104 protein-coding genes, 2 tRNA genes, 1 pseudogene and 1 riboswitch (2 of these 108 only partly in view) are annotated in these 115,343 nt (G+C 36.7%); of the genes and pseudogenes, 65 read left to right on the top strand and 42 right to left on the bottom strand.

The genetic code is table 11. The annotated features are described in order from the left end of the window. On the top strand, window positions 1-1,073 hold the 3' portion of the coding sequence (locus AC5YC8_RS03785; RefSeq protein ID WP_496163595.1) for an autotransporter outer membrane beta-barrel domain-containing protein. 1,285 nt of this gene lie to the left of the window's left edge; 1,073 of the gene's 2,358 nt are visible here — the last part of the coding sequence; its start codon lies off the left edge, out of view; it ends in the stop codon at window positions 1,071-1,073. Window positions 1,074-1,287: 214 nt separating this feature from the next. Continuing rightward, window positions 1,288-2,118, top strand: a complete 831-nt coding sequence (locus AC5YC8_RS03780) for an SDR family NAD(P)-dependent oxidoreductase (RefSeq protein WP_496118577.1) — start codon at window positions 1,288-1,290, stop codon at window positions 2,116-2,118. 59 nt (window positions 2,119-2,177) lie between these two features. On the opposite strand, the gene AC5YC8_RS03775 is transcribed toward AC5YC8_RS03780, so the two are convergent. The 6 genes from AC5YC8_RS03775 to AC5YC8_RS03750 all read right to left on the bottom strand — a co-directional run bounded on the left by AC5YC8_RS03775 (window position 2,178) and on the right by AC5YC8_RS03750 (window position 8,904). Continuing rightward, window positions 2,178-3,554 carry an LLM class flavin-dependent oxidoreductase gene (locus AC5YC8_RS03775; protein WP_496163594.1) on the bottom strand — a complete coding sequence of 459 codons (1,377 nt, stop codon included), beginning with the start codon at window positions 3,552-3,554 and terminating at the stop codon, window positions 2,178-2,180. A 129-nt stretch (window positions 3,555-3,683) separates the two neighbouring features. After that, a complete protein-coding gene (locus AC5YC8_RS03770; protein WP_496163593.1) occupies window positions 3,684-5,054 on the bottom strand; it encodes an MATE family efflux transporter in 1,371 nt (456 codons plus the stop codon). A 124-nt stretch (window positions 5,055-5,178) separates the two neighbouring features. Then, a complete protein-coding gene (locus tag AC5YC8_RS03765; protein ID WP_496163592.1) occupies window positions 5,179-6,333 on the bottom strand; it encodes a methionine aminotransferase in 1,155 nt (384 codons plus the stop codon). A 108-nt stretch (window positions 6,334-6,441) separates the two neighbouring features. Then, on the bottom strand, window positions 6,442-7,749 hold the full coding sequence (locus AC5YC8_RS03760; RefSeq protein WP_496163591.1) for a DUF445 domain-containing protein: 1,308 nt from the start codon (window positions 7,747-7,749) through the stop codon (window positions 6,442-6,444). 14 nt (window positions 7,750-7,763) lie between these two features. Then, window positions 7,764-8,321 carry a CC0125/CC1285 family lipoprotein gene (locus tag AC5YC8_RS03755; RefSeq protein ID WP_496163590.1) on the bottom strand — a complete coding sequence of 186 codons (558 nt, stop codon included), beginning with the start codon at window positions 8,319-8,321 and terminating at the stop codon, window positions 7,764-7,766. 43 nt (window positions 8,322-8,364) lie between these two features. Then, window positions 8,365-8,904 (bottom strand): DUF924 family protein, encoded by a 540-nt coding sequence (locus AC5YC8_RS03750; protein WP_496163589.1) that lies wholly within the window; start codon window positions 8,902-8,904, stop codon window positions 8,365-8,367. A gap of 210 nt (window positions 8,905-9,114) precedes the next feature. Between AC5YC8_RS03750 and gshA the strand changes: the two genes are divergently transcribed. Continuing rightward, window positions 9,115-10,692 carry a glutamate--cysteine ligase gene (gshA, locus tag AC5YC8_RS03745; protein ID WP_496163588.1) on the top strand — a complete coding sequence of 526 codons (1,578 nt, stop codon included), beginning with the start codon at window positions 9,115-9,117 and terminating at the stop codon, window positions 10,690-10,692. A gap of 19 nt (window positions 10,693-10,711) precedes the next feature. Continuing rightward, window positions 10,712-11,212, top strand: coding sequence for a disulfide bond formation protein B (locus AC5YC8_RS03740; protein WP_496163587.1), 501 nt, complete (start codon window positions 10,712-10,714; stop codon window positions 11,210-11,212). An 80-nt stretch (window positions 11,213-11,292) separates the two neighbouring features. On the opposite strand, the gene AC5YC8_RS03735 is transcribed toward AC5YC8_RS03740, so the two are convergent. Then, complete coding sequence (locus AC5YC8_RS03735) at window positions 11,293-12,624, bottom strand: alpha/beta fold hydrolase (RefSeq protein WP_496163586.1); 1,332 nt, start codon at window positions 12,622-12,624, stop codon at window positions 11,293-11,295. 234 nt (window positions 12,625-12,858) lie between these two features. On the opposite strand from AC5YC8_RS03735, the gene AC5YC8_RS03730 reads away from it, so the two are divergent. From AC5YC8_RS03730 to AC5YC8_RS03720, 3 genes are all read left to right on the top strand, one after another. Beyond that, entirely contained in the window at window positions 12,859-13,431 is a 573-nt protein-coding gene (locus AC5YC8_RS03730; protein WP_496163585.1) for a YqiA/YcfP family alpha/beta fold hydrolase, read from the top strand. Between the two features lie 15 nt (window positions 13,432-13,446). Beyond that, window positions 13,447-15,327: a DNA topoisomerase IV subunit B gene (gene parE / locus AC5YC8_RS03725; RefSeq protein ID WP_496163584.1), complete on the top strand. Its 1,881-nt coding sequence runs from the start codon at window positions 13,447-13,449 to the stop codon at window positions 15,325-15,327. 76 nt (window positions 15,328-15,403) lie between these two features. Then, on the top strand, window positions 15,404-15,916 hold the full coding sequence (locus AC5YC8_RS03720) for a hypothetical protein (protein WP_496163583.1): 513 nt from the start codon (window positions 15,404-15,406) through the stop codon (window positions 15,914-15,916). A 208-nt stretch (window positions 15,917-16,124) separates the two neighbouring features. On the opposite strand, the pseudogene AC5YC8_RS03715 reads toward AC5YC8_RS03720, so the two are convergent. Beyond that, window positions 16,125-16,863, bottom strand: a pseudogene (locus AC5YC8_RS03715) (hypothetical protein). 140 nt (window positions 16,864-17,003) lie between these two features. Here AC5YC8_RS03715 and AC5YC8_RS03710 point away from each other — a divergent pair. Further along, a complete protein-coding gene (locus AC5YC8_RS03710) occupies window positions 17,004-17,405 on the top strand; it encodes a nuclear transport factor 2 family protein (protein WP_496163582.1) in 402 nt (133 codons plus the stop codon). Window positions 17,406-17,453: 48 nt separating this feature from the next. Here the strand turns inward: AC5YC8_RS03710 and AC5YC8_RS03705 are convergent, their stop codons facing one another. Together AC5YC8_RS03705 and AC5YC8_RS03700 are read right to left on the bottom strand one after the other, a co-directional pair. After that, on the bottom strand, window positions 17,454-17,963 hold the full coding sequence (locus tag AC5YC8_RS03705; RefSeq protein WP_496163581.1) for a GNAT family N-acetyltransferase: 510 nt from the start codon (window positions 17,961-17,963) through the stop codon (window positions 17,454-17,456). Window positions 17,964-18,059: 96 nt separating this feature from the next. Next, a complete protein-coding gene (locus tag AC5YC8_RS03700; protein WP_496163580.1) occupies window positions 18,060-18,803 on the bottom strand; it encodes an outer membrane protein OmpK in 744 nt (247 codons plus the stop codon). Window positions 18,804-19,388: 585 nt separating this feature from the next. Between AC5YC8_RS03700 and AC5YC8_RS03695 the strand changes: the two genes are divergently transcribed. The 6 genes from AC5YC8_RS03695 (at window position 19,389) to AC5YC8_RS03670 (ending at window position 24,540) form a co-directional block, all read left to right on the top strand. Continuing rightward, window positions 19,389-19,766, top strand: coding sequence for an HPF/RaiA family ribosome-associated protein (locus tag AC5YC8_RS03695; RefSeq protein WP_496120446.1), 378 nt, complete (start codon window positions 19,389-19,391; stop codon window positions 19,764-19,766). A gap of 148 nt (window positions 19,767-19,914) precedes the next feature. After that, window positions 19,915-20,457 carry an ankyrin repeat domain-containing protein gene (locus AC5YC8_RS03690; protein WP_496120448.1) on the top strand — a complete coding sequence of 181 codons (543 nt, stop codon included), beginning with the start codon at window positions 19,915-19,917 and terminating at the stop codon, window positions 20,455-20,457. Between the two features lie 18 nt (window positions 20,458-20,475). Then, window positions 20,476-21,243, top strand: coding sequence for a transporter (locus AC5YC8_RS03685; RefSeq protein WP_496163579.1), 768 nt, complete (start codon window positions 20,476-20,478; stop codon window positions 21,241-21,243). A gap of 66 nt (window positions 21,244-21,309) precedes the next feature. Continuing rightward, entirely contained in the window at window positions 21,310-23,094 is a 1,785-nt protein-coding gene (gene dsbD, locus AC5YC8_RS03680; protein WP_496163649.1) for a protein-disulfide reductase DsbD, read from the top strand. A gap of 2 nt (window positions 23,095-23,096) precedes the next feature. Next, window positions 23,097-23,774, top strand: a complete 678-nt coding sequence (locus AC5YC8_RS03675; RefSeq protein WP_496163577.1) for a glutathione S-transferase family protein — start codon at window positions 23,097-23,099, stop codon at window positions 23,772-23,774. Window positions 23,775-24,102: 328 nt separating this feature from the next. Further along, entirely contained in the window at window positions 24,103-24,540 is a 438-nt protein-coding gene (locus tag AC5YC8_RS03670) for a DUF2147 domain-containing protein (protein ID WP_496120454.1), read from the top strand. Window positions 24,541-24,603: 63 nt separating this feature from the next. Here AC5YC8_RS03670 and AC5YC8_RS03665 read toward each other — a convergent pair whose 3' ends face one another. After that, on the bottom strand, window positions 24,604-24,951 hold the full coding sequence (locus AC5YC8_RS03665) for a Spx/MgsR family RNA polymerase-binding regulatory protein (protein WP_496120455.1): 348 nt from the start codon (window positions 24,949-24,951) through the stop codon (window positions 24,604-24,606). 462 nt (window positions 24,952-25,413) lie between these two features. Next, complete coding sequence (locus tag AC5YC8_RS03660) at window positions 25,414-26,232, bottom strand: exodeoxyribonuclease III (protein WP_496163576.1); 819 nt, start codon at window positions 26,230-26,232, stop codon at window positions 25,414-25,416. A 40-nt stretch (window positions 26,233-26,272) separates the two neighbouring features. Here AC5YC8_RS03660 and pyrE point away from each other — a divergent pair, with 40 nt between their 5' ends. Further along, on the top strand, window positions 26,273-26,923 hold the full coding sequence (pyrE, locus tag AC5YC8_RS03655) for an orotate phosphoribosyltransferase (protein WP_496120459.1): 651 nt from the start codon (window positions 26,273-26,275) through the stop codon (window positions 26,921-26,923). A 612-nt stretch (window positions 26,924-27,535) separates the two neighbouring features. After that, a complete protein-coding gene (locus AC5YC8_RS03650; protein WP_496163575.1) occupies window positions 27,536-30,085 on the top strand; it encodes an autotransporter outer membrane beta-barrel domain-containing protein in 2,550 nt (849 codons plus the stop codon). Window positions 30,086-30,177: 92 nt separating this feature from the next. On the opposite strand, the gene AC5YC8_RS03645 is transcribed toward AC5YC8_RS03650, so the two are convergent. Both AC5YC8_RS03645 and AC5YC8_RS03640 read right to left on the bottom strand, forming a co-directional pair. Next, window positions 30,178-30,387: a hypothetical protein gene (locus tag AC5YC8_RS03645; protein WP_496163573.1), complete on the bottom strand. Its 210-nt coding sequence runs from the start codon at window positions 30,385-30,387 to the stop codon at window positions 30,178-30,180. Window positions 30,388-30,486: 99 nt separating this feature from the next. Then, entirely contained in the window at window positions 30,487-30,672 is a 186-nt protein-coding gene (locus tag AC5YC8_RS03640; protein ID WP_496163571.1) for a DUF3565 domain-containing protein, read from the bottom strand. Between the two features lie 108 nt (window positions 30,673-30,780). On the opposite strand from AC5YC8_RS03640, the gene gshB reads away from it, so the two are divergent. The 9 genes from gshB (at window position 30,781) to lpxC (ending at window position 41,262) form a co-directional block, all read left to right on the top strand. Next, window positions 30,781-31,725 carry a glutathione synthase gene (gene gshB / locus AC5YC8_RS03635; protein ID WP_496163570.1) on the top strand — a complete coding sequence of 315 codons (945 nt, stop codon included), beginning with the start codon at window positions 30,781-30,783 and terminating at the stop codon, window positions 31,723-31,725. Between the two features lie 21 nt (window positions 31,726-31,746). Continuing rightward, window positions 31,747-32,859 carry a phytanoyl-CoA dioxygenase family protein gene (locus AC5YC8_RS03630; RefSeq protein WP_496163569.1) on the top strand — a complete coding sequence of 371 codons (1,113 nt, stop codon included), beginning with the start codon at window positions 31,747-31,749 and terminating at the stop codon, window positions 32,857-32,859. A gap of 294 nt (window positions 32,860-33,153) precedes the next feature. After that, window positions 33,154-34,251, top strand: coding sequence for an undecaprenyldiphospho-muramoylpentapeptide beta-N-acetylglucosaminyltransferase (gene murG / locus AC5YC8_RS03625; RefSeq protein ID WP_496119662.1), 1,098 nt, complete (start codon window positions 33,154-33,156; stop codon window positions 34,249-34,251). Between the two features lie 12 nt (window positions 34,252-34,263). After that, window positions 34,264-35,712, top strand: coding sequence for a UDP-N-acetylmuramate--L-alanine ligase (gene murC, locus AC5YC8_RS03620; protein ID WP_496163568.1), 1,449 nt, complete (start codon window positions 34,264-34,266; stop codon window positions 35,710-35,712). Between the two features lie 56 nt (window positions 35,713-35,768). Then, window positions 35,769-36,698, top strand: a complete 930-nt coding sequence (locus tag AC5YC8_RS03615) for a D-alanine--D-alanine ligase (protein WP_496163566.1) — start codon at window positions 35,769-35,771, stop codon at window positions 36,696-36,698. A gap of 3 nt (window positions 36,699-36,701) precedes the next feature. Continuing rightward, window positions 36,702-37,556 (top strand): cell division protein FtsQ/DivIB, encoded by an 855-nt coding sequence (locus AC5YC8_RS03610; RefSeq protein WP_496119657.1) that lies wholly within the window; start codon window positions 36,702-36,704, stop codon window positions 37,554-37,556. Window positions 37,557-37,625: 69 nt separating this feature from the next. After that, entirely contained in the window at window positions 37,626-38,888 is a 1,263-nt protein-coding gene (gene ftsA / locus AC5YC8_RS03605; protein WP_496119655.1) for a cell division protein FtsA, read from the top strand. A gap of 158 nt (window positions 38,889-39,046) precedes the next feature. Further along, entirely contained in the window at window positions 39,047-40,234 is a 1,188-nt protein-coding gene (ftsZ, locus tag AC5YC8_RS03600) for a cell division protein FtsZ (protein ID WP_496163565.1), read from the top strand. Between the two features lie 125 nt (window positions 40,235-40,359). Further along, window positions 40,360-41,262 (top strand): UDP-3-O-acyl-N-acetylglucosamine deacetylase, encoded by a 903-nt coding sequence (gene lpxC, locus AC5YC8_RS03595; RefSeq protein WP_496119652.1) that lies wholly within the window; start codon window positions 40,360-40,362, stop codon window positions 41,260-41,262. A 96-nt stretch (window positions 41,263-41,358) separates the two neighbouring features. Here lpxC and AC5YC8_RS03590 read toward each other — a convergent pair whose 3' ends face one another. Further along, window positions 41,359-41,799 (bottom strand): DUF721 domain-containing protein, encoded by a 441-nt coding sequence (locus tag AC5YC8_RS03590; RefSeq protein ID WP_496163564.1) that lies wholly within the window; start codon window positions 41,797-41,799, stop codon window positions 41,359-41,361. A gap of 104 nt (window positions 41,800-41,903) precedes the next feature. Between AC5YC8_RS03590 and AC5YC8_RS03585 the strand changes: the two genes are divergently transcribed. The 9 genes from AC5YC8_RS03585 to recJ all read left to right on the top strand — a co-directional run bounded on the left by AC5YC8_RS03585 (window position 41,904) and on the right by recJ (window position 54,957). Continuing rightward, the gene (locus tag AC5YC8_RS03585) at window positions 41,904-42,584 is read left to right on the top strand and encodes a M23 family metallopeptidase (protein ID WP_496119648.1); all 681 of its coding nucleotides are present in this window, start codon (window positions 41,904-41,906) and stop codon (window positions 42,582-42,584) included. Between the two features lie 261 nt (window positions 42,585-42,845). Further along, window positions 42,846-45,545, top strand: a complete 2,700-nt coding sequence (gene aceE / locus AC5YC8_RS03580; RefSeq protein WP_496163563.1) for a pyruvate dehydrogenase (acetyl-transferring), homodimeric type — start codon at window positions 42,846-42,848, stop codon at window positions 45,543-45,545. Between the two features lie 2 nt (window positions 45,546-45,547). After that, window positions 45,548-47,500: a 2-oxo acid dehydrogenase subunit E2 gene (locus AC5YC8_RS03575; RefSeq protein WP_496163562.1), complete on the top strand. Its 1,953-nt coding sequence runs from the start codon at window positions 45,548-45,550 to the stop codon at window positions 47,498-47,500. A 91-nt stretch (window positions 47,501-47,591) separates the two neighbouring features. Beyond that, a riboswitch (yybP-ykoY riboswitch) is annotated at window positions 47,592-47,715 on the top strand. Between the two features lie 89 nt (window positions 47,716-47,804). Then, window positions 47,805-48,383: a TMEM165/GDT1 family protein gene (locus tag AC5YC8_RS03570; RefSeq protein WP_496119642.1), complete on the top strand. Its 579-nt coding sequence runs from the start codon at window positions 47,805-47,807 to the stop codon at window positions 48,381-48,383. A 182-nt stretch (window positions 48,384-48,565) separates the two neighbouring features. After that, window positions 48,566-49,366 carry an oxygen-binding di-iron domain-containing protein gene (locus AC5YC8_RS03565; RefSeq protein ID WP_496119640.1) on the top strand — a complete coding sequence of 267 codons (801 nt, stop codon included), beginning with the start codon at window positions 48,566-48,568 and terminating at the stop codon, window positions 49,364-49,366. Between the two features lie 307 nt (window positions 49,367-49,673). Continuing rightward, window positions 49,674-51,140: an IMP dehydrogenase gene (gene guaB / locus AC5YC8_RS03560; RefSeq protein WP_496119638.1), complete on the top strand. Its 1,467-nt coding sequence runs from the start codon at window positions 49,674-49,676 to the stop codon at window positions 51,138-51,140. Between the two features lie 116 nt (window positions 51,141-51,256). After that, a complete protein-coding gene (gene glmM, locus AC5YC8_RS03555; RefSeq protein WP_496163560.1) occupies window positions 51,257-52,588 on the top strand; it encodes a phosphoglucosamine mutase in 1,332 nt (443 codons plus the stop codon). A gap of 8 nt (window positions 52,589-52,596) precedes the next feature. Beyond that, window positions 52,597-53,253 (top strand): pyridoxamine 5'-phosphate oxidase, encoded by a 657-nt coding sequence (pdxH, locus tag AC5YC8_RS03550; protein WP_496163559.1) that lies wholly within the window; start codon window positions 52,597-52,599, stop codon window positions 53,251-53,253. Then, entirely contained in the window at window positions 53,254-54,957 is a 1,704-nt protein-coding gene (gene recJ, locus AC5YC8_RS03545; protein ID WP_496163558.1) for a single-stranded-DNA-specific exonuclease RecJ, read from the top strand. Between the two features lie 82 nt (window positions 54,958-55,039). Here the strand turns inward: recJ and AC5YC8_RS03540 are convergent, their stop codons facing one another. Continuing rightward, the gene (locus tag AC5YC8_RS03540; protein ID WP_496163557.1) at window positions 55,040-55,816 is read right to left on the bottom strand and encodes a putative porin; all 777 of its coding nucleotides are present in this window, start codon (window positions 55,814-55,816) and stop codon (window positions 55,040-55,042) included. Window positions 55,817-56,224: 408 nt separating this feature from the next. Here AC5YC8_RS03540 and prfB point away from each other — a divergent pair. The 5 genes from prfB to AC5YC8_RS03515 all read left to right on the top strand — a co-directional run bounded on the left by prfB (window position 56,225) and on the right by AC5YC8_RS03515 (window position 60,934). Then, window positions 56,225-57,320 (top strand): peptide chain release factor 2 gene (gene prfB / locus AC5YC8_RS03535; protein ID WP_496163556.1). Its coding sequence is split into 2 segments (ribosomal slippage): window positions 56,225-56,296 and window positions 56,298-57,320, totalling 1,095 coding nucleotides; the frame shifts between segments, so codons are not numbered across the junction. 139 nt (window positions 57,321-57,459) lie between these two features. Continuing rightward, complete coding sequence (locus AC5YC8_RS03530; protein ID WP_496119677.1) at window positions 57,460-57,759, top strand: ArsR/SmtB family transcription factor; 300 nt, start codon at window positions 57,460-57,462, stop codon at window positions 57,757-57,759. 26 nt (window positions 57,760-57,785) lie between these two features. Next, window positions 57,786-58,850 carry an alkene reductase gene (locus AC5YC8_RS03525; protein ID WP_496163555.1) on the top strand — a complete coding sequence of 355 codons (1,065 nt, stop codon included), beginning with the start codon at window positions 57,786-57,788 and terminating at the stop codon, window positions 58,848-58,850. 96 nt (window positions 58,851-58,946) lie between these two features. Further along, complete coding sequence (locus tag AC5YC8_RS03520) at window positions 58,947-60,227, top strand: 3-deoxy-D-manno-octulosonic acid transferase (protein WP_496163554.1); 1,281 nt, start codon at window positions 58,947-58,949, stop codon at window positions 60,225-60,227. Further along, window positions 60,224-60,934: a 16S rRNA (uracil(1498)-N(3))-methyltransferase gene (locus AC5YC8_RS03515; RefSeq protein WP_496163553.1), complete on the top strand. Its 711-nt coding sequence runs from the start codon at window positions 60,224-60,226 to the stop codon at window positions 60,932-60,934. Before AC5YC8_RS03520 ends, AC5YC8_RS03515 begins: the two co-directional genes overlap by 4 nt. Before the next feature lie 3 nt (window positions 60,935-60,937). Here the strand turns inward: AC5YC8_RS03515 and AC5YC8_RS03510 are convergent, their stop codons facing one another. Beyond that, complete coding sequence (locus AC5YC8_RS03510; protein ID WP_496119620.1) at window positions 60,938-61,894, bottom strand: mechanosensitive ion channel family protein; 957 nt, start codon at window positions 61,892-61,894, stop codon at window positions 60,938-60,940. Between the two features lie 110 nt (window positions 61,895-62,004). After that, window positions 62,005-62,586 carry a DUF805 domain-containing protein gene (locus tag AC5YC8_RS03505; RefSeq protein ID WP_496163552.1) on the bottom strand — a complete coding sequence of 194 codons (582 nt, stop codon included), beginning with the start codon at window positions 62,584-62,586 and terminating at the stop codon, window positions 62,005-62,007. 280 nt (window positions 62,587-62,866) lie between these two features. On the opposite strand from AC5YC8_RS03505, the gene acs reads away from it, so the two are divergent. The 3 genes from acs to AC5YC8_RS03490 all read left to right on the top strand — a co-directional run bounded on the left by acs (window position 62,867) and on the right by AC5YC8_RS03490 (window position 67,772). Further along, complete coding sequence (acs, locus tag AC5YC8_RS03500) at window positions 62,867-64,813, top strand: acetate--CoA ligase (RefSeq protein WP_496163551.1); 1,947 nt, start codon at window positions 62,867-62,869, stop codon at window positions 64,811-64,813. Window positions 64,814-64,951: 138 nt separating this feature from the next. Then, window positions 64,952-66,130, top strand: a complete 1,179-nt coding sequence (locus tag AC5YC8_RS03495) for an acyl-CoA dehydrogenase family protein (RefSeq protein WP_496163648.1) — start codon at window positions 64,952-64,954, stop codon at window positions 66,128-66,130. A gap of 328 nt (window positions 66,131-66,458) precedes the next feature. Then, window positions 66,459-67,772 carry a CitMHS family transporter gene (locus tag AC5YC8_RS03490; RefSeq protein WP_496163550.1) on the top strand — a complete coding sequence of 438 codons (1,314 nt, stop codon included), beginning with the start codon at window positions 66,459-66,461 and terminating at the stop codon, window positions 67,770-67,772. A 58-nt stretch (window positions 67,773-67,830) separates the two neighbouring features. Here AC5YC8_RS03490 and AC5YC8_RS03485 read toward each other — a convergent pair whose 3' ends face one another. The 5 genes from AC5YC8_RS03485 to msuE all read right to left on the bottom strand — a co-directional run bounded on the left by AC5YC8_RS03485 (window position 67,831) and on the right by msuE (window position 72,319). Next, window positions 67,831-68,445: a riboflavin synthase subunit alpha gene (locus AC5YC8_RS03485; RefSeq protein ID WP_496163549.1), complete on the bottom strand. Its 615-nt coding sequence runs from the start codon at window positions 68,443-68,445 to the stop codon at window positions 67,831-67,833. Between the two features lie 80 nt (window positions 68,446-68,525). After that, complete coding sequence (locus tag AC5YC8_RS03480; RefSeq protein ID WP_496163647.1) at window positions 68,526-69,686, bottom strand: MFS transporter; 1,161 nt, start codon at window positions 69,684-69,686, stop codon at window positions 68,526-68,528. Between the two features lie 153 nt (window positions 69,687-69,839). Beyond that, a complete protein-coding gene (locus AC5YC8_RS03475) occupies window positions 69,840-70,202 on the bottom strand; it encodes a hypothetical protein (protein ID WP_496163548.1) in 363 nt (120 codons plus the stop codon). A 246-nt stretch (window positions 70,203-70,448) separates the two neighbouring features. Next, the gene (gene sfnG, locus AC5YC8_RS03470) at window positions 70,449-71,555 is read right to left on the bottom strand and encodes a dimethylsulfone monooxygenase SfnG (protein WP_496163547.1); all 1,107 of its coding nucleotides are present in this window, start codon (window positions 71,553-71,555) and stop codon (window positions 70,449-70,451) included. A 32-nt stretch (window positions 71,556-71,587) separates the two neighbouring features. Next, complete coding sequence (gene msuE / locus AC5YC8_RS03465) at window positions 71,588-72,319, bottom strand: FMN reductase (protein WP_496163546.1); 732 nt, start codon at window positions 72,317-72,319, stop codon at window positions 71,588-71,590. Window positions 72,320-72,695: 376 nt separating this feature from the next. Between msuE and AC5YC8_RS03460 the strand changes: the two genes are divergently transcribed. Then, the gene (locus tag AC5YC8_RS03460; RefSeq protein ID WP_496117189.1) at window positions 72,696-73,346 is read left to right on the top strand and encodes a response regulator; all 651 of its coding nucleotides are present in this window, start codon (window positions 72,696-72,698) and stop codon (window positions 73,344-73,346) included. A 50-nt stretch (window positions 73,347-73,396) separates the two neighbouring features. Here the strand turns inward: AC5YC8_RS03460 and AC5YC8_RS03455 are convergent, their stop codons facing one another. Next, complete coding sequence (locus tag AC5YC8_RS03455; RefSeq protein ID WP_496163646.1) at window positions 73,397-76,888, bottom strand: hybrid sensor histidine kinase/response regulator; 3,492 nt, start codon at window positions 76,886-76,888, stop codon at window positions 73,397-73,399. Window positions 76,889-77,072: 184 nt separating this feature from the next. Here AC5YC8_RS03455 and AC5YC8_RS03450 point away from each other — a divergent pair, with 184 nt between their 5' ends. The 3 genes from AC5YC8_RS03450 to AC5YC8_RS03440 all read left to right on the top strand — a co-directional run bounded on the left by AC5YC8_RS03450 (window position 77,073) and on the right by AC5YC8_RS03440 (window position 81,339). Beyond that, a complete protein-coding gene (locus tag AC5YC8_RS03450) occupies window positions 77,073-77,405 on the top strand; it encodes a DUF485 domain-containing protein (RefSeq protein WP_496117193.1) in 333 nt (110 codons plus the stop codon). 1 nt (window position 77,406) lies between these two features. Further along, window positions 77,407-79,116, top strand: a complete 1,710-nt coding sequence (locus AC5YC8_RS03445; RefSeq protein ID WP_496117195.1) for a cation acetate symporter — start codon at window positions 77,407-77,409, stop codon at window positions 79,114-79,116. A gap of 249 nt (window positions 79,117-79,365) precedes the next feature. Next, window positions 79,366-81,339 (top strand): glycine betaine transporter, encoded by a 1,974-nt coding sequence (locus AC5YC8_RS03440; protein WP_496163545.1) that lies wholly within the window; start codon window positions 79,366-79,368, stop codon window positions 81,337-81,339. 48 nt (window positions 81,340-81,387) lie between these two features. Here the strand turns inward: AC5YC8_RS03440 and omp33-36 are convergent, their stop codons facing one another. Beyond that, the gene (omp33-36, locus tag AC5YC8_RS03435) at window positions 81,388-82,302 is read right to left on the bottom strand and encodes a porin Omp33-36 (protein ID WP_496163544.1); all 915 of its coding nucleotides are present in this window, start codon (window positions 82,300-82,302) and stop codon (window positions 81,388-81,390) included. A 929-nt stretch (window positions 82,303-83,231) separates the two neighbouring features. Between omp33-36 and AC5YC8_RS03430 the strand changes: the two genes are divergently transcribed. The 3 genes from AC5YC8_RS03430 to AC5YC8_RS03420 all read left to right on the top strand — a co-directional run bounded on the left by AC5YC8_RS03430 (window position 83,232) and on the right by AC5YC8_RS03420 (window position 86,754). Then, window positions 83,232-83,954, top strand: coding sequence for a hypothetical protein (locus AC5YC8_RS03430; protein ID WP_496163543.1), 723 nt, complete (start codon window positions 83,232-83,234; stop codon window positions 83,952-83,954). A 126-nt stretch (window positions 83,955-84,080) separates the two neighbouring features. Beyond that, window positions 84,081-84,938, top strand: a complete 858-nt coding sequence (locus AC5YC8_RS03425) for a GGDEF domain-containing protein (RefSeq protein WP_496163542.1) — start codon at window positions 84,081-84,083, stop codon at window positions 84,936-84,938. 118 nt (window positions 84,939-85,056) lie between these two features. Then, the gene (locus tag AC5YC8_RS03420) at window positions 85,057-86,754 is read left to right on the top strand and encodes a P-loop NTPase fold protein (protein WP_496163541.1); all 1,698 of its coding nucleotides are present in this window, start codon (window positions 85,057-85,059) and stop codon (window positions 86,752-86,754) included. 28 nt (window positions 86,755-86,782) lie between these two features. Here the strand turns inward: AC5YC8_RS03420 and uvrA are convergent, their stop codons facing one another. The 3 genes from uvrA to AC5YC8_RS03405 all read right to left on the bottom strand — a co-directional run bounded on the left by uvrA (window position 86,783) and on the right by AC5YC8_RS03405 (window position 90,828). Beyond that, window positions 86,783-89,614 (bottom strand): excinuclease ABC subunit UvrA, encoded by a 2,832-nt coding sequence (gene uvrA, locus AC5YC8_RS03415; protein ID WP_496163540.1) that lies wholly within the window; start codon window positions 89,612-89,614, stop codon window positions 86,783-86,785. Between the two features lie 173 nt (window positions 89,615-89,787). Further along, complete coding sequence (locus tag AC5YC8_RS03410) at window positions 89,788-90,171, bottom strand: hypothetical protein (protein ID WP_496117209.1); 384 nt, start codon at window positions 90,169-90,171, stop codon at window positions 89,788-89,790. A gap of 213 nt (window positions 90,172-90,384) precedes the next feature. After that, on the bottom strand, window positions 90,385-90,828 hold the full coding sequence (locus tag AC5YC8_RS03405; RefSeq protein ID WP_496163539.1) for a GNAT family N-acetyltransferase: 444 nt from the start codon (window positions 90,826-90,828) through the stop codon (window positions 90,385-90,387). Window positions 90,829-91,070: 242 nt separating this feature from the next. On the opposite strand from AC5YC8_RS03405, the gene AC5YC8_RS03400 reads away from it, so the two are divergent. Continuing rightward, complete coding sequence (locus tag AC5YC8_RS03400) at window positions 91,071-91,412, top strand: GlpM family protein (RefSeq protein ID WP_311917960.1); 342 nt, start codon at window positions 91,071-91,073, stop codon at window positions 91,410-91,412. A gap of 254 nt (window positions 91,413-91,666) precedes the next feature. On the opposite strand, the gene tenA is transcribed toward AC5YC8_RS03400, so the two are convergent. Continuing rightward, a complete protein-coding gene (gene tenA / locus AC5YC8_RS03395; protein WP_496163538.1) occupies window positions 91,667-92,338 on the bottom strand; it encodes a thiaminase II in 672 nt (223 codons plus the stop codon). A gap of 322 nt (window positions 92,339-92,660) precedes the next feature. Between tenA and AC5YC8_RS03390 the strand changes: the two genes are divergently transcribed. The 4 genes from AC5YC8_RS03390 (at window position 92,661) to AC5YC8_RS03375 (ending at window position 96,499) form a co-directional block, all read left to right on the top strand. Further along, window positions 92,661-93,740 carry a DUF475 domain-containing protein gene (locus tag AC5YC8_RS03390; RefSeq protein ID WP_496117215.1) on the top strand — a complete coding sequence of 360 codons (1,080 nt, stop codon included), beginning with the start codon at window positions 92,661-92,663 and terminating at the stop codon, window positions 93,738-93,740. Window positions 93,741-93,894: 154 nt separating this feature from the next. Continuing rightward, the gene (locus AC5YC8_RS03385) at window positions 93,895-95,259 is read left to right on the top strand and encodes an MFS transporter (RefSeq protein WP_496163537.1); all 1,365 of its coding nucleotides are present in this window, start codon (window positions 93,895-93,897) and stop codon (window positions 95,257-95,259) included. Between the two features lie 51 nt (window positions 95,260-95,310). Then, the gene (ssb, locus tag AC5YC8_RS03380; protein ID WP_496117219.1) at window positions 95,311-95,904 is read left to right on the top strand and encodes a single-stranded DNA-binding protein; all 594 of its coding nucleotides are present in this window, start codon (window positions 95,311-95,313) and stop codon (window positions 95,902-95,904) included. A 181-nt stretch (window positions 95,905-96,085) separates the two neighbouring features. After that, on the top strand, window positions 96,086-96,499 hold the full coding sequence (locus tag AC5YC8_RS03375) for a hypothetical protein (RefSeq protein WP_496117222.1): 414 nt from the start codon (window positions 96,086-96,088) through the stop codon (window positions 96,497-96,499). Between the two features lie 93 nt (window positions 96,500-96,592). On the opposite strand, the gene AC5YC8_RS03370 is transcribed toward AC5YC8_RS03375, so the two are convergent. The 3 genes from AC5YC8_RS03370 to AC5YC8_RS03360 are packed head-to-tail and all read right to left on the bottom strand — an operon-like array spanning window position 96,593 to window position 98,121. Then, window positions 96,593-96,763: a hypothetical protein gene (locus AC5YC8_RS03370; protein ID WP_496163536.1), complete on the bottom strand. Its 171-nt coding sequence runs from the start codon at window positions 96,761-96,763 to the stop codon at window positions 96,593-96,595. Window positions 96,764-96,784: 21 nt separating this feature from the next. Continuing rightward, window positions 96,785-97,225, bottom strand: coding sequence for a nitroreductase family protein (locus AC5YC8_RS03365; RefSeq protein ID WP_496163535.1), 441 nt, complete (start codon window positions 97,223-97,225; stop codon window positions 96,785-96,787). Window positions 97,226-97,260: 35 nt separating this feature from the next. Further along, a complete protein-coding gene (locus AC5YC8_RS03360) occupies window positions 97,261-98,121 on the bottom strand; it encodes an SDR family oxidoreductase (RefSeq protein ID WP_496163534.1) in 861 nt (286 codons plus the stop codon). Window positions 98,122-98,372: 251 nt separating this feature from the next. On the opposite strand from AC5YC8_RS03360, the gene AC5YC8_RS03355 reads away from it, so the two are divergent. Continuing rightward, window positions 98,373-98,735, top strand: a complete 363-nt coding sequence (locus AC5YC8_RS03355; RefSeq protein WP_496163533.1) for a winged helix-turn-helix transcriptional regulator — start codon at window positions 98,373-98,375, stop codon at window positions 98,733-98,735. A 135-nt stretch (window positions 98,736-98,870) separates the two neighbouring features. Continuing rightward, complete coding sequence (gene ahpC, locus AC5YC8_RS03350) at window positions 98,871-99,434, top strand: alkyl hydroperoxide reductase subunit C (protein WP_496117230.1); 564 nt, start codon at window positions 98,871-98,873, stop codon at window positions 99,432-99,434. Window positions 99,435-99,498: 64 nt separating this feature from the next. Here ahpC and AC5YC8_RS03345 read toward each other — a convergent pair whose 3' ends face one another. Beyond that, window positions 99,499-100,422, bottom strand: coding sequence for a LysR substrate-binding domain-containing protein (locus tag AC5YC8_RS03345; RefSeq protein WP_496163532.1), 924 nt, complete (start codon window positions 100,420-100,422; stop codon window positions 99,499-99,501). A gap of 123 nt (window positions 100,423-100,545) precedes the next feature. After that, window positions 100,546-101,172, bottom strand: coding sequence for an isochorismate family cysteine hydrolase YcaC (gene ycaC, locus AC5YC8_RS03340; RefSeq protein WP_496117234.1), 627 nt, complete (start codon window positions 101,170-101,172; stop codon window positions 100,546-100,548). Window positions 101,173-101,462: 290 nt separating this feature from the next. Between ycaC and AC5YC8_RS03335 the strand changes: the two genes are divergently transcribed. The 3 genes from AC5YC8_RS03335 to AC5YC8_RS03325 all read left to right on the top strand — a co-directional run bounded on the left by AC5YC8_RS03335 (window position 101,463) and on the right by AC5YC8_RS03325 (window position 104,898). After that, window positions 101,463-102,338: a pirin family protein gene (locus AC5YC8_RS03335; protein ID WP_496163531.1), complete on the top strand. Its 876-nt coding sequence runs from the start codon at window positions 101,463-101,465 to the stop codon at window positions 102,336-102,338. Between the two features lie 430 nt (window positions 102,339-102,768). Next, window positions 102,769-104,067 (top strand): FAD-dependent oxidoreductase, encoded by a 1,299-nt coding sequence (locus tag AC5YC8_RS03330; protein ID WP_496163645.1) that lies wholly within the window; start codon window positions 102,769-102,771, stop codon window positions 104,065-104,067. 3 nt (window positions 104,068-104,070) lie between these two features. Then, on the top strand, window positions 104,071-104,898 hold the full coding sequence (locus tag AC5YC8_RS03325) for an SAM-dependent methyltransferase (protein ID WP_496163530.1): 828 nt from the start codon (window positions 104,071-104,073) through the stop codon (window positions 104,896-104,898). A 64-nt stretch (window positions 104,899-104,962) separates the two neighbouring features. On the opposite strand, the gene AC5YC8_RS03320 is transcribed toward AC5YC8_RS03325, so the two are convergent. From AC5YC8_RS03320 to AC5YC8_RS03310, 3 genes are all read right to left on the bottom strand, one after another. After that, window positions 104,963-105,038: transfer RNA gene (locus tag AC5YC8_RS03320), tRNA-Thr, on the bottom strand. A 183-nt stretch (window positions 105,039-105,221) separates the two neighbouring features. Further along, window positions 105,222-105,449: a hypothetical protein gene (locus AC5YC8_RS03315; protein ID WP_496117239.1), complete on the bottom strand. Its 228-nt coding sequence runs from the start codon at window positions 105,447-105,449 to the stop codon at window positions 105,222-105,224. Between the two features lie 371 nt (window positions 105,450-105,820). Further along, window positions 105,821-105,910: transfer RNA gene (locus AC5YC8_RS03310), tRNA-Ser, on the bottom strand. A 122-nt stretch (window positions 105,911-106,032) separates the two neighbouring features. Between AC5YC8_RS03310 and AC5YC8_RS03305 the strand changes: the two genes are divergently transcribed. Further along, a complete protein-coding gene (locus AC5YC8_RS03305) occupies window positions 106,033-107,913 on the top strand; it encodes a potassium transporter Kup (protein ID WP_496117241.1) in 1,881 nt (626 codons plus the stop codon). Window positions 107,914-107,991: 78 nt separating this feature from the next. Here the strand turns inward: AC5YC8_RS03305 and AC5YC8_RS03300 are convergent, their stop codons facing one another. Then, the gene (locus tag AC5YC8_RS03300) at window positions 107,992-108,297 is read right to left on the bottom strand and encodes a hypothetical protein (protein ID WP_496163529.1); all 306 of its coding nucleotides are present in this window, start codon (window positions 108,295-108,297) and stop codon (window positions 107,992-107,994) included. A 259-nt stretch (window positions 108,298-108,556) separates the two neighbouring features. Here AC5YC8_RS03300 and AC5YC8_RS03295 point away from each other — a divergent pair, with 259 nt between their 5' ends. Both AC5YC8_RS03295 and AC5YC8_RS03290 read left to right on the top strand, forming a co-directional pair. Beyond that, window positions 108,557-109,657 carry a DNA/RNA non-specific endonuclease gene (locus AC5YC8_RS03295; RefSeq protein WP_496163528.1) on the top strand — a complete coding sequence of 367 codons (1,101 nt, stop codon included), beginning with the start codon at window positions 108,557-108,559 and terminating at the stop codon, window positions 109,655-109,657. Between the two features lie 73 nt (window positions 109,658-109,730). Beyond that, on the top strand, window positions 109,731-109,976 hold the full coding sequence (locus tag AC5YC8_RS03290; RefSeq protein WP_496117247.1) for a hypothetical protein: 246 nt from the start codon (window positions 109,731-109,733) through the stop codon (window positions 109,974-109,976). A 76-nt stretch (window positions 109,977-110,052) separates the two neighbouring features. On the opposite strand, the gene hisF is transcribed toward AC5YC8_RS03290, so the two are convergent. After that, a complete protein-coding gene (gene hisF, locus AC5YC8_RS03285) occupies window positions 110,053-110,811 on the bottom strand; it encodes an imidazole glycerol phosphate synthase subunit HisF (RefSeq protein WP_496163527.1) in 759 nt (252 codons plus the stop codon). Window positions 110,812-110,925: 114 nt separating this feature from the next. Between hisF and AC5YC8_RS03280 the strand changes: the two genes are divergently transcribed. From AC5YC8_RS03280 to AC5YC8_RS03270, 3 genes are read left to right on the top strand one after another with little or no spacing between them, the layout of a single operon-like run. Beyond that, window positions 110,926-111,876, top strand: a complete 951-nt coding sequence (locus tag AC5YC8_RS03280) for a homoserine kinase (protein ID WP_496117252.1) — start codon at window positions 110,926-110,928, stop codon at window positions 111,874-111,876. Between the two features lie 14 nt (window positions 111,877-111,890). Then, the gene (locus AC5YC8_RS03275; RefSeq protein ID WP_496163526.1) at window positions 111,891-112,520 is read left to right on the top strand and encodes a DUF1294 domain-containing protein; all 630 of its coding nucleotides are present in this window, start codon (window positions 111,891-111,893) and stop codon (window positions 112,518-112,520) included. A 27-nt stretch (window positions 112,521-112,547) separates the two neighbouring features. Further along, window positions 112,548-112,943 carry a DUF4870 family protein gene (locus tag AC5YC8_RS03270; RefSeq protein WP_496163525.1) on the top strand — a complete coding sequence of 132 codons (396 nt, stop codon included), beginning with the start codon at window positions 112,548-112,550 and terminating at the stop codon, window positions 112,941-112,943. A 28-nt stretch (window positions 112,944-112,971) separates the two neighbouring features. Here the strand turns inward: AC5YC8_RS03270 and AC5YC8_RS03265 are convergent, their stop codons facing one another. The 3 genes from AC5YC8_RS03265 to AC5YC8_RS03255 form a co-directional block, all read right to left on the bottom strand. After that, complete coding sequence (locus tag AC5YC8_RS03265; protein ID WP_496163524.1) at window positions 112,972-113,880, bottom strand: DMT family transporter; 909 nt, start codon at window positions 113,878-113,880, stop codon at window positions 112,972-112,974. Window positions 113,881-113,952: 72 nt separating this feature from the next. Continuing rightward, complete coding sequence (gene hisA, locus AC5YC8_RS03260; protein ID WP_496163523.1) at window positions 113,953-114,681, bottom strand: 1-(5-phosphoribosyl)-5-[(5-phosphoribosylamino)methylideneamino]imidazole-4-carboxamide isomerase; 729 nt, start codon at window positions 114,679-114,681, stop codon at window positions 113,953-113,955. 67 nt (window positions 114,682-114,748) lie between these two features. After that, a protein-coding gene (locus AC5YC8_RS03255; protein ID WP_496163522.1) for a 3'-5' exonuclease crosses the window boundary here: on the bottom strand, window positions 114,749-115,343 show its 3' portion. The gene runs 80 nt beyond the window's last position; only the last 595 of its 675 coding nucleotides appear in the window; its start codon lies off the right edge, out of view; it ends in the stop codon at window positions 114,749-114,751.

The following is a 115,343-nucleotide window of genomic DNA, read 5'->3' as shown; positions in this document are numbered from 1 at the left end:
ATATGAGTAAAGGTGCAGATTTTGAACTCGCAAATATTAACGGTTTAAACATTAATGCGGTTGATGGCGGTACATATATATACGAGCTTAGAAATCGTGATGATACAAATGGTCAAATTTGGTATCTAGCAAGTAAACTTGATGACAATGGCAATGAAATAACGACACCAGGTGTAGATGCAGTTTCGAGTTTAGGAAGCGCTGCACTTTTTGCTTTTAATAACGAATTGAATAATTTACGTTTTAGAAAAGGTACCTTGAAAGGTAATGAGGGTGCTGCAGGTATTTGGACGCGTGCGACTGGTACGAAAAATAAAGTTTCTACAGGCATTACTCAGTTTGAATTAGAACAATGGGGAACAGAATTTGGTATTGATCGACAAGTTGAAATCAATAAAGATGCCAAGGCATTTGTAGGTGGTTTTGCGAGTTATGGTAATGCAGATGTAAAACATGCACGTGGTGGTACAAGTAATCTTAATAGCTATAGTGTGGGTTTATATGGAACATACTTTCATGATAGTGGTTTGTATGTAGATGGTACGTTGAAGTACAACCGATTCTCAAATGATTTAAGTGCACGATCAACGAATGGTCAATCTATTTCAGGTGATTTTAATCAGAATGTTTGGGGTGGTGCAGTAGAAAGCGGTTTTAACAATCGCTTTAAAAATGATACATGGGTAGAGCCATTCATTCGACTTTCTTATGTGCAAGCACAAGCAAAATCAGTAAATCTAAATAATGATATGAAGGCTGATATTGGCACACAAAAATCATTGGCTTCTGAGGTGGGTATACATTTAGGTAAGGATTTTATTATTTCGAATAGTCTGCTTTCTCCTTACATAAAAGCAGCTTGGAGTCATGAATTTATTGATAGTAATAATGTGTTTATAAATGATATCAATAAGTTTGAAACAAACTTCTCAGGTAATGTAGTGAAATATGGTTTGGGTTTAAATGTGCAGGTAAATAAAACATTTAATGCTTTTTCAGAAATGAACTATGCAAAAGGCTCTAAAGTGGAAACACCAATGCATGCAAATATTGGTATTCGTTATAACTTTTAAGTACCTGAATTTAAAAACCTAAAATAAAGAGGAAATTTCTAAGGAATTTCCTCTTTTTATTTGAGAAGGTTTATATAACAAATAAAACATTAAAAATTGACAATACATATTGTCATAAATATATTTAAGCATACTGATGATTTCAGAATACTATATTTAAAATTTAAAAATATATGATATCTCTACTGCTTAAGCTTAGCTTAAAGGATAAGTAATGAAAAATTTTAAAAACAAAGTGGCAGCTATTACAGGTGCAGGTTCAGGTATTGGTCAACAGCTTGCAATTTTATTGGCAAAAGAGGGGTGTCATTTATCTTTAAGCGATGTAAATGAGCAAGGCTTAATTGAAACAGTTGAAAAGCTCAAAGAAAGTGATGTGCGGATCACGATTAAAAAATTAGATGTGTCTGACCGTATTGCAGTGAAAGAGTGGGCAGAAGAAACGGTGAAAGATCACGGTTCTGTGAATATGATTTTCAACAATGCCGGTGTAGCTTTGGCATCCACTGTTGAGGGTGCATCGTATGAAGAGCTTGAGTGGATTGTAAATATTAATTTTTGGGGGGTAGTGTATGGCACTAAAGAGTTTTTACCATTGATTAAGCAAACAGGCGATGGTCATATTGTTAATATTTCTAGTCTATTTGGTCTAACGGCACAGCCGACACAATCTGCATATAATGCAACAAAATTTGCGGTACGCGGTTTTACAGAATCATTGCGTCAAGAATTGGATATGGAAAATAGTGGTGTAAGTGCATTATGTGTTCATCCTGGTGGTATTCGAACCAATATTGCCAATTCAGCACGAAAGAATGATAGTCTGAGAACCTTGGGCATTAATCCTGATAAATCGACAAAGTCATTTAATAAATTATTACGTTGTCCACCTGAAGAAGCAGCACGCCAAATTTTAGAAGCGGTAAAAAAAGATAAGCGTCGTTTACTTATTGGTAATGATGCAAAAGTCTTAGATTTACTTCAACGCTTACTTCCAACGGGCTATCAAAAAGTCATTGAATTTGCGAGTAAATCTAAAAAATAATTAAAATTAAAAAAATAAAAAGCCTGCATGTGCAGGCTTTTTTGAATGATTTAAATAAATTAAGATGCTTCGATATTTTGCAGATGATTTGCAATGACATACTGATTTTCAGGACGTTTTAGACCTAAATTCTCACGTAAAGTTGTGCCTTCATACTCTGTACGGAACAGACCTCGACGTTGTAATTCAGGCACTATAAATTCAACAAAATCGTTTAAGCCTGCAGGCGTAGATGGTGGTAGTACATTAAAGCCATCAGCAGCTTCATTTTCAAACCATGTTTGTAGTTGGTCAACGACTTGTTTAGGTGTACCAATTAGCGTCCAGTGACCACGTGCCGAAGCGATATATTCATAAAGTTGACGAATGGTAAAATTATGCGCTTTAGCAATATCAATCATGAGCTGTTGACGGCTTGAGAAAGTTAAGTCGGTATCACTAATTTTAGGGAAGGGGGCATCTAAATCATATTTAGATAAGTCGATACCGCCCGATAATCCTGAAAGTAAGCCCAGACCAACATCGGGTAAAATTAAACTATTTAAAAGGTCATATTTGGCTTGAGCTTCTTCTTCAGTTTTTGCAACAAAAATCGAAACGCCAGGCATGATTTTAATGTCATCGGCATGGCGACCATATTTTACTAAACGACCTTTTACATCACGATAAAAAGCTTGGGCATCTTCTAAACTTTGTTGGGACGTAAAAATGACTTCTGCGTATTTTGCGGCAAGTTCACGACCAGCTTCAGATTGACCTGCTTGTACAATTACAGGATAGCCTTGTGGTGGCCGTGGCACATTCAAAGCACCTTGAACATTAAAATATTTGCCGCTATGCAATGGTTCGTGGCTTTGTGAAACCTCAAAGAACTGTCCTGTTTCTTTATTGTATTTGAAAGCATCGTCTTCCCATGAGTCCCAAAGTTTTTGAGTAACTTCAATAAATTCCTCAGCACGTTCATAACGTGAAGCAGGGTCAGGGTGTCTGTCAATATTAAAATTTCGAGCAGTATCTGCTGCACCAGTTGTTACAACATTCCATCCAGCACGGCCTTTGCTAATATGATCTAAAGATGCAAATTTACGTGCAAGTAAATATGGATCTTCATAAGTGGTGGATGCTGTAGCAATAAAACCGATATTTTGAGTGACAGCAGAAATGGCTGCAAATAATGTCACAGGTTCAAAGCCAACAGCTTTGTCTGTATAACCTATGGTGTTCGAATTTTTTGAAGATCCATGGCTCCAACTTACAGATAAACCATCTGCTAAAAAGTAGGCATCAAATAAGCCTTTCTCAGCAGTTTTTGCAAGTTCAATGGCATAGTCAATGCTTAAATGTTCTTGTGGTCGAGCTTCTGGATGGCGCCAACCTGCTGCATGTTGTGATGTTGTTGGAATAAATGCGCCTAGTTTTATTTGTCGTTTTGTCATGAGGAAACCTATACATTTTTAATTTATGAGTAGGTTTATAGCAACTCTAAATATGAATGAAAAATAAGATAAAAATAAAACCTTATAACAAATATGGAATTATAGGTTTATCTTTATATTCATGTGAAATTAGATGAGAGCACGAATAGCTTTCTTTTTCCAAACAAATTGATAATACAAACCCTGCATGAAACATAGACACACAAATGCAAGTGCATAGCCGTACCAAATACCTTTGAGCCCCCATAACTCACTAAACATATAGGCAGCTGGAATTTCAATTGCAACAATTGCGATAACATTAATAATCATCGGAATATTCACTGTACCGCTTGCGCGCATAACTGAAGCAAAAATGGCACTTGCACCAAAGAATAAAATAGACCACAGCACAATAAAGAGTAACTGCTGACCTAACACGACAACATTTGGATCGGTGATAAATAGCGCCATTAAATATTTAGAGAACAAATAAGCCAAAATGACCAAACTTCCCGTAAATAAAATATTCATACCTAAAGCGGTTTTTGTGACTTTAGATAATAACTCTGAACGACCTGCACCAATTGCTTGAGCACCAAAAATGGATGCTGCTATTGCAATAGAAAGTGCGGGGAATTGAATATAATTTAAAACCTGATTCACAGCACCATAGGCTGCTGTTGCATCTGCACCATAACGATTGACTAAACCCACAATAACTAAGCCCGCAACAGAGGTCGTAATCATTTGAATACCTGTAGGAATACCCAGTTTAAGGATCACTTTACTAAGTTGACGGTGGTGGCGAATGCTTTTAATAAGTTTTAAGTCTGGTTTTAATGGATGGTCTATTTTGTTGAGATAAACCGTCAAAAAGATGAGAACAGTGAACATGCCTAAGTTCGTTGCAATTGCAGGTGCGAGCGTTCCTAATTTTGGGAAACCAAAATAACCACCAATAAGTATAGGTGTTGTGATAATACCAACGCCAATAGACATAGTAGAGGCATAAAGAGGAGTTTTACTATCACCAACACCACGTAAAATAGAGGTATATACAATATAAATAAAGAGTAGTGGGCTACCTGCAAGCATCCATTGAACATAAGGCAATGAAAGATGCATAACATCATCATCAAGACCTAAACCAAGTAAAATATGTTTGGCAAAAATAACACCTAAAATGGCGATGGCTGTTCCACCTATAAGGGTCATATATAAGGTAGAACCAACGACATTTTTTACTTTTTCAATATTTTGTGCTCCCCAAGCTTGTCCAACAAGTACGGTTGCACCTGAAGATAAGCCAATCACAAAGGCAAGTAGACAAAATAGAATTGGAAAAAATACAGCAACAGCCGCAATGGCATGAACACCAAGCATTTGCCCCACAAAAATCGTGTTAATTGTGCCCGAAAGATTTTGCAAAATATTAGTCATAATAAGGGGCAATAGAAAAACTAAAAAAGTTTTCCATAAATTGGGTTGAGTGACTAAAGTTTGCTGAGTTTTGGACATAAAAAAGTGGGCTCTCGGTATTTTTATGATTGTGATTGAGTTGTAACAGTAGCCGAATTTGAGAAAAAAAGCCTTAGTTGTTCAGTAACAAAGGCTTAATTTTATAGATATTTTTTGTTGATGTTTAGATACTTGATAAGATTTCACCTGCACGTATCAGCGTTTCATCTTTTTTAGCAAAACAAAAACGTAAAAGACGTAAATCTTGGGGGCTTTTCTGATAAAAAACAGATACAGGAATTGATACGATTTTATATTTTTCAGCCAAATATTGGCACATTTCAACATCATTCAAATCTGGACGAATATTACTGTAGTCTAAATTTTGGAAATATGTCCCAAAAGATGGTGTCCATTTAAAACGCGATTGGGTGATGCCTGAATTAAATAAATCACGTTTGCTTTGGTAAAAAGAGCTAAGTTCCGAAATATGTTCAGGATGCTTTTGCATGAAGTTTGCAAGAGCAACTTGTACGGGTGTTACACCGCAGAAATTGGCAAATTGATAAATTTGTCGGAACACTTTCATTAATTCAGATGAAGCAATGCAATATCCTGTTTTCCAACCTGTCACATGAAAGGTTTTTCCAAAAGAACCGACTACAAAACTGCGGTGACGTAACTCAGGAAATGACAGTGCAGAATAATGTTGTTGCCCATCAAAAATTAAATGCTCATAAACCTCATCGGATAGAACAACAATATTGGTGTCTCGAATCAGTTCAATTAAGTTTAGCCAATCTTGCTTTGACCACATAGCTCCTGTGGGATTATGTGGTGTATTCACAATAATCATTTTAGTCTTCGAGGAAATTGCGTCTTTTACTTGATTCCAGTCGACCGAAAACGTGGGAGCATTGAGTGGAATATGAATAGGCGTTGCCCCGACTAATTGAATACTTGGTGCATAGCTGTCATAACTTGGATCAAAAATAATGACTTCATCACCTGCATGTACAATGGCTTGTATGGCACTGAAAATGCCAATGGTTGCCCCTGGTGTAATCGTAATTTCTGAAATAGGATCAAGTTGAATGTGATTGCGATTTAAAAATTGAGTTGCGACGTGTTCACGTAATGAAAGTAATCCATCACCTGATGAATATTGATTAAAACCATTGAGTGTGGCTTGGCTGAGTTCTTCTAATAACGCAGATGGTGCGGGAAAGTCAGGAAATCCTTGAGATAAATTTAAGGCATTTAAGCGTTGCGCAAGGGCAGACATGACACTGAAAATGGTGACACCTTGCGAAGGAAGTTTGGATTGGATTTCGATCATGACCGCACTAAATTGTTAAGTTAATCATAAGGCTAAACATAGCACGGTCGGCACGAATTACGTATTCTAAATAGTTGCAGAAAACATCAAAAAATTGACTGAATAGCGTTATAAAAGTACATCTACAAGGGCGCGGATAATTCCTAAAGCCAAACCAATAAATGCACCAACAACAACACCATTTACACGAATCATGTGCAAATCACCACCGACTTCATTTTCAATTTTGTCGATCATTTCACTCGAGTCCCATTCATGAATACGTTCACTAATAAATCGAATGACTTTTTCGCTGTATTGATCAGATAAATTAATTGCGATGCCACTTAACTTTTCATTTAATAACTGACGAACAGCATCATTAGACACAATATTTTCGCCGACTTGTTGAATAGCTATTCGAATATTCTCGGCAATTCCTGAATTCGGTTTTTCTAAATCACTTTTGATGGCATCACATAAAATAACCACGGCACCGCTAATAAAGTTCAGGACTTGTGGGCTTTCGAGTAATGAGTTTTTAGTTTCATTTAATTTGATACTTGCAGGGCTACTTTTGTCGGTCAGTTGCAACATCAGTTGCTGCCCAAGTTCTTCAATTTTAATACGCCAAGGATGGTCGGCATCGGATAACATCGCTTCAATTTTTTGTACTAAAGAATCAATTGAGCGTTGTTGAACATCTAAACCAAAGAAACTCGCACCTTTAGCAATTTTCCATACACCGATTTCTTTAAACATTTGTTTGGTTAAACTTTGCACTTGATCAGGATGTTGAATCATCCATTCATGAGCAACATCTAAGCCACGTTGTAAAACATCTTGGTGGAAATCATTTTCTAAAACAGCACGTAGCATTTCACTTGCTAAATAATTGATGTCTGTATTTTTGACCCATTGCACGCTGTTCGATTGAATAAAATGTGCGATTTGTTCTTGCCCAATAAATTCAAAAACTTTGGGTGCAGTTTGTTGAATAGCCTGTGTAATTTGAATGTTGTTTTGTGGGTTAGCAAGCCATTTCCCTACAGCCAAAGAAAGGTCTGTATTACTCAGGCTTTTTTCTACAACTTGTGGAGATAGAAAATTCTCTTGAACAAAACGACCCATCGATTCTGCAATACGTGCTTTATTTCGAGGAATAATTTCGGTGTGATCACGTAAAAATTTAGGAATGGGCATTTTTCCAAAAGGATTACGAAATAACACGGTAATGGCATACCAGTCGGCAAGCCCACCCACAACGCCTGCTTCAGCAGAGAGCATTAAAATGTGGATGAGCCAGACATACTCGGGGACTAATTTTGCAGTCACCATGAGCACCAACCAAATAAAAACAGCAGTTAAAAGTGCCCAAGTGGCAAATTTTTTACTACGTTGTAGGCTTGGTGAAATTTCTCGATCTGGTATAGCCATATATGTTCCGTAGGTTATTTGGCAGACGCAGGTGGTTCAGGTTGTAAGACATCACCATTTACGCTCAAGCCATATTTCTGACCTAAAGATTGTAAGATGAGTTTGGCATCAAATGCATCTTGTGGCGCAGATTTTTGGTCTTTAAAGCATTCAATTGTATAAGAAACTTGAGCAGGTTCTACATTGACTACTTGCGGAGTGTCGAAGAATGGATCATGCCAAAATGCAGGATGACGACGATAAAAACCTGGACCATACATTGGTGGATTTGGATAAACCACGGCTTGGCGAGGTGGCTTTTGTGAACGGTTACTCGGATCATCCATGACTTTAAAGAATTGGAAGCCATTTTTTAGTGTTGTTTGAGCCGCTTTCACTAGAGTAATTTCTTCCGCTGTGCCATAACTCATATTGGAGTCTGCGACAAAACTAATGCGGTATGTTTTTGCATTGAGCTGTGTATTTGAAAACTGACCCAATTGATCGAATGTACGTGGTTTACTTGATAATGTCGCACAACCAGTCATGGTAAGTGTGGTTGCTAGGGCTAAGCCAATGAGTATTTTTTTCATGCTATACCTCCTCGGTGGATAGTTAAACAGCAAGGGGAGAGGGTTAAAAACTGCTATTGGGTTGTGTTAAAAACTCAATTTCTTCAGCAGTCGATTCACGACCTAAAATGGCATTGCGATGTGGGTAACGACCAAAACGGTCAATAATCACTTTATGCTTAATTTCGAAGTCTAAGTTAATCGGGTTTCCTAAATCTTGAAATAGTTTTAATGCTTGTTCATGTATAACTTTTGATTCACTATGCATAAATGGCATATACAAAAATTTGCGATAATCTTCAGATAGTTTTTGGTCTAAACCTAAACGAATTGCTTCTTGAGCAAGTGCAAGTGCTAAAGCATCTTGAGCAAAGGCTTGAGCTGAATCGCGATATAAATTACGTGAAAATTGGTCTAAGACAATAATTTCAGCCAAACGCCCTTCTGCTGTGTCACGCCAGTGCCATAATTCTGATTGAGCAGCTTGTTGATGAATATCTTTAAAGTTTTTAAATATCGATTGATCAAATTCATCGCTTTTAGCGAACCAAAGAGGTTGAGTTTTCTCACTAAACCAAAAATCTAAAATCTCTTGATAATTCATAACTTTTATAACTCTTTATCATTTATTAGTGTATAGAAACACAAATTTTATATGTCTAAAAGGGTAAGTTTGTGATAAAAATTTGCGAAAAATATATGCTTTTTTTTGGGTGAAAAGTAGACAGCTTGTATGAAGCAGTAACTCAAACTCAGTATATTGATATAAACTTATGATTTTATTTATGTAGTTTCTTCCAAAAGCGAGATAGAAATGAGTCAACCTGAATCGACCTCTCAAGACCAATTACCGACTTGGGTGGAATCTTCGCTATTCAAAGGGATGTTGCGTGGCATAGAACGTGAAACTTTACGTATGCAAAGTAACGGTTTCCTTTCTCAAGGATCACATCCTAAGGCGTTGGGTTCGGCATTGACGCATCCTCACATTACAACAGACTATTCTGAAGCTTTAATGGAGTTTATTACGCCTCCTAAAGAGAGTATTCAAGAAACTTTAGATTATTTAACAGATATTCATGCTGTTGCACATCAGCATTTAGAAAATGGTGAGAAGTTATGGCCTCTTTCTATGCCATGTATGTTAGATGATTCCGATGAAAGTATTCGTTTAGCACAATACGGCACATCAAATATTGGTTTATTTAAAACTTTATATCGCCGTGGCTTAGGGGTGCGTTATGGTCGCCGTATGCAAACGATTTCAGGGGTTCATTATAATTTATCATTCCCTGAGCAATTATTTGAAGCACTGCAAATAAATGAAGTAGATGAAAAACTAAAAGCACTAAGCGCTCAAGATTATCGTAGTCACCGTTATTTGGGTCTAATTCGTAATTTTATTCGTTTAACGCCATTGGTCATGTTTTTGGTGGGTGCAAGTCCTTCTGTGTGCAAATGTTTTATGACAGGACGTGAGCATCAATTGCTACCGTTATTGAAAGGAACATTGTATTTGCCTTATGCAACAGCATTGCGTATGGGGCGTTTCGGTTATCAAAACTCTGCTCAAAAGCAATTAGGTATTCACTACAATAATTTGCCTGATTACTTAAACGGTTTACAAAAAGCAGTAAAAACATCATACAAGCCATTTAGCCATTTAGGTTTAAATGATGCCGATGGTAAACCATTACAAATTAATGATCACGTTCTTCAAATTGAAAACGAATACTACAGTTTAGTGCGTCCAAAACAAGTGCCGAAAGAGGGTGAAACACCATCTGAAGCATTGGCAAATCGAGGTATTGGTTATGTGGAACTTCGTGCAGTAGATGTGAATCCGTATAGTCCAATTGGTATTGATGAAACTACAGCGGGCTTCTTAGAAGTCTTAGCATTGTATTGTTTATTCTTAGAGAGCCCTGAACTACTCGAGCAAGAACAAGATGTGATTGAAAAAAACCAAACAGAAGTCGTGAACCGTGGTCGTGCACCAAATGCGACAATTTTGGAAAATGGAAAATCATATTTTATTGAAGATTGGAGCCGCACGTATCTAGAGAAGATGCAAACATTTGCTGAGTTATTAGATACGAGTTACGAAACGGAAACTTATTCAAAAGCATTGCAAGTGATGCAAGCTCGAATTAATGAAGTCGATGATACTTTGTCTGCCAAAATGATTGAAGATACTGTGGAATATGGTGGTACTTGGAGCTTTGGTAGTTATTTAGCACAACAACATGCGGTAGCTTATGAGCAACATCAGCTTAGTAAAAAAACATCGGCTTATTTCAAAGAAGTTGCACAAGTTTCTTTAGAAAAGCAAGAACAACTGGAACAAGATACGACTCAAAGCTTTGAGGAATATCTTTCTCAATTTCGATAAAAATTAAAGAGGATTTACCATGAATTGGAGTCGTTATCGCTTCGTGAGTGGTTTTTTATTTTTGGCGAGCGTCATTGGTATGGCATTCGCTTTATATTTAGAACATGTGCAAGGTTTAGAGCCTTGCCCACTATGCGTATTTCAACGCATAGGCTTAATTGCTTTAGGGGCAATTTCACTTATTGCATTTCTTCATAATCCAGCTTCAAATATTATGAAGCGTGTTTATGCATTGCTTGGATCCTTAGGTATTTTATGGTCTGCTGGTGTTGCTGCAAGGCATGTTTGGCTGCAACACTTGCCACCAGATCAAGTACCAAGCTGTGGTCCTGGTTTAGATTATTTAGTTGATGCACTTCCATTAAAATCTGTTTTATCTCAGGTTTTAAGTGGTTCTGGAGAGTGTGCTGTTATTGATTGGACATTTTTAGGACAGTCTTTACCTGTTTGGTCACTTCTATTTTTTGTTGTTTTAACGTTCGTTAGTTTGTGGCAGCTATTTAGAAAATATCCTGCTTAATGTTTAAGGCACTTGTTTTCAGAAATGTAAAAAAGCCAGTTCAAACTGGCTTTTTTTATTCTGATTTTATTAATATATTTTTAGGTTAAGGCAATACCTTCATAGTGATCTAAATTAATAAAATATTCATGAACCTGAGTATCAGAACCTTCTTGCTGAAATGGATAGAACCAAAGAGCGATTTGTTCGGCAACACTTGAGTTGTGATGAATCCGAAAATGATTTAGACCATAAAAAATAGCTTTATGTGAATCTGCTACATTCAGTTGTAAACGTGGATTTGAATGTTCACCCAATGCACTTTGTATACTTACCAAATAATCACCAAAAAGGTGGCGAGAGTTAGGATTCTTTTTTTCACGTTCAATAGAGCCCGCAATTAAATATGCTCGAATATGCGAAGGTAGGGGAGCAGGCTTTCTTAGATCATCTACAAAGCCAATTCGGGCATGATTGTACTCCCAATCATCATCTCGAATACTTCCATGGCGTAAATCTAAAATACCATTGCTACGAATATTAAATAAATGACCAAAAATTTTGACGATTGGAAATCGACCGAGTTTATTTTGAATACTAAAACCGAAACGTTCTAGTGCAGCTCCATGATGAGGTGATGCAATACACACCAAATTCTCAGTCAAATTAAGCCATGAGTATAAGCTTTGTTTTGCATAAAATAAGGCACTACGTGCAACAAGCCCGCCCATACTATGTCCAATTAAACTTAAACTAGTAATTTGGGGATTGCGTTGAATTAGGTCTTCTAATGTATTTGCAAGGCTACGTCCATTCGATGAAATACGACGACCTGTGTTGTAATTTAAATACAGCATGGTGTTATGGTCACGTTGTGCTAAGAGTTTTTCACCAATACCGCCAAACTGATGATTTGACCAATCTAAATGGTTCATACACAAACCATGTATAAATAACACAACATGCCCAGTGAGTTCACCTTTCTGTATGCTTCCATAGTGATCATAAATGACCATAGGTAAACCAATGGGATTATGCTGTTCTAATAAATAATCACCACAAATGCCATTTAAGGCGCCAACAACATAATATTGTTTAGGGCTTAATGGTGAAGCATGTAATGTTGGAAACTTGGTAATAATTTGACGTAAACCAGGTGCAATATATTGACTACCGTAGTTTTGAACCGTATCGAAAGAATATTTATAAAATTTTTGAATATTTGAGTTGTTTTTTAACTGAGTCGACTGTTTTCGGCTTATGCCAAAAACACTTGAAATGACTTCATGTTGGATGGTTTGAATCAGTTCACGTGCTATGTTATTAAATGGTGTGCTAACAACCTGAGCGACCCCTTCCAATAAGTCTGCTTGACTTGGAGGTGTACGATCCCATTTACAATATGTTTCATGTAGGGGGGTTAAACTGGGCATATTTAGACACCTCATAAGGTGATAATTTTATTAACGCTTTATTTTTAGTCATGATCGCGGTATAAATTTCTACAATTTGAGAGGTTTTTTATCTCAACTTTAAAAATACAGGGCACGATTACTATTTTTGAGCTATTTTGTCTGACAATTATATTTAAAATACAAATTTAAACATTTGTGATGATTATCACATAAAATAGTTTAAAGTTAATTGAAGAAATAAGCAAAAAATTGATGAATCTTATTTACTTACATGGTTTTCAAAGCACACAGCTCTCTATGAAAGGACAGTGGTTGAAAGATTATGTGGAACAACAACAAAATATTCAGATTCATTTACCAGATTTAAACATGCCACCTTTAGATGTCATGAAAAAAATGGAAAGTTTAATAAAAAGTTTAGACAATGTTGCAATTGTTGGAAGCAGTTTAGGTGGGTTTTACGCGACGCAGTTGGTCGCAAAGTTTGCTGTTCCTGCTGTTTTAATTAATCCTGCTATGCGACCATGGCAACTGTTTAAAGATTTATTTGGGGATGGGCAGATTCCGTACAAAGTCTGTGATAAATGGACTTTAAATCAGGCTCAATTGATCGATTTAGAACAACTTGCTGTACCGTTTGTGCAAGATGCAGACAAAATATTGGTGTTATTACAACAAGGCGATGAAGTTTTGGATTATCGTGAAGCAGAACGCTATTATAAGCGGTCTTTGCTCATTAGCGAATCCAATGGAAATCATGCAATGGATGATTTTAAAACTAAAATCCCAATGGCACTGCAGTTTTTATCGGACAGCATAAAATAAAGGAAATAGTACAACGTGTCTCAATATACGGCTCAATCACTTGAAGTTTTATCTGGTTTAGATCCAGTACGCCGTCGTCCCGGCATGTACACAGATACCACTCGTCCAAACCATTTGGCACAAGAGGTTATTGATAATGCTGTCGATGAGGCACTTGCAGGTCATGCTAACCAAATTACGGTAACTGTTTATAAAGATGGTTCATTATCTGTAGATGATAATGGTCGTGGTATGCCTGTCGATATTCATCCTGAATATGGGCAAAGCGGTATTGAAATTATTCTGACTAAGCTTCATGCAGGCGGTAAATTTAGTACAGATAACTACCAATTTTCAGGTGGTTTACATGGTGTTGGTATTTCGGTGGTAAACGCCTTATCTACCCGTGTAGAAGTTGAAGTGAAGCGTCAAGGCAATCTTTATAAAATGGCATTTGAACAGGGTGAACCTGTTGCGCCACTTGAAGTTTTAGAAGGAAAAGCACCAAAACGTGCAAGTGGAACGAGTGTTCACTTTTGGCCTGAAGCAAAATATTTTGACTCACCAAAATTTGCTCTAAAAGCCTTAAAGCATAATTTAAAAGCAAAAGCAGTATTGGCTGCAGGTTTACAAATTACTTATGTAGACCAAATTAACGATGAAAAAATTGTTTGGCAGTTTGAAAATGGTCTAGTCGACTATTTGATGGATGAATTGGAAGATCGTGAAATTGTTCCACATCCTGCATTTGTAGCAACGGGTGAAGCTGACCGTTCAAGTGCTGAGTTTGCCATTTGTTGGAATGTGGAAGGTGGCGAAAGTATTCAAGAAAGCTACGTGAACTTAATTCCTACAGCACAAGGTGGTACGCATGTAAATGGCTTACGTTCGGGCGTAACAGATGCAATGCGTGAATTCTGTGAACTACGTAATTTGTTGCCACGTAATCTTAAGCTTTCTGCTGAAGACGTTTGGGATGGCGTGAATTACATTCTGTCTTTAAAGTTTCAAGAGCCACAATTTTCAGGACAAACCAAAGAACGACTTTCGAGCCGTGAAGCTTCAGGTATTGTACAAAATATTGCCAAAGATGCTTTTGCATTATGGCTCAATCAGAATTCAGAAGTTGCAATGCAATTGGCTGAAATGATGATTAGCAAAGCGGGTCGTCGTTTAAAAGCAGCGAAAAAAGTAGAGCGTAAAAAGATTGTTTCAGGTCCAACACTTCCAGGTAAATTGTCCGATTGTGTGGGACATACTTTGGAAGAGTCTGAACTATTTATTGTGGAAGGTGACTCTGCAGGTGGTTCTGCTAAACAAGCACGTGATAAAAACTTTCAAGCCATTATGCCAATTCGAGGCAAAATTCTAAACACTTGGGAAGTTTCATCAGATGAGGTTTTGGCATCTCAAGAAGTTCATAATATTGCGATCGCTATTGGCGTAGACCCTGGCAGTGATGATCTTTCAGAACTTCGTTACGGTAAAATTTGTATTCTTGCCGATGCCGATTCGGATGGTTTACACATTGCAACTTTGTTATGCGCGCTGTTTGTGAAGCATTTCCCGACATTGGTTGAAGAAGGGCATTTATTTGTCGCTATGCCGCCGTTGTACCGAATTGATGATGCAAAAGAAGTTCATTATGCTTTAGATGATGCCGAACTTGAAGGTATTTTGAAAAAGTGTAAAACAAAGAATCCTCAAATTACCCGATTCAAAGGTTTGGGTGAGATGAACGCAAGTCAGCTTCGTGAAACAACGTTAGACCCGAATACACGTCGTTTGGTTCAACTTGATTTAGATGATATGCAATTTACCGCAGGTTTGTTAGATAAGTTACTTGCGAAAAAACGTTCGGGTGACCGTAAAGATTGGTTAGAGCAAAAAGGTAATTTAGCCGATTTGGTGGTTTAAAATTGATAAAAGAAAAGCCCATGTTCATCATGGGCTTTTTCAATTATATTTAATTCAAATACTAGAAGAGGATGACATGATTTCAGAGCAAAAAATGAAAGAAATACTGAAATATGTTTGGAATCCCAAACCACATCTTAATGATGAAGATTTAAATAATATTTCTAATTCAGTATTTAAGCTTTTAGATAACTGGGGTGATATCGAAGCTATAAGTAGTTTTTTGTATAACACTGCTGTTGAAAAAAACTTCGAGCATATTTCAGCAAAAAAATGTGAGGATACGGCTAAACTGATTATGAGTTGGCATAATCCAACACCACCCGTGCAAACCAAGTATGGAATATTAAGATTTAGTAATCAGAGTAGGTTTGGGACTTATTTATCCTATAAGAATGTAACAGGTGTATTAGAAATTCGCCTGAGTATGACAATTCATTATGAGCAAATAATTTATCTAGAAGAGATACCACTCTTAGGTGAAGAAAAAGAAGAGTTATTAAAAGCAATGGAAAAACTTTTTGTCAAAATCATAATTTATAGTGATGAAACAGCTGAGTATATTAAAGAAAATGTTGCTTATTGGTAAGAACTTTAATTCATCCTATTTAGTTGCATGGGGAAATATAAATTTCCCTTTGGGATAATTAATTTACTGAGAAGAGGAAATTATATTACAAAACCTCTCCTATAAGGAGAGGGAACTTATATTGTGAATTGATTAACGCTGTAAAAGTAATTGATGAAAAAAATCTAATATTAAAAAATATCAAAAAAGAGGTTGTTACCACATAAGGTTATTTGAGTGTCTCCACTTTTATATATGTTCCTTGTGTAGAAACATTGTGTCCAAAGCCACAACCACTTTCACCACTATTTTCAGCGACTTGAATGTGCTGTCCAAGCTTCGCATTAAATGCAAAATTTAAATCAATTTTACAATCGTCATACGTGAACTTGGCTTTTTTAGCAGACAAGGGCATGGTAGTTCCAAACTCGCCCATATTGGGTCCATAAACCAAGCCATACAGACCAAAGTAATAGCCTTCAAACTCAATTTCATATTGATGATTATTTTTCTTAACATGAATAGTATCCCACTGACCAAAACCACTTCTGCTGACATAGCTGCCCGATAAATCATTCGATGCTTTTGGGGCAGGTAATTTACTTAAATTAAATTGGCTTGATTTTGTTTCTTCATCTCTCAAAAACCAAGCTCTAGCCCACAAGGGTTTTCCTAATTTTGCATAGGTTAAGCCCACATTATTATTGGCAATTTCAACATCTCGTTCAGACAGTTTTAATCCGCTCACATCCTTATTGATTAAACAAAATGAACTCCACGCTGCTTGATCTTTAAATTGATCTAAAGCCTTTGTATATTGTTTTTGATCATAATATTTTTTTCCCAAGTAGACCGTACTGTTTGACTTGAGAACAGCCATCATATATTTCTTTTTCGATGCTTGAGTTTGCATTTGCTAAGCTATTTATACTCAATAATATTGCACCCAAAATCAAATAATTATTCATTTTATTAAACTCGGAAATAACAATTAAATATAGAAATTAAATAGGGTTAGATTTTAGACTATCACCCATGATAGTGCTTTTAAAAGTATAAAAATCGTATGCTCACTACATCATTAAAAACAGATAAAAAGGTCAATAAAATGAGCCGTACAGTAGAGCAAATAACACTCGATAAAATGTATGCAGCTTTTGCTGAGCAAAATGTAGATGCAGCAGTAGAAACAGTATCGGATGATTCAGTTTGGATTCACCATGGTACGCAAAAATTGCCATCTTTACGTTTTGAGGGAAAAGAAGGTGTAAAGCAATTTTTCCAAGCAAATTTCACGACATTAAAGGTTGAGTACTTCGATATTTTAAAGACTTATCAGCAAGGGAATACCATTGTTGTAACGGGTAAAGAAAAATTTATTAAAGTAGAAGATAGTAGTGTTTTGGCACAAAAATGGGTGCAAATTTATACTTTTGAAAATGGCTTAATTACACGTATGGAAGAGTTTGCAAGCTCCGCTTCCGATGAAGAATACATCGTAATTTCTTAATTTCTCCCAAAATAAAAAAGCGCATTATCTGCGCTTTTTTATTGAGTTTTATTCACTTTTTAACATGAGTTGCATTAAGACCAAATCACGCCATTTCCCAAATTTTTGCCCGACTTGAGGCATGTAACCTGTCTGGACAAAGTCTAGTTTTTTATGGAGCTCAATTGAAGCAATATTGTCATGATCTATACCAGCAATCATGACATGCATATTATTGAGTTTTGCATGCTCAATAAGTTGAGACATCAAACGTTTTCCTAGCCCTTGTTTTGCATAATCAGGTGAAACATAAACAGAATGTTCGACGCTGTATTTATAGCCAGAAAAATTTCTAAAAGATGCGTAGTCTGCATAGCCTGCAATTTTATTTAGAATGCAATCTTCTACAACAAAGACTGGAAAATTCTGTTGTTCTAGCTGTTTAAGCCATGTCTGAAAATGTGTGAGATCGTATGGCTGTTCATTCCATGTTGCCAAACCATTAAGGATTTCAGCATTATAAATATTTAAAATTTCTGGTAAATCTTGTTCTGTAGCAGGACGAATAATATAAGACATAAACATCAGCGAAGTATGAGAGCTATAATTTGAATCATGCACCTTCAGGCATAAAAAAAGCAAGGCGATTGCCTTGCTTTTTAGACTTCAAATTAATTAGAAGTGGTACTTAATTAAAGCACTTACGTCATGTTGATCTAAGCCTTTAATACCGTATTTGTTGTTCCATATAGAATGTTCAACACCTAGGTATAAACGTGTATCTGGAGAAATGTGTTTACCAACATTCCATTTCCACTGTGTTGTCCAGTTCAGCTCACTTGCATGATTTTCTTTTCCAGTTGACCAGTCAAGGAAACCATCTACAAGGAAGTCTTCAGCACCTACTTTAAACGGAACGCCATAAATGAAGGTCATTTGATAATCATTTGCATTTAAGTCATTATCAGCTCTGTAGAAGTTCAATTGAGCATATTGGAAGTAAGGAATTTCTAAGTCAAAACCAATACCGTAAAGATAGTTGTTAAAGTCAGTACCTGGAGCATTTGAACTGTTGCCTTCCCAAGTTGTTGCAATTAACACATCTTTAATTGGACCAAGCTCAAGTTTTTTACCTGTTACAGCACCAAGGCTTAAACGTGGTGAAATCTCGAAATAAATACTATTTTCAAAGTCATTATGTGCACGGTCTGCAAAAGCAAAGAAATCACCATAAGTTAACTTTGCTGCATATTCTGCAGTAATCGTTGTTTGTTGGTTGTTGTCTTTACCATTTACAGGGTGTGCATAGTTTTCGCCATACAAACCAGTAAGGCTAAAGTCTTGCCAAACAGGAGCTGCTTGAGTAAATGCCGCAGTAGTTGCAAGAACAGTAGCAGCTACGATTTGATTAAATTTCATGAAAGTTTATCTTCCCCAAGAAAACCCGTAAAGAATACAGATAATTAAGTAAAAATAAAGTCAAAAAAGATGATTGGTAACTGTGAAATAAGAGAATTTATCTTTTGTTATAAAAGTAAAACTGTAAAAGTTTTGATTCCTAAAGAAATATAATGATATAAATATCTAATTGACTAAAAAGAAACAATTTAAAAAAACTATATGATTTTTATCGAATGGTTTAAAAATAACCACTTTGTTGTGGTGTTAAAAAAAATCTCGGTATCTGATGATTTTAGGTCTGTCGAATTCTAATTTCGCCTAAAAAGTCAGTTATTTGTTTATTTAAAAGAAAGCATTGTTATGAAATATTATTCTTTTACTCTTTTTGCAAATATCACTTGCAATATTTCGAGTTAGGCCCGATATTCAAAGGATAAGGACACGGTTCTGCAGACCTCATTAGTGTTCATCATTCAATGTGGAGGATGTATCCAAAATAGATTGAAGATGTTCTCGTATTGCTTAAAGCATTAGGTTATCAACGTGCCAAAATAATAATTTTGTGCAAGAAAAAGATACAAAGAAAGAAGAGGATGGAATTATATGAATATTGAACTACGTACAGACAAAAACATTCAAAATAGTGACAGACTTATTACTTATGTGCGTGAAGAGCTACATCAAGAATTCCAACGTCATAGCGAAAAAATCACACATTTTTCAGTTCATCTAAGTGATGAAAATGGCCCTAAAGGTGGCGAAGCTGATATTAAATGTATGATCGAAGCACGTCCTGCAGGTCTAAAACCAGTGGTTGTGAGCCATAAAGGTCATAATATTGATACTGCAATACATGGTGCAATTGATCGATTAAAACGAAGCCTTGAACACACCTTTGAAAAAAATGAGAAACCGCGTGGTGCTCAACCTGCATTTGTTGATGCTGATGACGGTATCGTTGATGAAAATTTAGATGACTAAAATTTTAAATATTTAGTCTAAAAAAGCCCCATTGGGGCTTTTTTTATGGTCATTTGTAGAATAAAAATAATCTACCTATATTTATTTTCAACAAATGAGTAAATATTCTGCATAATACAGATAAATTAAATGAATGAGAGCTTTCTCTATGTTAACAGCGCAACAACAACTCTTGGTGCAAGCATTAGAAGAATCAAACCTTGCACAAGTGAAAAGCCTTTTAGCAGATGGTCTCGATCCAAACTTTATTGATGGTGAAAAAGGTCCTGCAATTTCTGTATGGTCTGATGGTTTGTTTAAATGGTGGGAAGTGATTTGTGAAGCTCATGAAGCTGGAGCATCTCTTAGCGCAGAACAAAAACAAGCTAACTTAGCTGTACATTTAGAGATTTTAGAAGCACTTATTCAAGCCAAAGTAAATTTACACTTGTGGGATTCAGAAGAAGTGTATGGTCCACTTTGGGATGCAGCTAGTTCTGCTTGTGTGCCTGCTGTAAAGCGTTTATTAGAAGAAAAAGTAAATCCAAATACAAAAGATGAAGAAGGTTTAACAATCTTATCTTCTATTAGCGATTTATTTTTCGATTGTGATTTCGATGAAATTAATTGGTCTGAAGCATTGGACGAAGAAAAACAGACTTTAGAACTTTTACGCTCTTATGGCGCAAAAATGACAAAAGAATTGGTTTAATTACTTGAGATAAAAATTATGTCAGCATTAAAAACTTTAGGGTTTACTTTATTGGCGGGTTTGAGTGCAAATGCAGTTGCTGCTGAATTTTCATTTGACCATGCAGGCTCTGGGATTGGTGTAGGTATTACACCTGTAGGTAAGCTTGCTTGGGAGCAATCTTTACCTAGCTACAGCTATTCTGAAGAACAAACAGAAGAGGGTAAGCTAAAAAAGTCGACCTATAGTGCAGATGTATTATTACGTACAGGTTTGGCTGATGGGCTAGAATTACAATTAGGTTGGGGTGGTCCACAATGGACGCAATCTAAATTAGATAAAACAAAAGAATCTAAACATGGTTTAGGTGACGTTAGTATTGGTTTGAAAAAAGCAATTGATCTAAACGATGACAAAATGTCGATGGCTATTTTAGCACAAGCAGTTATTGCAACAGGTAATGCTGAATTTACCAATGATAAAGATATTTATAGCTTAGGTTCAGTTGTTGCTTATGATTATAACGATCTGCTAACAACATCGATCTCTATGATTTATGAAGTTCAAGACAGTAAGTGGGCTGTAACTGCGGTTCCAACGCTTGAATATCTAATTGCGGGTAACTGGTCAGGTTTTTCTGAGTTGGTTTATCGTAAGCAAGAAGGTAAAGATGTTGAATATAATTTAGGTTCAGGTGTAATTTATGCCATTAGTGAACGTGCCCAAGTCGATGCAATGATTGGCTTAGACTTGAATGGTCAAGATAAAAGTTATCAAGCAGGATTTGGTGTTTCTTACCTATTCTAATTTGAAAAATTTATGATAAAGCATCTTCGAGAAAATAAGTTAAGTTTGAGTATAATTGTAAAGTGGATGTTGAGTGGAATATTTGCACTTCTCTCAACCACTTTGTTTGCACAAACTTCCTTACGTTCGGCAGAAGATGCTTTTTCATTTTCAGTTGAGTCTATAGATGCAAAACAAGCTCAATTAAATTGGGAAATTCCTAAAAATTATTATCTTTATCAGCATAAATTTGAAGTTAAAAATAATTCAAAAACACTTCCATTAAACCTACCTAAAGCTCAATCTTTATATGATGAAAACTATGGGGAAACTCAAGTTTATTATCAACAAGTACACTTTAATATTCCTGTAGAAGCCTCTCAAAAATATCAGGTAACATGGCAGGGTTGTGCCAAAGATCGAATTTGTTATCCACCACAACAAATAGAATTTGAAACAGATATTGATGGTTTGGTTGCACTTAAAAATCAAGCTGCACCCTCAAAAAGCTTTTTAGATTTAGCCGCATCAACACAAAAAAATGAAGCGATAAATGTGCGAACAGACACAAAAATATCTTCGCAAAAAGCTTTAAATGATAATGAATTTGCTAAAGATCAAATGTGGTCGGAAAAGCTTGCAGACAGCTCACTTGTTTATGGGTTGCTACTGTTTTTTGGTTTAGGCGTTTTGTTGGCATTTACGCCTTGTTCTTTACCCATGATTCCTATTTTAACCTCGCTGATTGTTCGAAATAGTAAAGGATTAAAAGCATGGATGATTGCGTTGGTCTTTGTGTGCAGCATGGCAATGGTGTATGCCATTTTAGGATTAATCGCATCATCGGCAGGGTTAAATTTCCAAAGATGGTTACAACAGCCTTCAACGCTGATTGCTTTTAGCTTGTTATTTGTTGTATTTGCCCTGAATTTATTTGGCGCCTTTGAACTGAAATTGCCACAGGCTGTCGTAAATAAGCTTGATCGGGCACAAGCTATGCAACAAGGTGGAAGCCTTGTGGGTGCAATAGTAATGGGTGCTATTTCAGCACTGTTGGTGGGGCCTTGTATGACAGCACCTTTGGCAGGTGCCTTGCTCTTTATTTCTCAAACACAAAGTCAATGGCATGGAGCATTACTGCTCTTTACGCTTGGTTTTGGCATGGGAACTCCGCTTTTAATCGCAAGTATTTTGGGTTCTAAGTTTTTGCCCAAAGTAGGCATGTGGATGAATCAAATCAAAGTTATTTTTGCATTTATTATGCTAGCTTTAGCTTTGTATTTTATACGCCCACTTTTGTCTGAAATGTGGTTTCAATGTTTGAGTTTAATAATAGGTCTTAGCTTTGTTGCTTATGTGCTCTTTCGTATTATGTGGAATAAGACATATTGGAAATGGATTTATATCGCCATTTTAATTTTGACAGTACCTTATGTGGTTTATAGTCAATATCAACAGAGTCAAAGATTTTTTGATACGGATACAAGCGCCTCTTCAACAATTGTTTGGCACGTTGCTCATACTGCTTCAGAGTTTCATCAAATTCTGTCACAAGCACCTAAAAACCAGGGCATTATTATTGATGTGTATGCCGATTGGTGTGTGGCTTGTCAGCCAATTGAACATCGTGTTTTAAAATCACCTCAAGTTCAGCAATCACTGAAAGATTTTTATTTAATAAAGCTTGATTTAAGCCAGTACGATGCAGGTCATCAAGCCTTATTGAATGAGCGAGATATTTTAGGACCTCCAACATATCTATTCTTAAATTCTAAGCAACAAGAAATTCGTAATTTACGTTTAACGGGTGCTTTTTCTGAACAAGAGTTGCTTGGTCAAATTGAAAAATTTAAACATCATTTAGGAGATTAGCCATGATGCAACTTTATATAGCCAACAAGAATTATTCGAGTTGGTCTATGCGTCCGTGGTTAGTACTTAAAGCTTTCAATATTCCGTTTGAAGAAGTGATGATTCCTTTTCCAAAAGAGCGAAATACTGGCACATTCAAGCAAGATGTTTTGGCAGTAAATCCAAATGGAAAAGTACCTGCATTGTTACAAGCTGATGTATTGGTTTGGGACTCTTTAGCTATTTGTGAATATTTAGCTGAGCAATATGCAGAGAAAAATTTATGGCCTTTAGATCTGAAATTACGCTCTAGAGCACGTTGTATCACAGCAGAAATGCATAGTGGTTTTCCTAATATTCGTAACTTATGTGGTATGAATATTCGAGCTAATTTGGCTACAAAAGGTGCTGAACTTTGGCAAGAGTCGGAAGCTTTACAGGCTGATGTTGCACGTATTGAACAGATTTGGTCAGAGCGTCCGAATATCGATGGTTTTTTATGTGGGGAGTTTTCGATAGCAGATGCATTTTATGCACCTATTGTGACTCGCCTAAATACTTATGCTTTACCTGTTAGTGAGAGCACACAAATTTATATGCAAAATGTGTTGAAGCATCCTGCTGTTAAATTATGGATAGAAGGTGCTTTAGCAGAAGAAGCCTGGGTTAATTATTTAGAACCTTATCAATCTCAGTACTAAATTTAGCAAAGAAGGCAAGAGCCTTCTTTTTATACTTAAGTTTTTGATATTGTTGAGATATATAGTTGGTTAAATCTACTTAGGATATGAGTTGAAGTTAAATATGGGGCATTTTGAGGGGTGTTTAGAAAATTGCCCTGTTAATAATTGTTTCTATATTGGAGAAATGTCCATATATAATTTATATTGATTGTTATTTAGGCGCTTTTTGTTAATTTTAATAATATAAATTACAAAGTTACACTAAATGGTCACATTCAAAAATTGCTTTATTTATGTGATTTTTCGATACTTAGACCGAATTTCAACTCATCAGGGATATGAAAAAATGAAAAAAATAGCAATGGTATTAGGTATGTTGAGTCTTGCAGGCTTGGCGCATGCTGCTGACCCGTTAAACGGCACAGTTTGGAAAACAATTGATGATAAGACAAAACAACCAAAAGCGTTGGTAAAGTTTACTGAACATAGTAATGGTACATTGTCTGCGTCTATTCAAAGCATTTTAGTTGCAGGCGAAGAAAATGCTTGTGTGAAATGTGAAGGTAAGTATAAAAATAAATCACTTAAAGGTGTAACAATTGTACAAAATCTTAAAAATGTTGGTGGTGTAAACTATGACAACGGTACGATTTTTGATCCTAAAAATGATAAATCTTATAGCTTAAAGGGCAAACTTGCTGATGGCGGTAAACGACTTGAGCTTCGTGGTTATATCGGTATTGCTGCATTAGGTCGTAACCAAACTTGGATTCGTGCAAACTAATCTAAAGTTATGCCCAAATAAAAAAGCCTGATATCAGTCAGGCTTTTTTTTATCATCTTTGTTTTATTTCAAATTGCGAATTGCAGGTTCATCGAAACCGACTATGTAGCCACTGCCAGTTGCGATAATTGGACGTTTAATCATGCTGGTATGTGTTGTTAATGTTTCAATTAGGTTCGCTTCACTTGCAAGAGCATGTTGCTGCTCTTCTTCCGTTAGTTTTTTCCAAGTTGTCCCTTTTTTATTAAGCACTAAATCTTGTCCAATTTCAGCAAGCCAAGTTTTTACGGTGCCTGCATCGACCCCTTGTTTTTTATAATCGTGAAATTCATAAGTCAAGCCAAGCTCTGTCAATAAATCAAATGCTTTTTTCATTGAATTACAATTTTTAATGCCATAAATTTTAAGCATAACTTCGCCTTAATCTAAATATAAATTTCTTATAGATTAGCTGAAAATAGGGTAAAGCTCTATGTGATTTACGAATTGATATCTTTCATACAACTGACACAAATTTTTCATATTGTTGTCATAAAAATAATTGAAAATATGTCGTATAGAAGCAGAAAATAAAGAAATAAAAACAGAAAAATAAAAAACAGTATTTAGAAAAGAGAAAACCCGCATTGTATCATCCTGATTATGCGGGTCTCATTACAACGTCCAATGTCACATCCTTGAGAACAACATCTGCTGTTCCTACTTCATCCTACGGCTTCCAATCCTTTTGCTGTCATCCTGACAATATCCCTGTGCCGTGCGACTATAATGGACTTTTTGGTGTAGGAGATAAATGCGTTTAGGCGTCATGTTGTGTAGGAAATAGAATATTATTGAGTAAACACTTGTTCACTGAATAATAGGGTATTCAGATTACAGTTTGTAATCGATAATGACAGGAGCATGGTCACTAAACCATTCTTCTTTATATACCCAAGCATTTACAGTACGCTCTTTCCAATCTGGTGAACAAGCTTGGTAGTCGATACGCCAACCTACATTTTTTGCACGTGCTTGACCGCGATTAGACCACCAAGAATAAACCTCAGCTTCTTTACGTACTTCACGGAAAGTATCAACATAACCTAAGTCATCATAAATATGATCGAGCCAAGCACGTTCATGTGGTAAACAACCCGAAGCTTTTTGGTTACCCGACCAATTTTTAATATCAATACGTTTATGTACGATGTTGTAGTCACCACAAACAATGATGGATTTATTTTCATCTCGCCATTGTTTTAGAATTTTTTTGTATTCATCTAAAAAGTGATCTTTACGTGCTTGTGCTTCATCGCCCGAAGAACCCGATGGAAGGTATAAAGAGCAAATATGTGCAGTTTTTTCTAAGCCAAGATCAAATTCGGCAGAAATAAAACGACCTTGCGAATCTGCAAGTTCAAAACCTAAACCATCTATTATAGATACAAAAGGTAGGCGGCTGTATATTGCTGTGCCTGCATAGCCTGATTTTTCCGCAGGGAAAAGGTGGGTGTACCATCCTTCAGGTTTAAATTTGTCTGTCCATTGTTCATGAGTAATACGTGATTCTTGCATGCAAATCACATCGGCATCGGATGTTGCCATCCAATTGAAAATGCCTTTTTTCTCAGCCGCACGTAATCCGTTTACGTTTATTGACACTACTCGTAAAATTTTTTGATCACTTGGATAGCTACTCTTTGGTATCATGCGCAAGTCTTACCTTTCTTTATGAATTTTGGAGCACCTCATGACATCGCCAGCTCAGTTTAACCCTCAAGCTTTTATCGAACTTGCATTATCACGTGGTGTGCTTAAATTTGGTGAGTTTACTTTAAAATCGGGTCGTGTGAGTCCTTATTTTTTCAATGCAGGTTTACTCAATGACGGTGAAGCTTTAACTGTATTGGCTTCTGGCTATGCAGATAAATTAACACAATGTGAAAATGTTGATGTAATTTTTGGCCCAGCTTATAAGGGTATTCCATTTGTTGCTGCAACTGCTGTGGCTTTGTCGCAAAATCATGGTGTAAGTGTGCCATGGGGTTTTAACCGTAAAGAAGCGAAAGATCACGGTGAAGGTGGTGTTTTGGTAGGTGCTTCTGTTGAAGGTAAAAAAGTTTGGATTATTGATGATGTAATTACTGCAGGTACGGCTATTCGTGAAGTAGTAACAATTTTGAAAAATGCAGGCGCGCAAATTGCGGGGGTTTTGGTTGCGCTTGACCGTCAAGAAAAAGGTCAGGGTGATTTGTCTGCAATTCAGGAAGTTCAAAAAGAATTAGAAATTCCTGTTCATGCATTAATTACCATGAAAGATTTGATGGATTATTTAGACGCGAAAGGTGAGAAAGAGGCTTTAGCGAAAATGGAAGATTACCGCGTTAAGTATGGTATCTAAGATTTTTAGAGATGTAAAAAAGGAAGCTAATGCTTCCTTTTTTATTTAATTAAGCTTCATTATTTTGTGGAATAGAGTGTGTAAATTTAACGTGACATAAGAAGTTTTGACTTTACGCAAGATGGGTGTTTAAAAAATTAAATATTCAAAATTAAAAGTAAATATAAAGTTTTTCTTACATAAACTATACATGGTTGTTTTTTGGTTAAAAAGAAGCTGTTTATGTAACACAATTATTATAAAGAATGCCTAAAACGCTTAGTGATTATGCGTTAGTTACTTAAGTTTTTGGTTGTTTTTTGAGCGAAAAATATTGTAAATCTATTGTGAAATGATTGTGATTTTTTTGTAAGTTTCGCGTAAATCAATAATAAATATATAGTAATTTTATTAAACACAAAATAACTCAAAGAGTGAAATTGTTAATCTAAATTAATAAATTAACTGGATGGCAATAGTTCTTCTGTTTTTTAAATCAATAACAATAGTTGACTTAGAAAAACATGATTAAAACTAAAATTATGCTGAGGATAAAGTATGAAAATTACAGATCCACCAAAAAATATATTGCTTTACTCAATGAACAAACTAATAACTCCTATGCGATTTTGTATGAGTTTTAGTTTGATGAGTTCAGCATTTGCAACATGCCCTGCTTTTGATACACCAAATATGAATATTAATTTGTCGATTGCTGAATCATGTAATGCAGATGGTGATCGTTATGGAACAATTGATGTAACCGTAAATGGAGCTATATTAAATGCTACAAATGCGAATTTAACATTGACCACAGCAAATCCTGATCATGTAATGCGTGCATATAAAGGTGGAGTAATTAATATTGCAGGTAATTTACTTGTGGAGTCTAATGGAACTACCAAAAATATTTCAGCTGTGGCTGCAAATGGAGGCTCTATTGTTAGATTAAATGGTAGTTCTAATAGTATTTATCATAACGGTAGTAATATAGAGGGTGCTGGTTTAGTAATTGAAATATTTAGTGGGGTGGGTACTGGGAAGTCGTATATTTATGCTACAGGTAAAACAAAAATTATTACTAAAGGAGCTCCAGGGATATTAGCGCGTTCAGGAGGCGGGATTGAAGTACAAGATATCAAAATTACCATTGGTGATAATGGTAATAGGGGTAATAACGGTGTATATGTTCTTGATAAAGATAGTTATGTTCAATATAAAAATGCTTATATTACATCAAGTGGTATAGGCTTACGTGCTATAAATGGCGGGCAAATTTTTTCTAACTCTACTGATAATGCAAGCTTTGATTTTGTAAAAATAATGAGTAGTTTGCCTGACCCAAATATTTACGAGATTGAAAAAATAAAAGTTATTGGATACACGTTATCTCCTGAATCACCAAACAGTGTAGAAATCACAGTTTTGAAAGATGCTGCAGATAAAACAAAACTTGTGACAGGTAATATTCTATTTGAAGAAGTTTCTATTCTTACCAAAAACACTGAAATAACAACATTAAATAATGCTGCTCATGCACTTTTATCTACTGGAAGTAATAGTTTAATTTCATTAGATGGAAGTTTAAGAACTACGACATTTGGAGATAATACCTCTGGTTTATATGCAGAAAATGGTGGGAATATTCATATAGGGGGTACAACGAATCAAGTTCTTCAAGGGGTGAATTCAACGGGATTAACTGCGACTGGAGCTAATTCAAAAATTACCTTGTTGGGCAATGTCACCTCTATAGGCAGTGCGGTAGCTATAAATAATAATAACGCCACAGTTAATTTATTTGGTTTAACCAATACGTTTGATGGTGAGATTAAAAATAATAACAACGGTTTAATTAGTTTAAGTAATGGAGTGCTTGGTGGCAGTTTATCTATTACTGGTGGATATTCTGGCACTAAAGGTATTCTGAAGATAGATACTAAACTAGCTTCTGATAGTTCTCTTACAGACTTTATTACTATTGATGGTAATGCAACAGGCTCTACAGAACTTCAGGTTAATAATGTTGGAGGAGCCGGGGCTAGAACCTACAAGGGCATACATGTTATTGAAACAAAAACGTCAACAACAGATGCTTTTTTTATTGCAAATGGTGGGTATGTTACAGCAGGTGCTTATGACTACGGTTTATTTCGAGAAACTGAAGGTGCTTCAGATAATTGGTATTTGAAAAGCCATCGAAATGATGGGGGTATTGATACAGATGATCCTGTTTACACCCCTGATGTTGGTGAATACTTAGCAACAGAGACCATGGGGAATACCCTTTTTACATCTCGTTTAGAAGATAGAGACGGTGCAAGCCAATATCAAAACCTAGGTAATAATAAAGATTTAGGGAAGGTTTGGATTCGCGCCTCTGGTGGGCACAACCAATTCAAAACGATGGAGAGTCAATTAAAAACAACGGGGAATAGCTTTGTCACTCAAATCGGTACAGGCCTAGTTACTCTAGGTGAAGAAGATCAATATAACTTAGGTGCTATGACTGGTTTTGCTTATTATGATGGTAAAACACGTTCAAGTGTCACTGACCGTGAATCAAAAACAAAAATCGATGGTTATAGCTTGGGTCTATACGGTACTTGGTATGCTCACCCAGTTGAAAAACGTGGTGCTTATATTGATTCATGGGTACTTTGGAATAAATTCAATAATAAAATCGATACACCAGACCAAAACCAATATAAATACAATTCATCTGGTGTAACAGCATCCATTGAGGTGGGTGGTGATTATCTCATTAATAAAAATGGGAAGAAAAATTGGTGGGTACAACCCCAAAGCCAAGTGATTTATCAAGGTGTACACGCTCATAATTTCAAAGATGCGCAAGGTGTTGATGTTTATCATGGGAAAGATAATGTACAAGCACGTATGGGTGTTAAAACCTATTTAAATATTCCAACCAATGGAAATAAATTAACAAGCTACCGTCCATATATTGCTTTGAACTATATTCACAATACTAATCCTTACTCTGTGGTAATTGATGGTATTCGTTATGAAAACGAAGGATCGGCAAATTTAGGTGAGCTTAAACTTGGTGTTGAAGGTAATTTAACTAAAAACAGTCAAGTTTGGTTAAATGCCTCGTATGCTACAGGTAGTCATAATAATGAATCTTATCAAGGTAATATAGGATGGAAATACAATTTCTAAGCAAGATATCGAATAAAAAAATAGGATCTCACATGAGGTCTTTTTTTTTATGGATTTACCATACCCCCCCCTTATGCAAAACCTAATTTCATCTACTGATACAACTTATAAAATCGATACTCGGGAAAAATTAATCCAATTATAAAAAGAATGGTAAATCCTATCCAAGTAAATAAAGCCATTGCACGTAATTGTTCTGTATTCCAGTCTTCAGGGTTACCATTAAAGAAAAAAATACTTTTCCATCCCTTAATTGCATCTGCGCCACCCCATGAAAGAATCCATTTACAAGTTAAGCTCATGAAAATATATAAACAAATCCAAACAGGTGTAGACATAATTTTTAAATTTTGATTTCTTATAAGTGGATAAAATATAACATTATTATTTTAATTGTTAAATTAATCATCGCATAATTTACATTCCAACATTACGCCTAATTTCTCCTGCCGTCCTTGTTTTGTTAACACCCAAGGGCGGTTTTGCCATGGTGGCGTATGACGTACGTGCTGATTATGCCCACAAGCAAGCTTTGCAATCCAATGTTGCTCATTATCTAAATAAAAACCAATAATTGCTTGTGGCATCAAAACATCCTCAACATAAAAGAATAAAAAGGATTACGGAAATTCAGAAAAAGAAATTAAGAATCTCCGTTATACTCTGAAGCAGATCATTTTTAAAAGAGCAGAAATATGCGCGTACTTGTTGTGATGGATCCCATCGAAAATGTAAACCTAAAAAAAGACTCATCTATGGCAATGCTTTGGGCAGCAGCTCGACGTGGTCATGAACTAGGTTATGCATTACAACAAGATTTATATATTGATCAAGGTAAAGCATTTGGTCTTATTTCGCCTTTAAAAGTATTTGAAGATTACAACCATTACTATGAGCTTGGTGAAAAACAAAAAGAATCTATCGCTGCGTACGATGTTGTACTTATGCGTAAAGATCCACCGTTCGACATGAACTTTGTGTATACCACATATATTTTAGAACAAGCAGAACGTGAAGGCGCTTGGATTATTAACAAACCACAAAGCCTACGTGACTGTAACGAAAAACTGTTTGCTACACAGTTCCCAGAACTTCAAGTTCCAACACTTGTAACGTCACAGCAAAGTTTAATTCGCGAATTTATTGCAGAACATAAAGATGTGATTGTAAAACCACTTGATGGTATGGGTGGAACAGGTATTTTCCGTTTAACCATAGATGGTGCAAATACAGGTTCTACACTAGAAATTCTAACAGAAATGGGTCAACAACCTATTATGGCGCAGCGTTATATCCCTGAAATTGTAGATGGTGATAAACGCATTCTTATGGTGAATGGTGAGCCTGTACCTTACTGTTTAGCGCGTATTCCACAAAATGGTGAAACACGTGGTAACTTGGCAGCAGGCGGTCGTGGTGAAGCGCGTCCACTCACTGAAAATGACAAAGCAATTGCGGCAAAAGTCGGTCCATTCTTAAAAGAAAAAGGTTTGGTATTTGTTGGTTTAGATGTGATTGGTAACTATGTGACAGAAATTAATGTGACAAGTCCAACCTGTATTCGTGAAATTGACGCGACATTTGGCACATCAATTGCCGATGATTTGTTTGATGTTTTAGAAGCTGGTTTAGCCAAGTAACTTAAAAATTGAGAGCATGTCGTGTTATCTGCACTTAAAAAAGTATGGACATATCCCAACAAGAAAACAGTCCTACAAGAATTAAAAAAAATAGCAAAAGCAAATCCGAAAAAGTTTGTGGTAGATGCCACAACACTTTTCGGCTTTGCAAAAAGCTTTGAGTCACATTCAATTATTGGCAATAAAACATTCAATGAATTGGGGTTGCATCGTTTTCGGGTGGAACAAGCATCTAAACTTGCTCAAAAAAGACGACAAAAACTTGCAAAATCACTTACCCAAGACGAGGTAGAGCAGTTTCAAAAAAATGGTTTTATTTTAAAAGAAAACTTTTTACCTGAAGGTGACTTCGCTCGACTGTCCCAAGAATTATTAGAAACACCTCTAGAGACACGTGAAACTTTACAAGGAGACACGGTAACTCGAAGAATGGCTTTAGATGGCGATGCCTTAAAACAATTACCTACAACAGAAAAATTATTGAATGATTTACGTTGGCAGGCACTTTTGAATTATGTAGCAAGTTCTAAAGTTCAGCCCATGTATTATGTGCAAGTTATTTTGTCACAGGTTAGAAAATCGCGCCCCGACCCGCAAACAAGCTTACATAGCGATACTTTTCATTCAAGTGTAAAAGCATGGTTATTTTTAACCGATGTTACAGAAGATGAAGGACCTTTTGTTTATGTGCCAGGTTCGCATGCTGTCAATGAAAAAAGACTCGCTTGGGAACATTTGCAATCTATTCAAATGAATGAAAAATCGAATGCACTTAGCCGTAGAGGGTCTTTACGAATTCACCCAAGTGAATTGGAAAATTTGGGATATGGGCAACCACAAACTTTCGCGGTAAAGAAAAATACTTTGGTTGTTGCAGATACTTATGGCTTTCATGCACGAGGAGCAAGTGTTCGACCATCAACACGTATTGAATTGTGGGGATATGGTCGTCGTAGTCCATTCTTGCCTTGGGTTGGTTTAAATGTATTTTCTATTCCATTTGTTAAGCAGCATTTAATTCCATGGTATTGGACAGGTTTAGATTATTTGGAGCAAAAATACCAACGGAAAAACCCGTGGCGAAAAGTCGGGAAATTGAAAGCTACAACTCCTGCTGTAATGACAAGCAAATAAATTTAATTTAACCAAAAAGTACAAAAGAGCAAATAAAATTATTTTTATTCTGCTATTAAAAATAAGGTGAGGGGAGTGCATATTTTTACAAAAAAGGTGATCAATTCTCTAAAAATAAGAGAATTTGTATAGATTCATAATAAATCTAGTTTAAACTTCAATAACTGTAGAAAAAAACGATAAAATGCTGAGTGAAAAAAAGTAAATTAACTTTCACGTACTATGCGTTTGTGATTACAATTGATAGCTTATAACGAATTTTCATTAGCCCTTATTAAGTTGAAGAATTAGACCGTGACCAACGCACAGAAAAAACAGCCTAAACATGTCATGATGATGGCAGCAGGTACGGGTGGACATGTTTTCCCTGCACTAGCCGTTGCGAAAGAGCTTCAGCAGCAAGGTGTTGAAGTGTCTTGGTTGGCAACACCGTCAGGGATGGAAAATCGACTATTAAAAAATCAAAATATTCCCATTTATCAAATTGATATTCAGGGTGTTCGTGGTAATGGTTTGCTACGAAAGTTAGCCGCCCCTTTTAAAATTTTAAAAGCAACATTAAGCGCTATGCGTTATATGAAACAGCTGAATGTAGACGCTGTAGCTGGTTTTGGGGGGTATGTTGCAGGGCCTGGTGGTTTGGCTGCACGTGCTTTAGGTATTCCTGTCATTATTCATGAGCAAAATGCGGTAGCGGGTTTTACTAATACGCAATTATCTCGTGTAGCGAAAACTGTTTGTCAGGCATTTCCAAATACATTTCCTGAAACTCATAAAATTAAGACAACAGGTAATCCTGTTCGTAAAGAAATCACCGAAATTTTAAATCCGAGTTGGCGTTATCAAGAGCGTGAAAAAGCGGGCGAGCCATTACGTATATTAATTGTGGGTGGTTCACTTGGTGCACAAGCTTTGAATGAGCGCGTACCTGCTGCTTTAAAGCAGCTAGATGTTCCTTTGAGTGTGTTCCATCAATGTGGTCAAAACCAAGTGGAAAAAACACAAGAAGGTTATATAGGTAAGTCAGATCAATTGCATGTTGAAGTTCAGCCTTTCATTGAAGATATGGCAAAAGCTTATAGCGATGCAGATTTAATTATTTGCCGTGCAGGTGCTTTAACGGTAACTGAAATTGCAACAGCAGGTGTGGCTGCAGTCTTTGTTCCATTACCATCTGCGGTAGATGATCACCAAACAGCGAATGCAAAGTTTCTTGCAAATAGCGGTGCGGCAAAAATTTGCCCACAAGCAACGCTTACACCAGATAGTTTAAAAGATATTTTAGCTCCGTTGATGAATCGCCAATTGTTGTCTGAAATGGCATCAAAAGCACGTCAGCAAGCTCAACCAGATGCAACCCAACAAGTGGTTCGTTTAATTCAAGAATTGTAATCCGAGAAAAATATGTCCCTAACTACACCAGCTGATCAAGCTAAAAAGTTAATTAAAGTGCCTGAAATGCGCCGTATTAAACACATTCATTTTGTGGGTATTGGTGGTGCAGGGATGTGCGGTATAGCCGAAGTTTTAAAGAACCAAGGCTATAAAGTATCGGGTTCAGATATTAAAGCATCTAAAACGACTGCTCAGCTTGAAGAAAATGGTATTAAAGTTTTCATTGGTCACGCAGCTGAAAATATTGAAGGTGCGAACGTTATTGTAGTTTCAACTGCAATTGATCAGGAAAACCCTGAAATTAAAACAGCAATTGAAGGTCGTATTCCAGTTGTTCGCCGTGCAGAAATGCTTGGTGAGCTGATGCGTTACCGTCATGGTATTGCTGTTGCAGGTACACATGGTAAAACAACAACCACAAGTTTAGTAACGTGTATGTTGGCTGAAGAAAACCTTGATCCAACGTATGTGATTGGTGGTTTGCTTAACCGTACAGGTGTAAATGCTGCATTGGGTGCGAGTCGTTATATCGTTGCTGAAGCGGATGAGTCAGATGCATCGTTCTTGCATTTACAGCCAATGGCAACCATTGTCACGAATATTGATGCTGATCACATGGACACTTACGGTGGTAGCTTCGATGTACTGAAAGATACATTTATTCAATTTTTACAAAAGCTTCCATTCTACGGTTTAGCTGTTGTATGTGGTGATGATGCGAATATTCGTGAAATTATGCCACGCATTGGACGTCCGTTATTAACGTATGGTTTCAATGAAGACAATGATATTCGTGCGGTAGATGTTGAACAAGATGGTATGCGCTCTCACTTTACCGTTTTGCGTAAAGACCGTGAGCCACTACGTGTAACAATTAATATGCCAGGTGCGCACAATATTCTAAATTCATTGGCGGCAATTGGTATTGCAACAGATGAAGGTGTTTCTGATGGTGCGATTTGCCGTGCATTAGAAGGCTTTAGTGGTGTTGGGCGTCGTTTCCAAGTTCAAGGTGAGTTTGAGCTAGATGGTGGCAACGTGAAATTAGTAGATGACTATGGTCATCATCCTAAAGAAGTTGAAGCAACGATTAAAGCAGCACGTGCAAGTCATCCAGATCGTCGTTTAGTGATGATGTTCCAACCACATCGTTTTAGCCGTACGCGCGATTGTTTTGATGATTTTGTAGATGTTCTTTCACAAGTAGATCAACTTCTATTGCTTGAAGTGTATTCGGCAGGTGAAAAGCCAATTGTAGGGGCAGATAGTCGTTCATTGGCACGTAGTATTCGTTTACGTGGTGAAGTTGAACCAACGTTAATTGACCCTGTAGAAGGGAATATTCAAAATGTGATGAAAAATGTACTCAAAGCAGGCGACTTGTTATTGACGCAAGGTGCAGGTAATGTTGGTGCAATTTCAATCGAACTTGTACAAAATAACTTATATTTAAAATAATCTCGGATTGAGATTTAAATTTGGTTAAGTGATTTATAAAGTTTAAGGATAACAACGTGTCAAATGCTTTGAAGTTCGGCAAAGTTGCCGTTTTATTGGGTGGGAAATCTGCTGAACGTGCAGTTTCTTTGGACAGTGGTAATGCTGTTTTGGAAGCATTACTTCGTTCAGGCGTAAATGCTGAAGGCTTCGATCCACAAGAACGCAGTGTGACTGAGTTAGTAAATTACGATCGTGCCTTTATTGTGTTACATGGTCGTGGTGGTGAGGATGGTCAAATCCAAGGTGCACTAGAATGGCTTGGCTTGCCGTATACCGGTACGGGTGTTCAAGGTTCAGCTATTGGCATGGATAAAGTAAAAACCAAGCAAATTTGGCAAGGTTCTGAACTTCCAACCGCACCTTATCGCATTGTGACTAAAGATTCTGATTTACAAGAAATTGTAGACTCTATTGGCTTGCCATTTATTATTAAACCAGTACATGAAGGTTCAAGTATTGGCATGAGCAAAGTCGAAAAAATGGAAGACTTTGCAGAGGCTATTGCAAAAGCAACACAGCATGATGCGGTTGTTATGGCTGAAAAATGGATTACAGGTCGTGAATTTACGATTGTGATTTTAAATGGTCAGGCACTTCCAGTGATTCGTTTAGAACCGCCTAAAGATGTCGCATTTTACGACTACGAAGCTAAATATAATCGTAACGATGTCCAGTACGGTATTCCTTGCGGCTTAACAGAGTCTGAGGAAAAACAGTTACAAACGTTATGTTTACGTGCATTCCAAGCGGTTGGTGCAAGTGGTTGGGGGCGTATTGATGCAATGCAAGATGAACAAGGTAATTTTTGGTTGCTTGAAGTCAATACTGTTCCGGGTATGACAAGCCACTCGCTTGTTCCAAAAGCAGCTCAAGCAATTGGTCATAGTTTTGATGAATTATGTGTTTTGATTCTTGAGCAAACACTGGCGGAAGTGACACACTAAATTATGGCTCAATTACCAGCTTCTACACGTCGTAAGAAAGCAGCAATTACGTCAATACATGATAAGCCCAAAACTTGGAAGGATAAGCTTTCAAATATTGGTGGGTGGCTCATGTTATGTGTTGCTGTTATAGTTTTAGTTGTTGGTATTTTTGGGCTATATAAAGTTATAACAGATGGGCAGGTTGCACAGCTTAATGTTGTGGGTACAAACTCGGAGTTAGAAAAAAAGCAAGTCGATAGTTATGTATCACCTGTTGTGAAAAGTAATTACTTCACATCAGACTTACGTGAAATTAGAGATAAGACGCTTGAATTGTCTTGGGTAGATCGAGTGGTGGTATCTCGATTATGGCCAAACTCAATTCGAGTTCGTGTTATGCCTAAACAAGCGATTGCACGTTGGGGAACGGGTCGATTACTAAGTGATAGTGGTGATGTATTTACAGAGGTTACTGTAAAAAATCATCAAAACTTACCGCTTTTGCATGGACCATCGCATCAGTCTAAAATGATGATGCGTCGTTATAATGAAATTAATCAGTTATTTTTACCAGCAGGTATGAGATTAAAAGAATTATATCTGACAGATCGCATGACATGGTTTATGCAGTTTGATTCTGGATTACGTGTTATTGTTGATCAAGATCGAATGATGAGCAAATTGCAAAAATTGAGTTATTTGGCTCAAAATGATTTGAAGCCAGTGTGGGGTAAAATTTCTGCGATCGATTTAAGATACAGAAATGGTTTGGCAGTTCAATGGAAAAATTCAGTTGCACCTCAAATTGCAAATGGACATTTTGTTGTAACGAATAGTGACATAAACATTGCGGGCGAAGTAGCTGCGAAGCCATAATTAATAGGCTTTTATATATAGGCTTTTTGCCAAAAATTAAACATACACAAGTGATGGTAGTATTAAATAATGAATGAAGCTGTTCCCTCGGTTGTTGCGATAGACATTGGGACACACAAAGTTTCAGTTTTGATTGGTAAGGTACATGCGCCGGATAACATCCAGGTCATAGGGATGGCAACCGCTCGTAACCGAGGCATGAATAAAGGGAAAATTGTAAGTCTCGACAAAGTTGTTACAGCAATTAAAAATGCCGTACAAGAAGCAGAAGATATGGCTGAATGTCGTATTCACTCTGCTTGGATTTCTATTCCAAGTGCAGAGCTGAAAAGCTATTATGCTGCTGGTCGTACGCCAATTGATAACCATGATCATACAATTACTACAAGTGAAGTTGTGCGTGCTTTAGATTTAGCCAAAGCAAGCCATTTAACTTCAGATCATTATTTAGTTAGTGCTGTTCCTTTAGGTTTCGATTTAGATGATGCAGGAGAATGGGTACAAAATCCTATTCGTATGTCAGCACACAGCATGACAGCACATTATCAATTGATGATGATGCCAATAAGCATTATGCAAAATTTGGATCGTGCCTTAAAAGGCGCCAATATTTTTGTAGAAAAAATGGTGGTTTCAAACCTTGCAACAGCAGAAGCATCATTATTAAAAGATGAAAAAGAATATGGTGTGTGCTTAGTTGATATTGGCGCAGGAACAACAAATTTAGCGGTCTATTTAGATGGTCGTTTAGCATTAGCGCATACATTGCAACGTGGCGGTGAAAACGTAACACGTGATATTGCGGCGGTATTGCAAACATCTACTGAAGAAGCAGAGCGTATTAAGTTGCTATATGGTTGTGTTGATCTAAGTGTAGTAAAGCCAGATCACATGATTCAAATACAAGGTATTGATGGTCCACAAACGATTAGTCGTATTGAACTGGCTGAAATTATTATTGCTCGATATGAAGAAATTTTTGCGCAAATTCGTCATGAGTTAGAAAAAAGTGGTGCAATCCATGGTCTTTACCATGGTGTTGTATTGGCAGGTGATGCGTGTCAAATTGAAGGCATGGTGAGTTTTGCTCGCAGAATATTAGGCGTTTCAGCTCATTTGGGGAATCCACCTGTTGAAGTTACAGCCGATGACCAGCATTTAGCATCATTACGTCGTTCACAATACATTACGGCAGCAGGCTTGCTCATGTATAGTCAGACTTATGCGCAAGATACAATTGTTGAACCTGAAGATACGAACGAGCTTTCTATGTGGGGACGTGTAGGAAGAGCGTGGTCAGGCTTAAATGAGAAGTTAAAATCAATTTTTTAGTTGAGTTTTTAGGGAATATTGTTAGGAAGTTGTATACAGAATAGCGAGCACTTGACAAGCTAAGCATTGAACAGCATCCTAAAAACAATTTTTATTAAGATCAAGGCAGTATACGGGCTTAAGTCGCTGCCAATTATGAATTAGGAAATCTAAAGATCATGGCATCATTTGAATTTTTTGAAGATGATCAAGCTGATAATAACGGTCAAGCCCGCTTCACTGTGTTTGGTGTGGGTGGTGCTGGCGGTAATGCTGTACAGCATATGCTTGAGTCAGATATTCAGGGCGTAAAATTTGTTTGTGCAAATACAGACAAACAAGCCTTGGATCGTATGAATTCACAATTTAAAATTCAGCTTGGTGAACAAAGCACACGTGGTTTAGGTGCTGGGGCAAATCCACAAGTCGGTCAAGCTGCAGCAGAAGAAAGTCGTGAGCTTATTCGTCAGCAACTTGAAGGCACCGATATGGTGTTTGTAACTGCTGGTATGGGTGGTGGTACTGGTACAGGTGCTGCGCCAGTAGTTGCTGAAATTGCGAAAGAAATGGGTATTTTGACTGTTGGTGTTGTAACAACACCATTCAATTTTGAAGGTAAACGCCGTCTGCAATCTGCGGAAAAAGGAATTGAAGCTTTAGAGCAACATGTTGATTCTCTAATTATTATTCCAAACCAGCGCTTGCTTAAAGTTTTCCGTGATATTTCAATGAAAGATGCTTATAAAAAAGCAGATGATGTATTGTTAAATGCGGTACGTAGTATTTTTGATTTGGTGGTTCGTCCAGGGCATATCAACCTTGACTTTGCCGATTTGAAAACAGCAATGAGCACTCGTGGTTATGCAATGATGGGTGTGGGTTCTGGTCGTGGAGAAACACGTGCACGCCAAGCAGCTGAACAAGCAATCCGCAGTCCATTGCTAGATAACGTAACAATTATGAATGCCAAAGGCATTTTAATTAACGTAACGGGTGGTGATGACGTAACATTTGGTGAAATTGAAGAAATTACCGATGTTGTGAACCAAATTGCTGATTTAGATGAAGGTCAAGTTTTCTACGGTACTGTCTTCGATCCAGATGCGCGTGATGAAATTAGCGTAACTGTTATTGCTACAGGCTTAACACGCAACTCAGCAGATTCAGTTGAACCTGTAAAACGTTCAGTTGCTCAAACACAAGTATCTTCATCAAATGTTGTTTCAGCAGATGAAGATGATGTGCCTGCAATTCAACGCCAGCACAATGAAACATCAACTTCTGCCAATACTTCAGGCGTTGCGGGCTCTGCTCGACCGACACCAATGAGTATTCAGGAATACCTTAAAAATCAACAGCATAAGTAGTATTTGTTGCTTTTTTTGATGGTTGTTTAAAACAAAAAGGTAGCTAAAATGCTACCTTTTTGTTTTTTAAAAAAGACTAAATATGCTAACGTATAGCTGTTTGATATATAGATGAATAGAGAAGCATGTTGAAACAACGTACCTTACAACGTGTCGTGAAAGCGAGCGGTATTGGTTTACATAGTGGGCAAAAAGTATTGATTAACTTTGTGCCTCACCATGCCGATGGGGGTATTGTTTTTCGTCGTGTTGATTTAAATCCACCTGTAGATATTTCTGCTGATGCAATGCTGATTCAAGAAGCATTTATGTGTTCTAACTTGGTTCAAGAAAATGCCAAAGTGGGAACCATTGAACATGTGATGAGTGCAATTGCTGGTTTAGGAATTGATAATTTAATTATTGAAGTATCTGCATCAGAAGTACCAATTATGGATGGTAGTGCAGGTCCATTTATTTACTTGCTTATGCAAGGTGGATTAAAAGAACTAGAAGCTCCGAAAAAATTTATTAAAATTTTAAAGCCGGTCGAAGCTCTTATTGATGATAAACGTGCAATTTTCAATCCACATGAAGGCTTCCAACTAAACTTCACGATTGATTTCGATCATCCTGCATTTAAAAAAGAATACCAGTCTGCAACCATTGATTTTTCTACAGAAACTTTTGTGTATGAAGTCAGTGGTGCACGTACATTTGGTTTTATGAAGGATTTAGATTATCTAAAAGCAAATAATCTTGCTTTAGGTGCAAGTCTTGAAAATGCCATTGGTGTAGATGATGATGGTGTGGTGAACGAAGAAGGTCTACGTTTTTCTGATGAATTTGTTCGCCATAAAATTTTAGATGCTGTGGGTGATTTATATTTATTAGGTCATCAAGTTATTGCGAAATTTGATGGTTATAAGTCTGGTCATGCACTCAATAACCAACTTCTTCGCAATGTTCAAAGTGATCCAACAAGCTATGAAATTGTAACATTTGATGACGAAGATGAATGCCCAATTCGCTATGTAAGTGTGATCTAACGCATTGTCTTTATGAGAAATGTTATAATATAATGAATTTTCTGTGATTTATTTCACATTATTTTACGCTAATTTGTTAAAAAATATTCAAACACGTTATTTTTTATTACTTGCCAAACGTAACAAAGCTTGGCTAAGCTTAGGGTCAGTTACAAAGTCTGCTGCGCTTTTGAGCATTTCTTGAGTTTCAGTATTAAGAGCTTTGGGCTGTACTTCAGTTTTTTGGGGTGTTTGGGGTTCTACTCTTAATCGGACATAAATTTTTTGTAAATCATGAAGTCCGTCAAGTTGTGAAAGCTGAGCAATATATTGTTTCTGCAAGTATGCAAGTTGACTAATCATGGCTTGATTGAGTCCGGTAATTGTCAAAATACCATTTTGGTAACAGGCTACATGCCATTGTTCTGGTTGTGGTAATAAGGGTTGAATTAATTTTGTAAGTTTCTGCCATGCAGATACTTGTTGAGAGAGAAACGTTAAGTTTCCTGTTTTTGAGTGTTTTCTGGTTTGCTGAAAGACATTAACAGGTTCAGACATACATTATTCCTTCATGATTATGTCTTATGTTATGCGCATTTTTCGGTAGATATCAAGGATGAGATTACCAAGAAGCTTTGAGTAAAACAGTTTATGAGGTTTTTATGCATTTAAAACGTATTGTGTTAGCTTTTTCAGTAGCTGTTTCTGCTGCTTCTTTAGCATTTGCAGATTTAGTTCAGATCAATGCTTCACAAAATGGTTCGCAAGATCGTTTAGAACAACTCACTCGTACCTTGGCTCAAGGTGCTTATACAGAGTCGGAAGATCTTGATATCCCTGCTAATACTCAAATTTCAGTAAAGCTTCGTGAAAAGTCAGTTGAATTAAATAATAGTTCGATTGCTAAAAAATATAATTCAACACCTACATATTCTTCAACAGCATACTCTTGGTTGGTAACGCATCCTCTTCCAGATATGAAACGTGTAAGTTCAGATTTTGGTGGTCGTACAATGGGTGGTCGTGCTGAAAATCACTCAGGTTTAGATTTATCTGCAGCATCAGGTACTCCAATTTATGCAACAGGGCCTGGAATTGTAACCAAGTCGGGTTGGGGTACAGGTTATGGTCAGTATGTTGAAATTAACCATGGTAATGGCTATTTAACACGCTATGCACATGCTTCTCGTTTAATCGCCCGTGTTGGTGAGCGAGTAAAAGCAGGTGAGCATATTGCTGATGTAGGTTGTACAGGTCGTTGTACTGGTCCTCATTTACATTACGAAGTTGTAAAAGATGGTCAACGTAAAAATCCATCTACATATTTAGCGATGTTGCCATAAGAAGGAATATGGTAATTTGAATGAGCCCGCATAAAGCTCATCAACAAGCTTAATATATTAAACTATCATCAAATTTTGATAGTTGTGTTTAAAAAACCGCCATTATTGGCGGTTTTTTGTTGTTTTACGTAACGAAAGGTCAATGGGTATTTATTTATTAAATATTAGACCAAAACCGTATTCATCTAGAGCGATATCTGAGCTAGGCAAAAGTGTGATACATATATGGGTATAAGATTAAGCATACAGAATAGGTGAAATATGGCGTTTTATGGCGATACAGATGCGCAAGAAACCCAAGAGTGGCAGGATGCGTTTGACTCTGTAATACAACACATGGGCACAGAGCGTGGTGCATTCTTGCTTGAAAAGCTATATCAACGCGCGATTGCTAAGCATGTTCCCATTCAGCGACTAAATACACCTTACTTAAATACAATTTCAGTAGAAGAGCAACCAGCTATGCCTGGCGATCAAGATATGGAGCGTCGTATTCGCGCACTTGTTCGTTGGAATGCACTTGCAATGGTTCTTCGTGCGAACAAAACAGGTGACGATTTAGGTGGTCACTTAGCAAGTTTTGCATCATCTGCAACTTTGTATGATGTTGGTTTTAACCATTTCTTCCGCGCTAATAACGATAATTTTGGCGGTGATATGATTTATTACCAAGGGCATTGTGCTCCTGGTATTTATGCACGTTCATTTCTTGAAGGTCGTTTGACTGAAGAACATTTAAATAACTTCCGCCGTGAAGTTGACGGTATTGGTATCCCAAGTTATCCGCATCCATATTTAATGCCAGATTACTGGCAGTTCCCTACAGTATCTATGGGTCTTGGTCCAATCATGTCGATTTACCAAGCACACATCCAAAAATACTTAATGAACCGCGGTTTGATTAAAGAAGAAAATCGTAAGGTTTGGGCGTATTTGGGTGATGGTGAAATGGATGAGCCAGAAAGTACTGGTGCTATTTCACTTGCAGGTCGTGAAAAACTAGACAATCTAATTTGGGTTGTAAACTGTAATTTACAACGTCTTGATGGCCCTGTGCGTGGTAACGGTAAAATTATTCAAGAACTTGAATCGTTATTCCGTGGCGCAGGTTGGCGCGTTATTAAAGTAGTTTGGGGACGTCATTGGGATCCACTGCTTGCAAAAGATGAAACTGGCGCACTAAAAGCGGTAATGGAAGAAGCGGTTGATGGTGAATATCAACGTTACCAAGTAAAAGGTGGCGCATATACACGTGAGAAATTCTTCGGTAAATACCCTGAAGCGGCAGAACTAGTAAAAGATTTAAGCGATGAAGATATTGATAATCTAAATCGTGGTGGTCATGACCCGTATAAAGTATTTGCAGCTTATGCAGAAGCATGTACAGCAAAAGGTCAACCAACTGTAATTCTTGCGAAAACAGTAAAAGGTTATGGTTTATCTGAAGAAATTGAAGCAGTAAACAAAACGCACCAAATTAAAAAGATGCAGATTGAGTCTTTAAAATACGTACGTGACCGCTTTAACTTACCAATTAGCGATGATGAATTGGTTGATGTACCTTTCTACCGTCCAAGCGAAAACTCGCCTGAACTTAAATATATGAAAGCTCGTCGTGAAGCATTAGGTGGTTACTTACCTGCTCGTCGTAAAGAAAGTGAAGTATTAGCGATTCCTGAGTTATCTGTATTTGATGCAGTGTTAAAAGGTTCTCAAGGTAAAGAGCAATCGACAACTATGGTCATGGTTCGCTTGATTTCAGCATTGTTGAAAGAAAAAGCAATTAAAGATCGTGTTGTTCCAATTGTACCTGATGAAGCGCGTACTTTTGGTTTAGAAGGGATGTTCCGTCAGTTAGGTATTTATGCTGCTCACGGTCAAAAATACACACCAGAAGACCAAGAACAGCTAATGCATTACCGTGAAGCTAAAGATGGTCACATGCTTCAAGAAGGTATTAACGAAGCGGGTGCAATGAGTGCTTGGGCGGCATTGGCAACAAGTTATTCAACAAATAACTTACCAATGATTCCAATGTACATGTATTACTCAATGTTTGGTTTCCAACGTATTGGTGATATTGCATGGGCTGCGGCAGATTCACAAGCTCAAGGCTTCTTATTGGGTGCTACGGCAGGTCGTACAACACTAAATGGTGAAGGCTTACAACATCAAGATGGTCACTCGCATATTCTTGCAAATACCATTCCAAACTGTGTGTCTTATGACCCGTGCTTTGGTTATGAATTAGCTGTCATTGTGCATGATGGCTTACAGCGTATGTATGTGAATCAAGAGCGTATTTTCTATTACTTAACAGTAATGAATGAAAATTACGAGCATCCTGAAATGCCACAAGGTGTTGAAGAAGGTATCAAACGTGGTTTGTACTTACTTGAAGAAGATACAAAAGCAACTGTTCAGCTTATGGGTTCAGGTGTAATCCTTCGTGAAGTGATTAAAGCTGCACAAATTTTACGTGATGAATACCAAATCCATTCAAATGTTTGGAGCGCAACAAGCTTTAACGAGTTGGCGCGTGATGGTATGGCGGTAGAAGAATACAACCGTTTGCATCCAATGTCTGAAGCGAAAGAATCTTGGGTGTCTAAACAACTTCGCGGTACTAAAGGTATTGTTGTTTCTGCAACTGACCATATGCGTGCATATAGTGAACAAATCCGCGGATATTTACCAGATAACCGTCCATTCGTTGCTTTAGGCACAGATGGTTATGGTCGTTCAGATTCACGTGCTAAGTTGCGTAGTTACTTTGGTGTAGATGCTGCACATATCGTTGTTGCTACATTGAAGAAATTGGCTGATGAAGGCGAAGTGGATGCACGTTTAGTAAAAGATGCAATTTCTACATTTGAGCTTGATACAGATCGTCCAGTTGCTTGGGCACCACAAGCACATGCAGAAGTACAAGCTGTTGCTGACTATAAAGAGGAGAACTAATCATGCAAATTACGACTCCTGATATTGGTGTAGATAAAGCAACGGTCGCAGAAATTTTAGTAAAAGTAGGCGATACCATTGCAGTTGATGACAGCATTGTTTTACTAGAGTCAGATAAAGCATCTGTTGAAGTGCCTAGCACTTCAGCGGGTGTAGTAAAAAGCATTCTTGTAAATCAAGGTGATGCAGTTGCTGAAGGTGCTGTATTAATTGAACTTGAAGCAGAAGGACAAACTGCAGCGCCTGCTGTAGAAGTTAAAGCTGAACCTGTTGCTGAAGTAAAAGAGACAGTTGTTGAAGCTGCTCCTGTGACTGCATCTGTTGCAACAACATCGCAAGTCGTTGATTTTCAAGTACCTGATATTGGTGTTGAAAAGGCCATTGTTGGGGAAGTGTTAGTAAAAGTAGGTGATAGCATTGCTGTAGATGACAGCATTGTGGTGGTTGAGTCTGATAAAGCAACTGTCGAAGTGCCAAGTACTGTTGCTGGTATTGTTGAATCTATTTCTATTCAAGTTGGTGACAGCGTGAAAGAAGGCGTTGTGATTCTTCAAGTGAAAACAGAAAGTGCTGCACCTGTAGCATCAGCAGCAACTGCACAAGCAACGCCTGCACCTGTTGCACAAGTTGAACAAGCTCCTGCACCTGTTGCACAAGCAGCAATTCCTGCTGGTGATGTAGAAGTTGCTGTACCAGATTTAGGTGTAGATAAAGCTGCTGTTGCTGAAGTACTTGTTGCTGTTGGTGATAAAGTTGAAAAAGACCAAAGCATTATTGTTGTTGAATCTGATAAAGCGACTGTAGAAGTACCAAGTACGGTTTCTGGCGTGATTAAAGCAATTCACGTAGAGCTAGGTCAAAACGTGTCAGAAGGTATTGCTTTGGTGACTATTGCTGCTGAAGGTCAAGCTACTGCTTCTGTAGTAGCAAATGCACCTGTTCAAGCGACACCTAAAGTAGAGGCACCGAAAGCGGTAGCACCAGCCCCAATTGCTACACCAACAACGCATTCAGCAGACAAACTGACAAAAGAACAAAGCGTAGCAAATGCAAAAGTTTATGCAGGTCCTGCGGTTCGTAAATTAGCACGTGAATTGGGGGTTGTACTTGCAGAAGTAAAAGCATCTGGTCCACATGCGCGTTTAATGAAAGAAGACTTGTTTGCTTATGTGAAAACGCGTTTAACTACGCCACAAGCTGCACCTGCTACAGCAGTAGCACAATCATCAGGTTTACCAAAACTGCCAAGTTTTGATGCCTTTGGTGGTGTGGAAGAGAAAGTATTGACACGCTTGCAACAAGTGTCTATTCCTCAGTTGTCATTAAACAACTACATTCCACAAGTGACACAGTTTGATCTTGCTGATATTACAGAGCTTGAAGCTTGGCGTAATGATCTTAAAGGTAACTTTAAGAAAGAAGGCATTAGTTTAACAATTATGGCTTTCATCATTAAAGCTGTTGCTCATCTTCTTAAAGAAGAGCGTGAGTTTGCAGGTCACTTGTCTGATGATGGTAAGTCTGTACTTTTACGCAATGAAATTCACATGGGTATTGCTGTAGCAACGCCAGATGGTTTAACAGTTCCTGTGTTGCGTAATCCAGATCAAAAATCAATTAAACAAATTGCTGTTGAATTGGGTGTGTTAGGTCAAAAAGCACGTGATAAGAAACTTTCTCCGAAAGATCTTCAAGGTGCAAACTTCACCATTTCAAGTTTAGGTGCAATTGGTGGTACAGCATTTACACCACTTGTTAACTGGCCTCAAGTTGCAATCTTAGGTATTTCACCTGCGACAATGCAACCTGTATGGAATGGTCAAGGTTTTGATCCGAAACTTATGCTGCCATTGTCATTGTCATACGATCACCGTGTAATTAACGGTGCTGATGCAGCTCGCTTTACTAATAAGTTAACTAAGTTGCTAAAAGATATTCGTACTTTATTAATTTAATTTAATTGAATTAATTTAAGTGCGATAAGACCCTGCTTCGGCAGGGTTTTTTTGTGAAATTTGAAAAACGATGAAAATTTGAGTATAATAGTATTACTTCATTGGGGAGTAGCCGCTGTTCGAAAAGAACAGGTGATGATCAACATATTTGCTCTAAAGCGAGCATGGTCATCATAGCAAAAAACCAAATGAGCTTCTTAAAGCTTTCTTTTGTTGGCAAGACCTTTGATTTACCACTCTGCACATATGGCTAGCAGGAGGGGTGAGTCATTGGTATATGTTATGCTAGCCAGAGAAAGACATCATGTTATCTGCTTTTTTCATTTCTTTAGCTGTTGTTGCCCTGTCTGAAATGGGTGATAAAACACAGCTGCTTGCATTACTTCTTGCCGCACGATTCCGTAAACCAGCTCCAATTCTATTCGCAATTTTTCTAGCAACTGTTGTAAACCATGGTGTTTCAGCTGTGTTGGGTCAATGGATTACCACTGTATTAAGCCCAACTGTATTGTTATGGATAGTATCGCTAGGTTTCATTGGTATGGCGATTTGGATGTTAATTCCAGATGAATTAGGTGATGAGTCGGAAAGTATTAACAAATGGCAAAAATACGGTGTATTTGGTGCGACCTTTGTTTTGTTCTTCCTTGCAGAAATTGGCGATAAAACTCAAATTGCGACTGTTGCTTTAGCTGCACGTTTTGACAGTATTGGTTGGGTAACATTAGGTACAACTTTGGGTATTATGCTTGTGAATGCACCTGCTGTATTCATTGGTAATAAAATGGCAGAGAAGCTTCCAATTTCCTTAATTCATAAAATTGGCGCATTAGTTTTCTTGGTTATTGGTGTTGCAGCATTGGCACAACATTATTTCTTCTAAAAATATACCGAAAAACAAAAAAACCTGAGTTTTTAGCTCGGGTTTTTTTGTGACTTGATACTCAAATAATTGATATTATTAAAAATATTTAAAGCATATTCATTGTAAGTTTCACTAATTAAATATATGTTATCTGTACATAGAAATACGCTTTTAAAAATTAGAAATTTTGGGGATTCGGTATGGCATTTGACCGCACTACGTCGCAAGTATTATTTGATAATGGGTCACATAAATGTATTAGCTTTACCAGTTTGGTTAAAGGTGAGGGTGTGCAGGCCAACCAATTCTTAATTATTGATAACGAACGAGCTGCAGTACTCGATCCAGGTGGCGACTTGACCTATGTTCCATTGACTATGGAATTGAATAAATATACACGTCTTGCGAATTTAGATTTGGTGATGGCATCGCATCAAGATCCAGATATTATTACTTCTATGCCTCGTTGGTTGGTCTATACCGACGCAAAAGTTGTTGCATCTAAACTATGGGCACGCTTTTTACCACACTTGAATTCGGCATTTATGAGTGACCGAATGAAAGGAAGTTGGTTGGAGCGCTTAATTGAATTGCCAGATCAAGGTCAAAAAATTGAATTAGGTAATTCTTCAATTATTGCCGTTCCTGCACATTTTTTACATTCTGTGGGTAATTTCCAGTTTTATGATCCAATCTCAAAAATTTTATTTTCAGGAGATATGGGTGCATCAATGGTTGAAGATGCAGGTATTCCATTAGATAACTTTGAAGATCACATTCCGAAAATGAAAGGTTTTCATCAGCGCTATATGTGCAATAACAAGGTGATTCGTCTTTGGGTGCAAATGGTACGTACTATGGATGTGGAAAGCATTGTTCCACAGCACGGAACACCATTTATGGGTAAAGAGCAGGTAAACCAATTCCTCGACTGGATTGAAACACTTGAATGTGGAACAGACTTAATGGATGAGCGTGTTTTTACATGCCCAGAGTATTAATTAGTTTAAATGACTCATCGCTCTATAGCATTTAGATATAAATTTTAAGATGTATAGAACGCATACATTTATAGAAGAGAGTTCGGCTTTTAAGTTGGTATCATTAAAAAATAAGGAAGAAAAGAGAAGTTTTCTTCCTTATTATTTTAATCAGGTCATTATGAGTAAAATTATATTTAAATAAGTAATTGAGTTTTATTAAAATAAAATAAAATTTCAGAGTAAAAATAAATAATTGATAATAATAAATGAAATTTACATCCAAATTTGTTTATAATAGCGCACGGAAATTACCAGTGAGACTGTTATGCTGACCATCGTTCAAGAAGCGCTAACCTTCGATGATGTCTTGTTACTCCCTGCCTACTCAACTGTCCTCCCAAAAGATGTCTCTCTAAAGACACGTTTAACACGCGGAATTAATCTTAATATCCCTCTCGTTTCTGCTGCAATGGATACAGTGACTGAATCACGTATGGCAATTGCTATGGCGCAGAATGGCGGTATTGGTATTCTGCATAAAAACATGGATATTGCTGCGCAAGCTGCTGAAGTACGCCGTGTGAAAAAATTTGAAGCGGGAATGGTGAAAGACCCTATTACCGTAACTCCCGAAACAACTGTTCGCGAGTTAATTGCAATTACTCAATCAAACAATATTAGCGGTGTACCTGTTGTAAAAGACGGTAAAGTCGTTGGTATTGTGACAGGTCGTGATACGCGTTTTGAAACTAACCTTGAGCAACCAGTAAGCAACATTATGACTGGTCAAGATCGTTTAGTTACAGTTCGTGAAAACGAATCGAAAGAAAATATCCAAGCACTTCTTCAAAAAAATCGTATTGAAAAAGTGATTGTTGTTGGTGAAAATAATGAGCTTAAAGGCTTAATTACAGTAACTGACTTTAACAAAGCAGAACTTTATCCAAACAGCTGTAAAGATGATTTAGGTCGTTTACGTGTTGGTGCTGCAGTTGGTACAGGTGTTGAAACCCCAAGCCGTGTTGAAGCATTGGTTGAAGCTGGTGTAGATGCTATTGTTGTTGATACTGCACATGGTCACTCTGCTGGTGTAATTGAGCGTGTACGTTGGGTTAAAGCAAACTACCCACAAGTACAAGTGATTGGCGGTAACATCGCAACTGGTGATGCTGCTCTTGCATTATTAGATGCAGGTGCTGATGCTGTTAAAGTGGGTATTGGTCCTGGCTCAATCTGTACAACGCGTATTGTTGCTGGTATTGGTATGCCACAAATCTCTGCGATTGACAGCGTTGCAAATGCACTTAAAGATCAAATTCCATTAATCGCTGATGGTGGTATTCGCTTCTCTGGCGATATGGCAAAAGCGATTGGTGCGGGTGCAAGCACAATTATGGTTGGTTCACTTATGGCAGGTACTGAAGAAGCACCTGGTGAAGTTGAATTCTTCCAAGGTCGTTACTACAAAGCATACCGCGGTATGGGTTCTTTAGGTGCAATGGCGGGTGCGACAGGTTCTGCTGACCGTTATTTCCAAGACTCTAAAGCAGGTGCAGAGAAACTTGTTCCAGAAGGTATTGAAGGCCGTGTACCTTATAAAGGTCCAATGGGTAACATCGTTCATCAAATGATGGGTGGTTTACGCTCTTCTATGGGTTATACAGGTTCTTCTACAGTTGAAGATCTTCGTCAAAATGCAAAATTTGTGAAGATTACGTCTGCGGGGATGTCTGAATCTCATGTACATGATGTGACTATTACGAAAGAAGCACCAAACTACCGCGTTGGTTAATTTTCGTAGTTTTCTCGCTAAAAAGCCGTCAGACGTATGACGGCTTTTTTGTTTTTGGTGTAAAGTAATTACTATAAATGTGATGATGAAGATCACCATCAAGAAGTGAGTAAAACATGAGTTATTTTGGTACCGATGGTATTCGAGGCAAATTTGGTGAATTGCCAATTACACCTGAATTTGCTTTAAAGTTGGGTTTCGCAGCAGGTAAAGTATTAAAAAATTATAGTAAAAAAAATAAGCCAATTGTTGTACTTGGGAAAGATACACGACTATCGGGTTATATTTTAGAGGCAGCACTACAAGCAGGCTTAAATGCTGCTGGTGTATATGTTCATTTACTTGGTCCATTACCTACACCTGCAATTGCGCACTTAACACGAGCGTTACATGCAAGTTTAGGAATTGTAATTTCAGCTTCGCATAATCCATATTTTGATAATGGGATTAAGTTTTTCTCAGGAGAAGGTAAAAAACTCCCTGATGAAATTCAAGAAGCGATTAATCGAGAATTAGAAAACGATATTTTCATCGAAGACACTGCAAATTTAGGTAAAAGTGTACGTGTTAAAGATGCCAATGGTCGCTATATCGAATTTTGTAAATCGACTTTTCCATACCATTTAGACTTAAATGATTTAACAATTGTTGTCGATTGTGCAAATGGAGCGGCGTATAACGTTGGTCCTTCTGTATTCCGTGAGCTTGGTGCAAAAGTCATCGCAATTCACAATGAACCAAATGGTCTAAACATCAATGAAGGCTGTGGTTCTACGCATCCTGAAAGCTTGCAAAAAGCAGTGGTTGAAAATGCTGCTGACCTTGGGATTGCTTTCGATGGAGATGCTGATCGTGTCATTTTAGTGGATAGAAATGGCGAACAAATTACAGGTGACCATATCCTGTATATTTTGGCGACTCAAGCATCGAAAAAGCCAAAAGGTATTGTCGGTACACTTATGAGTAATATGGCATTGGAATTAGCTTTAGAAAAAGCAGGCATTCCATTGTTACGTGCCAAAGTAGGTGATCGTTATGTACTACAAGGCTTGGAAGAAAATGGTTGGGTGACAGGTGGTGAGCCGTCAGGTCATATTCTTACTTTAGATAAAAGTACCACCGGTGATGCCATTATTGCTGCACTTCAGGTTTTAACTGTAATGGTTGAGCAAAATAAAGCCCTGCATGAGTTAGTAGACGGATTTACTTTATTGCCAAACGTTTTAGTGAATGTACGTTTAGCGGCAATGTTCGATCCATATACAGTGCCTACATTGGTTGATGAATTTGCAAAAGCGGAAGAACAGCTTAAAGGTCGTGGTCGTCTTCTTATTCGTAAATCAGGAACTGAACCTGTAATTCGTGTCATGGTTGAAGGTGATGATTTAGCAGAAGTAACAGCTTTAGCAAATCATTTAGCAGATGCTGTGCGTGCAAACGCTGCATAGGAATTGATATGAGTGATGTCATTAAAGATTTAAGTGAGCTACGTTTAAGTTACCAAAAAGGTGAACTACACGAAGCTCAAGTGAATGAAAATCCACATGAACAATTTTTAAATTGGTTTAATCATGCTTTAGAAGCTCAATTACATGAGCCCTATACAATGTCTTTAGCAACAGCAAGCAAACAAGGTCGTCCGCATGTACGTACGGTTTTGTTACGTGGTGCAACTGAAGCGGGTTATGATTTTTATACCAACTATGACAGTCAAAAAGGCATCGATTTAGCTGAAAACCCATATGCGGAATTATTGTTTTATTGGCAAGAACAAGAGCGTCAAATTCGTGTGTCAGGGCGTGTGGTGAAAATTTCTGAAGAGGAATCGACAGCGTATTACCACAAGCGTCCGCGTGATAATCAAATTGCAGCGCATATTAGTACGCCACAAAGTGGTGTGATTGCAAGTCGTGAAGAGCTGCAACAGCGGTTTCAAACCTTACATGATGAAGTTGAAGATAAAACCGAGTTGGCTAAACCAGAGTTTTGGGGCGGTTATCGTCTAGAGCCTGATTATTATGAGTTTTGGCAAGGTCGTCCAAATCGTTTACATGACCGCATCACTTATGAAAGAATCGATGGTAAATGGATTATCCAACGATTGATGCCTTAAATGTCTAAAACTCTAATTAAACAAAGACCATTTATTACACGCCCTGAAAATTTTCAGGGCGTGCCTAATTTTGTCGCTGAAATTTTGGCACGACGTGGTGTCGAGTCTGAACAAGAGCTCGAATTAAAACTCAAACACTTACTTGCACCAACAATGAAGGGCTTAGATCAGGCGATTCAAATTATTGATGAGGCAATAGATCAACAGCAAAAAATTGTGATTGTGGGAGATTACGATGCTGATGGTGCAACTAGTACGGCATTGATGATACTTGCATTACAAGAAATGGGTGCAAACATCGAATATTTAGTACCTGATCGTTTTAAATATGGCTATGGTTTAACGCCTGCGATTGCGGATTTGGCTTATCAAACGTATCAGCCTGATCTTCTTATAACTGTAGATAATGGTATTTCAAGCCATGCAGGGGTAGAAAAAGCTCAAGCTCATGGTATGAACGTGGTCATTACAGATCATCATTTAACGACTAAAGAAACACCGAAAGCTGAAGCTGTAGTGAATCCGAATCAATTAGGCTGCGACTTTCCAAGTAAAGCTTTGGCAGGGGTGGGCGTTGCATTTTATTTGCTTGCGAACTTATCGAGCCATCGTGCAAAGCTTGCTAAATCAACCAGTAAAATAACGCAATATTTAGATTTAGTGGCGCTAGGTACATATGCCGATGTCGCAAGTTTGGACTATAACAATCGTATTTTGGTTGATGCAGGGTTGAAGCGAATTCAGCAAAGTCAGTGTCGTTCAGGAATTAGTGCATTACTTGATATTGCAGGACGTGATCCCGCTTCTTTAAAAGCACAAGATTTAGGTTTTGTCTTAGGTCCTCGGATTAATGCAGCAGGGCGTATGGAAACCATGGACATTGGTATTGAGTGCTTGCTCGCAACCGATATTCAGAAAGCTTATGAGCTTGCAAGGCAATTAAATGATCTGAATGTTGAACGTCGTCAGGTCGAAGGCAAAATTAAACAAGAAGCTTTACTTGAGCTAGAAAAATTAGAGTTAGATCAACAAAATTTACCAGCAGCTTTGGTGATGTTTGAAGAACATTGGCATCAAGGTGTGATTGGTATTGTTGCTGGGCGTTTAAAAGAACAATTCCATAGACCTGCTATTGTTTTTGCAGCCGATGAAGATGGTGTACATATTAAGGGCTCGGCTCGTTCAATTGATGGTATTCATATTCGAGATTCGATTGAATTGGTTGCAGAGCAATATCCACATTTAATTAGTCATTTTGGTGGGCATGCCGCAGCAGCGGGTTTAACGGTCAAAAAAGAACATTTTTCTGAATTTAAGTCTGTTTTTGAAAAACTTATCGCGAATATGGATGATGAGTTATTTCAAGCTGTACTTTGGACTGATGGTGTTTTAAAGGCAGATATCATTCAGCTAAATACGGTCGATTTACTACAAAATTTAGCACCGTGGGGACAGAAATTCCCACAACCTATTTTTGAAGGGCAGTTTAAATTAGTTGATTATCGATGGTTGAAAGATTCACATTTAAAGCTACGTCTAGGTTTGGAAAATGGGCAAGTGGTGGAAGCAATTTCTTTTAATGCCAAAGAAAAATATGATTTTAATCCAATGATTGATCATGTGAATTTAGTTTATGAATTAGAGAAGAATATATTTAATGGTAATGTAAATTTACAGTTACGAGTTGTACACCTATTTCAATAATTCTCTAGATGTGTGAATGTTGATGGGAAAAAAAGCCACTCAATAGAGTGGCTTTTTTTTTAGGGAAGATATATTCAATGTTTTAGAAGCGGTATTTTGCACCAACGCTGTAAGTGTTGTAATCATTTACATTATTTTTAGCAAAACCTACACGACCCTCTAAACTTACATTTTCAGTCACAAATTTGCGTGCATTAATGCCCCATTCTTTGTTATCCAAAAAGTCTTGTTTTTGGTAGTCTGCACCAACACTGAATGTCTTATCAATAAAGTAATCAGCAGCAACATGGTAATCTTTAATATCGCCAAATGTTGCGCCAGCTTCAATATTAATATCTTGACCATTTGATAATGCTGTTACGTATTTTGCACGTACACTTGGTGCAGTATGTGATTTGGCATCATTATCATAGCCTTTAACACCAGCGGCAACTAATAGACCTGGAGCTGGTAAATAACCAATTTCTGCTGAGTAAACAGTTGTGTCAAAATTTGAAGCGTGTTTCATTTTAATGTCTTGACGACCAATGTCACCGCTTAAATAGAAGTCTGAGTTTGGTACAAAGTATTCTACGCCAGCAGAATAGTTATGTAATTTTGCATCATCTACTTTGCTGTAGTTGTACTGAGCTTTAACATTACTTGCACGGTCTAAAAATGCTGCTTCTGCAAGTGGTGCATTACGTGTTTGTACTGGTTTAAAGTAAGCTGTTCCTTCTACACCATAAATACCTTGAGTGCTTGCATGATCGGGATCGATCACACCAGCTGTTACGCCCACTTCTGCTTGGTATGCGTTGGCTGTGCCAGCAACGGCCATAGTTGACAACAATGCTGAGGCGATTGCTAATTTTTTCATGGGGTCTACCTCTTGATTTATAGTTTCAATATACATTTTTTGTTACAGATTCAGTCTAGGGCAAAAATATGAACGGTCAATCGAGATACCGTTGTGGCAATGTAAATAGGGTTGGGTTTGTGTAATTTGTGTTTTTAAGTAATTGAAATATAAAATATATTTTATATTTATGTTTTGATAAATTTTAATTTCAAGTAAAAAATAGTTTTTTTTATTGTAAGGTTTGATTAATATTTAAGCTAAATTTCGCTTTTGGCTCTATTAGATGATGGCTGTATTCAAAGTGTAGAGATTAAAAAAGTGTTTAAATTTATTTCAATTTCTTATCGGGTGAAGTGTGAAATCGCATATTTGGTCTGTGCTATAATTTAACGCTATTTTGAATGTTTTAAATTGAGAGTATTTCACGTGGAAATTAATCCGTATCTATTACAGCTAAAAGATTTAGACGAACGTGGTCAAACACTACGGGGGTATCTTTGACTACGATCTTAAGAAAGAGCGTTTAGAAGAGGTTCTACGTGAATTAGAAGACCCTACAATTTGGAATGATCAAAACCGCGCGCAAGCGATGGCTAAAGAAAAGGGCGAATTAGAAAACGTATTAAACGTGCTTGATGGTTTATCGACTCAATTAGAAGATGCTCAAGCGATGCTTGATCTTGCGGTTGAAGCTGAAGAAGAAGAAATGCTTGCAGATGTTCAAGCAGAATTAGATTCAGCTGAAGCGGAACTTGCTAAATTAGAATTCCGCCGTATGTTCAGCAATCCAATGGATCCAAACCCTTGCTATGTTGAAATTCAAGCAGGTTCAGGTGGTACAGAAGCACAAGATTGGGCATCTATGTTACTGCGTATGTATATGCGTTGGATTGAACGTCATGGCTTTAAAGCTGAATTAATGGAAGAATCTGACGGTGATGTGGCTGGTATTAAGTCTGCTACGATTCGTGTAGAAGGCGAGTATGCGTATGGTTGGTTACGTACAGAATCAGGTGTACACCGTTTAGTGCGTAAGTCTCCATTTGACTCAGGTAACCGCCGCCATACATCTTTCTCTGCTGTTTTCGTTTCTCCTGAAATTGATGATAATATTGAAATTGAAATCAATCCTGCAGATGTACGTACAGATACTTACCGTGCTTCTGGTGCGGGTGGTCAGCATATTAACAAAACAGATTCTGCAGTACGTTTAACGCATGCACCAACAGGTATTGTGGTTGCTTGTCAGAACCAACGTTCACAACATGCTAACCGTGATCATGCTTGGAAACAATTACGTGCAAAATTGTATGAATTGGAAATGAAAAAGCGTAATGATGCAGCTCAAGCATTAGAAGATACAAAGTCTGATATTGGTTGGGGAAGTCAAATTCGTTCATACGTTTTAGATGACTCACGTATTAAAGATTTACGTACAAGTGTTGAAAGCTCGAATACGGGTGCTGTACTTGATGGTGATCTAGATAAATTTATTGAAGCAAGTTTAAAACAAGGTCTGTAAACAGACCTTTGCAAACATTTGTGTAGCAAAGCGAAACCGCTTGGAATATATATCTAAAAAAATCGATATATTAATCGATAAAATACGATATAATGATTGGAGCTGAATCGTTTTGTTGCACACAATTTGTGATGAAACTATGGACATCGACTTAATTTATAAAGCCTTATCCAACCCGACTCGTCGGCAAATTTTGCAGTGGTTAAAAACACCCGAACAGTTTTTGCCTGAAGATGAGTGTAATGGCTTTACGCGTGGTGTTTGTGCAGGGCAAATTGAGCGATTGGGTCAAGTATCACAATCGACCATGTCAAATCATTTGTCTGTGTTACAACAAGCAGGTTTAATTACTGCGACTAAGCATGGGCAATGGTCTTATTTTTCCCGCAATGAAACATTGATTCAGCAATATATTGAATATCTACAACAACACCTCTAAATGAAATTAGAGGGTGGAGTCACAGAATGGCTGAATTGAATACCCCCCTAAAACTTGGTGCATTAGAGCTGAAAAATCGTGTCATCATGGCACCTTTAACACGTAGCCGTGCAACCGATGATCGTGTTCCAACACCACTTATGGCGCAGTATTATGCTCAGCGTGCGAGTGCAGGCTTAATTATCGCTGAAGCAACAGTGATCTCTGAAGAAGCGAACGGTTATTTAAATACCCCAGGTTTATTTACTGATGCTCAAGTGGATGGTTGGAAGCAAGTCACACAAGCAGTTCATGACAAAGGTGGCTTAATTGTTTCGCAGCTTTGGCATGTTGGTCGTGTATCCGATCCATCATTACTCAATGGTGAAACACCTGTTTCAGCGAGTGATGTAAAACAAGCAGGGCAAGTGAGTTTACTTCGTCCGAAACGTGATTATGTTGTACCACGTCCACTTGAAATCTCAGAAATTCAGGCGATTACAGCACAATATAAGCAAGCAGCAATTCGTGCAAAAGATGCAGGCTTTGATGGTGTAGAACTCCACGCTGCCAATGGTTACTTGATTGACCAATTTCTACAAACTAAAACCAATAAACGTGAAGATGAGTACGGAGGTTCAGTCGCGAACCGCGCTCGATTCTTGTTGGAAGTTGTAGATGCTTTAATTGAAGTATGGGGTGCAGGTCGAGTGGGTGTTCATCTTGCACCACGTGGTGATGAACATGACATGGGTGATGACAATCCACGTGAAACATTCGGTTATGTGATGGAAGAATTAGGCAAGCGTAATATTGCGTTCTTCTTTACACGTGAATATTTAGCAGAAGATAGTATTTCTGATGATATGAAAGCGCGCTCAAATGGTGTTCCATACATTGCCAATATGCGTTTAAGTCGCGAAGATGCAATTGAATTATTGGCTTCAGGTAAAGCTGATGCAGTGTCATTTGGGAAAGCTTATATTGCAAACCCAGACTTGTATGAGCGTTTAGTACAAAATGCACCACTCAATGAACTTAAGTTTGAAAACATGATTGGTACCAATGTTCCTGAAGGATATATTGATTATCCAACATTAGAACAAGCATAAAGTTCAATACTATTATTTTTAAAATAAGCCACATGAATTAACAAGTTCGTGTGGCTCTGTTATATTTTCAGTAGACATTCATAAAAGGCGAAGTATTTGGCTACTCCATTTTGGTATAACGCAGCATTATCAATTTTAAAACCACTTTATAAATGGCGTATAAAAAAACGTGCAGTGAATGCTGAACAACTACAACAGGAGCAGTTAGAGCGCTTTGGTCCATTTCAAACGCCTAAAAATGTGCAAGCCATTTGGTTTCATGTCGTGTCGGTTGGGGAAACCAATGCTGCACAGCCCTTAATTGAGTATTATTTAAAATTAGGACATCCTGTTTTAGTCACCAATACAACAAAAACAGGGCAAGCCCGTGCGAAATCTTTATTCTTAAAAGAACCCTATTTAGATTTATTTCAAGCAGTATATTTACCTGCTGATCAAAAACAATTAATTGCAGAATTTTTTAAATTATATCAACCGAAATTATTGGCTTTAGTTGAAACTGAACTGTGGCCAAATTTGATAGATCAAGCTCATAAATTTGATGTGCCATGTATTTTAATTAATGCGCGACTTTCAGAAAAATCTGCAAAGGGTTACGGTAAAGTACCAAGTCTAACAAAACCAATGCTGAGAGGCTTAAAAGAGCTTTTGGCTCAAGATCAAGCATCACTCGATCGCTTTGTTGCTTTGGGTGCAAGTACAGATACAAGCCAAGTTGTAGGAAGTATTAAATTTGATATTTCTGCACCATTATCATTTGTAGAACGCGCTCAACAGTTAATAGCAGAGTGGCAATTAGAAAACCGCAAAATTATTACGATAGCAAGTACGCATGCACCTGAAGAAAAAGATATTTTGATGGCTTTAAAGCCTTATTTAGCAGAGTATTCTGAGCTTCTTTGTATTGTTGTACCACGTCATCCTGAACGCTTTGATGAAGTTTTTGAGGTAAGTCAAAGCTTAGAACTAAATACGCAACGTCGTAGTTTAGGTCAATCTATTCAAGCCGACACGCAAGTTTATTTAGCGGATAGCATGGGCGAAATGTGGTTGTGGTATGCCATGAGTCAGGCATGTTTTGTGGGTGGTTCGTTAAATGAACCAGGCGGTGGTCATAATATTTTGGAACCAATCGCACTCAATGTACCTACAGTTTTAGGCAAAAACTATTTTAATTTTCAAACGATTGTTGATGAATTTGTGGAAGCATCTGCCATTAAAATTGTACAAACTGCTGAAGAAGCAGCACAAGATTTAGTTCAATTGGCTTATGATTCTGAGTTGGTTGCACATTTGAACCTAAATGCTGCCAATATTATGGAAAAAAATAAAGGCTCTTTGGCGAAACATATCCACGTGATTGACCAATATTTATGAATATTGTTTTACTTGATGAGCGTCAGACTCAGTCGGATATTTGGAAAATTACATCGAAACGTCAACTCGAACATTTGCATACGCATGTTGATGTAAAAGTAGGAGATACTCTAAAAGTAGGTATTCTTCATGGTAAGCGGTATCTTACAAAAATTGTTGATATCTCGGACACTGCGATTCATGTACAAGTATTAAAAGAAGAAGCTATTCCTAAAAAGTTAGCAGTGACTTTAATTTTGGCTTTGCCTAGACCTAAAGTTTTACGTCGTTTAATTGCAGATAGTGTGACCTTAGGTGTAGAGAAGATTATTTTGCTTCATAGTTATCGGGTCGATAAGAGTTATTGGCAAACGCCATTTTTGCAACAACTCGATCATTATATAACATTGGGTTTAGAACAAGCTGGCGATACTATTCCTCCGAAAATTGAACTGTATAAACGGTTTAAGCCTTTTGTTGAGGATGTACTTCCAACGCTTATTTCAGCAGACCAACCTGCTTATGTAGCACACCCGTATGCAGAAGAAAAAATGCCATGTGCAATTTCACACGGTTGTAGCATTGTGATTGGTCCTGAAGGTGGTTTTATTCCTTATGAAATTGAGTTGCTCATAAAAAACGGCTGCCAAGCTGTAAGCTTAGGCAACCGTATTATTAGAACCGAGACAGTCATTCCCTATGCTTTGGGAAGGCTATTTAATTCCTAAAAATTATTCAGGTGTTACCGTTGAACCACGGTGAACTTTAACTTCTTGAACAGGATATGGAATTGAAATTTCATGTTCTGCAAATGCGTGAATAACAAGTTCTTGTACTTGGCTAATAGATGCTGCCGTACCTGTTTCACTTGTATTTACCCACCAACGTACCGTTAAGTTTACTGAGAAATCTGCAAGTGCTGATACGTTTACGCTAAAGCCTGGTTGGCTAAGGATAGTTGGGTCACGATCTAATATTTTTAAAATTACATCACGTGCTTTTTGTACATCATCTTCATAACCAATACCAACAACAAATTCGCAACGACGACGCGTATAAGCGGTGTTTACCGTTACTGCACTGGTATAGACTGTTGCATTAGGAATAACAATACGACGACCATCTGGTGAGCGTAAGAACGTTGCACGAATTTGAATATCTTCAACTGTCCCTTCCATGCCTGAAACAATAATGTCATCGCCAATTTTGAAGGGTTCGCCAAGTAAAATTAGAATACCCGACAGTAAATTTTGAAAAATATCTTTAAATGCGAAACCGATCGCAACAGAACCAATTCCCAATGCACTCATCAATTGACCTGGAGTAAAGCCCGGAATTGAGATGACCATCGCAATTAGAAAACCAATAAAAATAATAGCAGAGCTACCGACACGGTTAAGCACTAAGACTAAGTTTTGCTTGGTGTAAGAGCGTTCAGATAGTGCTTTGCGTACAAAGAATTTAAATACTTTTGAAAGTAAATAAAAAATAGTAAACACAAAGAGAGCGATACAAATATACGGTAAACGCTCCCAAAAACCATCCATAAATTTATCGATCGTTGAATAAGCATCATTGTATTTTGTAGTATGTTCTAGAACAGTTTGTGCTGTTTTAGATGTTGCTTCGTGCAAAAGCTGGGTTGTGCCTTGAGCAACTTCGTTCAAGGCATTTTGTTGTTCGGCCACGGATATTCCGATGAGTGAAAATTTTTATTATTTTGCCTGAATTTGTAGAAAAATTTAAGAAATAAAATTTTACCACGTGTATAAAATTGTCAAAAGATCAGGATTTTTGTTTAAAAGTAATCCGTACTTTTTTCAAGGATTTCAGTTGGTGTTTCAAGCTGACCTGATCCCATCATATAAGAAACAAGGCTACCTGTGCCGAATATAGATAAAATGGTAATAATGATCATCAACCAAGCTAAAATCTTTTCCCATGTGGCATTTTCACGTTGAGGACCATAGCGATTAGAACCTGAAGTACCTGAACCTAGTAGTAGATAAAAGAAGAGAAAAATATTCACAAGTGGAATTAAAAAAAGCAGAATAAGCCAACCAGAATGGTTCATGTCATGAAAGCGACGGACTTGAATGACTATGTTGAAATAAATATATAAAACAGAAATAACCAAAAATCCTAATCCGCCTAAGCCTGTTAATGTATCTATGAAATGTGAATCTAAGGATTGTGTGCTTAAGTTAAAAATGCCTAAAGTTAAGCTCAACGCAATGAAAGCAAAAAAAGCAATTAAATTAAAAAAACCATACCAAGCGATATAACTTAAACGTCCGAAACGACCCGTTAAAGATAAAGGACTATCTTTAATATGAGGTTGCTGACGTGAAAAAAAGTTGGATGATTGGTTCTGATTCATAAATTGGCTCAAGTTAAAAAAGGGAAGCGAGATTTGAACTGCAATCGTATTTAAATATATGTATGAATTATAAAATGAATTAAATATTTCAGATATAAAAATGAACAGTCTGAATAAATTAAATTGTAATTTGATAGACGGATGTGTACAAATAATATACGACTAAAGCCTGATTGAGATGTATTAAAAATAACCTTAATACTAAATATATGCAGAAATAAAAACCAATAATTGGCATGACATTTCGAGATGAAATGTAAAAATATCAAGGAAGTATAATATGAATGAATTATATCCTGTTCCAGAAGGATTTAAAAAAACTGCTCGAACCAATGAAACTGAGTACTTTGAGCGTTATCAAAAATCTATAGATCAGCCTGAGGAATTTTGGGCGGAACAGGCAAAAAAGCTTGATTGGATTAAGCCATTTACGAAAGTTAAAGATACAAATTTTGATGCCAATAATTTTAAAATCGAATGGTTTGCAGATGGTCAGTTGAATATTAGTGCCAATTGTTTAGATCGGCATTTAAAAGAGCATCCTTATAAACCTGCCATTATTTGGGAGGGAGATCATCCATCGCGTCATAAAATTATTTCATTTGCAGAATTGCATGATGAAACATGTCGGTTTGCCAATGTATTAAAAAAGAATGGCGTGAATAAGGGTGACCGTGTTGTGCTTTATATGCCCATGGTGTCTGAAGCTGCTATTGCTATGCTTGCTTGTGCGCGTATTGGTGCGGTGCATTGTGTGGTATTTGGTGGTTTCTCGCCAGATTCTTTGGCAAGCCGTATTGAAGATAGTCAGGCAAAAATAGTGATTACAGCAGATTCAGGTATGCGTGGTGGAAAACCAATTCTGCTTAAAGACAATGTTGATGCTGCACTCGAATTATCTGGAACGAAATCAGTTCAAAATGTCATAGTGGTACACCGCACGGGTAACCCAATTCAGATGAAAGCGGGTCGAGATTTGTGGTATCACGCAGAAATTATGACGGTTAATGAAATTTGTCCGCCTGAGCCGATGAATGCAGAAGATCCATTATTTATTCTATATACATCAGGTTCAACAGGAAAACCCAAAGGTGTTTTACATACAACGGGCGGTTATCTAACGTATGTAAATTGTACTTTTCGAGAAGTTTTTGACTTAAAACAAGATGATGTATTTTGGTGTACAGCAGATGTAGGCTGGATTACAGGACATTCATACGTACTTTATGGTCCACTTTCAAATGGCACAACCACAGTGATGTTTGAGGGAATTCCACAATATCCAACATGGGCACGTACAGGTCATATTGTAGATAAGCACAACGTCACAATTCTTTATACAGCGCCAACAGCAATTCGCGCCATGATGCGCGAAGGTGATGCATTTGTACGAGAAAGTGATCGGAGTAGTTTGCGCCTATTGGGTTCTGTAGGTGAGCCAATTAATCCTGAAGCATGGAATTGGTATTACAGCGTAGTGGGTGAAAGCCGTTGTCCAATTGTCGATACGTGGTGGCAAACAGAAACAGGTGGTTTCATGATCACGCCTTTGCCAGGTGCAACAGATTTAAAACCAGGTTCTGCAACACGACCATTCTTTGGAATTAAACCTGCAATTGTAGATGCCGACGGTGGTGAGCTGAATGGTGAAGCCGAAGGGAATTTAGTTATTAAAGATTCTTGGCCGGGGCAAATGCGTACTATTTGGGGGGATCCTGCACGTTTTATAGAGGCATATTTTTCAACTTATCCGGGTACATATTTCACGGGAGATGGTGCTCGTCGAGATAAAGATGGTTATTATTGGATCACAGGACGTGTGGATGATGTCTTGAATGTATCGGGACATAGACTTGGAACTGCTGAAATTGAAAGTGCTTTGGTTGCTCATGAGCATGTAGCAGAAGCGGCTGTAGTGGGTATGCCTCATGATATTAAGGGGCAAGGCATTGCAGCTTATGTGACTTTACAAGCAGATACCCCAGAGTCGGAAGAGTTACGTAAAGAACTTGTCGCATGGGTGCGTAAAGTACTTGGTCCTGTAGCAACGCCTGATGCAATTTATTGGGCACCTGCATTACCAAAAACGCGCTCAGGGAAAATTATGCGCCGTATTTTAAGAAAAATTGCGGCAAATGAGCTAGATAGTTTGGGTGACACTTCAACCTTAGCAGACCCGCAAGTAGTGGATCAGCTCATTATTGAAGTGCAATCTCAACATACTTAAAAACAATGCATTATTAAAAATACCGCTAGTTTAGCTAGCGGTATTTTTATTTTTGGAATAAAGACAGCAGACATTCAGATAAAGCAGATCTATGCGCTCTGTTAAGCTAAAAACCTAAGGAATAACACAGATAAAATGATGAATATTCACGCTCAAAATCTTCAAGATCCAATTTCTATTGCACATAAACTTGCAGAACAATTTGCAATGACGGCAGCAGAACGTGATAAGCAAGGTGGAAACCCAAAAACTGAACGTGATTTAATTCGTCAAAGTGGGTTATTGGGCTTATCTATTGGCACGCAGTATGGTGGGCAGGGTGCGAGTTGGAAAACCATTTTTAAAACTATTCAAACGATTGCTCAAGTAGATAGTTCATTGGCACATGTGTACGGGTTCCATCACTTACTGATTGCCACTGTTCAACTTTTTTCACAACCTGAGCAATATGGCAAATGGTTTGAGCAAACTGCACAAAATAATTTGTTTTGGGGAAATACCTTAAATCCATTGGATCGAAGAACAATAGCAAGCAAAATTTCAGATTCAGAATATATTTTTCATGGTGACAAGAGCTTTTGTTCAGGCTCGATGGATTCTGATATTTTACTGTGCTCTGGGTATAACGAAGCAGGAAAATTATTAATTGGCGTGATTCCTACAGTGCGAGAAGGAGTGAGCTTTTTAGGGGATTGGAATAATATGGGGCAACGCCAAACGGATAGTGGAACGAGTCATTTTGAACACGTAAAGATTCAAGAAGATGAGTTGTTATTAAATCCGGGGCCATTAAGCACACCATATTCAAGTTTACGTCCGCTTATTGCCCAACTTATATTTGTACATATGTTTTTAGGTGTAGCAGAAGGGGCATTTGAAACGGCAAAAGAAACAGTGAAAAGTCAAAAAGCTTGGTCTAAATCTTTAGCTGAAAATGCCGTTAACGATCCTTTTATTCAAAAACATTTTGCAGAGTTTTATGTGCAACTTGAAAGTGTAGGGTTACTTGCGAATAAAGCGATTGAAGCATTGCAACAAGCTTGGGAGGTAGGTGAGAGCCTAACAGCAGAACAACGTGGTGAAGTTTCAATTGCAATCGCAACTGCGAAAATTGCATCTACGAATACCTCGTTATATATCACACAAAATATATTTCAAGTCATGGGGGCACGTGCAACGACAGCGAAACTTAATTTAGATCGCTTTTGGCGCAATGTACGTACGCAAACTTTGCATGATCCTGTCGACTATAAATATCAAGAAATTGGTGAGTGGGTACTGACAGGAAAAGTGCCAGATCCGAGTTTTTATTCTTAAGTTAATTTTCTACTTATTTAAATGGGCTTTTATGCCCATTTTTTTATTACTACTATCATAAATTTTAAATGATTACATTGACTAAAAATTATACTTTGCAAAAAGCCAACGAGAACATAATAAACACATTATATTTTTTATATTTATTAAGCTTTAGATTGTTAATCAGAATTTTTGATTTATTTTTTAATTAAAGTTCAAAATAAATTTTAGCAATTTTTGCAGTCTCCATGCTTTGAATTTTTATTCTAAAAGTTATGTAAAAAATTAATTTGAGACAGGATTGGTCTTAGCGTTTTGCTAAAAAACGTATCAGAAGGAGTATTCAATGCTAACGTTAATTGGCATTTTAATTATTGTGACTATTGTTGTTCTGCTTTTGACAGGCAAAGTAAACCCTATTTTAGCGATGTCAATTATTCCTTTAATTGGTGCATTTATCGCGGGATTTACCCCATCAGAAGTTTCAACATTTTTTGAGTCAGGTATTACCAAAGTTACCAAAGTTGCGGTGATGTTCCTTTTCGCAATTCTATTTTTTAGTGTGTTAAAAGAACTTCATGTTTTTGATCCACTGATTAAAAAAATGGTGGCGATTACTCGGAGTAATGTTGTGGTTGTTGCAATTGTGACTACATTAATTGCAGCTGTTGTACATTTAGATGGTTCAGGTGCAGCAACATTCTTAATTATTATTCCTGCATTATTACCGTTGTATCGTAAGTTAGGCATGAGCCCATATTTGATGCTATTGCTCATGGCAGGAAGTATGGGGGTGATGAATATGGTGCCTTGGGGCGGTCCATTAGGGCGTGCTTCTGCTGTAACGGGTGTTGATGCTTCTGTTTTGTGGCAAAGTATTATTCCCGTGCAAATTATTGGTATTTTAGGCATGGTTGGTGTTGCAGTCATTATGGGTTTACGTGAAAAACGTCGAATTGCTGCAGCGCATTTAATGGGGACAACACCATTTAATCAAGACTGCACTTTAACCGATTTTCCTGATGATTCAGATGAAACTGTTAAACCAAAAAAATTATGGATCAATGTTGGTTTAATTATTTCAGCGGTTATTTGTTTGGCATTTGGTCTGTTCTCTGCTCCGTATGTATTTATGATTGCATTGTCTTTGGTGTTATTCATTAACTTTCCAAATCCTAGAGAACGTATGCAAGCAATTAGTCGTCATGCACCACAAGCATTGACTATGGTTGCTATTATTTTCTCAGCAGGTGCTTTCTTAGGCATTATGACTGAATCGGGAATGTTGAAATCAATTGCCGTTGATCTGATTCAAATTTTGCCATCAGCATGGGTGGGTGGATTACATATTTTTGTGGGTATTCTTGGTGTTCCGATGGATATCTTTACAAGTACAGATGCTTATTACTTTGCTTTATTACCGATTGTACAAGAAGTTACGGCAACTTCAGGTGTTGCACCAAATTCAGTGGTATATGCCATGGCAATTGGTAATAACGTAGGTACATTTGTGAGTCCATTTTCACCTGCAACATGGCTAGCTATGGGGCTTGCAGGTACGGAAATGGGTAAGCATTTACGTTATTCATTTGGTTGGTTATGGTTATTTAGCTGGTTCTTGTTAGCGGTGGGCTATGCGCTAGGTTTATATTGGTTCTAATCTAATCTTTATAATTATTTGTAAAAAAGGCTACTTCATTTGGAGTAGCCTTTTTACTTTAGCGACGATGAATATTTTCTAAAGTATCGACAAGCGTACGTGTCATTTGATCAATTTCATAATTCACTTCATCTCCAATTTTTATATCTTTCCAAGTGGTTAAGCGTAAAGTTTCAGGAATTAAATCAATTGAAATTGTGTTTTGATCACGGTTTACCGCATTTACGGTAAGGCTGCAGCCATTGAGACCAATAAATCCTTTTAAGAAAAAATATTTAATATTGTCTGCGGGAATTTCGAGTTCTAAATGTAGAGTTTCCCCATTTTTTTCAAGCTGTCGAATGATTGCAGTACCTTCAATATGACCATATAAATTATGACCACCATTTTCTGCTCCAACTTTTGCAGAACGCTCAATGTTGACTTCATTTCCAGTATTTAAAAATTTTAATGTGGTAAGTTTGTTGGTTAGTGCAGATACGTCAAAATGTACCTGATTTTCTTCTAAATTAATGTAGGTTGCTGTTAAACAAACACCATTAATTGCAACACTAGCACCAATAAAAACATCGTGAAAAAAGTTTTGATCGTTTGAAATCACAAGCGTTGTAAAACCATCGCCTTGGCGGATTTCTAAGACTTTTTCTAAACCTTGAACAATACCTGTGTACATAATTTAAAATTCTTCTCATAAAAATAATGGAGATTGTGCAGTTACATGATAGCTAACTACATTGATTCTATTAATTTACATTAAACTTTATGGTCAACATTGGGTAAAAAGAATGTTAATAGACCGAGTAAAGGCAAATAAGAGGTAAATGAAAAGACCCATGAAATGCCTTGATGGTCGGCAATATAACCAAGTGCTGCTGCCGCGATTCCGCTAATTCCGAACATGAGTCCAAACATTAAACCCGAGATCATGCCGATACGGCCTGGCATAGCTTCTTGTGCATACACCACCATGGCTGAAAATGCAGAAGACATAATGATGCCAGCAAAAATGGTAAAGATGCATGTCCAAAATAAATTAGCATAAGGCATCATGAGTGCAAAGGGAGCCATACCTAAAAATGACACCCAGATCACCGCTTTACGTCCAATACGATCTCCAATTGGACCACCAACAAATGTTCCCAATGCGACGGCTGCAAGAAAGGCAAATAGGTAAAGCTGAGCATGTTGTAGGGTAACGTGAAACTTGTCCATTAGATAGAACGTGTAATAATTACTAATGCTTGAGATATATGTAAATTTTGCAAACATTAAAAAGCAAAGAATCACAATCGCGCGTATGAGAGGTGAGTTGCTTAATCGAGCTTTGGTAATTGGCTTAGATTTATTTTGTTGATTGGCTAAAGTCGTTTTTACAGTCCAACGACTAATTTTATATAAAACAAAAATAGCGAAAATGGCGATCATGCTCAGCCATGCTGCAGATGCTTGACCACTTGGAACAATGATTGCCGCTGCTAATAATGGACCGATGGCAGAGCCACTATTTCCACCCACTTGAAAGGTCGATTGTGCAGTACCAAAACGCCCTCCAGAAGCCATGCGAGTAACACGCGATGCTTCAGGGTGAAATGTAGAAGAACCAACACCAATAAGGGCTGCTGAAATGAGAAGTAATCCAAAATTAGGTGCAAATGCGAGTAAAAAAATACCACTTAATGTGATGCACATTCCAATAGGTAATAAATACGGTTTTGGATATTTGTCGGTATAAAATCCAATCCACGGTTGAAGCATTGAAGCCGTCATTTGAAAAACCAGTGAAATAAGACCAACTTGAGCAAAGCTAAGAGCAAAATTTTCTTTTAAAAGCGGGTAAATTGCAGGTAAAGATGCTTGTATTAAATCGTTTAAACAGTGTGCGAGGGCAATGGCTAAAACGATAGGAAGCGCCATTTTACTAGATGAGTTCGACTGATTTTGTGGAGTCGGATTCGCTAATTCTGGTGTGGAACTCACAATTTTCTATTCTCTAATTTTTCAATCGTATAAGTATACGAAATAAAAAATGGAAGCATTAGCTCCTATTCTCACTATATTTGCATTGTATTAAGCTTTTTTATATCGGGCTGCTGTAGAGAAGAGAGTACTACGTGCAGCAGGAATTTTTACATTTTTTTGATCAATTATATAATTATGCTCTTCCATAATTACTTTAACCATGTGACCCATAGTTTGTTTTAGACGATCAAAATCAATGTTTTCAGGATTGTTTGAATTATCCTCAATACCTTTTAATTCATCACCGAATCGAGTTTCCAAGCTTGGAACTAAAGCCTCAATTGCTGGTCGACCTAGGTAAGTTGCTGTTTCAAGCATTACGATAGTTTTTTCTTCGTTCAGAAAAGCTAAGATTTTTTGTCCAAAATCGGTATCAATCACACCTTGGAATTGAGCATTAAAAATTTGCATATCACACCTACCCTTTTTATAACCTATCATATTTGATAGGTGTTATATTTGCGTGCAATGAATGTGAAGTCAATAGAGTGTTGAAAAAAATATCATTTTATTTAGAGTGGCTAAAACTATCACATGACTATAAGGTTATCGTAATAACTCATGTGATTGAATTGCATCATGTATAAAAAAATCCCTTAAGCCGAGTCTTAAGGGAAAGTTATAACATTAGAATTCTATTTAATTATTATCTGAAAATTACGCAGATTTTGCCGTAATTTCATTTTGTTTTTCTTCTTCAAGTTCACGAATTAAAGGCAGCACTTTTTCACCAAAATATTCAACTTCTTCGATAAAATGCAAGAAGCCTGAAAGCACCAAATCTACACCTATAGCTTTTAATTCAATAATGCGTTCAGCAATTTGTTGTGGTGTACCAATCAAATTTGTGCGGAAACCATCGTTATATTGAACTAAGTCTTCAAAAGTCGATTTTACCCAGTTTCCTTCGCCTTCTTGGGTTGCTGCCCCAGCTTCTTTAGTGGCATGACCAAAGGCTTTTACTGCATCTACATTGGCATGATCAATAATTTTTTGCAGAACGGCTTTTGCTTCTTCTTCTGTGTCACGGGCAATGATGAATGCATTTACACCGACTTTAATTTCATGATTATTTGCACGTGCTTTTTCACGTAAATCATCAATTTGCTTTTTCAATTCTTCTGGGGTGTTGCCATTGGTGAAATACCAATCTGAAACACGAGAAGCCATATCGCGTGCTGCACGTGAACTGCCTCCTTGGAAAATTTCAATATGTGGTTTTTGCACAGGTTTAGGCGAAAGTGTGTAATCTTTAAATTGGTAATATTTACCATCAAAATTGAAATGATTTTGTGTCCAAACACCTTTTAAGGCACGAATGAACTCTTCAGAACGTGCATAGCGTTCATCATGTTCAGGCCATTCTTCACCAATGGCATCGAACTCGCCACGGAACCAACCGCTCACTACATTAATTGCGATACGTCCATTGGTTAAATGATCAATCGTTGCAAGTTGCTTTGCCGCAAGAGCAGGTTTCCAAGGGCCAGGTAAAATTGCAGCAATGACTTTTAGCTTTTCAGTTTTTGCTAAAATTCCATGACTGAAACTCACAGATTCATGCTGATTTTCAGCGTTATAGCCCGCAGTAAAACGAATTTGAGTGAGGGCATATTCAAAGCCACTTTTTTCAGCCGCTTGAGCTAAACGTACGTTATATTCATAGCTCCAATCTGTACGTTGTTCAATGTTGCTGACGACCAAACCACCGCTAACGTTTGGTACCCAATATGCAAATGTAATATTTTTATTGATATGTGACATGAATAAACCCTCTGTTTTTTATAAATTATTCATTATGCAACTTGAGATTTTGGTTTTTTATGATGAAGTAAAGCTTCAGCCGCATCTAAACTTGGTACAGCAGCAGATGGTAAAACTTCTTCTTGTTCAATTAATTTGTTGATGCCGAGGCTTTGTGTTGCTTGTTGTGATTTTGCTTTAGCCACTTCAGCACGTTGACCTTTTGCAGGTGCCCATTCAAGAATAGGGAGTGCACGTGCTACAGCAAGCGTGATACGGTCACGAAGGAATTCGCTATGAATAGTGTATTCAGGTGTGAAATCACGGTCAGTTGCATAAACACCAATTGGTAAAGTCTGTGCTTGGAAAAAACTGAAAAGAGGGCGTAATTGATGCTCTAAAACAAGTGCATGACGATCACTACCACCAGAAGCAGCAAGTAGCACTGGTACATCGACAAGAGCTGTTTGTTCTACGAAGTCAAAGAAATGTTTGAATAAGCCTGTGAAAGATGCACGATAAACAGGTGTGCCGACAATTAATGCGTCTGCTGCTTCTACAGCAGCTAAGTCATCTTGCACACGTTGTGGTAGTTGATTTCGATAAATTGCACCACCTAAAAGTGAACCAATTTCGCTAAACTTAATGAAGTGAATATTGATGGGGGTCGCTTCACCAAGTTCATCTAAAATTGCTTGAACAAGCGCTTCTGTTTTAGAAGGATTATTTAAGCCGCCTGAAACAGCAACGATATTAAGTGGTTTTTGTTGATTAAAATTTGACATTTGAGGAAGCCTAAAAGAGATATATTTCGGAATGCTTTTATTAATCAATATGTGCTTAATTCTGTAAAATAAAGAAATGAAGATAAGTTATCTGATTTTAAGATATGGATTGGTTGGTGAAGTTTTTAGGTTTAGTTAGTTATTTAAATATATGAAAAATAAAATTATATTTAATGTAGATAAGCTATTTAGATGTATAGATAAAATTTATATGAAAAATAGATTTATTAAGTCAAAAATGTGGAAATAATAAGAAAAATTTAAATTTATGAAAAAAATGAATAATTAAATGCAAAATATAGTTATTTTGCATATCCATCTATAGGGATGTGTGGTTAGAATAGGCTCACCGTGCACTAGATCTCTCTCGTGATTTATGAATATTTTAATCGTTGATGATCATCCATTATTTCGTCATGCTTTAATTCAGGCTGTTCGTTATAGTTTACCTCAAGCTCAAATTCATGAAACTGCAGCTGTAAATGAATTCTATGAACGCTTAGAAAAGGGACCAGAGCCTGATCTAGTTTTACTTGATTTGAACCTACCAGGTGCTTCAGGTTTCTCAGCATTGGTGCATGTTCGTGCACAGTATCCAGCATTACCAATAATAGTTGTATCTGCACACGAAGAAGTGTCGATTATCCAACGCTCAATTGCACATGGTGCTATGGGATATATTCCTAAATCAGCACATCCGAGCAATATTGGCGAAGCAATTCGTCAAGTATTGGAAGGTGAAATTTGGTTACCACCAAATTTACCCGCAAACTTAAATTTTGATCCTCGTGCGGCTGATGAAACTGCATTAGCAGAACGTATTCAGTCATTAACACCACAACAGTTCCGTGTATTAATGATGGTGGCAGAAGGCTTATTAAATAAGCAAATTGCGTATGAGCTAGATGTATCGGAAGCGACAATTAAAGCGCACGTTACTGCAATTTTCCGTAAGTTGGGTGTACAAAATCGTACACAAGCGGTATTGGCAATTAATGCGCTTAATATTGAAGAAAAAAATATTTAAATTGAAATAAAAAAAGACCTCTTAATGAGGTCTTTTTTTATGGCTAGAATTTAAGAATTACTAATTTTTAAACCAGATAACCATGAGCGTAATGAGGCAGGTTTCAATGGTTTTCTTAGTAAAATAATATTTAGCTCTTTGAGTCTTTGCGGTAGTTCAGGATCAGAATCTGCTGTAATAAGTGCAACAGGGGTATTTTCTTGACGATGTTCCAAAATAAAATCTAAACCGACTTTATTGTTATTTAAATGCTGATCGACCAACCAAACTTGAATATTTTCACGTTGAATAATTTCAGCTGCTTGTTCAGGTTCAGTCGCTTTAAAGACTTGATAGCCCCATTTTGTAAGCAAGGTTGTCATACCTTCTAAAATCGCCTCATCATTATCTAGACATAAAATTTTATATGCTTTGGACTTTAATGGAATTGCTTGAGTTGGTGCAGCAATGACTTTCGGTGCTTCTACAATTGGAACTTCAATGATAAAGCATGAACCTTTTCCATAAGTAGAATACACATGGACAGGGTAGTTCAAGAGACTGGTCATACGTTTAACAATAGCAAGACCGAGTCCAAGTCCTTGTTCACCCCATGGAGATGTATGCCCACAACGTTCAAATTCTTGGAAAAGTTTAATACGTTGTTCTTCTGCGATCCCTGGTCCTGTATCCCAAACGCCTATTCGAATATGTTGAGGTTTTTCAGCCGAACGTAAAATTCCGACTACAACGCGCCCTTTAGCCGTATAACGCAGTGCATTACTCACAAAGTTTTGAATAATACGACGAATCCATTGTGGGTCGGTATCAATCCAAAATTGGGCATCATGTACACTGAACTTAATATTACGTTGCGCTGCAATGGATTTAAATTGAAGTTCTAAATCACTGAGTAAGTCATGTAATGGATAAGATTGACGTTTCGGTTGGATGGTTCCACCTTCTAAACGTGCAATATCTAATAATGCTGACAACATGCTTTCTGCACCATGTAATGCTCGATCAAGTTGCTGTAGCGTTTTCCGATCATCATCACATTGCACACTTTGTTCTAAAGCTGTGCTAAATAAGCGTGCCGCGTGCATAGGTTGTAATAAATCATGGCTGGCAGCAGCAATAAATCGGCTTTTTGACATGTTGGCTTGGTCGGCTTGTTCTCGAGCGAGTTGTTGCTCTGAAAGGGCATTTGCCAATTGTTGCGTTCGATCTTGAACACGACCTTCAAGTACTGCTTCGTTTTCACGGAAGGCAGTAATGTCTGCAAATGTTGTAACAAAACCACCACCTTCAATTGGGTTGCCACGCATTTGAATAACGCGACCATCTTTACGAATACGCTCAAATTCATGTGCGCTACCCACACGCATCCAATGCATACGTTTACGAACATGTTCTTCTACAGAACCTGGACCACATTCTCCACGTTCTGCGTTATAACGAATAAGATCTGAAATTGGGCAACCGACATATACAATATCTCGTGGATAGTCGAACAATTTCAAATATTGATTGTTCCATGCAACTAAACACATATTGGCATCAACAACACTAACACCTTGGGTCATGTGATCGATCATGGTCATAATCAAGTTTTGATTAAAACGCTGCCATTGAGATGCTTGGTCTAGAATATTGGCAACTTGCCCAATCGCAAGACCATTATTGACCATAGCTGTGGTTAGTAAAGTACGTGCAGATGCTGCACCAATAGTTCCTGCTAAATATTGTTCGGTGAAGCGCCACCACATACCATTCGCACTACTATTTTCATTGAGCTCTACATTATTCAATGTGCAGAATTGTTCAAAAGCTTTTATGGTTGGCTCTTCGCCAGTAATACGTTTTGCAAGTGTAATTAAGTCACGAACTTTTAAACGAGCAACATCTTGATGAGAAAAACTCACTTCATTGTTTGTGTTTTGAGATGGTAATGGCTTAGTTTCATAATAAAAGAAGCTTTCCGCTTGTATTTGTTCTGCAACACTTGGACGGAATATACGAGAAACCCAAATATATAGAACGATATTCAAGCCCAAAGACCATACAACACCATGTGTGAGAGGTGCTAAAGATTGAAAACCTAGCAGGGCTTCAGGACGTAACCAGTCAATACCTGCTGGGCCAAAAGTTAAGAAAGAATGTACAAAATCATGAAAACTCTGCGGTAAACTTCTTAATATAGTCGGTAATAATAAGGTGTAAGCCCATACAGCAAAGCCTGTAATTAAGCCTGCATAAACGCCTTGTTTACTACCACCTCGCCAATACAGACCGCCAATTAGTGCAGGTGCAAATTGTGCTACAGCACTAAATGCAAGTAAGCCAAAGACAGAAAGTTGGTCAATGTCATTAAAAAAGTGGAAGAATAAAAAGCCGAGCAACATCACCACTAAAATACATACACGACGTGTAAATTTAAGGACTAATGGTAGGCGCTTATCATGGCGAGTAAAGATTTTAAAACGCCATAAAGCAGGCATAATTAAGTCGTTACTAAGCATAATAGACAGTGCAACAGAAGAAACAAGCAACATGCCTGTAGAGGCAGAAAATCCACCTAAAAATGCAAGTAAAGCTAACCAATCTTGGTTATAGCTTAAAGGTAAAGATAAAACAGCAATATCAGGAATTGCTAAATATTGTGGGGCAGCATGCATAGCCCAACTTGCAATAGGAATAATCGCAATAGTGGTTAAAATTAAATAAACCGCAAACCAACGTCTTGCACCTCGAATATGTTTTTCATCTCGAAGTTCAACAACGGCAACGTGAAATTGGCGAGGTAAGCAAATAATAGCAAGCGCTGCAAGTAAGGTTTGAACCCAAAAGGTATCAGGTACACCGTACATTTTAACTTCATTGAATGTATGAGAAACATCTCGTGAAATAATATGAATATTTTCTGGGGAGTCAAAAATAAAGAAACAAGCCACAGCAAGTAGGGCAAAAAGTTTTACAAAAGATTCAAATGCTACAGCAAGCATCAGACCGCCGTGCTGTTCTGTATTGGCAATTTGGCGTGTACCAAAAATCATAGCCAAAATAGCTAAAACACTTGTTAAGAATAAAACGCTGTTTGTGGTACTTGCAACGCCAGCAGCAGGTTCTAAAATTACAGCGGCACTGAGTGCAATTGCACGAAGCTGTAACGCCAAATAAGGAACAATAGCAATAACGGCCAAAATAGTGACTAAAGAGGCAAGTGCTCCAGTTTTACCATAACGGGCTGCAATAAAGTCGGCAATAGATGAAATAGTATGATGCTGTCTTACTCGACCTAAGCGTCGCCAAATGTCATAGCCTAAAGCCACAAAAAGTAAGGGACCTAAGTAGATGGGTAAGAACAGAATACCTTGTCTTACTGCTGCACCTGTAGAGCCATAAAATGTCCATGAAGAACAATAGACACCCAGTGTGAGGCTAAATAAAAACATTCTGCCACGGGTACTTAGGCGACTTGCATGCTTTTCACCAAAAAATGCACACATAAAAAGTAATGCGATATAAAGGGCAAGCACCCCAATAATAAGCCAGCTATTCATATTGCCCACAGCACAAGATCTATAAGTTAATCATACTCTATTCATGAACTTGGCAGTTTAAATTGATTATTTTTTAGCGACCAAAGTCTAAATTACAAGCATGTTTAAGATTGTTACTTTGAAGAGTGAGAATTCGAATTAAAAATGTTGTGTCCAAGGTTGGACATGTTAAGGAGTCTGTTTAATGGATGATAAACAAGTAGAACGTATTCTACAAAATCCAAAATTTAAGGAAATGGTAAGTAAAAAAAGTACATTAAGTTGGACTTTAACTGCCATTATGCTTTTTGTCTATGTAGGTTTCATGCTTTTAGTTGGTTACAACAAAGAATTTCTTCTTAGTTCAATCTCTGGTGGTGTAACCACTTGGGGTATACCTCTAGGTCTGGGCATTATCGTTTTATCCTTTTTATTATGTGGTGTTTATTCATACATCGCAAACAATAAGCTAGATAAATTAAACGAAGAAGCAATTCGTGAAGTTGAAGCAATTGCTCAGGAAAAAGGACAGAATTAAGATGAAATGGAATTCACTTAAAGCACTTGTCGCATCTACGGTACTTATGTCAGGCATGGCATTTGCTGGCCCAGATTTAGGCGAGGCGGAACAACAAGCAACAAACTGGCACGCAATTATCATGTTTGTGATTTTTGTTGGTGCAACATTATTTATTACCAAGTGGGCTGCAAAGCAAACAACCAGTACCAATGACTTCTATACAGCAGGCGGTGGTATTTCGGGCTTCCAAAATGGTTTAGCTATTGCTGGTGACTATATGTCGGCAGCATCATTCCTCGGTATTTCTGCCATGGTGTTCATGTCAGGTTTCGATGGTTTACTTTATTCACTAGGTTTCATGGTTGGTTGGCCAATTGTATTGTTCTTGGTTGCCGAACGCTTACGTAACCTAGGTAAGTTCAACTTATCTGATGTTGTTTCTTTCCGTTTAGCGGAGAAACCTGTACGTACTTTGGCTGCTGTTAGCTCATTAGTTGTTGTTGCTTTCTATTTAATTGCACAGATGGTAGGTGCAGGTCAGCTAATCAAACTATTGTTTGGTTTAAACTATAATATTGCTGTGGTAATTGTGGGTTTACTCATGATGGCATACGTAATGTTTGGTGGTATGTTGGCAACAACTTGGGTGCAAATCATTAAAGCGGTGATGTTGCTTTCAGGTGCAACTTTCATGGCATTTATGGTAATGAAAGGCGTTGGTTTTAGCTTCACTGAAATGTTCTCACAATCTATTCAAGTTTTCGCTAAAGTTCATGATGTAACTTTAGAGCAAGCTAGTGGCATTATGGGACCAGGTAAACTTGCTGCAAATCCAATTGATGCAATTTCTTTAGGTCTTGCATTAATGTTTGGTACAGCAGGTCTTCCACACATTTTGATGCGCTTCTTTACAGTTAAAGATGCAAAAGAAGCACGTAAATCTGTAGTTGTTGCTACAGGCTTTATTGGTTACTTCTATCTTCTAACATTCATTATTGGTTTTGGTGCGATTCTTTATGTATCGAACAACCCTCAATTCCTTGATGTTGCAAAAATGGCAGTTACTGGCAAGTTAGAGCTTGTTGGTGGTAACAACATGGCAGCGGTTCACTTGTCTGATGCGTTAGGCGGTGACTTGTTCATGGGCTTTATTTCAGCTGTAGCATTCGCAACAATTCTTGCAGTTGTAGCTGGTTTGACGTTATCTGGTGCTTCTGCAATTTCTCATGACTTATATGCAAACGTATTCAAGAAAGGTCAAACAACACCTGAATCTGAACTTCGTATGTCTAAAATTGCAACTTTAGGTTTAGCAATTTTTGCAATGATTTTAGGTATTTTGTTCGAGAAACAAAACGTTGCATTTATGGTTGGTCTAGCATTCTCTGTAGCAGCATGTGCAAACTTCCCAGTTCTTGTTCTTTCAATGTTCTGGAAAGGCTTAACAACACGTGGTGCGGTTGTTGGTGGTGTAGTTGGTCTGGTAACAGCGGTAACGCTTATTATTCTATCTAAAGCTGTTTGGGTAGATACATTGGCTATTTCTGAAACTCCAATTAACCCATTCAATGGTCCTGCAATTTTCGCAATGCCATTATCATTCTTCTGCTGCTGGTTGTTCTCTGTGACTGATAATTCAGCACAAGCACAAGCAGAACGTAAAGCATTTGATGCACAGTTTGTACGTTCACAAACTGGTGTTGGTATTTCAGGTGCATCTGACCACTAAAATGAATTGCTTCAAATAAGAAACCCCGAAAGGGGTTTTTTATGATCTAAAATTTAGTTTCAACTTTTATTTAATGTAAAAAAGGTATTAACAATAATAAAACAGATATCTAACAGCTTTATTTTTAACAGTAAATTATTCTGTATTCCTGCTCAAAAAGTTCAAAACGCTCTTTATTCACCCACGGTGAATGTCTTCTTTTGACCATACGGCCTTTCTGTTTTTATAAATAATTAAGATGGGGGAAATATGCCTTCTAAAAAATTAGCATGGTATGGGAATATCAATCCAAATGTATTTGTTAGCACAGTAGCAATTATTGGTTTGTTTCTTATGGTGGTTTTAGTTGCACCAAATTCGTTTGATTTATTAACGAAACAACTTACGCAATGGGTTACAGATTCATTTAGTTGGTTTTATGTATTGTCAGTTGCGATCTTTTTGATCCTTCTGATTTACATTGCTGTATCAGATATGGGGAAAATTAAACTTGGACCCGATCATAGTCAGCCTTTGTATAGTAATGGCTCTTGGTTCGCGATGCTATTTACTGCGGGAATGGGCATTGGGTTAATGTTCTTTGGTGTTGCCGAACCTGTTATGCATTATGTATCTCCTCCTACAGGAGAACCAGAAACGATTCAGGCTGCACAGCAAGCCATGAAAGTAACCTTTTTCCATTGGGGCTTACATGCTTGGGCAATTTACACCATTGTTGGTTTAGCACTTGCTTATTTCTCGTATCGACATCATTTACCTTTAAAAATTCGTTCTGCTTTATATCCTTTAATTGGCAATAAAATTTATGGACCAATTGGAGATGGTGTAGATACATTTGCCACGATTGGTACGGTATTTGGTGTAGCAACGACTTTAGGATTTGGTGTGACCCAAATTAACTCAGGTCTCAATTATTTATTTGGTGTAGAGCAGTCTCCAACAACCCAATTAATTCTAATTGTGGTGGTGAGTACGATGGCATCCTTATCTGTATTTCTAGGTTTAGATAAAGGAATTAAGCGTCTTTCAGAATTAAATATCGTGTTAGCGTTGATACTTTTATTATTTATTTTCTTTGCAAGCTCGACCATTTATTTACTGCAAACAACAATTCAAAATGCAGGACAGTACGTTTCTAATTTATTTACCTTAACTTTTAATCTTTATGCCTATCAGCCGAATGGATGGATTGGTGGATGGACAATCATGTATTGGGCATGGTGGATTTCATGGTCACCATTTGTTGGTATGTTCATTGCCCGTGTGTCTAAAGGGCGCACCATCCGAGAATTTATTATAGGCGTACTTTTTATTCCGACAGGGTTTACTCTCATTTGGATGGGCTTTATGGGAAATGCTGCATTAAACAGTATTTTAAATGAAGCAAATACAACACTAGTTACAGCAGTTCAACAAGACTCATCCGTTGCATTATTTGAGTTTTTAAATACATTGCCTTTCCCAGGGTTTATGAGCTTACTTGCGACAGTTTTAGTTATGCTATTTTTTGTGACTTCGGCGGACTCGGGTGCTTTGGTGACCGATTATTTAACTGCAAAGTCTGAAAACTCACCAATATGGCAGCGTCTATTTTGGACAGTTTTGATGGCGTTTTTGGCGATTGTACTTTTGTTAAATGGTGGCTTAGGCGCTTTACAGTCTGCAACGATGCTGAGTGCATTACCCTTTACGTTTATTATGCTGTTAATTTGCTGGGGCTTGGTCAAGGCATTGCGATTAGATGTCACCAAAATGCAAGCATTGCAAGATGCTCGAATTACCCCTCGCGCAATTAAAAATCCAAGAAGTTGGCAGCAGCGTTTAGGGTTAATTATGCACTATCCGCATACGCAGCAAGAAGTAGATTGTTATATTGAAGAAGTGGTGCAAAAAGCCTTTTTAAGTTTACAAAAAGAATTTAATCGCCGTGATTTTGATATTTCTATTCAAGAGGTTGATGGTGGGTTGGCGCTATGGGTGAACCACCACGATGAAATTAATTTTGTATATCAAGTTATCTCACGCGAAACAACAACGCCTAGTTTTATGACGGAATCGCAAGCAGATGATCTGCAGAATTATCAAGCAGAAGTTTTCTTGCGTGAAGGTGGGCAAAATTATGATGTTATTAATTGGACACAAGAGGATTTGATTCAGGATATCCTCGATCAATATGAACGCCATTTACACTTTTTAAGTTTAGTGCGAATGGAACAGCCATAAAAAAAGGACGCATAAGCGTCCTTTTTCATATTCAGAATCTAATTTAAATTAGAAACGGAATTTAGCATTTACGCCAACAGATTGAGCATTTTTCTCAGTTGCATCTGTTGTAGCATTAACATAATCAACACCAACAGCAACAGCTGGAGTGATGAAGTAGTTTACGTTAGCACCCCAAGCTTTAGCATTGTTATTTGCATTAGTGTTCACAAAAGAAGCACCAACGCTTAGAGCTGGATTAAGGTAAAGAGTAGTGCCTAAGTTATAAGCAGTATCACGACCATAAACTAAGCCAGCATCAAAACCGATAGACATGTCAGTACCATCGATAGCGCCTACATATTTAGTACGAGCAGTAACAACATCTTTTTTGTTGCCAATAGCATCAGATTCTAAAGCAGCTTTGATAACACCGTTTTCAAGAATGCTGTTAGCATCATAAGAACGTTGAGTGTTAACGCTTGTATAACCTACAGCAACTAAGAAATTAGGAGTAACTACTGCACCAACTTCTAATGCATAACGGTCGCCATTGTCTTTCTCAGAAGAACCTTTAGTATCGTCATGAGTGTGGCTATAAGCAGCGCTAGCATATACAGGCACTACAGAAGTAGGGATGTATGCTTCACCTTTAACGCCATAAGATTGGCTAGCTACACGATTTTTGTTTGTAGCTTTGAACTCACCGTAGTTATACGCAACAGAAACGTTAGATGCTTGGTTTAAAAAAGCAGCTTCAGCTAAAGGACCTTTAGAAGAATCTACATTTTTGAAATAGTAAGTACCAGCAGCAGCGCCAGTGAAGTTTTTGTGAGCTTCTTTAGCATCAACAAATTCAGATTGACCTTGAACTTCTACTTGGTATGCTTGAGCACCGGTCATTGCTAATAATAATGCAGTGGCTAAACCGAGTTTTTTCATGATAGTTACCAGTTTTATAAAAAAAGGGAATTCGGTTGTCATTGTATTGTAACAATTTATTAAGTCAATGAACTTAAGTAACATAATTGGATTGTGCAATTGCATTATTTTTTTATGGATAAAAAATGATCTATTGGGTGATTGTTTGTCAACCAAAAAAAAATTTGGTTTTACAATGATCTAATAACTAATTTCATAAGAATATGATGTACTTAAGCAAGGAATTGGTTATTGTAATAATAGATTAAAACTACAATATTTATCTAAATATAAAATCATAAAGTACTAAGCCTTTGTTAACTTTTACATTAATTTCTCATAAATAGAAGGCAAAAAAAGCTTTTAAAAATACTTTACATATCAAGCAATATATTGAATAATTATTCAATAAACTGACTGTATTGGTTGGGTTTAGTCAATTTAACACATGAAATTGATCTTAATTAAGTTTTTAAACACGCTTAATTTTCCACACAAGATTTACTTTTACATGCTCAACTTTCCCCAAGGTTGAGCTTTTTTTTATCAAAAACACATAAGCACCAATATGGTGCAATAATTATTAATTAAATAGATGTAATTTTAATTTTGGCGATAAAAAAATCAGTTTCTATAAGAAACTGATTTTTTTATCGCCAAAATTTGCGGGTAAAGCCATAAATCTGCTGAGGAATTTATTTATTTGCCCTAATGAGGTGCATTATGCACCTATTTGATGCATTTGTAAATAATTGATCTAACTTTTTTATTATATTTGTTGGAAAGATGTTCTTTAGTGTATTGGGTTGAGTTTGTTTTAAGTAGGGGCATACATTAAGTGGTTAAAATAAATAGTTGAAAGATCAATCGAATTAGTCAGCATAAAACATCGAAATTTTACGGTATGTTTATTGTTAACATTTGTATATTATATAATCTTAAATTGAAAAGGTTGGAGAGTTGACCTTTGCGTACTAGAGGATAGGCTTCTAATGAAGCAGAAATTACGTTCGGAGCATATTCGATCTAGATTATTTTGGTCGATGAGCATTATTATTGCTTCTTTATTAATTATTTCTATTCCTTTAACTGTAAATAGTTATTTTAATTATAAAAAATCAGAACTAGCGTTGTCCGAAATTTTAGTTTTGCAAGATGTTGCAGAATTGGCAAATAATATTTCTAAAGAACGTGCACCTGCGAATAAAGCGATGTCTAGTTCGCCTGAAGAGTTAAAGGCAAATTTAATTGAGCTTATTGAATATAGAAAACAAGTAGATCGACAAATTGAAAAAACGATTTATGTATTGAATAGTCATGGTTTCTCAGAGCAATCTAAACAACTCTATATTCATCTTATTAAAAAGTTAGATGAAGGGCGTACGGCTGTAGATCAATATATTGAAGCGCCCGTTTCACAAAGAAGTGAAGAACAGTTAGATCTGGCAATTAAAAAAATGTTTGTTGCTTGGGATTCTACGCATGATGTTTTAAAAAGTATTGTTTATCGTTCCGTTGGTCGTACATCAAATATTTCAGATAACTATACATTAGTACTGCTATTGGCAGATTTAAGAGATCAAGCAGGGCGAGTTGCTTCATCAATTATGGCTGCATTAACTTATCAACAGCCGATCTCTGTGCTTAACGAATCTAATTCGTTACAAAATCAGTATCAAGTTCATTATTTGTGGGATTTAATAAATACTTTATAACCATCGGAACAACGTACCGAGGAGTATTTAAAGTTACATAAAAACGTTCAGTCTGAGTTTATTAATAAAGGTATTCCTATTGTTACTAAATTACTTCAAGAAAGTAGAGAACATCAGCCATATTCATTGGCAGCGACAGAATTGACTAAAGAAATGGTGGGTAAGTTTGCAACGGTTGTAGATTTACAAAGTTATATTTTAAAAAGCAGTTTGGCTTCAGTTGAGCGTAGCTATAAAAAAGAATTTAGAAACTTTTTGTTCACCTTGGTTGTATCAATAATTTCATTATTTTCAGCATTATTTACTTTGATTTATGCTCGTAGAAGGGTTTTTGCACCATTAATTGAAGCAAGACAAAAAATTTTAGAGCTTTCTGATAAGTATAAAAGTATTTCAGATCAGGTGATTGATAATCAGAATGAAGTTTCACTATTTGAAGCAATTCAGAAACTGCAAACAATGTTGCAGCAGCGAGATATTTTAGAATTTCAATTGCGTAATATTGCCAATACTGATGTTTTGACAGGTGTGTCGAATCGTTTGGCATTGAATGAATATCTTCGTTTACTTGAGCTTAGACCTGAGCGTTTAACGCAAACAGGTTTAATTATTATTGATATTGATGATTTTAAAATTGTGAATGATCGTCTGGGACATATTATTGGCGATCAGGTCATTAAGTTTGTTGCGGATACTTTAAAAGAGCACTTAACATCGTCTGAACTTGTTGTGCGTTATGGCGGTGATGAGTTTTTAATTATTGTTGATCATGCGAATTTTAAAGATGTTTTAATTTTGGCAGAGCGAATTCGTCAATCGATTCATCAGTCAGATTGTTATATTAAAGAGTTAAATGAAGTTGTGAATGTATCTGTAAGTGCTGGTGTTGCGGTTGGTGCTAATTCTTGGATGGCGCTTTTAGAGCGTGCAGATAAGTCATTGTTGAATGTGAAAACTCAGGGTAAAAATGCTGTTTTAGGTTGATCTGAAACAGCTTTTAAGTTTGTTGAATTTATTTTAATTAGAAAATCTATTTTAGATGGTTTGGTTTTACAAAGTACTTGAGTTATAACTGTTTTAAGTATTCTGTAAGACCATGATTATGAATGTTAAAGAGCAAGAAAAGCGCTTAGAAGATATTTTTAGAAAAAATAATAATGAGGGTTTTTCTGTCGCCATTACTGGGTGTTGGGGAGTCGGAAAAACTCATTTTTGGAAGAATTTTTTAGAAAAGCAATTATCGGAAGAAAGACTCCATCGGAATGAAAAGATTTTTAATCGTAAATATGCGTATGTTTCGTTGTTTGGTATAGAGTCATTAAGCGATTTAAAAACACAAATTTATAGCAATATTAAAAACAATCACTCTTCAATCGAAGTACCAAAATGGCTTAAAGGATTACCTTCAATTTTTAAAGATACACGCATAAGTCAATTAGGTATTAGTGCTCCAGCCAAGCTGATTGATACTTTAATGTTTAGTCAGGTCAAAGATGCGATTATTTGTTTTGATGATTTTGAGCGAATGTCGAATAAACTTGATATTAAAGATGTAATGGGCTTAGCCAATCAATTAAAGTTGGAACGAAACTGCCAAGTTATATTGATTTTGGATGAGTCTAAAAATGATGAAGAAAATAAGAAAAAATATGCTGAATATAAAGAAAAACTGATAGATGAAACGATAAGAATTATATCGGTTGAGCCTTTGATTCGAGCGAAATCTGAAGAGGCAGAGATTGATAAACCATTAGTTGATTTAATGGTGAAATTTGCTGAGAAGTTAGAAATTCATAATTTTAGATTTTTTCAAAAAGTGATAAAGCTTTATAAGCAATTTATAGAGCAATTATCAAATGAAGTTGCTTATTCGACCAAAGAAATTATTTTAGTTCGAATATTACAAGGCTATTTAATAGAGGATTTTGGAGAAAGTTTAAAAGTTCAATGGAATGATTTTCCGTTAAAACGTCCTATTTCTGTAACATTGAATAAGAAGTACAAGGCTGATGAAGAGCAAATTACAGATCCTGAATTATTTAATAAGATTAGAAGTTTTTCCAATATTTTGGCGTATAGAACGGATGAATGGTTAATTGAGTTTAAAAAATGGTTTGAGCAGAGAGATATTTTAGATTTTGAAAAAATGAAAGTACTAGCAGAATCGGATTTAGTTTCGGAAGACAAATTACAAATTAATGAAGAATTTAATCAACTATGTAATGAGTTTTGGAACTGTAAAGCAGATCATACTTTTGCTCAGAGGTTCTTTGCGTCAAGTATAAAAAATATTGGGCTACAAAATTTAGGGAATTTAGATTTCGCTATAACTGTTTTAGAAAAATTAGAAGCTATTGATGAATCTAAGAAATTAGAGGGAAAAGTAAAAGAATGGATTGTTCAACAACTTGAACAGGATCGGCAAGCCTTTAGAGGAAAAAATGCCTTTGGGCAAGGTCAGCATAGATTTGGAGACTATATTGAGAGCTATTTTCAGATTAATCCATTGGTTGGACTTCCAAATGTGAATGATGCAATGAATGCATCTTTTATTCTTAAAGACTATTCAGAGAAATATGAACTTGTAATAAGTGGGTTAACTAAAGCTGATATAAAACAATTTATTGAGGTCGATTATTTTAAAGATGAGCAATTTCTTAATATACCTCTAATGGCATTTATAGAAGAGTTTCCATCGCACTTGAAGTTGTTGGTAAAAGAAATTTTAGAAGAAAAGAAAGGGTTATCTGAGTTTCATAAGAATTATTATGATTTTTTAATTTCAAGAATTGATAAATAAAAAAGGGCTCTTATGAGCCCTTTCCAAATCATTTCAACATCGCCTTCAAGAATCTCGCTGTATGCGAAACCTTGTTTTTTACAACTTCTTCAGGTGTACCTTCGGCAATAATCATACCGCCACCTGCACCACCTTCAGGACCTAAATCTACAATCCAATCTGCAGTTTTAATTACATCTAAATTATGCTCAATCACCACAATGGTATTTCCCTTATTGCGAAGCTCATGAAGAATATCGAGTAACTTCGCAATATCGTGGAAATGTAAACCTGTCGTTGGTTCATCGAGAACATATAAGGTTTTACCCGTATCACGTTTCGCAAGCTCACGTGCTAATTTCACACGTTGCGCTTCACCACCTGAAAGGGTAGTTGCAGATTGACCTAAACGGATATAACCCAAACCAACTTGATTCAATGTTTCTAAACGACGGTGAATTACAGGAATTGCATCAAAGAAATGCATTGCATCTTCAACGGTCATTTCCAAAACATCAGAAATGTTTTTGCCTTTATAGCCAACTTCCAAAGTTTCACGGTTATAGCGTTTACCATGACAAGCATCGCAAGGCACATACATATCGGGTAAGAAGTGCATGGCTACTTTAATCATGCCATCACCTTCACAGGCTTCACAACGACCACCCTTTACATTAAACGAGAAACGACCTGCTGCATAACCACGTGCTTTCGCTTCAGGTGTTTGGGCAAATAATTCACGAATTGGTGTAAACAAACCTGTATAAGTTGCAGGGTTTGAACGAGGTGTACGACCAATTGGGCTTTGGTCAATATCGACTACTTTATCTAGAAATTGCAGACCATCGATAGAATCGAATTTTTCCGCAGTTAGCGTTGTTGCACCATTCAATTGCGTTGCCGCAAGCGGTAAAAGTGTACGGTTAATTAAGGTCGATTTCCCCGAACCTGAAACGCCTGTTACACAGGTCATAATGCCTAAAGGAATGGTTAAATCGACATTTTTTAAGTTATGACCTGCCGCACCCATCAGCTTAATTTGCTCTTCAGGTTTTGGCGGTTGCACACGAACTTTGGGTACTTCAATTTTTAACTTGCCAGATAAATATTGCCCCGTAAGCGATTTTGGATTTGCCAAAATTTCATCATAAGTACCTTCGGCAATCACGTGACCACCGTGAATACCTGCACCAGGACCAATATCAATAATATGATCGGCAGCACGAATAGCATCTTCATCGTGTTCAACCACTAACACGGTGTTGCCTAAATCACGTAAACGAACAAGCGTTTCTAACAAACGGTCATTATCACGTTGATGCAAACCAATAGAAGGTTCATCGAGAACGTACATTACGCCCATTAAGCCTGCACCAATTTGCGAAGCCAAACGAATACGCTGTGCTTCACCACCTGAAAGCGTTTCGGCAGAACGTGAAAGGCTTAAATAGTTCAAACCAACAGATACTAAAAAGTGCAAACGCTCACGAATTTCTTTGAAAATTTTATCGCCAATTTCGCCTTTAGCACCTTCAAGCTGAACATCTTGATAATAGTTTTCAGCATCACCAATCGACATTTTTGTAATTTGGGCGATGGTTTTATCTAAAATTTTTACATTACGTGAGATTTCGTTTAAACGTGAACCATCACAAACGTCACAAGCTGCATTCGATAAATACTGTGCTAAATCTTCACGGACATAATTACTTTCAGTTTCACGATAACGACGTTCTAAATGAGGCAAAATTCCTTCAAAAGCTTGTACACGTTTATGCGAGCGACCACGCTCATCGATATAGCTTAAGTCGACTTTGTCTTTGCCTGTGCCATATAAAAATTTCTTTTTAGTATCTGCATCAAGTTCATTCCAAGGCGTATCTACAGAAAAAGCAAAATGATCTGCAACTTTTTGAATCATGCTGTAGTAGTAGGGGCGTTGTCTGTCCCAACCACGAATTGCACCTTGGCTAATAGAAACTTCAGGGTTTGGAATAAGTTTTTCAGCACTAAAATGGCTGCGTGTACCTAAGCCATCACAGGTTGGGCAAGCACCAAATGGATTGTTAAACGAGAACAAGCGTGGCTCTAGTTCGCCAACGGCACGGTCACATTCAGGGCATGAATGTTTTGCAGAGAAAGTACGATCTGCTTGCTCGCCTTTCATCCAAGATAAAATGGCAATATCGCCACCTAAACGGAGTGCTGTTTCAAAGCTTTCTGCAATTCGGTTGCCTAAATCATCACGGACTTTAAAGCGGTCTACTACAACTTCAATAGTGTGTTTTTTCTTTTTATCGAGTTCTGGAATAGGGTCAATGTCCATGACTTCGCCATCGACACGTGCGCGAACAAAACCTTGGCTTTGTAATTGTTCAAATAAATTGCTGTATTCACCTTTACGATCTCGCACCACAGGTGCAAGTAACATCAGTGCTGTACCTTCTTCAAGCGCTTTTACTGCATCGACCATTTCTGAAATGGTTTGGGCAACCATGGGTAAGTCATGTTCAGGACAAAAAGGCGTACCTACACGGGCATATAAAAGACGCAAATAGTCATAAATTTCTGTAATTGTTCCCACCGTAGAACGAGGGTTATGACTTGTCGATTTTTGCTCAATGGCAATGGCAGGGCTTAAACCTTCAATAGAATCTACTTCTGGTTTTTCCATTTGAGATAAAAATTGACGTGCGTATGCAGATAAAGATTCTACATAACGACGTTGACCTTCGGCATATAAAGTATCGAATGCTAAAGATGATTTTCCTGAGCCTGAAAGTCCCGTGATTACCACAAACTTGTCACGTGGAATATCGAGTGACACATTTTTTAAATTATGGGTGCGCGCGCCTCGAATACGGATATGACTTTGACTCATAAATACTTCTCAAAAAGGGTACGTGAATAAGGGTATATGATAGCGCATGAAAAATGTTCAAGTGCAAAATAAAGTAATTAAAACGTCAATTTATGACGGTGATTGTTTTAAATCTGACATAAATAAAAGCACAGTATAAAACTGTGCTAGAAAAAGGCTGAAAATTGAAAAAATTAAGCGATATCACATAAACCTGAATATGGTCGTTCAAAGATAGATTCGATTTCTTCAAAAGACTGTGTTTTGGCTTGTTGGGTTTTACTAAATGAATATTGAATGACTAAACGCTCAAGTTGAGATAAAAAATGCTCATATTTTTCTGTGAAGTTTTCGATATCTAAAAAATCAAAATTTAACTTAGGGTTACAGTTATATTGTCCAATAAAATTTAACATTAAGTCTTGAATTCTACGGTTGGTAAAATAAATTAAATATGTTGCGGCAGAGCCACAATGTAAACAGCCTTGGTTTAAGTAAATTTCATCATTTTCAAACCAGCACTGTCGCAATGTAATCATGGCGCGCATGGCTTCTGTACCTTGCGTTTCAATTGTCATATAGCTAACCCCAAAACCAAATAAACGATAATGATTATCATTTATAATATTAAAGTGAGCATAATTACAAGTTATAAAAGTGTAATTTTAACGATTGAAATGACAAATTCTATTTAGTTTAAAGATGCTGATTTTTTATTCTTTAGATATTTGCCATCTCCAAAATTTAGAAAAGTTGTCGTGAGTTATATCGTGTTATTTACGTGGAAAAAATTAACTATCATTTACTCGTTTTAGTAACAGAACTTTCTTGTCGTAATTTTCTAAGCACCATTGATGTTTTTTCAGAATTTTTTCATTTACTAAATTCGCATGATGCTCAAATTCATAAAAACCAAATTTTTGATAAAAGTTTTTAAGATTTTCGAATGGTAAACAATAGATGGCTTTAAGATACTTTTGCTGAGCAAGATCAACTAAATAACTCACAAGCTCGTTTGCCAAAGATAAGCCTCGAAATTCATCTAGTATATAAATCCCTCCAATTTCGACTTCTTGTTTATTTAGATAAACAATTCGACCAACACCAGCAAGCTTATCGTTATGCGTTACGATAGCAATAATTTCATTGTCTAACGAGCTTGGTACAAAATCTATTTTTTGATATTGAGTATTAACCCATTCGAGATCGTTTGCAGTTGCTAATTGTATTGCCACGTTTATTCCATTGAATTAAATCAGTCTTGGATTAGATCACATGTTTATAAAGAGCACTATATTGAAATATATGGTTTATTTAATATCGTGTCGATTATGTGTAAAAATGAAAAGCATCGAATTAAAGCATTTCACTAAAATTAGAACTTTTTTTCATTTAGCTGTGAGAGTTCCGTATCTATTAAAATAAAAATCTGTATTTCGTTATACTATTGAAAAAAGGAATTTGTGAAAAATAAATTATGTTTGGTTTGTTTTTAAAGTGCGTACTCGGTGCTGCTGTTGTCTTAATTATTGCAGTTTTGTCTAAAAGCAAAGCATTCTATATAGCAGGCTTAGTTCCTTTATTTCCTACATTTGCGCTTATTGCACACGTCATAGTTTCACAACAGCAAGGGGCAGAAGCTCTACAAAAAACCGCACTTTTTGGCTTATGGTCGCTTATTCCATATTTCATCTATTTATTTATGGTGTATGTACTAGCGACTAAAATGTCGATGTGGTCGTGTTTGGGACTTGCGACTTTGTGTTGGGTGGTGGCTGCGGCAGGCTTAATTTATGGTTGGCAGTTGTATCATCAGTAAATTTAAATTTTATTTAAATAAAGATTTTCATTGTGAGGGAATTTTTCCATTGAGCTTATATAGGTGAGGAGCTCACTTGCTACTTTTGTAACGGCAAAAGTAGCCAAAACCTTTTGTCATCCACTGAACTCGTCAAAAATAAATATTTTTCAGAACAGTCGCAGAAACGGAATTTTTTAAATACTTGTTTGCCTCGAACAGCAGTGGATGACTTTGTCGCGTATCAATAAAAAAGCTCAGGTTTGTTTTTGCTATTAGGCATCTAAACCATTCCATTGTCTTTGATGATAAGCACCATCCCAGAATAACCACTCAAGTTGTGCAGCACGTGTATAAGCTTGATGCATTTTCTCAAGCGTATCAGCATCAGCACGTTCAGCAACTGCATCTACAGTTTCAATGACTTTTTGTACGGCTTCGTGAAAGTCATCACTTGCATAGGTATCAATCCAAGCTTGGTATGGATTATTTTTGACAGACTTATTAACAATATCTTTACCTACTTCTGCATAAATCCAAAAACAAGGAAGTAAAGACGCTAAAACCACAGGGTAGCTTTCAGCCCAAGCCGTTGCTTGTAAAAATGAAGTGTAATGATGGCAAGCAAGCGTAAGCGGAGTAGTTTCAAAATTTTCCGCAGAAATTTTAAATTGATCTAAAAATTCATTGTGCATTTCACGTTCAAACACAATCGCAAGTTTTGCCGCTTCAGAGAATTGAATAATTTCTTCTGCGCTAAATGCTTTTGCCGCACATACCGCAAGCGAGCGACCATAAGCGACTAAGTAGTGAGCATCTTGAATGACATAATGACAAAATGCGTCTTTATTTAAAGTACCTTGAGCAAGCTCTTGGTTAAAAGGGTGTTGCAGTGTTTTTTGATATAAATCTAAATTTCGTGACCAAACATCTTGTGAAAAGCTCATTTCAAATCCTATTTAGAGCATGTTGATATTGTTGAGCTTAATATAACAATTGTGCGTAGCAATCGTGTTGAAGAAGTATAAATATTTACATGGTTTCAAAAAATAATATGAAGGTTTTTGATTAATGAAAAAAAAGGATCATAATTGAGCAAAGTTAAATCAGTGAAGACTAGACTTACTTGATGATCTTCCACGGTAAAAACTATACAAAACAAGCCAACTACAGATAGGTGAAATGTCTAAAACAGAAAATAAAAGTAAATTTTGTGCTGTATAATTTTACCAATTTTTTAATATTTAAATTATTTAAGGTCGTTTTACCATGTTGAAACATTTTGGTTTCTCTATTTTCTTTACGATCGTATGTTTAGCGATATCGGCATATTGGGGTTATACCCATGGACCAGAAGCAGGCATACAGACCATGCTTACAGCTTTAACAGTAACAGCAATTTTAGCCATTATGGAAGTGTCTTTATCTTTCGATAATGCTGTTGTAAATGCCTCAGTCCTACGCAATTGGGATCATTTTTGGAAAATGCTCTTTTTAACTGTGGGTATTTTGGTTGCTGTTTTTGGTATGCGCTTAATTTTCCCAGTTGCTATTGTTGCAGTAACAGCGGACATGGGCTTTGTAGAAGTCGTTCAATTGGCATTGAATGATCCAAAAACCTATTCGCAACGATTAATGGATCATCATCCTGAAATTGCTGCATTTGGTGGATCATTCTTATTGTTAGTATTTTTAAATTTCTTTTTAGATGAAGGTAAAGATACACATTGGTTTAAATGGTTTGAACGTCGTTTATCAAATTTAGCAAATGTTCCTGCAATGTCTGTTTTTGTTGCACTTATTGCTTTACTTGTTATGGCTGCAAATGTAGATGAAGCCAAGCGTTTAGTGGTGACAATGGCGGGTATTTGGGGCATTGTGGTTTACATTGGTGTTCAAGTACTGAGTCACTTATTGGGTGGTGAGCCTGAAGTTGATGAAGATGGCAATAGTGTAGATAAAAACGGTAATGTTGTTCCCGGTGGTGTGGTTAAAGCGGGTATTGGTGGTTTCCTTTATTTAGAAGTATTAGATGCATCATTTAGTTTTGATGGTGTAATTGGTGCTTTTGCTATTACTTCAGATGTTGTCATTATTATGCTAGGTCTTGCAATTGGTGCAATGTTTGTACGTTCTATGACTATTTACTTAGTCGATAAAGGGACTTTAGATGCGTACATTTACTTAGAGCATGGTGCACATTATGCAATTGGTGCTTTAGCATTTATTATGATTGCAAGTGGTACAGGCTTACATGTTCCAGAAGTTGTTACAGGCTTAATTGGTGTAGCATTTATTGTTTGGGCTGTTGTGGCATCTATTCAATATAATAAACGACAAATGACATAACTTCTTTGTGATTAAGTTGTTGAGAAGCGTAACGTAAGTTGCGCTTTTTTGTTTTTTTAGATGGTGATCATCTATATTTAAAATAAAATATATGCCGAGAATTGCACCAAATGTCCTATAATCTTCCACAGAAATTAACGAGTTTTAACGACCTATGATGAATGCCCTAGAACGTCGCTCAACCTTTGCTTTAAGTAGTATTTTTGCCTTACGCATGTTGGGACTGTTCATGATCATCCCTGTATTTTCAGTGGTAGGTCAGGCTTATGAAGGGGCAACACCTGCACTGATTGGTTTAGCAGTGGGGGTTTATGGTTTAACTCAAGCTATTTTACAAATTCCATTTAGCCTTATTGCAGACCGCTATAGCCGCAAACCTTTAATTGTGTTTGGACTGTTGCTTTTTGCTATAGGTGGTGCAATTGCGGCAATGTCAGACACAATTTATGGTGTGATTGTTGGTCGTGCTATTGCTGGTGGTGGGGCAGTTTCAGCAGTGGTCATGGCTTTACTTGCAGATGTAACGCGTGAAGAACAGCGCTCTAAAGCCATGGCATTCATGGGTATGAGCATTGGCCTATCTTTTGTTGTGGCTTTTAGTTTAGGTCCTTGGTTAACGAGTTTAGTTGGCATTTCGGGCTTATTCTGGGTCACAACAATTATGGGATTGCTTGCCATTTCAATGCTATTTCTTGTGCCAAAAGTGAAGCGTCATCATAAAAACTTTCAGCAAGGTTATTTTGTACAGTTGAAAGAAGTGCTGAAAATGAAAGATTTAAATCGCTTACACGTTTCAGTTTTTTCATTACATTTGCTACTTACCTCTATGTTTATATATGTGCCTTTACAGCTCATTAACTATGCAAAAATTCCGCTTTCTAGTCATGGTTTAGTTTATTTACCATTATTAGTTATAAGTCTCTTTTTTGCATTTCCAAGCATCATTTTGGCGGAAAAATATCGTAAAATGCGAGGTATTTTTCTGACAGCCATTGTTGGAATTATTTTGGGCTTAATTTTTATGATATTTGGATTTGAATCTAAATACATTTTGCTTTTAGGTTTAGGATTATTCTTTATTGCATTTAATGTTATGGAGGCTTTATTGCCTTCATGGTTGTCAAAATCTGCGCCTATTCAGTCTAAAGCAACGGCTATGGGGGTAAATGCAAGTGGTCAATTTTTAGGTGCATTTTGTGGTGGTATTTTGGGTGGTCAATTGATCATGTTAAACAACACTGCAATGGGATGGGGCATATTAACGACAATTGCAATTGTTTGGTTAATCATTAGTTTTGGTTTATCGCAACCTCGTTATTTATCATCTTTGGTATTGAGATTGCCTGATACCAAACAAACAGATGAATGGACTTCTCAATTATTGGCAATTCGTGGTATTGAAGAAGTCTTAGTGATGCCCGATCAACAAGTTGCTTATGTAAAAGTTGATAAATTGCAGATTGATGATGCTGCACGACAACATTTAACGCACTTGTTAGGTAAAGAGGTAGTCATTTAATGAGAACTCTTATAAAGTAAAACATAGAATCGAATAGGAAGATAACAGCAAATGCGCGGCGTAAATAAAGTAATCTTAGTTGGTACTTTGGGTAAAGACCCTGAAACAAAAACATTTCCAAATGGTGGATCGTTAACTCAGTTTTCTATCGCTACAAGCGAGTCTTGGACAGATAAAAGCTCTGGTGAGCGTAAAGAACAAACTGAATGGCACCGTATTGTATTACATAACCGTTTAGGTGAAATTGCACAGCAATATTTACGTAAAGGTTCGAAGGTTTATATCGAAGGTTCACTACGTACACGTCAATGGACAGATCAAAGTGGTCAAGAGCGTTACACGACTGAAATTCGTGGCGAACAAATGCAAATGTTAGATTCTGCAAATCGTCAGCAACAAAGTGGCGATTCTCAAGACGGTTTTGCTCAACCACGTTTTAACAATAATCAAGGTGGCGGTAATAGCTACGGTAACCAAGGTGGTTACGGTGGTCAGCAAGCGGGTGGTTATAATAATCAACAGCAAGCACCTCAAGGTAATTATGGAAACAATGTTAATCAAGGTTTCCAAGCACCTAAGCCACAACAAGCTGCTAAGCCAATGGCGACAGCACCTTCAGATTTAGATGATGATTTACCATTTTAGATCATATATCTAAGTAATTTGTTAAATTATTTAAGATATTATTGTTTTAAATTTATTTAAAATTAAGCCATATTAAAAAAACCCTTTGATAGATCAAAGGGTTTTTTATTTTGTGAAAATGTAAAAAATCTATTATAAATACAGCATAAAACACGAATAATTATTTTTTGGGGAAATGAAATTGAAAAAATATATTGCGATATCGGTTCTGATGTTTACGACAACATGTTATGCAGCAACAACAGAAAATTGGGTCAAAGTCAGTACAGACGAATATGGTGAAACTTTTGTAAATTCAAACCATGTAAAACGTGTGGCAGGATATCCATCTGTTGTGGAATATGGCTATAAATATATTTATAAATATGGTGTGCCATCTTTGCAAATTGCACCAAAAGGCTATATTCAAGCTATACATCAAATTAATTGTAAAGAGCAGACAAAAGCGACCATTATGAGTCAGCGTTTTAAGCCGAATGGTAAAGCGATAGATACAGATACCCCCTTTTCAACAGTCTATTTTGAACCTATTTATGATTCTCATACAAATCTTATGAAAGTGTACAAATATGTCTGTAAGGCAAAAAAATCTTAATGCTGTATTAGTATCAATTTTTAGATCTTTATTTTTTAATATAAAAAGAGCATCAATATAGATGCTCTTTTTATTTATTTACTTATTCATTTATTACTTAATTTCAGTAATAAATTCTTCTGTAGGGCGACGTACTTTTTTTAATACGCTTAACCAATCACCTTCAGGCTGACGACGACCTAAAGCCAGTAAAGTACAAGACATTAAACCTTTCGATTTTAAATCTAATAATTCATCTAATTGGTTTTTATCGAAACCTTCCATTGGTGTCGCATCTACTTTTAATTATGCAGCGGCTGCAATTGCCATACCAAAACCAATGTGCGCTTGTTTAGATGCATGATGGTGCTGTTGTTCTTCTGTGAAAGTAGAGAACAAGTTATTTAAACCCGCAACGACATCTGCTGTTTTGTCTAAAGGTAAACCACGTTCATTATTTGTATAGTCATAAATTGCTTGAATACGCTCTGGATCCATTTTGTCCCAAGCCGTAAAAACAAGTAAATGAGATGACTCTGTAATTTGAGGCTGATTGAATGCGATAGGTGAAATTTTTTCTTTTAATTCTGGGTTTGAAATAACAAAAATATGAAAGGGTTGTACGCCTGCCGATGTTGGAGCTAAACGAGCAGCTTCAACAATTTGATTTACAAGAGTAGGATCAAGTTTCTCGCCAGTCATACGTTTAGTTGCATAGCGCCAATTTAAAGCATTCAAAAGTTCCATGTGTATTCCTATTTTTTACGAGTAGTGTTTAGGGATTAAAGTTGGTATAGCTCTTTTAGTGCAGATTTCAAATCTAAAGGTGGTCTACCTAATAAGATTTTTAAGTCTGAACTATCAATTTCATATTGATGTTGTTTGATATCTACAACAGTTCCTTTTGTTAAATAAATAAGGAATTCAGGAAGGTGGATATCTGTTAATAATTGTTCATACAGAATTTCATCAAAATCGAAGTATTCAACTTTATGATGGCTAATCTCACTGAGGGCTTGAGCTACATCTGCATAGGAGTAAGCGACATCGCCTGTAATGTTGTACGTTTTATTTTCGTGATTGTCTTGCACAAGTAAGTTTGCAATTGCTTCACCCATTTCTCTGCGTAAAGCATAGGGAACTTTGCCATCTCCACCTGATAAATAAATACCACTTTCAAAGACTTTATTACCCACAATCATTGGAATTGCATCTGTATACATTGTATTTCGAACAAAAGTGAAGTCTAAGCCTGAAGCTTGAATATACTTTTCTGTCTCAAAATGGCTTTGCATTAAATCTTGAACATTTGATGTTTCAATGTTTTGAATGGCTAGACCCGTGTAAATAATATGTTTTACACCTGCCATTTTTGCAGCATCAATCACATTTTTATGTTGTTCGAAGCGGTTAAACTCCATTGTGGATATTAATAAAAGTTTGGTAACACCTTCAAAGGCATGACCTAAAGATGAGATTTGATTGAAATCACCGATACGAACCTCAATACCTTGTTCTATGTATGGTGCCGCTTTTTTTTCATCTCGAGCAAAAATAGCAAATTGATTTTTTGATGTAACTTTGCTTAATTGGGAGATGACACTTGAGCCTAACTGACCTGTTGCGCCTGTAACTAATATCATGTTCTATCCTCTGATTTTTATATGTGAATAGACAATCTAATGAATAAAATAATATTTATATTTCTTCCAAGATGTAGAGATATTCTATTAAGTTGAAAGAAATTAGATAATCTAATTGTGTGACTTGCATCAAACAATATATGTGAATTGTATTACTGTAAAGGTAAAATGAGGCTTACTATACTTGGTTATAGTTAAATTAGTTTTTGTATGAATAATATACAATAAATAAGTAAAGGCAGTTAAAAAACATGACGAATATCATTAATCAAGCAAGTTGCAGTGCTAGTTTTGTGGTTGCACTTAAAGATGCTTTAAACGTAATTAATGGCAAATGGAAACTGGCAATAGTTTGTACATTGCTTGAGAAACAAAGACGGTTTAAAGATATTGAGCATTTAATTACAGGAATTACGCCACGAATGGTGTCAAAGGAGCTGAAAGAATTGGAAATTAATGGCATCGTTAAAAAATTTGATGTCATCGAAAATGGTTTAAAGGTTACTAAATATGGTTTAACAGAATCGGGTAAAAACTTAGAAAATGTAATTATTACGATGGTTGAATGGGGGAAAGAGCATCGTATATATAGTTTGTTACCCAAGAAAGAGTAAGTTTTGATAAATCGCGCTTTAATTTGTAAAAACGATTAAACATATGAAAAAGAACTGTTTTACCAATATAATATATTTTCGTATTCTAGCTTCACAAGATAAGCACTTATATAAATTGAAGCTAGAGGATATCTCATGAGTTTAATTAACACGCAAGTAAAGCCATTTTCAGCAACTGCATATAAAAATGGTGAATTCGTTGAAGTGTCTGATAAAGACATGATTGGTAAGTGGTCTGTTGTATTTTTCTATCCTGCAGATTTTACATTTGTATGTCCAACAGAATTAGGTGATTTAGCAGATCATTATGCTGAATTCCAAAAAATGGGTGTTGAGGTTTATTCTGTTTCTACAGATACACATTTCACGCATAAAGCTTGGCATGATTCTTCTGAAGAAATCAAAAAAATTGAATATCCAATGGTAGGCGATCCGACTTGGACACTTGCTAAGAACTTTGACGTTCTTATTGAACAAGATGGTTTAGCTGATCGTGGTACGTTTGTAATTGATCCTAATGGAACAATTCAAATTGTAGAAATTAATGCTGGTGGTATTGGTCGTGATGCATCTGAATTACTTCGTAAATTAAAAGCAGCTCAGTATGTATTTACTCACCCTGGTGAAGTTTGTCCTGCTAAGTGGAAAGAAGGTGATGCAACTTTAGCACCGTCAATTGACTTGGTTGGTAAAATCTAATCAATGAATTAGATAAGTAAAAAGCCAGAACATTTGTTCTGGCTTTTTTGTGTTAATTTGAGTGTTATGCAATATAGCCTTTTGTGGATGTTGCATAGTTTCTCACGCCGTAAATAAGGTGATCAATTAACTTTTCCATAACAAGACGTTGACCTTTACGAGAAGAGTAAACAATTTGCACCGTACCAATATTTGAGCACCATTCAGGTAAAATATGAATTAAACGACCGTTGTGAATATCTTGTTCTACGGTTAATAAGGGTAAATCTGCAATACCTAAACCATCTATAGCGGAAAAATAAGCACCCGATAAATCATTACTTTTTATACGTGGATCTAAGTGAATATCAATTTTTTCATTATGTTTTTCATTATATAAAGACCAACGGTAATTGGTTTTTTGCGTACCTAAAACAATACTTGGGTAGTTATAAAGCTCCGTAATATGTTCAATAATATGTCCTTGTAATAACTCAGGGCTTGCAACCAAACAATGTGTTGTGCGAATAACATCACGAACAATAATGCTAGAGTCTTCATTACTTTCGAAGTTTGTTCTAATGGCTAAATCGATATCATCATGCAAAATATCAACACGACGGCTTGTTAACTCCATTTCGACTTTAACTTTTGGATATTGCTTTAAAAATTGATTTAGTAGTGGACGAATTTGATATTTCATCATGACAGATGGGCAACTCAACTTCACTAAACCACTTGGCTCAAGCGTTTGTTTCATTAAAATATTTTGAGCAACATCTGTTTGTGAAATAATTTTTTCACATGCCTCAAAAAACTCTTGTCCTAAAGGCGTGACCTTAAAATGTCGGGTCGATCTTTGAATAAGCGTGACATCAAATTTATTTTCTAAATCTAAAATCCGACGGCTTAATTTAGACTTTGTAATATTGCTTGCTTCACTAGCTGCACTAAATCCACCATGTTTTACAACAAGGTAAAAGTAGTAATAATCATCAAATGAATGCATGTTCGCTCCGTACAAAGCAATATTTTGAAATTTGAATCCTCATCATAAAGGATATTATTTAAATACCAATTGAAGAAATAATAAAAGCGATCAAAAGATCGCTTTTACATAGGAAACCAAAACTTATTTTTTGGTTGTATTTTGAACGTAGCTATTAATTAAGTTACGGTAATCTGGAATGTGTTGGCTAAATAAAGCGCCTAAACCGTCTACATCGTTACGCCAATCACGATGTAACTCACAAGCTGTTCCAAACCAAGTCATAAGCTGAGCGCCAGCATTTGACATACGATCCCATGCAGAATCACGTGTTAAGTGGTTGAAAGTACCTGATGCATCCGTTACGACAAATACATCAAAATCTTCTTCTAGTGCAGATAAGGCTGGGAATGCTACACAAACTTCAGTAACAACACCTGCAATAATCAGTTGTTTTTTACCTGTTGCTTTAACAGCTTTAACGAAGTCATCATTGTCCCAAGCATTAATTTGTCCAGGGCGGGCAATATAGGGTGCATCTGGGAACATTTCTTTTAATTCTGGAACTAAAGGACCATTAGGACCATCTTCAAAGCTAGTTGTTAAAATTGTTGGAAGATTAAAATATTTTGCAGCTGCAGCAAGTGCTAATACATTATTTTTAAATTTATCTGGGTCAATATCACGAACTAAAGAAAGTAAACCTGTTTGATGGTCTACTAATAGTACCGCAGCATTGTCTTTATCTAAGCGAACATATGGCTTACCCATAATAGTATCCTCTGGTTTTCATATACGTAAATTTGATGACAGAAAATCTGGTCAATCTCTAGTGAATATTCATATTAATAGGATAATTTTTTGCTAGATAGCCCATTATTTAGGATTAATAATCTTATAAATAAGATAAAAGAGGCTTTTAAATTATATATTTCAAATTTTTTTCGAATAAATAAAAAATTGTTCTAATTATGAGATGCTGTTTTCTGATTCATCTGTTTTTTAAAGACTCTTTAAAACTTAAAATAAACGTAAGTTAAATCCGAGCGTAGGAGCTTGAGATGAAAAAAATTATAGGTGTTTATCGCAACGAAAATATGCATTGGGTTGGAGATGGTTTTCCCATGAAAGGACTATTCTCTTATGATCGATTAGGTCAAGCGATTAGCCCATTTTTACTATTAGATTATGCTTCTCCTTATTCATTTGCACCATCTACTGAGCAACATGGTGTGGGTTCTCATCCTCATCGTGGGTTTGAAACCGTGACTATTGCTTATCAAGGTGAAGTGACGCATAAAGATTCTGCTGGCGGTGGTGGCACAATCAAAATGGGCGATGTGCAATGGATGACAGCAGGGGCAGGTCTGGTACATGAAGAGTTTCATTCACCTGAATTTGCTAAAAATGGTGGTTTGTTCCAGATGGCACAATTGTGGGTAAATTTACCTGCTAAAGATAAAATGACAGCGCCCCGTTACCAAGCAATTGAAGCTAAGAATATTCCTGTTTTTCAATTTAAAGATAATGCTGGTCATATTCGTGTGATTGCGGGTGCATTTGAGAAGCTTCAAGGTCCAGCATCGACTTTTAGTTCAATTAATGTATGGGATGGTGAATTAGCTGTTGGTTTTAAAGAAATGATTCATGTCCCTGAGGGGCATACTGTGTTGTTTGTTGTACTTGAAGGCGAAATGCTATTAAACGGTACACAAAAAGTGCTAGATAGTTCCATCGTTATGTTTAGTAAAGACAGTGATACCGATATTCAGCTCGAAGCAACAGAAACTGCGAAGTTCTTAGTCCTTACAGGTGAGCCATTAAATGAGCCTATTCAAGGATATGGTCCATTTGTAATGAATACCAAAGAAGAAATTATCAAAGCTTTTGATGATTTCAATAATGGTAAGTTTGGAGAAATTCATGTAACACATTAATTTTTTTAAAATTGATGAATTGTCTTAGAGTATAAAAAAGCCCTTGAGTGACTCAAGGGCTTTTTTATTCGCGCTGTAGTTTCGTTCTTATTTTTATTGTGTTTTTGTAGTTATTATATTTTATTATTGTGATGCATTTATCATTTTTGTTGGTGCGATAATAACCAATACGTAATTCTTTGTAAATACTTTTAGTGAAAAAAATTAAATTTATTAAATGATTTATATCTGTTTTTTCCAAATATCTAATAAAACCTCAATAAATTCTTGAGTTTGTGTACACATAGTTACAATGTAATTTTATGTGTATTTTGATAGGTCTGCTGTGGAATAGCTCACTAAATTAATAATCTGGTAGTTTTTACTAACCGCTTTTTTAAATCTTTAGTTCATAATCTTAGAAAGTTTGAAAATAAAGATGGATTATATTTTGGATATTGCAGTCATTGGTAGTGGCATGGCGGGTCTCGCTACAGCAAGAATTCTTAAAGATGCAGGGCACAATATAACAATATTTGAAGCCTTATCTGGGCGTGGCATGGATAGTCACAGCATGGAGTTTGAAGGTGGTTTAATTGATGCTCCATTGCGTGTAATGAATCCTCATCTTTGGAAAAATACGTTGAGCTTAGCCACTCACCTTGGTATTTCTACATATCCTGTTCGTACTTATATGGCATGTAGTTGGTTATTTGAAGATAAAACTGAAACATGGTTGACTACAACACGTAGCCGTATTGGAAATTTTCCTATTATTAATAATCGGAAAGGCTTACAACAATACGGCTGGCGCTTAGTTAAAGGCATGTTGCAACTAAAAACGGCAATAGCAAAGTTTTTTAAATCAAAAGACCAAGAAATTACGCTTGCTGAATTTATTAATAATAATGATATAGAAGAAGTATTTTGGCATGGTGCGGTTATGCCAGTGCTTTATACCATTTGTACATGTGATCCAAAAACCATTGGTGAATGGCCTGCAAAACCATTATTAATATTTTTACGTCAGTTAACCGATGGTGATGCTTTATTGCGTTTACAAGGTGGCACACCTGCATTTGTAGATAAGCTTATGCAAGGTATAGAAATTAAAAGTGGTTCACCTATTCGTTGTGTAAAAGAGTTAGATGGCAAAGTCTTTGTTGAAAATGAAGCAGGTGAAAACCATTATTTCGATAAAGTTGTAGTGGCAACGCCAACAACAAAAATTGAATCATTTTTAGATAATGAACAATTCGCAGATGATATTGCATTATTAAAGAAATTTAGATTTGAAGATGGTGATTTGGTTATTCATACAGATCAATCAGCAATGCCACCTAAACGTAAAGATTGGGCTGTGTTAAGTTACATGATGGATCGTAAGTTCACTCGTCAGCAATTTACTGTTTGGCTTAACTCGATTGAGCCATCACTTGTAGGTAAAACACCAATTTTCCAAACATGGCGTCCAGTGGTGGATATTGATCCGAAAAAAGTCATTTCTTCTGTGAAATTAACTCGTGCAGTTGTAGATTCGGACACTATTGCACTAAATAAAGAACTTCAAGAACGCCATAAAGCTTCAGATCGTAAAGTTTATTTCTGCGGTTCATGGTCTTGTGATGGATTGCCAATTTTAGAATCTGCAGTAACTTCAGCGATGAATATTGCAGAAAACTTTGGTGCGCCATTGCCGTTTGTAGGATTAAAACCTAAAGTTGAGGTCGCACCGCAACTTGGTTACTAAAAAATGAAATGGCTTCAAGCAATTCCAAAGATTTTTCCAAAACATAAATATGCAATTAATGCGAAGTTATTGGGAGATGATAATGAACTTGCTTGGAGCAATTTGGGATATTGGGAAGATGCAACATCTTCCTATCCTAAAGCTTGTCAGGCATTAGCAGATCAGCTTGTACAAGCGTTAGAACTATCATCACAAGATTTTTTATTAGACCTTGCTTGCGGGCAGGGGGCTAGTCTTCTTCATTGGCAAAATCATTATCAAATTCAAAAGATTGCTGCTATAGAGCTTCAACAAGAATGTGTAGAAAAAATTCAAGCTCAGTCACTTTCTTCTATCGATATTTATTGTGATTCATTTTTAAATTTAAAGAATATTTCATTTCAACAAAAGTTTGATGTTGCTGTATGCATAGATGCAACATATCACTGCAATTTGAATTCATTTCTAAAATCAGTCAATTCAGTTTTAAATTCAAATGGAAAATTAGGATTTCATTATTTGATGCTAGCCGATGAATGGCAAAATTTAAATTCATTCCAAAAGCAAAAGTATAAGTGGTTACTTAAAGCTGCAGATGTAAATTTAGAGCATGTAATGGTGTATCCAGAAATGAAGCAGACCCTAGAAAGTTATGGATTCAAAGACATTAAAATCATTGATCTATCTAAACAGGTGTTTGCTGGTTTTTCGATGTACGTAAACGATGTATTAAATTTAAATGTGAAAGGGAATAGCCTAGATAGTTTTAAAATTGAAATGACAGCAAAGCTATGTGCGAAATTATATGAAGATGGTTTGGTGAAATACGTACAAATAACAGCTAAAAAATAATAAGTAGAAGAAAAGCATAAGCTGTAAAAACATCAAAGCCTCACTAAAAAGCGAGGCTAAGAAATGGTGCCGGCACACGGATTCGAACTGTGGACCTACTGATTACAAGTCAGTTGCTCTACCAACTGAGCTATGCCGGCGTTGTGGAATGCATTCTACAGAAAGTTTACTTGAATGCAAGCCAAAAAATAAGCACTTAGCTCTGTTTTTAAGTTTTTTCGTGAAATTAAGAAAGAAATTTTCAATTTGGATTCATAAATCACTTAGCTCATTACAAATAAGCGATTTATGAATCGGTTTTAAATAAGGTGTTTAGTTTGAAATTATTTACTACGTAATATTCGGTCTAGATCTTGAGCGCATTCTTCTAATGTAAATGCTGTGTCTAGCTGAAGTTGAGGTTTTAACTCCATTGCGAGTTTTCTCCATTCATCGATAAGGCGTATAGCTTTTTGAATTTTGTGTTTATTTACGTCTTTAGCAATGGTAGGGGTATATCCTCCTCGTTTAGCGTTTTTAATTTGTTTGACATAGTTTGCGCTGTTATTCATGTTTGCTCCCCCGAATAGCAGTTTCTATATGTTGTGTTTCTTGGAGTAACGCTTTTTTTAAATATGAAGGTTAGAAGTAATATTACATGGTCACAAAGAGCGTATTTTTCGAATATTTTAAATACGTAGGTTTTTTGTGATAACTCTTTTTTAACATACAGTTGCGACCTTGTCTTTAATGTTTTTTACAGCAATTTGTAATAAAAAATGTCAAAAAGTAAGCAAGAATAGATTGGAAATATAGATTCATAAAAACACAATATATAGAAATTAAACTATTTAGAGTTCTGTGTGTTTTACACTTCATTTTCTTATTTTTAATATTTTGAAATAAAAAAGACCTAGATTCTATATCTAAGTCTTTGATAATTTGGCGGTGAGAGAGGGATTCGAACCCTCGATACGCGCAAACGTATACACACTTTCCAGGCGTGCTCCTTAAGCCACTCGGACACCTCACCATATAGGCGATGGATAATAACGAAAAAAAAATATTCTGCCAAGCTGAAACAATTGATTTAAAGAAAAACTTTTACGGTGGTGATATGATTCGCCAAAATACTGTCTAAAATGAAGACAAAATATGCAAAATACTGCGAAAAAAGCGGCATTGCCTGTTATTACTCTTGCAGCACTGGGTGTTGTATTTGGTGATATTGGTACAAGTCCACTTTATGCATTTCGTCAATGTTTCTTAACAGCGCACTTAGCAATTACAGATGCTACGGTGTTAGGTATTCTCTCTCTCATATTTTGGTGCATGATGCTGAGTATCAGCTTCAAATACGTCACTATTATCATGCGTGCAGATAACAATGGTGAAGGCGGTATTATGTCTTTACTTGCATTGAATTTACGAACGACTCGAATAGCTGAAAATAAGAAAATTTATTTGATTGCATTGGGCTTTATTGGCGCCTCTCTCTTTTTCGGTGACGGTATTATTACTCCAGCTATTTCTGTTTTATCGGCCATTGAAGGTATTAGTATTGCAACACCAATGTTTAACCATTGGTTAGAGCCACTTTCTATTGGTATTTTGGCAGGTTTATTTTTAGTTCAACGTCATGGTACGGCAACAATGGGCAAGTTTTTTGGCCCACTTACATTGTTGTGGTTTTTATCTATAGGTATTTTCGGGCTATGGAGTATTAGCCAAACACCATTCATATTAACAATGATTAGTCCGCATTGGGCGTTCAATTTTGTCATAAATGAGCCTTATATTGCATTTTTAACAATGGGTGCTGTTGTTTTAACAATGACAGGTGGTGAAGCGCTTTATGCCGATATGGGGCATTTTGGTAGATTACCTATTCGTTTAGCTTGGTTTATTATTGTTTTGCCATGTTTATTGCTGAACTATGCAGGACAAGGTGCATTATTACTACGTAATCCTGAGGCGATTGCAAACCCGTTTTATATGCTTATTCCACAGTGGGCTTTATTCCCTATGATTGGGCTTGCAACGGCAGCGGCAGTGATTGCATCGCAAGCAGTTATTACAGGTGTGTTTTCTATGGTGAATCAAGCGATTCAACTTCGCTATTTACCACGTTTAACAGTGCGTCATACATCTGATGTAGAGCAAGGGCAAATTTATATCCCATTTATTAACTGGGTATTATTTATTTCTGTATTAATTCTAATTTTACTCTTTAAGAATAGTGCAAACCTTGCAAATGCGTATGGCGTGGCAGTCACCATGACAATGCTATGTGGCACTATTTTAATTAGCGTATTGGCTTATGGTTTGTGGCGTTGGCCTCTTTGGAAAGTTATATTATTTGCAACACCGTTTTTAATTTTAGATTTCATTTTTGTCGCTTCAACATCGCTTAAAATTGTGTCTGGTGGATGGGTACCAATTATGATTGGTGCTGTATTGTTTACCATTTTAATGACATGGAAAGATGGACGAGCACTTGTATTAAAACGTCTGGAACGAGATGCTTTGCCAATCGATTTATTTATTAAAAGTGTGAATTCGGGTAGCGAAACTAAATTTGTTCCAGGTGATGCAATTTTTCTTACAGGAACTCCAAACATTGTTCCTCATGCGATGCTACATAATATTAAGCACAATAAAGTCTTACATGAACGCAATATTATGGTCACTATTATTACCAGAGATGTACCGTATGTTGAGGCAGAAGATCGAATAACAGTAGAAAAGCTAGATGAGCGTTTTTACCGAATTAGTATGTATTACGGTTTTAAAGATCAGCCGAATATTACACAAGCACTTCAACAGGCATATCAAGAGCTTGGATTTGATTTCGACTTAATGCAAGTAAGCTTCTTTATTTCAAGAGATCGTATTATTCATTCTGTTGGTGATGGTATGGCACCATGGAGAGAGAAACTTTTTATTTCATTGCAGCGTAATACAAGTCCTGTGAGTGATTTTTATCAAATTCCGACAAATCGCGTGGTAGAACTCGGAAGTCAGATTGAAATTTAATCCATAAGGTCTTACATGTTGCGCATAAAAAAACCAGAGTAAATTCTGGTTTTTTTATATCAAACAGCAAACAAGCGATTATTGAGCTGGTGCTTCAGGTGCAGCTGTTTCAGATGCAGGACTTTCATCTGCTACAGCATCAGATGTTGCTACTTCAGATGCAGGAATTTCTTCCGTTGCTTGAGCTGCATCACCTAAAATTTTAATTTTTCCACTAGCAGCCAATTCTTTTAATGAACCTGGTTGACCATTTACAGTAGTTGTAATTTTTGCTTGGGATAAACTTTCTAGAGTTTCACCCGGTTGAACAGCTGGTTCAGCAAAAGCTGCAATGCTGATAATGCCAGCGATAAGACCTAAACCTAAAATTTTAGTAGAACGCATAAAATACTCCAAGTAATCATGATTTTTTGCTTATTTTGTATTTTAATTTCTTATATTATTAAGTTCTACTAAACACACGAAATCTCAAATAGATTACTTAAAAACTTTATATAAAAAAGACATGTTGTTACAACATAGTAAGTCTGTATATTTTTTTTGCCTATTTGTTGGACGATCGGATTTTGCAGCATATACAAGCTCTGTGGTGCTTGTTAATCTGCTCAAAAATTTATGTATATGTATAGTACTTGCAGATCTAATGGCGAAGAAGAGAACCAGTTCGAAGAATATTTTTACTCAACTTTTTGGACAGAATGGTTTAAAAGTTGTTTTGGGCTTAGTTGCCTCTGGAAGTTTTGCAATTGCCTTTGGACAAGAAAAAATTAGTCAATGGATTTCATTACCTTCTCTATCTTCTTCAAGTTCTGAATGTGCTGTTCAGTTTTATAAAGAAGCTCCACCATTTTTAGCGAAAGAGTCATTAAGTAAAAATACATATGCTCTGTGTTTTAATGGCTTTAATGTGATGTATTCAGGCATTTCACGCACTCCACTTTGGGTGGCTGAGGCCTTAACACCACAACGTTTAAGTCAAAAAATTCCGCGTGAAGATAGTTTTCATGAAGAACTAAAAGTTCCATTGGCATATCGTGCGACATTGGCTGATTATCGGGGTTCAGGTTATGACCGTGGGCATATGGCACCTAATGCAGATATGTCTACAAAAGCAGCACAGTCGGATAGTTTTTCGCTTGCGAATATGGTGCCTCAAGCACCTAAAAATAATCAAAAAGTTTGGCGTGAACTAGAAGAAGCAACGCGTGCTATTGTAACGAAGCAAAAGCATGATGTGTATGTGGTAACAGGGCCAACATTCACAGGGAAAAAATTAAAAACCATTGGGGCAAATAAGGTTATTGTTCCAACTGCAGTTTTTAAGGCTGTTTATATTCCTAAAACAGGTGCAATAGGCGCATATTACGCACCAAACGATAATTCGCTTATGGTGAAAGTTGTTAGTATTTGCTATTTAGAAGAACAATTAGGAATGAATATTTTTCCTCAATTGACTGAAGAACAAAAGCGAAATACATATAAATTACCGTTAAAGGCAAATTTAGTAAAAGCGAATCAAGAAATTGCATACTCACATTGGGATGCAGAAAGTCAGTGTGCAGAAGATGTTCCAAGTGATCAATTGCTTGCAGTTCAAAAGCAGTTTAAGTCTGATGGTTTAAGCGCAGAAAATACAGATCAAAAAGGTTCAACTCAACCCAATATAGATCCAAACACGCAAGATGCAATTGTAAAACAGCTTGTAGAAGCACTATTACAATATATTTTACAGTTGATAAGATAGGTTTGAGCGCATACTATTTTAAATGGAATAATGAACATCATATTCACACAACAAAAAATAACGTGAGATAAATATGTTTAAAGCTTTTCAAAATGGAACAGAATCACATTCAATTCATGATCTTACAATTGAAAATGATGTAGATCGTGTCAATATTTATGGTAATTTGCAAATTACAAAAGATCAGGCGGGCTTGCAAGCAGCACTTGCATTACAAGCAGTTTTAAATCAGTTAGTACAGCAATTACAAAATGAAAGTGATTTACCAGAACATATTCAAGATAAAGATAGTGATGAAATTGAAAATCCATTTTTATAAGTATGTGAATATGTTCCACATGGAACATAAAAAAGCCCACGATTCAGTGGGCTTTTTTTATAAAGATAATCGACTTTTAAAGACGCATTTCAATACCTTGATCGGCAAGATATTTTTTTGCTTCAGGAATAGTGTGCTGACCAAAGTGGAAAATAGAAGCAGCAAGAACAGCATCTGCACCACCTTTTAAAATACCATCAGCTAAGTGCTGTAAATTACCTACACCACCAGAAGCAATTGTAGGAATCGTTACGTGATTGTTAATTTGACGCATCAATTCGATGTCATAACCTGCTTTAGTCCCATCGGCATCCATTGATGTAATAAGGAGCTCACCTGCACCAAAGTCTGCCATTTTAACAGCCCAATCAATCGCATCGATACCTGTTGGTTTACGACCGCCGTGAGTGAAAATTTCCCATTTGTTTTCAGCGGTTTTTTTCGCATCAATAGCGACAACAATACATTGTGCACCAAAACGTTGAGAAGCCTCTTGTACAAACTCTGGAGTGAACACAGCAGCTGAGTTAATGCTGACTTTATCTGCACCAGCATTTAACAATAAACGAATATCTTCAACTTTACGTACACCACCACCAACGGTTAAAGGTACAAATACAGACTCAGCCATACGCTCTACGGTACGGTAAGTGGTATCGCGACCATTTGAGGTTGCGGTAATATCTAAAAAGGTGATTTCATCTGCACCTTGTTCGTTATAACGACGTGCCACTTCAACTGGATCGCCTGCATCACGAATATCTAAAAATTGAACACCTTTGACTACACGGCCATTATCTACGTCTAGGCAAGGAATAATACGTTTAGCAAGCATAATTTTTTCCAATAATTACAGCATATTACGAAACTGACCTACGGTTGGTGCTACACCTTGGTAGATGGACAATGTATTCTATCAAAAATATGTAAGTTTTTTCGCAGGTTTTCTATGTCGGTTTATACCACTTTGACTTTATCGGAAGTTCAGGATTTTGCTACGCCTTATGGATTAAAGGTAATAGACCTGATTCCAATTCAGGGAGGAATTCAAAATACCAACTATTTTGTAGTTGTTGAAAGTGGTCAACAGTATGTATTAACCATATTTGAAGAAATGGATGAACGTGGAGCAGGTGAGCTTGTACCTGTGCTTGAACATTTAGGCAAAGCTGGTTTGACAGTACCTGTGCCATTAAGTCATTCAGGTAAAGCAATTCATACATTAAAAGATAAACCTGCACAAATTGCACCACGTATGATGGGAGAACATCCCATGCCAACTTCATTAGAGCAAGCGAAACAAATTGCAGTTGCTCAAGCAAAAATGCATGTTGCTTTAAAAAACTTTCCATTGGAACGTGCGGAATATCGTGATCATGCTTATTGGCGCAAGGTCTCTCAAGAATTAAAACCTACATTAAATGTTGCAGACAAAACATTATTGAATGAACTTTTAGGTCTTTATGATGTACTTTCAGCAACTTATCCTGATCGTCCTAAAGGTTTCATTCACTCGGATTTATTCCGTGATAACACGTTATTTGAGGGTGATGAGTTAAAAGGTATTCTCGACTTTTACGAATTAAATAAAGATGAATTTTTATTTGATATCGCAATTACTTTAAATGACTTCTGTACAGAATATCCAGATGTACATTTAAATGAAGATCGTGCAATTGCATTCTTAACTGCTTATGAAACCGTGCGCCCTTTAACTGCTGATGAACGTGCATGTTTAGAAATTTACTTAGCGATGGCAGCAGGTCGTTTCTGGATGATGCGTTTACAAGTTGCGCAAAAAAATGCAGCGGAAGGTCGTACTGGTGATGATATTTTGCAAAAAAATCCTTTAGAAATGCGTAATATGCTGATCGAAAGATTAAAGTTTGTTACTGCTTAAAAGGAAATGTGAAAATGCGTGATCAAGGGCGACTGGTTGAGTGGTTTGATGATAAAGGTTATGGATTTATTCAACCGAATGATTCAAATAAAGGTCGTGTATTTTTACATATTAAAGATTTTGCTCGCCAAGGCCCACGTCCAATCGTGGGTTGTGCATTAGATTATCAAGTAATTTTAGATGAAAAAGGGCGTTATAAAGCACAAAACGTTGTGTATTTAAAAGCGGCTCAAGCTGTTAAATCTAAAAAAACTTCATCTTCAGCAAATATTGTCAAAATGAACAAGAAAATACAGCCAATGCAAATGTTGTGCATTGCGTATATTTTATTTTTGGTATTGTTAATGCTAATTGGTCTATTAGATGGAATTTTCTTGTTATTTATAAGCTTAATTAATGCAGCGACTTATTGGTTTTATTCACAAGATAAAGAAGCTGCCCAGCTTAATAAACAGCGTGTTCCTGAAAACTCATTACATCTTCTCTCGTTTTTAGGTGGATGGCCTGCGGCATGGCTTGCGCAAGAAAAACTGCGTCATAAAACACAAAAACAACCATTTAGAAAGATTTATTTTTGTACTATAGTTTTTAATATTCTTTTGATTGTTTGGTTGGTTTCACCATTAAATAGTTTTTCTGTTTAATAAAATATAACTCTTAGAGGACATAAAATGACTTATTCAATAGATCAAGATTCAAATCGTACACTTACGATTGTTTTATATGTTCTTTATATTGTTGCAATTTTTTCAGCAGGTGTTTTGGCAATTATTGCATTAATTATTAATTATATTAAGCGCGATGCCGTTAAAGGTTCAATTTTTGAAAGTCATTTCACGTGGCAAATTCGCACTTTTTGGTGGTATTTAATTTGGAATGTCGTTGCTTTTGTTCCATTCCTATTTTTATTCTTCACAGGTGAAAATCCAAATGCCTTTGTTGGTATTGCATTTGGTGCTTCTGCTTTTTGTGTCGCAATGATTGCTCTTTCATGGGTTTGGATTGTGTATCGTGCAATTCTTGGTTTAATACGTGTGAATGATAATAAGCGAATGTATCAAGATTAATTTTTAAATAATCAAAAAAAGAGCTAATTTATAGCTCTTTTTTTTGATTTTTCTGATTTAAAAATTTTGGTCGCCATTCACTTAATATTACACCTAGAACAACACAGGCACCGCCAACAAGGGCAAGTAACGGTAAGCGTTCACCTGCAATACGCCCAATAAGTGCAGCCCAAACAGGTTCACCTGCATAAATAATTGCAGCTTGTGAAGATTCTACAGATTGTTGCGCCCAATTCATCACAAGTTGAATACATGCACTTGCACAGCCTAAGCCAAATAAAATAGTGATAAGAATCCAGTTAAATTGTGGTAAGCCTTGCTCACCCAATAGCGGACTCATTATGAAACAAAATAGAGAGGCAAAAATAAGCTGTAAAACAGTTACTCGTCTTACATTTACTTTTCCAGCAAAATAGCCAATAAAAATAATTTCGAGAGCAATCGCAATTGAGCCTAAAATCGTAATGATTTGTCCAAAATGCAGCTGAACTTGTCCGAAACCATTTCCTGTTAAGAAAACTAATCCAATAAAGGCAAAGATCACTCCAAGCCAAGTCATAATATGTGGTTTATTTTTAAAAATGAGCCACATAAAAATTGGAACTAGGGGAACATAAAGTGCGGTTAAGAAAGCAGATTCGCTGCTACTAATGGTTTGTAAACCAATGGTTTGAGTACCATAACCTATAGCGATTACAGCACCAATTACAGCGCCCGCAAATATTTCTTTGCTATTAAAATTTTTCAGATATTTTAAAGAAAGTAGGCTAACAGCAATTGCAGCGGCAGCAAAACGTAGCGCCACAAACATAATAGGGTTACTAAAATTCAGGGCATATTGAACAGTAATAAAACTGCCACCCCAAATGATGGTAATAAAAATGAGTGAGAGTTGAGGGGCTTTGGCTTTCATCCAAGCCGTGGTATTGGAAGACATGAGATCATCTAAAATGGGAAATTAAAAATCAAATAAAAAAGAGGTCCGAAGACCTCTTTCACATTTTAAAACTTATAACGATTGGTCAAGTAGAAGCTGTGCTTCACGCAAGTTAAGCGTGTTTTCATAAATAGCACGACCTGTAATTGCACCTAAAATGCCAGGTTGACCTTTTAAGTTACGAACGTCATCTAGGTTCGTTACACCGCCAGAAGCAATTACAGGTAAACCTGAATAAGTCGCAAGATTAACGGTTTGTTCTACGTTAACACCTTGCATCATGCCATCACGTGCAATGTCTGTATAAACAATGCTAGAAACGCCTGCATCTGCAAAACGCTTAGCAAGATCAGTTGCTTTTACATCAGTAACATTTGCCCAGCCATCTGTTGCAACCATGCCGTTCATTGCATCAATACCAACAATGATATGACCCGCAAATTTCTTACATGCTTCTTCTACAAATTCAGGATCTTGTACTGCTTTTGTCCCAATGATGACAAAAGAAACACCAGCTTCTAGATAATGCTCAATTGTTTCTAAAGAACGAATACCACCGCCAATTTGAATTGGAAGCTCTGGTTGAGCTTTACAAATTGCTTCAACAACAGGTTTATGAATAGGCGTACCTGCGAAAGCACCATTCAAGTCAACTAGATGGAGACGACGTGCGCCTTCGTTTACCCAATGTTGTGCAGTTGCTACTGGGTTATCAGAAAATACAGTATCGTCTTCCATACGACCTTGTTTTAAACGGACACATTTGCCATCTTTCAGGTCAATTGCAGGAATGATTAGCATGCTTTCGCTCCAAGCCAAATCTTGATGAATTTAATGGCGACAATCTTAACAAAGTATTGGCAATTCTCTAAGCATCTGATGATGGTTTTATTTTAATCGGGCGTATTCGGAGCTTTAAACTGGTGTTGGGAATGTCTTTTGGCAATAAACCTAAGCGTAATAGCTCTTCAAAAACTAAAACTGCACCGTAAGCATCTGCTGTTGCATAAGAAATTTGTGGTGGGCTCAATTCTTTCTTTGCCCAGTTTGATGTGCTTATTTTTTTAGATTTAGGAAAATGCAGGTTAAATAATATCGCAATCGCATTTTTAAGCCCAACTTGGTTTTTATAACCAAAAGTAGAAAAGCATTTAGAGAGTTCAATAACGCTGTTTAGTTCTATGCCTTTTTTTCTGAAAAGATGAGCATCATTTTTTAGTCCAAAACCAACTTTAACTTGGTCTCGATTGCTAAAAATAGGTGCTAAAAATTGAAGAATTTCATTGTTTATTTGGAATAAATAGGCTTTTTCTAATGTGGCTAATTGAATAAGGTGAGGGCCTGTTTGTGTTTCACCTTTGGTAAATGTAGGTTGCGATTCTGAATCGAAGCCGAATAATGCAATGCTGTAGAGTTCTTCTTGTAATGCTAAACATTGATCGAGTGTTTGTAGTACAACAATT

Source organism: Acinetobacter sp. FY731 (genome assembly GCF_059515905.1).
This window is presented reverse-complemented; position numbering and strand designations above follow the sequence as displayed.

What these genes read in the sequence shown, in the direction of transcription:
- ftsZ (WP_496163565.1), top strand. Translation starts at nt 39,047, where the DNA reads ATGGCATCATTTGAATTTTTTGAAGATGATCAAGCTGATAATAACGGT.
- AC5YC8_RS03695 (WP_496120446.1), top strand. Translation starts at nt 19,389, where the DNA reads ATGAATATTGAACTACGTACAGACAAAAACATTCAAAATAGTGACAGA.
- ahpC (WP_496117230.1), top strand. Translation starts at nt 98,871, where the DNA reads ATGAGTTTAATTAACACGCAAGTAAAGCCATTTTCAGCAACTGCATAT.
- AC5YC8_RS03460 (WP_496117189.1), top strand. Translation starts at nt 72,696, where the DNA reads ATGAATATTTTAATCGTTGATGATCATCCATTATTTCGTCATGCTTTA.
- AC5YC8_RS03565 (WP_496119640.1), top strand. Translation starts at nt 48,566, where the DNA reads ATGGCATTTGACCGCACTACGTCGCAAGTATTATTTGATAATGGGTCA.
- hisF (WP_496163527.1), bottom strand. Translation starts at nt 110,811, where the DNA reads ATGCTTGCTAAACGTATTATTCCTTGCCTAGACGTAGATAATGGCCGT.
- AC5YC8_RS03760 (WP_496163591.1), bottom strand. Translation starts at nt 7,749, where the DNA reads ATGGCTATACCAGATCGAGAAATTTCACCAAGCCTACAACGTAGTAAA.
- omp33-36 (WP_496163544.1), bottom strand. Translation starts at nt 82,302, where the DNA reads ATGACAACCGAATTCCCTTTTTTTATAAAACTGGTAACTATCATGAAA.
- AC5YC8_RS03490 (WP_496163550.1), top strand. Translation starts at nt 66,459, where the DNA reads ATGCTAACGTTAATTGGCATTTTAATTATTGTGACTATTGTTGTTCTG.
- AC5YC8_RS03780 (WP_496118577.1), top strand. Translation starts at nt 1,288, where the DNA reads ATGAAAAATTTTAAAAACAAAGTGGCAGCTATTACAGGTGCAGGTTCA.
- AC5YC8_RS03305 (WP_496117241.1), top strand. Translation starts at nt 106,033, where the DNA reads ATGCAAAATACTGCGAAAAAAGCGGCATTGCCTGTTATTACTCTTGCA.
- AC5YC8_RS03645 (WP_496163573.1), bottom strand. Translation starts at nt 30,387, where the DNA reads ATGAGCTTAACTTGTAAATGGATTCTTTCATGGGGTGGCGCAGATGCA.
- acs (WP_496163551.1), top strand. Translation starts at nt 62,867, where the DNA reads ATGAATGAATTATATCCTGTTCCAGAAGGATTTAAAAAAACTGCTCGA.
- AC5YC8_RS03730 (WP_496163585.1), top strand. Translation starts at nt 12,859, where the DNA reads ATGAATCTTATTTACTTACATGGTTTTCAAAGCACACAGCTCTCTATG.
- gshB (WP_496163570.1), top strand. Translation starts at nt 30,781, where the DNA reads ATGCGCGTACTTGTTGTGATGGATCCCATCGAAAATGTAAACCTAAAA.
- AC5YC8_RS03455 (WP_496163646.1), bottom strand. Translation starts at nt 76,888, where the DNA reads ATGAATAGCTGGCTTATTATTGGGGTGCTTGCCCTTTATATCGCATTA.
- AC5YC8_RS03690 (WP_496120448.1), top strand. Translation starts at nt 19,915, where the DNA reads ATGTTAACAGCGCAACAACAACTCTTGGTGCAAGCATTAGAAGAATCA.
- AC5YC8_RS03675 (WP_496163577.1), top strand. Translation starts at nt 23,097, where the DNA reads ATGATGCAACTTTATATAGCCAACAAGAATTATTCGAGTTGGTCTATG.
- tenA (WP_496163538.1), bottom strand. Translation starts at nt 92,338, where the DNA reads ATGAGCTTTTCACAAGATGTTTGGTCACGAAATTTAGATTTATATCAA.
- AC5YC8_RS03370 (WP_496163536.1), bottom strand. Translation starts at nt 96,763, where the DNA reads ATGGAAGGTTTCGATAAAAACCAATTAGATGAATTATTAGATTTAAAA.
- ycaC (WP_496117234.1), bottom strand. Translation starts at nt 101,172, where the DNA reads ATGGGTAAGCCATATGTTCGCTTAGATAAAGACAATGCTGCGGTACTA.
- AC5YC8_RS03420 (WP_496163541.1), top strand. Translation starts at nt 85,057, where the DNA reads ATGAATGTTAAAGAGCAAGAAAAGCGCTTAGAAGATATTTTTAGAAAA.
- AC5YC8_RS03775 (WP_496163594.1), bottom strand. Translation starts at nt 3,554, where the DNA reads ATGACAAAACGACAAATAAAACTAGGCGCATTTATTCCAACAACATCA.
- AC5YC8_RS03525 (WP_496163555.1), top strand. Translation starts at nt 57,786, where the DNA reads ATGGCTGAATTGAATACCCCCCTAAAACTTGGTGCATTAGAGCTGAAA.
- AC5YC8_RS03530 (WP_496119677.1), top strand. Translation starts at nt 57,460, where the DNA reads ATGGACATCGACTTAATTTATAAAGCCTTATCCAACCCGACTCGTCGG.
- AC5YC8_RS03390 (WP_496117215.1), top strand. Translation starts at nt 92,661, where the DNA reads ATGTTGAAACATTTTGGTTTCTCTATTTTCTTTACGATCGTATGTTTA.
- AC5YC8_RS03585 (WP_496119648.1), top strand. Translation starts at nt 41,904, where the DNA reads ATGCATTTAAAACGTATTGTGTTAGCTTTTTCAGTAGCTGTTTCTGCT.
- AC5YC8_RS03665 (WP_496120455.1), bottom strand. Translation starts at nt 24,951, where the DNA reads ATGCTTAAAATTTATGGCATTAAAAATTGTAATTCAATGAAAAAAGCA.
- AC5YC8_RS03365 (WP_496163535.1), bottom strand. Translation starts at nt 97,225, where the DNA reads ATGGAACTTTTGAATGCTTTAAATTGGCGCTATGCAACTAAACGTATG.
- AC5YC8_RS03360 (WP_496163534.1), bottom strand. Translation starts at nt 98,121, where the DNA reads ATGATATTAGTTACAGGCGCAACAGGTCAGTTAGGCTCAAGTGTCATC.
- AC5YC8_RS03660 (WP_496163576.1), bottom strand. Translation starts at nt 26,232, where the DNA reads ATGATACCAAAGAGTAGCTATCCAAGTGATCAAAAAATTTTACGAGTA.
- AC5YC8_RS03650 (WP_496163575.1), top strand. Translation starts at nt 27,536, where the DNA reads ATGAGTTTTAGTTTGATGAGTTCAGCATTTGCAACATGCCCTGCTTTT.
- AC5YC8_RS03355 (WP_496163533.1), top strand. Translation starts at nt 98,373, where the DNA reads ATGACGAATATCATTAATCAAGCAAGTTGCAGTGCTAGTTTTGTGGTT.
- pyrE (WP_496120459.1), top strand. Translation starts at nt 26,273, where the DNA reads ATGACATCGCCAGCTCAGTTTAACCCTCAAGCTTTTATCGAACTTGCA.
- pdxH (WP_496163559.1), top strand. Translation starts at nt 52,597, where the DNA reads ATGAGTGATGTCATTAAAGATTTAAGTGAGCTACGTTTAAGTTACCAA.
- AC5YC8_RS03290 (WP_496117247.1), top strand. Translation starts at nt 109,731, where the DNA reads ATGTTTAAAGCTTTTCAAAATGGAACAGAATCACATTCAATTCATGAT.
- AC5YC8_RS03270 (WP_496163525.1), top strand. Translation starts at nt 112,548, where the DNA reads ATGACTTATTCAATAGATCAAGATTCAAATCGTACACTTACGATTGTT.
- AC5YC8_RS03280 (WP_496117252.1), top strand. Translation starts at nt 110,926, where the DNA reads ATGTCGGTTTATACCACTTTGACTTTATCGGAAGTTCAGGATTTTGCT.
- gshA (WP_496163588.1), top strand. Translation starts at nt 9,115, where the DNA reads ATGAGTCAACCTGAATCGACCTCTCAAGACCAATTACCGACTTGGGTG.
- AC5YC8_RS03705 (WP_496163581.1), bottom strand. Translation starts at nt 17,963, where the DNA reads ATGTCTTATATTATTCGTCCTGCTACAGAACAAGATTTACCAGAAATT.
- AC5YC8_RS03735 (WP_496163586.1), bottom strand. Translation starts at nt 12,624, where the DNA reads ATGCCCAGTTTAACCCCCCTACATGAAACATATTGTAAATGGGATCGT.
- dsbD (WP_496163649.1), top strand. Translation starts at nt 21,310, where the DNA reads ATGTTGAGTGGAATATTTGCACTTCTCTCAACCACTTTGTTTGCACAA.
- AC5YC8_RS03640 (WP_496163571.1), bottom strand. Translation starts at nt 30,672, where the DNA reads ATGCCACAAGCAATTATTGGTTTTTATTTAGATAATGAGCAACATTGG.
- lpxC (WP_496119652.1), top strand. Translation starts at nt 40,360, where the DNA reads ATGTTGAAACAACGTACCTTACAACGTGTCGTGAAAGCGAGCGGTATT.
- AC5YC8_RS03480 (WP_496163647.1), bottom strand. Translation starts at nt 69,686, where the DNA reads ATGGCGCTTCCTATCGTTTTAGCCATTGCCCTCGCACACTGTTTAAAC.
- AC5YC8_RS03445 (WP_496117195.1), top strand. Translation starts at nt 77,407, where the DNA reads ATGAAATGGAATTCACTTAAAGCACTTGTCGCATCTACGGTACTTATG.
- msuE (WP_496163546.1), bottom strand. Translation starts at nt 72,319, where the DNA reads ATGTCAAATTTTAATCAACAAAAACCACTTAATATCGTTGCTGTTTCA.
- AC5YC8_RS03765 (WP_496163592.1), bottom strand. Translation starts at nt 6,333, where the DNA reads ATGATCGAAATCCAATCCAAACTTCCTTCGCAAGGTGTCACCATTTTC.
- AC5YC8_RS03590 (WP_496163564.1), bottom strand. Translation starts at nt 41,799, where the DNA reads ATGTCTGAACCTGTTAATGTCTTTCAGCAAACCAGAAAACACTCAAAA.
- AC5YC8_RS03570 (WP_496119642.1), top strand. Translation starts at nt 47,805, where the DNA reads ATGTTATCTGCTTTTTTCATTTCTTTAGCTGTTGTTGCCCTGTCTGAA.
- AC5YC8_RS03300 (WP_496163529.1), bottom strand. Translation starts at nt 108,297, where the DNA reads ATGCGTTCTACTAAAATTTTAGGTTTAGGTCTTATCGCTGGCATTATC.
- AC5YC8_RS03400 (WP_311917960.1), top strand. Translation starts at nt 91,071, where the DNA reads ATGTTTGGTTTGTTTTTAAAGTGCGTACTCGGTGCTGCTGTTGTCTTA.
- uvrA (WP_496163540.1), bottom strand. Translation starts at nt 89,614, where the DNA reads ATGAGTCAAAGTCATATCCGTATTCGAGGCGCGCGCACCCATAATTTA.
- AC5YC8_RS03430 (WP_496163543.1), top strand. Translation starts at nt 83,232, where the DNA reads ATGAAGCAGAAATTACGTTCGGAGCATATTCGATCTAGATTATTTTGG.
- AC5YC8_RS03345 (WP_496163532.1), bottom strand. Translation starts at nt 100,422, where the DNA reads ATGCATTCATTTGATGATTATTACTACTTTTACCTTGTTGTAAAACAT.
- AC5YC8_RS03335 (WP_496163531.1), top strand. Translation starts at nt 101,463, where the DNA reads ATGAAAAAAATTATAGGTGTTTATCGCAACGAAAATATGCATTGGGTT.
- hisA (WP_496163523.1), bottom strand. Translation starts at nt 114,681, where the DNA reads ATGCTAATCATTCCTGCAATTGACCTGAAAGATGGCAAATGTGTCCGT.
- AC5YC8_RS03505 (WP_496163552.1), bottom strand. Translation starts at nt 62,586, where the DNA reads ATGAATCAGAACCAATCATCCAACTTTTTTTCACGTCAGCAACCTCAT.
- AC5YC8_RS03575 (WP_496163562.1), top strand. Translation starts at nt 45,548, where the DNA reads ATGCAAATTACGACTCCTGATATTGGTGTAGATAAAGCAACGGTCGCA.
- guaB (WP_496119638.1), top strand. Translation starts at nt 49,674, where the DNA reads ATGCTGACCATCGTTCAAGAAGCGCTAACCTTCGATGATGTCTTGTTA.
- AC5YC8_RS03515 (WP_496163553.1), top strand. Translation starts at nt 60,224, where the DNA reads ATGAATATTGTTTTACTTGATGAGCGTCAGACTCAGTCGGATATTTGG.
- sfnG (WP_496163547.1), bottom strand. Translation starts at nt 71,555, where the DNA reads ATGTCACATATCAATAAAAATATTACATTTGCATATTGGGTACCAAAC.
- AC5YC8_RS03495 (WP_496163648.1), top strand. Translation starts at nt 64,952, where the DNA reads ATGAATATTCACGCTCAAAATCTTCAAGATCCAATTTCTATTGCACAT.
- AC5YC8_RS03740 (WP_496163587.1), top strand. Translation starts at nt 10,712, where the DNA reads ATGAATTGGAGTCGTTATCGCTTCGTGAGTGGTTTTTTATTTTTGGCG.
- AC5YC8_RS03720 (WP_496163583.1), top strand. Translation starts at nt 15,404, where the DNA reads ATGATTTCAGAGCAAAAAATGAAAGAAATACTGAAATATGTTTGGAAT.
- AC5YC8_RS03685 (WP_496163579.1), top strand. Translation starts at nt 20,476, where the DNA reads ATGTCAGCATTAAAAACTTTAGGGTTTACTTTATTGGCGGGTTTGAGT.
- AC5YC8_RS03385 (WP_496163537.1), top strand. Translation starts at nt 93,895, where the DNA reads ATGATGAATGCCCTAGAACGTCGCTCAACCTTTGCTTTAAGTAGTATT.
- AC5YC8_RS03275 (WP_496163526.1), top strand. Translation starts at nt 111,891, where the DNA reads ATGCGTGATCAAGGGCGACTGGTTGAGTGGTTTGATGATAAAGGTTAT.
- AC5YC8_RS03750 (WP_496163589.1), bottom strand. Translation starts at nt 8,904, where the DNA reads ATGAATTATCAAGAGATTTTAGATTTTTGGTTTAGTGAGAAAACTCAA.
- ssb (WP_496117219.1), top strand. Translation starts at nt 95,311, where the DNA reads ATGCGCGGCGTAAATAAAGTAATCTTAGTTGGTACTTTGGGTAAAGAC.
- AC5YC8_RS03755 (WP_496163590.1), bottom strand. Translation starts at nt 8,321, where the DNA reads ATGAAAAAAATACTCATTGGCTTAGCCCTAGCAACCACACTTACCATG.
- AC5YC8_RS03770 (WP_496163593.1), bottom strand. Translation starts at nt 5,054, where the DNA reads ATGTCCAAAACTCAGCAAACTTTAGTCACTCAACCCAATTTATGGAAA.
- aceE (WP_496163563.1), top strand. Translation starts at nt 42,846, where the DNA reads ATGGCGTTTTATGGCGATACAGATGCGCAAGAAACCCAAGAGTGGCAG.
- AC5YC8_RS03265 (WP_496163524.1), bottom strand. Translation starts at nt 113,880, where the DNA reads ATGTCTTCCAATACCACGGCTTGGATGAAAGCCAAAGCCCCTCAACTC.
- AC5YC8_RS03610 (WP_496119657.1), top strand. Translation starts at nt 36,702, where the DNA reads ATGGCTCAATTACCAGCTTCTACACGTCGTAAGAAAGCAGCAATTACG.
- AC5YC8_RS03450 (WP_496117193.1), top strand. Translation starts at nt 77,073, where the DNA reads ATGGATGATAAACAAGTAGAACGTATTCTACAAAATCCAAAATTTAAG.
- AC5YC8_RS03315 (WP_496117239.1), bottom strand. Translation starts at nt 105,449, where the DNA reads ATGAATAACAGCGCAAACTATGTCAAACAAATTAAAAACGCTAAACGA.
- glmM (WP_496163560.1), top strand. Translation starts at nt 51,257, where the DNA reads ATGAGTTATTTTGGTACCGATGGTATTCGAGGCAAATTTGGTGAATTG.
- AC5YC8_RS03295 (WP_496163528.1), top strand. Translation starts at nt 108,557, where the DNA reads ATGGCGAAGAAGAGAACCAGTTCGAAGAATATTTTTACTCAACTTTTT.
- AC5YC8_RS03540 (WP_496163557.1), bottom strand. Translation starts at nt 55,816, where the DNA reads ATGAAAAAATTAGCAATCGCCTCAGCATTGTTGTCAACTATGGCCGTT.
- murC (WP_496163568.1), top strand. Translation starts at nt 34,264, where the DNA reads ATGTCCCTAACTACACCAGCTGATCAAGCTAAAAAGTTAATTAAAGTG.
- AC5YC8_RS03710 (WP_496163582.1), top strand. Translation starts at nt 17,004, where the DNA reads ATGAGCCGTACAGTAGAGCAAATAACACTCGATAAAATGTATGCAGCT.
- AC5YC8_RS03670 (WP_496120454.1), top strand. Translation starts at nt 24,103, where the DNA reads ATGAAAAAAATAGCAATGGTATTAGGTATGTTGAGTCTTGCAGGCTTG.
- recJ (WP_496163558.1), top strand. Translation starts at nt 53,254, where the DNA reads ATGTCTAAAACTCTAATTAAACAAAGACCATTTATTACACGCCCTGAA.
- AC5YC8_RS03325 (WP_496163530.1), top strand. Translation starts at nt 104,071, where the DNA reads ATGAAATGGCTTCAAGCAATTCCAAAGATTTTTCCAAAACATAAATAT.
- AC5YC8_RS03475 (WP_496163548.1), bottom strand. Translation starts at nt 70,202, where the DNA reads ATGCAAATTTTTAATGCTCAATTCCAAGGTGTGATTGATACCGATTTT.
- AC5YC8_RS03440 (WP_496163545.1), top strand. Translation starts at nt 79,366, where the DNA reads ATGCCTTCTAAAAAATTAGCATGGTATGGGAATATCAATCCAAATGTA.
- AC5YC8_RS03410 (WP_496117209.1), bottom strand. Translation starts at nt 90,171, where the DNA reads ATGACAATTGAAACGCAAGGTACAGAAGCCATGCGCGCCATGATTACA.
- AC5YC8_RS03485 (WP_496163549.1), bottom strand. Translation starts at nt 68,445, where the DNA reads ATGTACACAGGTATTGTTCAAGGTTTAGAAAAAGTCTTAGAAATCCGC.
- ftsA (WP_496119655.1), top strand. Translation starts at nt 37,626, where the DNA reads ATGAATGAAGCTGTTCCCTCGGTTGTTGCGATAGACATTGGGACACAC.
- AC5YC8_RS03700 (WP_496163580.1), bottom strand. Translation starts at nt 18,803, where the DNA reads ATGAAATTTAATCAAATCGTAGCTGCTACTGTTCTTGCAACTACTGCG.